Here is a 115,343-nt window from a genome sequence, read left to right as displayed (position 1 = left end):
CTACAATAATCAGTAATACAACAAGCCCTACGCCCGTTAAAATAAGTACAAAAAATTGCCATAACTTTGCGCCGGCCAAAAATAACAACCCCACAGTTGTTACAAACATAACCACCACGGTTCCTAAATCGGGTTGTAGTAAAATAAGTAAGGCATAGACCGCAAATACAGCGATAGGCTTAGCAAAGCCTTTAATATTTTCTTGTACTTCTTCGCGCTTTCTTACCAAGTAGCCTGCTATATAACTGAAAAAGTATAATTTAGCGGCCTCGGCTACCTGAAAACCAACAGGTCCAATGGGTATCCAACGCTTAGCGCCGTTGACTTCGCGGCCTATTATTAACACGGCAATAAGTAGCACCATACCAAGCAGCAACAAATACGGGTTTGAGCGTTTCCACCAATCCATAGGCACGCTGGCGGCAATCCAAAATAAAACAAATGCCATCGCTAAAAACATGCTGTGGCGAATGGTAATATGGTATGAGTTATCAAACAGCCTTTCGGCTGTGGGCATTGAGGCGCTGGTCACCATTATAAAACCCACCCCTATAAGCATTAACATGCAATAAAGCAGTGGCACATCGTAAAGCTGTGCTGAGGGTTTTGGGGTGAGTGTTTCTTTTAAATCGGCAAAGGCAATCATAATTGCCCTTCCATTACACATTGCACAAAGTCATCACCGCGTTGCATGTAGTTGTTATACATATCAATGCTGGCACAAGCAGGCGCAAGTAATACAATGTCACCGCGCTTGCTAAGTACTTTAGCGAGCGATACCGCCTCTTGCATTGTGTTTACTAAGTGCGATTTACTCGTTAAAGCAGCAAGCTCTGCTGCATCTTTACCAAAGCATACAAGCGCTTTTACATGACTTTTTATATATGGCTTTAACGCACTTAAATCAGCGCCTTTAGCATCACCACCGGCTATAACAATCAGGTTTTCGTGATCTGAGGCCAAACTATCTATTGCCGCTATAGTGGCGCCAACATTGGTGGCTTTAGAGTCGTTAAAGTATTGAACACCATGTTGCTCATCAACAAACTGGCAACGGTGCGCTAAACCATTGAATTGAGAAAGCGCCGCTGCGTACTGTTCTTTACTAATATCAAACGGGCTTAATAACGCCATAACCGCAAGTGTATTTAAATAATTGTGCTTACCAACGACCGCAAGCGTGCTAACAGGTAAGTACGCCTCGCCTTTTACTATAAAGTGCAGCTCATTATTGCGCTCAGCTAAGTGGTAATCACCGAGGTCGGTGCCAAAGCTCATTTGCGGCGCTAAAGCACGACTAATAGGCTTAGTTTGAATATCATCTGCGTTGGTTACTAAAAGCTCAGCATTGTTATAAATGCTTAATTTAGAGTCGATATAGGCTTGGTAGCTGTCGTAACGATCTAAATGATCTTCAGATATATTTAATACCGCTGCGCTTATTGGTTTTAAGCTTGAGCAAGTATCTAGCTGAAAACTCGAAAGCTCCAGCACATACACATCAAAATCATCGCTTAGTAAATCCAATACCGCAGTGCCAATATTGCCACCTAATGCCACCTTATAACCTGCTGCTTTTAATACCTCGTAGGCTAAGGTAACAACGGTTGATTTACCATTAGAACCAGTAACAGCAACAACCGGTTTTGTATTTATACGAGCAAACAGCTCTACATCACCAATTACTTCAATGCCTGACTCTATTGCTTGAGCAATTGCGGGAATTTTTAAGCTAAGCCCGGGGCTTATGATGATCATATCGGTTTTACAAAGCGCGGCGCTAGCTAAATCACCAAAATGCGTATTAAGCTCAGGAGCATGCTCGCTTAGCCAATCCATACCTGGTGGCGCAACACGGCTATCAACGACCTTTGGTGCAAAACCATGAGATAATAAAAAACGCACAATGCCCAGACCGGTTACACCGAGTCCGAGCACTGTTATATGTTTGTTTTTTATCTCGTTTAAATACTGCATTTATCGAATCTTTAATGTCGCAAGGCCAGCAAGTACTAGCACAATTGAAATTATCCAAAAGCGCACAATAACACGTGGCTCTGGCCAACCTTTTAGCTCGTAATGATGATGAATCGGCGCCATTCTAAAAATGCGCTGTCCGCGTAATTTGTATGAGCCCACTTGTAAAATTACCGATAAAGCTTCCATTACAAACACGCCACCCATAATAATAAGCAGTAGCTCTTGGCGTACTAAAATAGCAATAATGCCCAGCGCGCCGCCAAGTGCCAGCGACCCTACATCTCCCATAAACACCTGTGCTGGGTATGTGTTAAACCATAAAAAGCCTAAGCCAGCGCCAACAATAGCGGTACACACAACCACCAGCTCACTAGCAAGCGGTAAATGCGGGATATGTAAGTAAGCCGAAAAGTTAATATTACCGGTTAAATAAGCAATTATGGCAAGTGCAGCAGCCACTAAAATAGTCGGCACTATCGCCAGGCCATCTAAGCCATCAGTCAGATTTACCGCGTTTGAAGTGCCTACTAATGCAAAGTAAGTAATTACAATGTAAAACAAGCCTAGTTGTGGCAATACATCTTTAAAAAATGGCACAACAAGTGAGGTTTCTGACGCTTGTGTACTCGTTGCATACAGTGCAGTTGCCACCACTAGAGCAATAACCGATTGCCAAAAATACTTCCATTTAGCAATTAACCCTTTAGGGTCTTTACGTATTACTTTGCGGTAGTCATCTATAAAGCCCACTAAACCTAATGAGCCAATTACAAATAAGGTTGCCCATACGTATTTGTTTGATAAATCAGCCCATAATAAGGTGCTGGTAAATATGGCGCCTAAAATAAGTAAGCCTCCCATAGTAGGAGTGCCTTTTTTAGATAAGTGAGATTCTGGGCCATCATCTCGCACTACTTGGCCAATTTGCATTTTTTGTAACGAACGAATGAGCTTAGGGCCAAAATAAAGCGACATCATTAACGCTGTTAATATGCCTAAAATGGCACGTAGGGTTAAATACGAAAAAACATTAAAGCCACTGTAATATTGGGTTAAATACTCTGCCAGCCAAACTAACATTATGATACTCCATTGATGGCTTGTTGCTGGCCATTTACTAAATCGGTTACTAATAATTCCATGCGAGAACTGCGCGATCCTTTCACCACAAGCGTGGTTTTATTGTTTGTGTTATTAAGACTGGTTTGAATTTGCTTGAGCATCTCTTCGCGGTTAGAAAAATGACGGTTTGGCTTATCAAATACATCGCTTGCGTATTTACTTAACACACCCAGCGTATACAGCTCATCAATGCCTTGTTGTTTTGCGTACTCGCCTACTTCTTGATGATAAGTTCTGGCTTGCTCACCAAGCTCTCCCATATCGCCCAGTGCTAAAATACGGTGCCCTTGAATATCACTTAATAAATCAATGGCTGCTTTTACTGACTTAACATTTGCATTGTAGGTATCATCAATAACAGTCAGTGAATCAGTTACTTTTATTAAATTTACCCGCCCCTTCACATCGCCCATGGTGGCAAGTGCGGTGGCTATCTCTTCAAGTGATACATCAAACTCGCTGGTTAAAGCCGCGGCAATAAGCGCATTGCTCACGTTGTGCTTACCAGGAAGAGCAAGCGCTACTGGTACTTTTTGATCTTGTGTACACAATAAAAAGCTCGCGCGAGCGTTTTCATCTAGGCTGATATTTTCAGCCCAAATATCAAGTTTTTCAGTACTTGAAAAACACTTAACAGTGCGCCCTTTTAATTTATCAAGCCAGTATTGGCTAAATTCGCTATCGCAGTTAACAATGGCAACGCCATTGTCTTTTAGGCCATCAAAAATCTCACCTTTTGCCTTAGCAACCCCCATTAGGCTACCAAAGCCTTCTAAATGCGCAGCGGCCACATTGCACACCACAGCTACATCGGGTTTTGCCATGGCGGTAGTGTAAGCAATTTCGCCTAAATGATTAGCGCCAAGCTCTATAACAGCAAAACGGTGCTGCGGCTCTAAACGTAATAGCGTAAGCGGTACGCCAATATCGTTATTAAAATTACCTTTTGTAGCAAGCACATCTCCGTGCACCGATAAAATAGCGGCGCACATTTCTTTTACCGTTGTTTTACCCACGCTGCCCGTAATAGCAATGGTTTTAGGGTTAACCTGCGCCATAACTGCCGCACCTATATTGCCTAATGCAATACGGGTATCGCTAACAACAAACTGCACAATATCTACATCTACTTTATGCTGAACAATAACGCCAATAGCGCCTTTTTGTTTAGCGTCAGCAATAAATTTATGGCCATCAAAATTAGGCCCTTTTAAAGCTAAAAACACCTCACCATCGCAAATGCTGCGGGTATCGGTATTAATATTTACTACATTGAGATTATCACCTTGATAATCGGTTGCTAGCACATTTGCCAGCCAATCAAAGTCCATTGGGATCATTGAGTTATCCCTCTTACTGCTTTTTTTAGTTGTTCTTTTACATAACTGCGATCGCAAAAGTCGATACGTTGATCGCCAATAATTTGGTAATCCTCGTGGCCTTTGCCGGCAATTAAAATTACGTCATCCGTATTTGCATTTTCTATTGCATAGCGAATGGCTTTTGCTCTATCAGCCTCTAAATGGGCTTTTTCAGGCTGCGATAAACCCGCTGCCACATCTGCCAAAATAGCATCTGGGTTTTCTGAACGCGGATTGTCGCTGGTAACAATAACCTTATCTGCATTTTGCTCTGCCGCTTGCGCCATTAAGGCACGCTTACCTTTATCTCTGTCGCCGCCACAACCAAAAACACAACTAACCCCACCAGGCACATGCTTTTGCAATGCTTGTAAAGCCAGAGCAAGTGCATCAGGCGTATGGGCGTAATCAACAACGCACGTGGGTAAATTAACTTCGCTAAACGCTTGCATACGCCCAGCAACGGGGTGCAAATGCGCACATCCGGCGGCTAACTGCTCAAGCGGATAACCTAGCCCCAACAATGTTGCCAGTGCCGCAGTTAAATTATATAAGTTAAACTCACCAAATAGAGGCGATGTTACGCTAATATCACCCCAACTTGTGCTCAACTGCGCCGAAATACCATTTTTAGAATACTCAACATCAGAAAAATATACATACTGTGCATTTTTAGGCGCTAAATTTTTACGGCCATAACAAATGAGATTATTAAAACTGTATTTTTCAAGCCATTGCTCTGCTTGCCCATCGTCTTGATTTAGCACCACTAACTGTGGGTCAAAATCGCGAAACAGCATAAGCTTGGCGTCGCCATAACTTGCCATATCGCCATGGTAATCAAGGTGATCGCGCGATAAATTAGTAAATACCGCCGCTTTAAATTGGCATTGTGCCACACGCTGTTGCACTAACCCGTGCGATGAAACCTCCATCGCCACAAGCTTTTTATGCTGCTGTTTTAAGTCATGCAATATGTGCTGCAAGTCAACAGCCGAAGGCGTGGTATTAATAAGTGGCGTAAGTGTATCGGGGTGGCCATAACCTAATGTGCCTATAATGGCCGAAGGGGTACTACAAAACTGCGCTAAATGCGCCATCATAGCCGTTGTTGTAGATTTGCCATTAGTGCCCGTTACACCAATTAAATCGAGAGATTGGCTGGGGTTTTCATAAAATTGACTCGCCAGTTCTGGGAGTTTTTTATCAAGCTCGGTTACTAAATACAGTGGCTCAAAAGTAACATCAAATTCGCACAGTCTATCGGCAATAATGGCTGTAGCGCCGTTTTCAATTGCTTTGGCAATAAACTGTCCGCCATCAAGCGCATGGCCTTTTATAGCCACAAATACATCGCCTGGCGTTACATCCCGGCTATCAAGGCGTAAATCTTTAACTAGCTGCGAAGGTGCATCTATGTCGATGTATTTTAAAATAGCCTTTAAATCACGCATCGTTATCTTTACCTTTTACGTAAGCCACTTCTTCTTTATCAGGGGCTACGTTTAATATTCTTAATGCGTTAGAGACGATTTCTGCAAATGCAGGGCCTGCGGTGGCACCTCCATAGTACACATCGCCACCGGGCTCATTTATCATCACTACCACAGCCAAGCGTGGATTACTTGCCGGTGCTACACCTGCAAAATAACCTACGTATTCATCACCGTAACCACCAGCAACCGCCTTTTTAGAAGTACCGGTTTTGCCTGCCGCGCGGTAGCCATCTACTTTTATGTTTCGGGCTGTACCGTCTTTTTCAAACACGCTTTCCATCATGTGAACAACGGCTTCTACGTCTTTTTGTTTAAAAATACGCTCGCCTTCTGGCACACCGTCTTGCTTTAAAATCGTTAACGGACGATTAATCCCACCGGCGCCTAACATGGTGTAAAAACGGGCCATTTGCGCCGTACTTACCGAAATAGCATAACCAAACGATAACGTGGCAATTTCAAAGTCAGACCAGCGGCGGTTTGGATAAAATAAACCACTACTTTCGCCAACCATGCCTGTGCCGGTATCGCTACCAAAGCCCACTTTTTGATATAAGCCAACTAAGTAATCTTTAGGTACTTGCTGCGTTACCTTCGCCACGCCCATGTTTGATGAATACTTTAAAATTTCGCGAAGCGTCATTTCACCGTGGTTACGGGTATCTTTTACTAAACTGCCGCCTAAACGCATCCAACCTGGGTAGGTATCAATGGTGTCGTCGGCTTTAATTGCGCCGTAGTCTAGCCCAGCTAAAATGGCTAGTGGCTTAACGGTTGAGCCTGGTTCAAACAAATCGGTAATTGCGCGGTTACGGCGTTTATGTGGTTGTGCATCGTTCAAATTATTTGGATTAAATGATGGGCTATTTACCATGGCCAAAACTTCACCGGTTTTAACATCAACCACCATGGCCGACCCCGATGTCGCTTTATATGTGAGTACAGCAGATTTTACTGCTTTATAAGCAATTGCTTGGATACGTTGATCAATACTCAGCTGAATATTTTCAGGCTCTACACGCTCACGCTCATCTAATACTTCAACTTCGCGGCCTTGGGCATCTTTACGAATAGTGCGGCGGCCTTCTTCCCCTGTTAAGGCATTTTCGTAGAGTTTTTCAATGCCTTCTATGCCTTTTCCATCAATGTTTGTAAAACCAATAATGTGGGCCGTTACCTCTCCTGCAGGGTAATAACGTTTAGACTCATCTAACAAATGAATACCAGGTAAGCGTAATTGGCTAATGTAGTTGGCAACCGCCGGTGTAACTTGGCGCTTTAAATACACAAAACGACGGGTGGGATCATTTAATAAACGCGAATTTATTTTTTTAGGCTCGATACGTAATACATCTGCCAGCTCACGCCAACGCAGATCATTTTCATAATAAACAGAAGTACGCTTATCAAGCTCAGCGGCATTTTCTGCAAGCGTTTTATGATCTTCACCGTTTTTACGTGCTTGTTTTATAACTTTAGCAACAAGTGACTTATGCAATGCTTTAGGATCGGCATACACACTGACTACAGGCACACTTACAGCAAGCTCTTTGCCTTGACGATCGAAGATCATACCGCGTTGTACATGTAGTTTTTCTACACGAACGGTGCGTTTATCGCTTTCTGAACGGGCTTTATCTGGCTCAATAACTTGTAAATAGGCAGCACGCGACACCAGTGTTACAAACACTAAAAACACCACAGTGCACACCAACATAAAGCGCCATGTGATTAAGTTATTGACCTGTTTTTTGCCGCGATTTCTCATTGTATTATTATTACCTGTTCATCCTGACTGGTAGGGCGCTTCATTTGAAGCTGCGTGGTAGCAACTTCTTCAATGCGCGCATGCTGCGAATAAAACTCTTCTTCTACAAGTAAATAACGCCATTCAAGGTCGAGCTCATCTCGCTCTTGTAGCAGCGTATCTTGCTTAATTAGCTGCGCGCGAGCCGAGTGCGTAACCTGTACTACTGCAAAGCTTGAAGCGAATATCACAACCAACAAGGCCGAGGTTAGCTTGTTAGCTCCTAGGCCTTTTAATATTTCTAAAAATAAATTGGGTTGGCGATGATTCGCTTTAGTGTTCATCCAAGCCTCTGTGCAATCCTAAGTACTGAGCTGCGAGAGCGTGGATTACGCTCTATTTCTTCAGCACTTGGTTTAATAGCTTTACCCACTGCTTTTAACGTCAGGTTTTTATTTATTTGTGCATCGGTTAAAGGCAGACCTCTGGGTATCGCTTCTCCCTTACTCTGTTTTCTAATAAATTGCTTCACTATTCTGTCTTCAAGTGAATGAAACGAAATAACCACTAAACGCCCACCTGGCTTTAATACTTTTACAGCGGCTTGCAGTGCGGTTTGAATTTCTTCCAGTTCACTGTTTATGTAAATTCTGATTGCCTGAAATGTACGTGTGGCTGGGTGTTTAAATTTATCTTTAACAGGCACCGCTTCATCGACTAAATCGGCAAGTTGCTTGGTTGTGGTAATTGGCGTGTGCTCTCTTACCTCAAGTACTTTGTGGGCAATACGCTTACCAAATTTTTCTTCACCGTAGGTTTTAATTACATGGGTAATGTCTTCAAGCTCAGCTTCGGCAAGCCACTGCGCTGCACTGCGCCCACTTGTTGGGTCCATGCGCATATCAAGAGGGCCGTCTTTCATAAAGCTAAAGCCACGCTCTGCGTCATCAAGCTGGGGGGAGGACACGCCAATATCTAATAAAATGCCATCAACTTTACCTAACAGATCGTTTTGCTCTGCAACATCGTATAAGTTAGAAAAACGGGTGTGAGCTATAGCAAAGCGAGCGTCATCGGCAAATTTTTCAGCCGACTTTATTGCTTGTGGGTCTTGATCAATGGCCTGTAAACGCCCTTGCTCACCAAGTCGAGCAAGTATTTGACCTGAGTGTCCGCCACGTCCAAAAGTACCATCCATGTATATGCCGTCTGGCTTAATTGCAAGAGCATCGATGGTTTCGTCCATTAATACGGATACGTGTTCAAATTGCGCAGTCATTAGCTTGTGTTTGCCTTTTTTAGTGCCGTTAGAGTGTGAAATTATCTAAATCTTGGTTTGCTTCAAAATCGCCGAGCCTTTCCAGCTCAGTGTCTTGGCGCATTTGTTCGTGCCAACGCGCTTCATCCCAAATTTCAAATTTATTCATTAAACCAACTAGCATGATCTTTTTGCCAAGTTCTGCGTGGCTACGCAATGAAGGCGCCAGCAAAATTCGACCATTTTTATCAAGTTGATACTCTGTGGCATTACCTAACAACATACGTTGCATTCGGCGAGCGCGTGGATTCATATTAGAGATTTTAGATAAGCGGCTTTCTATTTCTTGCCACTGTGCAAGAGGATACAACCATAAACACGGCTCGTTTAGCGCAATGGTACATATTACCGTTCCTTGATCTTCAGACAGCAAAGCGTCTCGGTACTTAGTCGGTACCGCAAAACGTCCTTTATCATCCAAGCTCAGTGAACTAGCGCCACGAAACATAAAAAGCCTACTTTTAAATTGTGTAATCGAGTTTCGATTAATTTGATCCAGTTAGATCCACTAAAAACCACTTTTTACCACAGTGCTCCAGTTTAGGGCTTGACAAGCCTTTTTGTCAAGTAAGCTGACCAGCTTTAACGTCTCGCTAAGCTAGAAAAAATAAGGCTTTACGCAAAGCGATTGAATTACGTGGGAAAAAGTGGAGGTAGTAGATAAAATTTTTTTAAAGCGATGCTAATAACGTTTGGTTTACATAATTTGCTTACTGAATCATCAATGAATAATTACAAAAAAATGAATCTAGGGCCTGTTGACCTTTAAGGATTATAATTTGTTCAATTTAGGGGGTATTTAATCGCGGCGTGAGGTTTGTAACCTAGTGGGCTAAGTAAAAACCGAGTAACAAAGAGTAAATGCCCCCTAGGCAGAACCCTTCGGGCAGCGCCTGTTTGACATTTATACGTCGTTATCGCCTATTTATGGGGAATAACCACACTACATAGGCTCTACCTTGCCTAAATCCCAAACAGACTGCTGCAAATTAAATCTCGAAAGGTAAACAGGCCCTAGGTTTATAGCCATGTAAAATTTACTTAGCACAGCAGCAATACTTACTTCATGCTGCTTTTTATTTAATCTACCGCACCCTACCTTAAATATATAAAAACAATAAAATCAATTAGTTAAATTATTTTTAATGGTTGGTTTAATCGTTGCATCTGCTATAGCACCAGTTAAATTTTTTTATTTTATTTATTAAGGATTGATTATGGCTACTGCAACAAATACAAAACCGAATACTGAAACAAACATGAAACCTGATCTTAAACAAAAAGAGAGTGAGGCACCGTTGACTGAAAAAGCAACGTCTGTAGCACACGATGCAGTAGATGCACTTTCAAGCAAGGCATCAGTTGCTGAGTCAAGCGTACGTAAAGGCGCTTCAAGCTCTGCAGAAGCACTAAGCGAAAAACAACTTATTGCTCGTGAAAAACTATCTGAGTGCAGCGCAAAAACGCGTGCTTTTGCCTCAGAAAATCCGCTAGCAACAGCGGGGATTGCTTTTGCGGCGGGTATGCTTGTAACGTCACTATTTCGTCGTAAGTAATTAATAATGAGTAGCTCACAAACAACAGCAACCACGGACGGTAATGCTCAAAATCAAACAACAGATGACCCTAGCCAAAAGGATGATTGGCAGGATCATATAGCAAAGATCATTGAATACTCTGACCAGCTCAAGGAGGATTATAAAACGCAAGGAAAGCTTACCCACCAACTTGCAAAGGCTGAGTGGAAGCTGTCGTTACGATCAATGGCGTTGATCACTATATTTTTAGGATGTTTTGCCAGTGGTTTGATTTTGTTGTGGGCCGGCTTACTAGGTGCAATTGGCTACGGTGTATATGATTTATTTGGCTCGGTTTGGCTTAGCTTTGCTACTGCTACACTCGCGCAAATAATTTGTTTAATTTGGCTTTGGCGAAATACCGTATACCTAAGCAATAAAATTGGCTTTAGTAAAACGATTAAAAGTTTAAAGCAACTTTTAAATCTATAAGGAAATAACCATGCTCGTTAATTTTCTAATTAAAGAACCCAATGAGAACGTTGACACGTTAAATAAGCAAATGGATTTACAGCATGCATTAAAACGCCAGCACCATGCAGCAATAAAGTATCGCTTTAAGCGCTTTGCAGCCACCAAGGTAGGATTGGCATCAGCCTTTTTAGCCGGAGCAACAGTTCAAGCTGGCAAAAGCGAAACCAGCTTTGTGCGAAAATACGGCTGGCTGGTAAAGTTATTTGCATAGCAGCAATTGCATTTATAAAAGCTTTTTTAAAAGTGCAATTGCCGCTTATTATAATGCCTTCTAATACCTCTTAGCCCAACTCGTCTCTATTATGATTTTGGCTAAAGTTTAACGCCGGCCCTTTTGGAATAATTTGCGTTGGGTTGATCATCGTGTGGCTAAAATAGTAATGTCGCTTAATATGCTCAAGGTTAACCGTACTGGCTACTCCCTCTATTTGGTATAACTCACGTACATAGTTACTCAGCGCTGGGTAGCTTTCAATGGTGCGTAAATTACACTTAAAATGCCCTACATACACGCTATCGAACCGAATGAGTGTGGTAAATAAACGCCAATCCGCTTCAGTTAATGTGCTCCCCATCAGGTAACGATTTTTACTTAGTATGCCCTCTACTTTATCAAGTGCTTTAAATAACGCAGTAAATGCATCTTCGTATGCTGTTTGTGTGGTTGCAAAACCCGCTTTATATACCCCGTTATTGATATTGGTATAAACAAGGTCGTTAATTTCGTCAATATCAGCCTGTAGTGTTTTTGGGTAATAGTCATCCATATTATTCGTAATTTCATTAAATGCGGTATTAAACATACGAATAATATCTGCAGATTCATTGCTAACAATTTTATTTTGATGCTTATCCCAAAGCACAGGCACAGTTACTCGCCCACTGTAATTTTTATCGTGCTTGGTATAAATTTGATGTAAGTATTCACTATTAAATAAATCATCGCCGCTACTGAGGTTATCTTTATCAAAGCTCCACCCCTTATCTAACATATCTGGACTGACTACCGATACGCTAATAATATCACTTAGGCCTTTTAGCTGTCTGAATATAAGTGTGCGGTGCGCCCACGGGCACGCTAAGGCAACATATAAGTGGTAGCGATTTGCTTGCGCCTTAAACCCACCACTTCCTGTAGGACCAGGGCTGCCATCTTTTGTGATCCAATTACGAAGCTGCGCTGCTTCGCGTTTAAATTTACCATTATTCGAGTCGGTGTCGTACCATTTGTCTTGCCATTGGCCATCAACTAATAAACCCATAATAACCTCCTCATTTAACTATTAAATGTTGCCAAATTCACCGTTTTGATAATCACGCACCGCTTGTTTAATTTCCTCTTGCGTGGTCATTACAAATGGGCCCATATGTGCAATAGGTTGCTCAAGTGGGTCACCCGCTAAAATAAGTATCCCCGCCCCCTTTTGTGAAGATATATCAATGTCACTGTTTTCACTTAATATAAGCAACTTGCCAGCATTAAATGTTTGCTCGTCACCTGTAATAAGCTCACCTGTATGAACATAGATCATCACTTTACGTTGTTTAAGCCCTGCTAACTGCATGCGTGTATTAACGGGGAGAGTAACATTGGCCAGTGCAGCATTGGCCGCTAAGCTTTGCAAACTCGACGTTAACGTACAATCTTCAAACTGCCAATTACCCGCAAGAGCTTTAAAGCTCACGCCATGCTTGTTAGTGACTTCAGGCGCTGGATTTTGTGTAGTATCTTGATAACGTGGCGCACGCATTTTTTCGCCACTGGGCATATTGATCCAAATTTGAAAGCCATGCAGCCCCTCTTTTGCATCTGTTAGTGGCATTTCACTGTGCATTACGCCTCTACCTGTACTCATCCATTGTACATCACCAGATCGGATCGCTTTTTTGTTACCCATTTGATCTTGGTGTTCAAAGCCACCTTTAATAATGTACGTAAAGGTTTCAATGCCGCGATGAGGGTGCGGTGGAAAGCCACCAATATAGTCACTTTCATTGTTAGACTTTAGCTCATCAATCATTAAAAAAGGGTCGAGATATTTGCCATCAAAACCAGGTATTCGACTTATGTTTACACCATCACCATCTTGGGTGGCGTAAGCAGTTAACACTTTTGCTATGTTCATATTTAAAATACTGTAGTAGATTAATTAATGAGCTTATTAAAGCATTCATAAAACAATACGACTATGTCTTTAAATCGAGCAAAACATTCTATTTTTTAGAAAGTTGAGTGCTTATTTTGATAATTCGTTTATTTGGCATAATAAGCTTCATGATTAAAAACACAGACTTAAGCTGATTTCTAATAACTTTTTAGTGCAACCCTATATTTTGTATGGTTATTTTTGGCTTTTATGTCTACAATCACTTTTTAGGGACGCAGAGCTTAAGGAAAACTTATTTTTACTTCATCGCTTAAAAGTCAGCTGTATAGGCTACTCATCCTACTTAGCATTCCCGGCGCCGCTGTGACGGTATTTACGCTATGGTATGAGCGTGATGCTGCCATAGAAAAAAGTGAAGAAAGAATAGTAAACATCGCTAAGCACTTGACACAACATCAAAAAACAATGGTTGATGATGTTAAACGTATTACTATTTATTTAGCCGATAAAACTGCAAAAAATGAAACACTCCCCACAACTTGCCCTAACTATTTTTATGAAATAAAAGCCCTTTATAAGAATATTGCAAATATAGGTATTGTTGATAAAAACGGCGACCTACAATGCGTGACAAATGGTCGTAGTAAAAATATTAATATTAGCGATCGTACTTATTTTCAAAATGCCATTAGTAATAAAAGTTTTTCGGTGGGGTATTTTCAATACGACCGAAGTATTCAAGCGCAAAGTGTCAATTTTGCCTACCCAATTATAGATAGTAATAACCAATTAAAAGGCACACTAGTTACCGTTATTGCATTGAATTGGTGGAATATCGCCTTAAGCGAAGCAAAATTACCTAACAATGCCAAGGCCGTTATTGCCGACTCTAACGGCTTAATACTGGCCAACTACCCTAATCAACCACGTAATTTAGGCCAAAAAATTACCGACATAGATTTACTTCACGATAAAAGCTCGTTAACCGTGTTTAAAAATGCAGAAGGCGAAAACCAGGTTTTTCATCGCTCAGTTATATACAAAGACGGCCATGATAATAATTTAGATATTTATATAGCCGTTTCGGTTGAAGACTTTATTAATACAGTTAATAAAAACTTTGCTAAAACCATTTTTGCGTTTTTATCGGCTATTGCCCTGTTGGTGTTGCTAGCTAGGCGCTTAATTAAACAAAGTATATTTAAGCCTATCGCTAATTTAACCAAAGCCACAGATGAACTGGCAAATGGCACTATGCCCAAACATATTAAAAAGCCCAACAGCCCAGAGCTGCGCGCGCTTTATGACCGTTTTGCTGTTATGGCACAAACCCGGCTATCTGCAGAGGCTAAATTAAAAAATAAGCACAACGAGTTAATGAGCTTATTAAATGCTTTACCCGATACCTACATACGTATAAATGCCCAAGGAAAAATCCTTTATATTGGCGGCTATATTAGCCCTGTGCTAAATGTTGAGACAGGCAAAGCTTTAAAATTAGTTGATGTACTCTCTGAGGCCAACGCAGAGTTACTGCTTTCTCATTTAGGTACTTTAGAGGGTTCACAAACCATTGAGTTTACATTGTTTAAAAAATCTAAAGAGCACTTTTTTGAGGCAAGAATCAATGCACTCACTAATAATGAATACATTATTGTTCTTAGAGATATAAGCCAGAAAAAGGTCAACGAAAAAGCTCTTCATTTAGCGTCGCTTGTTTACAGTAATAGTAGTGAAGGGATGATGATTACAGACCCCGACGGCATTATTTATGACGTAAACCCTGCGTTTTGCGAAACAACCCAATACAGCAAAGAAGAAGCGATAGGTAAAACCAGTCGGATTTTAGCATCTGGCAAACACTCAAAAGCTTTTTATGAAAAAATGTGGGCAGAGCTCAGAGAAACTGGCCGTTGGCAGGGTGAGATAATTAATCGTAAAAAAAATGGCGACACCTATACCGAGTTTCTGATCATAGATACCGTTTACGATGATAAAAACATGCCTACTCGCCGGGTGGCCATTTTTACCGACCTAACAGAAAAAAAACAAGCCGATGAAACCATATGGCGAAAAACTCACTTCGACCACTTAACTGATTTGCCAAATAGGCTTGAGCTTAAAGAGCGTTTAAATAAGCGTTTTGAAGAAGTAACAGGCGACAAATGCGAACTTGTTGTGATGCTGCTCGATATTGATCACTTTAAAGATATTAATGACACGTTAGGCCATCATTATGGCGATAATCTACTTAAGTTAGTTTCTCAACGGATAATTCAAGCTGCAATAAACGCCAGTTTTGTCGCGCGTATTGGCGGTGATGAGTTTGTGATTGTATACGACCATGTTAAAAGCAGTCGCCACATAAACCAAATTGCCAGCAATATATTGCAAAGCCTTTCATCAAGTATACAGCTTGAAGACGAGGAGCTATTTATTAGCGCTAGTATGGGCATTGCATGCGCACCTAGCGATGGCCAAAGTACAGAGCTGCTATTAAAAGCTGCCGACCAAGCCATGTATAAAGCTAAAAATAACGGCCGTAATGGGTTTGAGTTTTTTTCAAAAGATATGCGTATTCATGCGCAAGCGCGTATGCAGCTATTAAAAGATTTACGCTCCGCCATAGAGCTTGAACAATTTGAGCTATTTTATCAGCCTATTGTGGCATTAAACGATTTGCACATTCACAAAGCCGAAGGGCTTATTCGCTGGCACCACCCTAAAAAGGGGTTAGTCTCGCCGGCGACGTTTATACCGCTTGCTGAGGAAACTAGGCAAATAAATGCGCTGGGCCAATTTGTATTTACACAAGCAATACACACCCTAAAAGAAATAAACACCACCATGGGGGAGCAATTTCAAATTAGTATAAATGTCTCTCCTGTGCAGTTATCAACAATCGATAGCGGAATTGACGATTGGTGTGAGATTTTAAAAGCAGCCAAGCTACCTGCCTCCTCTATTGTGGCCGAGATCACAGAAGGCCTTATGGTTAACCCAGAGCCACTAACTCAAAGTCGCTTAAAAACATTAGTCCAGTCAGGTGTGCAATTAGCGCTAGATGACTTTGGCACCGGCTATTCTTCGCTCGCGTACCTGCAAGAAATGGATACCGATTACCTAAAAATAGATAAACGCTTTATTGATAATATTAAGGCAGGGAGCCAAGAGCTTGCTTTATGTGAAGCCATTATTGTGATGGCCCACCAGCTTGGCCTAAAAGTTATTGCCGAAGGAATTGAAACGCAGCAACAAATGCAGCTACTACTAAAAGCAGGATGCGACTACGGGCAAGGTTATTTGTTTTCAAGGCCAGTGCCTAAAAAAGAGTTTATGACGCTGCTGAGCAGCAAAAAAATGGTAATTGCCAATAATAAATAAGTTGTTACGCAATAAATAGAGTGCCTACACGGTCAGGTAGTTTAATCAATAGTAAGTAGTAACAAGGTTTAAAATGGCAAAGGCAACACTCGAGCAATGGAGAATGTTTAAAGCTGTTGTAGAGCATGGTGGATTTGCCGGTGCTAGCAGCGCGGTATTTAAAAGCCAATCAACCGTGCACCATGCAGTGCAAAAGTTAGAGTCGGCACTGCAAGTAAAATTGCTTGAAGTAAAAGGCCGTAAAGCGTATTTAACCGAAAACGGTAAGCTTATATTGCGCCGCGCCGAATTTTTAATAGATGAAGCCAGCAAAATAGAATCGGTTGCTAATACGTTAAGCGAAGGTATTGAAAGCACATTAAAAATAGCAGTAGATGAAGTGTTTCCGCAGCATTTATTGTACCAAGCGCTAAGCCATATTAATGAGCAATACCCGCTGGTAAAAATAGAACTGATAGAAAGCGTACTTAATGGCGCAAACGAATTACTTACCAATGCAGTGGTCGACTTAGCAATTACCTCTATTGCGCTTTATGGCATTAATTGCCATAGCTTGTGCGATATAGAATTTATTGCCGTTGCGCACCCTGATCACCCCTTACACCAGCGCACTGAACCACTGACCTACAGAGAGCTTAAATTACACAGGCAAATAGTTGTTCGCGATTCGGCCACCCACACCAGCCACGACGACGGCTGGCTTGGGGCTGATATGCGCTGGACAGTAAGTCACTTACGTAACTCTATTGATATGGTTAGCCAAAACTTTGGTTATGCATGGCTGCCTAGTGCACAAATTAAACCTTATCTTAAAAACAACACACTTAAGCCCCTTAATTTAGAGCAAGGTACAACCCGCTCCTTAAAGCTTTATTTAATGTGCACCGACAATGACCGTTTAGGCCCCGTTGGCCAAGCATTTACTCAGCATCTCATAAGCTTGTGCAATAACGAGCCGGGCTAAGAGTTTGTCGGCTCATCTACATCAAGGTGATCAGCAACATAGGCTCCGCGTTTACCGCGTTCTTTGGCGGGGCCTTTGGTACTATCTTTCGCTGTTTGTTGTTCGGTTGCCGCATTTATTACCGCCCCAAGCGTAATAATATAGGCACTTATATAGAGCCACATTAGCATAATCACTACCCCGCCTAACGAACCATACGTTTCGTTGTAGCTTGCAAAGTGAGAGACATAAAACGAAAAACCAATTGAGGCTAAAATCCATAATACAGTCGCAATACAAGAACCAAGTGTGATCCAACGCCATTTAGCGGGTTTTCTGTGTGGTGCATAGCGATACAAAAGCACCAATGCAAAATTAAACATAAAGGCGAGTAATGGCCACGATATTAACTTTATTAGTAAGTCTATACTTTCTTTTAAGCCTACTAAATTAAGTACTATGGGTAAAATACCTATAATTAGCAAAGCAAAAATAGTCACTAAAATAGCCCCTACCGAAAATAAAAAACGTACTAACTGAGCATGAAAAAAAGAGCGTTTTTCGTATTCATGATAACTAATATTACAGGCAGTAATAAGCGCTTGGCTGCCTTTAGAGCTACTCCAAATAGTAAGAATAAGTGTACCAATTGCACTTAAGCTTAAACTGGCGTTAGAGGTTTGAGCCAAGCTCGAGACCTGAGATAAAATTAAATCGCTCGTGCTTTGCGGTAATAAGGTAACTATTTTACTTAAGTGTTCACTAATATCGGTGGGCGATGAAAAGTACGCATACACAGAAACCATTGCAGCAATAGCAGGAAAAATAGCAAGTAAGGCATAAAACGCAACGCCCGCTGCAACCAGCGATAAGTTATCTTGGCTCATTTGCTTAAAAATACGTTTGGCTATGTCCCACCAACCAATAACCGGAATGTGCACTGGCTGCTCGGCATGTTGTCCCCGTTTAGGTTTGCTCATTGTTTGCTCCTTTTTAGCCTATTATCGAGCAAAAAGTTTGCCAAGCTGTGCTTTTGGCATTGGTATTAAACTTGCTGCTTGCTAGATTATTTAAAATACCAAGGTAATACGCCATGAACAGCCTTATAACTATGCTAATTGCAGTGAACACCACGGCTGTGAATGCCTTAAACACCCCAGAAAGCGTGCTTAGTTGGCAGTATTTATACGCCCAAAGTTTGCAATTACTTCACGCAACAGCGCAAATATTACCCACTCTTTTATTAGGTTTTATACTTTTAACTATTAGCTACTTTGTCGCCAGTCCTTTGTCTAAGCTGTTAGTAAAACCGCTCATTTATATGACCGACAGTAAACTTGTGCACTTAGTGGCCAAACGCGGGATTAGCATTTTAATTTTATTGCTGGGCGTGTATTTATTTTTACGTTTAGCAGGACTTACCGAATTTGCTATTGCTATTATGAGCGGAACCGGATTAATAGGCTTAATATTGGGCTTTGCCTTTAGAGACATAGCAGAGAACTTTATTGCTAGCTTACTGTTGAGCGTTCAACGGCCATTTAAAATAGACGATGTAATAGAAGTAGATGGCCGCTTAGGTGTGGTTAAAAAGGTCACCGCTCGCGCAACCACCTTAGTTGATTACGATGGCAACCATATACAAATACCTAACGCCACGGTTTATAAAAATACCATTAAAAACCTAACTGCAAATCCAAAAATGCGTGCCAAGGTGGTGATTGGCATAGGTTACGATAACGATATTCGTTACTGCCAAACACTCGCCCTTGAAATTGCAAACAAGCAAACGGGTGTTATTACTGAGCCACCAGCACAAGTGCTGATCAATAATTTAGGCAGCTCAACAATTAACTTTAATCTGTTTTTTTGGGTTAACAGCGAGCAACATAGTCCGTTAAAAGTGGCCTCGCAGTTAATGCGTGAGCTAGTAACCGAATTTACAGCGCAAAACATCAGTATGCCAGATGATGCCCGCGAGCGTATTTTACTCAGTGCACCTGATGAGAGTGATACACAAAAGCCCACCAACAAAGCTGAGCAACCTTTAACTGCTCAGCAAAGCTTTAAGCAGCTGCAGCAGCAAAATGAAACGGTTGATGATGTAAGTAGTGATACCGACGAAATTCGTGATCAAGCCGAAAAATCACGGGATCCTGAACAGGGTAAAAATATTATCTAAGTTAAACGTATAAGAAAAAATAAAACCACATACAGCCAATTTACAACTTAATAATGTTTTAAACCATAAAAAATCAAAAAATATGATTAATTAATGCATAAAATATAACTTTTGTTATATCAATAATAAAAGTTATACGCCAATCAACCCATTGATTTTAAATGATTTATTTATAAACCATCATTTAAGCCGCCTTTAACCCGCCTTTCATTATTAATAATTATTCAAAAAGTTATATTAACAAACCGCCAACCAAAAACAATAAAGTCAATAACATTCAATACGTTATTAACAAAACCGTGCTTGGCATTATTAATGCAATAACAATAATCTAACAACTTTAGAGCTTAATTATGCACGTGTACAAACAACCCCTATCTAAAAAGGCTAACGAAAGCTTGTCCATAAAATTGCAAGCCCCTTGTGTGGCCTGTGCACGTGCCGGTGCAATATGCGCGTTAACGCCCTAAGCAAAAGTTAAATAGCTCCCACTAAATATTATAAATAATTGGAATAACACTATGACCAGTACAACAAGTATTAATAACAACGAGCCTAAAAAAATGGCGCTCTGGCTAAAAATACTCATAGGTATGATAGCGGGTATTATTGCCGGCATGCTGTTAGGCAATAATGCTGAATATATAAAACCAATTGGCCAGCTATTTATTAGCGCCATAAAAATGTTAATTGTACCGCTTATATTTTGCTCATTAATTGTTGGTGTTACCTCAATGAAAGACACCACTAAAATGGGTCGTATTGGTGTTAAGTCAATCGTATTTTATTTAGCCACCACCGCAGTAGCTATTTCGATTGGTTTGGGTCTTGGGCTGTTGTTTGAACCTGGCGCAGGCTTAAATATGGTTGCAACCACAGTGGCTGATGCTAAACCAAGCCCTACCTTAGTAGACACCATTGTAGGTTTAGTACCAAAAAACCCAGTGGGCTCATTAGCCTCAGGTAATATTTTACAAATTATTGTGTTTGCGTTGAGCTTAGGCATTGCTTTAAACCTAATTGGTGAAAAAGGCGAACCCGCTAGCAAAATGTTTGAAAGCCTAGCCGATGCAATGTACAAATTAACTGAGCTTGTAATGAAGCTAGCACCATACGGTGTATTTGCATTAATGGCTTGGGTATCTGGCAAGTACGGACTGGATGTTTTACTGCCACTTATAAAAGTAATTGGCTTAGTGTACCTAGGCTGCATTATTCACGTTTTAGTGTTGGGTGGCGGCTTTGTAGGCCTACTAGGCAAGCTTAATCCACAACGTTTTTATAAAGGTATTATTGAAGCGCAAATTATTGCTTTTACCACCACAAGTAGCTCAGGTACTTTACCTGCCAGCATTAAATGCGCCACCCAAAACTTAGGTGTATCGCGTACTGTATCAAGCTTTGTACTGCCAGTAGGCGCCACTATTAACATGGATGGCACCGCTTTATACCAAGGCGTATTAGCACTGTTTATTGCCCAAGCCTTTGGTATTGACCTCACCACAACAGATTACTTAACCATTATAGCTACAGCTACTTTAGCCTCTGTAGGCACCGCTGGTGTACCCGGTGCAGGCCTTATTATGCTTTCGCTAGTACTGACCACCGTTGGCCTACCACTTGAAGGCATTGCAATAGTTGCCGGTATTGACCGAATTTTAGATATGGCGCGCACCACTATAAATGTAACTGGCGATTTAATGGTTACTTTATTAATTGGCAAAAGCGAAGGCGAGCTTGACGAAACCCTTTACAACCAAGACAACACAGCGGCTCAACCCGCTAAGCAATAACCCTCGATTTAGTAATTTTATAGAGTACAAACCATGACTAGTAAACTTATCTATTTACCCGTTGCATTAGGTGTTATTGCCTTAGCTAAGCCAGCCCACGCAGATATTACAATTGAAGGTTTAAATGGCCTTGAAGCCGTTAAGCTATTTGGCGATATGCGTATGCGCTTTGAGCGCACCGAAGGCGATACAATTGACTCAACAAGCCGCGCCCGCTTGCGTGCCCGATTTGGTATTAAATACGCAGCTACCGAGAACTGGTCTGCGCAAATGCGCTTTAGAACAACCTCAAGCCAACACGATTCAACTCATCAAACCTTTGGTATCACCGATACCAGCGATAACGATGACTTTGGTTTAGACCGCGCCTTTATGAAGTACACAGGGCTTAGTAACACCCAAGTATATATTGGTAAAGCGGCACCCGTTTATATGCATTCATCAGAGCTGCTTTTTCGTGACGATATAGCGCTAGAAGGTGTACAAGCTAACTGGAGTAACAATACGTTTAGCGTTAATGCGGGGCATATTATTCTTGAAGAAAACGTCGATAATGGCGAAGGCAAGCGCGATGCCAGCTGGCAACAGCTACAAGGTGTATATGCTACAAGTTTTAATAACATTAACGTTAAAGCCGGTATTGGTGGAATTTTTGTTAGCGCCTCAGATACGGCCTATGCCAGTGCTGAGTCGGGCCTTGATGCTGACCAAGCAGGCAACGTAATGACCTATAACCTTGATGTACGTTATGGCGCAGTGCGCTTTGCAGCCGATTACTACACAAGTGAAGCCGACAGCGAAAATACAGCGTTTACTGTACATGCTCGCTATCAAATTAATAAACAGTTTGGCCTGCGTTTTTACGTGCTACGTACCGAAGCCTATGCATTGCCTATGAACGGCGCGTTTACGCAAACTAATACTCCGGGTTCTTATACCAATATTAAAGGCACACGCGTACAGCTAGATTACAAAATTGCAGAGAATCTTAATGCCGATTTAAGATGGTTTAGCGTGGATAATATTAATAACGATATACCCACTAACAACAATGGCCGCGATCGCATTCAAGTAAACCTAAACATGAAGTTTTAGTACTAAGGCATGTTGACCAATCGTGATTAAAATTACAGTAGTGAGTTTAGTATTTAGCAAGAGCGATTATTAAGCCTACTTGCTTAAAAGCCAGCGCCTTGCTTAAACTGCCCTAGCTTGAAAAACGTTAATCTACACAGGTCAACATCCTCTAAATAGGCCCAACCAATAAAAGCGATTTAATAGCCGATATTAAATCGCTTTTATTTTATTAAACAGCCTTAAAAAGACATAACTGCCTTACAAAAAACCTTAATTAACAATTAATTTATTCTTATTTAGTTTAAAGTATAAATAGATAAGACTTAAAACCATGATAAATTCGTTAGTACCTAATTTATATAAAATTAAAATACAGATTATAGTCCCCTGCTGCCAACTAAAAACAACCTTTTTGCGGCTGTAAAAGGAACATAAACGCCATTTTATTTGTACTGTTTAGACAATTTACTAACGCACTACCACAACTAAAAAATGCAGAGGTTTACTCACTTGTTTATTAAACAAAACGCTTGGTTTTATGTATTAAAAATAGCGCTACTAAGCCTACTGGGTTTCAATAGCCTAAACTGCATTGCACAAGCTAATTTATCGCAGCCAAAACAAATTATAGTGGGCGGAGATTTTAACTACCCCCCTTATGAGTTTATTAACGAAGATGGCGAACTTACAGGTTACAACGTAGAACTTAGTCAAGAAATAGCCGCTGTAATGGGGCTTAATATAAAAATAAAGCTAATGCCCTGGGCCGAAATAAGAGCCGAGTTTGACCGTGGAAATGTGGATATTTTACAAGGCATGGCCGCCACACCCGAGCGCACCGATCTGTATAACTTTAGCCCGCACACGTTTGTTAACCACTCTATATTTGCGCGCGACAATAGTCCTAAAATAACGCACTACAGCGAGCTTGAAAACTACCGCGTTATTGTACAAAGCAATGGCTCGGCATTTGATATGCTTAACCACTCAGGCTTAAACATTACCCTTATACCGGTTGAAACCCATGCCGATGCCCTGCGTTTGCTTGCCTCTGGCCGCTATGACTTTGCAGTGGTTTCAAACTTACCCGGCTTATATTTAAGTAAAAAATTGGGGCTATCAAACATCACTGCTATTTCTAGCCTAGAAAGAAACCGGCTTTATGGCTATGCCACTAAAACCGCAGATGAAGCGCTGTTATCGCAATTTACTCAAGGCCTAGCTATTTTAAAAAACACCGGCCGCCAGCAAGAAATTTACGACAAATGGTTTGGCCCGTTAAACGTATCACCTTGGTCAAAGGCTGGCGTAATAGCGGGTATATGTGTAGTGGTGCTGCTACTAATTAGTACCGTGGTGATAATTTGGAACAAAGCCCTGCGCAAAAAAGTAGAAAGCCGCACCAAAGAGCTACAAGCCCAGCAGTTGCAGCTACTTCATGCAGATAAAATGGCCTCACTGGGGGTGTTGGTTTCGGGAGTAGCTCACGAAATTAATAACCCATGTAGTATTTTAACGTTAAATTTTCCGTTTATAAAAGAAGCCTTTGAAGATGCAACAGACATACTTGATGAGCATCAAGCACGCCAAGGCGACTTTCTTGTTGCCGGTGTAAGCTATCAGCGCTTTAAACATATGCTGCCAGAAATTTTAGACGATATGCACATTGCCAGTAACAAGGTAAAGGGCATAGTAGAGGATTTAAAAAGCTTTGCCGTAAAAGGTGAAGCATCGCATGAGAAAACTGAGCAGCTAGATTTAAACCTACTAACAAACCGCTCTATTCGCTTAGTCACAAATCAAATTAAAAACTCTACAAACCACTTAGAGGTTAACTTAGCCAACTCACTGCCTGCGTTTAAAGGCAGCGGCAGCCGCATCGAGCAAGTAATCGTTAATTTAATTTTAAATGCCTGCCAAGCGCTTGAAGACAAATCGCAAAAAATTATTATCACCAGCTATTTCCATACTAAACACAATCAGGTTGTGCTGAGCATTGAAGATCAAGGCGTAGGCATTGATCAACAGCACTTAATTAAGCTCACCGACCCGTTTTATACCACCAAACGACAATCTGGCGGCACCGGCTTAGGGCTTTCTGTATCAGCGGGGATCGTGGCAGATCACCAAGGCCAACTCACCTTTAAATCAACCCTCGGTAAAGGCACAAAAGTAAAGCTATCACTACCCTTATTACAACACGAGAGTGAACTATGAATACTAATTTATATCCTAGTTTTGAGGTCCTCATTTGTGATGACGACAACAGCTTTTTACGAAGCATATCGTTTGCAATAGAGCGCTACTGCGGCATTAACAACATTGTACAATGTAATGATAGCCGCGATGTAATTGCCAAACTAAACCAAGGGAATGTTCGCGTTGTATTGCTTGATTTAAACATGCCACATATCAGTGGCGATGAGCTTATAGCGCAAATTACAGAGCTTTTTCCGCATATTTCGGTGGTGATCATCAGCGGCATTAACCAAGTAGAAGCCGCTGTAAAATGTATAAAATTAGGTGCTTATGGTTATCATGTAAAAACAGAAGATCCCGAACGCCTAAGTAATAGCATAATGCAGGTGGTGCGTTTTCAAGAGCTAAACTTAGAAAACCAAGCCATGCGCGGCTACCTACTAGAAAACCAAACAAGCCTACACCCTGCGTTTTCTAAAATTATTAGTGTAGATCACCAAATGCATTCTGTGTTTAATTACATTGAGTCTATATCAAATAGCCAACAACCTATTCTTATTACCGGAGAAAGCGGCGTAGGAAAGGAGCTTATAGCCAGAGCCATTCACGAAACCAGTAGCTGCAGTGGCGAGCTTGTGTGTGTAAACGTAGCCGGCCTTGACGATAACTTATTTTCGGATACCTTATTTGGCCATAAAAAAGGCGCTTTTACAGGTGCTGAGCAAGCCCGCAAAGGCATGATAGAACGCGCATCAGGCGGGATACTATTTCTTGATGAAATTGGCGATTTAAACCTGGCCTCGCAAGTAAAGTTATTAAGGCTTTTGCAAGAAGGCGAATATTACCCAGTAGGCAGCGATACCCCAAAGCGCATCAACGCGCGCATTATTGCAGCCACCCACCAAAATTTACTCACTAAAAAAGAAAATGGCGAATTTAGAAACGACTTATACTATCGTTTAAAAATTCATCATGTAAATATTCCGCCGCTTAGGGAGCGCAAGCAAGATATAGCCTTATTACTAGAGCACTTTTTAACGCTTGCCGCACAAGAATTTAATAAACCGGTGGCAAGTATTCCAAAAGAATTATTAATTTTACTCGAAAACTACGCTTTCCCGGGCAATATAAGAGAGCTGCGCGCCATGGCCTTTGATGCAATGAGCACCCACCAAAGCGGCGCACTGTCTATGAAAGCGTTTGAAAGTGTACGCAGCGCCGTGCCTAAATTAGATATGCAAGCCCAGCTTGCCAAGCCGTTATTTGAGTCAACATCAACGCTACCCACTTTAAAACAAGCCGCAGAATTACTGGTAGCAGAAGCTATGAAACGTAGCAACTCAAATCAATCAATGGCAGCGCAACTACTCGGTATATCGCAGCCAGCACTCAGTAAGCGACTTAAAAAAGGACAGCCTGAGCCTTAAAAAACAACAAAGTACTTCATCAAATTTTAGGCACAAAAAAGCCCGCAGCGTTAACTGCGGGCTTTTTTGTTGAATGAGTGAGTTAGCCATATAAGCCGGGTTCTGTCCTTTCCGAAGAAAGTGATAATCATTCGTCTAGGCCATAAATCGCTCTATGGCTCAAGCAACCTACCCGGTTCCAACGTGGGCCACGCCATAAGGAACCCTATTTGGTCTTGCTCCGAGTGGAGTTTACCTTGCAACCAACTGTTACCAGTGGCCCGGTGCGCTCTTACCGCACCCTTTCACCCTTACCAACCCGAGGGTTGGCGGTCTCCTCTCTGCTGCACTTGTCGTGGGCTCACGCCCCCCAGCCGTTAGCTGGCACTCTGCCCTGTGGAGCCCGGACTTTCCTCCCCCTGATCATTTTCGTCACAGGCAGCGATTATCTTGGCTAACTCGGCGCGCAGTATACATGAGCTGTGCCTTGTACGCAGTAAAGATTTACTCTTTTTCGTCAATAATTGTTTTATACAGGGCGTTTTTCTTCATTCCAAAGTATTCAGCAACAATACCACAGGCTTTTTTCATCGGCATTTCGCTTTCAAGTAGCGCCAGCATTTTACGCGCCTCTGGCGGTATATCATCTACTTGCTTGGGTTTACCTGGCAACATGAGCACTATTTCGCCGCGTTGCTTGGTTGGGTCATCAGTTAAAAACTGCTTTAACTCACTTACGCTACCATTAAAAAAGGTTTCAAAGGTTTTGGTAAGCTCTTTTGCAAATACCACTTGTTGCTCACTACCTAAGGCCGCTTCTAAATCATCTAGGCTTGCCATAATACGGTGGGTGCTTTCGTACATTATGCTGGTAATGCTTGAGTTTACAGCTTCTATGAAAAAATCTTGGCGGGCTTTACTTTTAGCCGGTGTAAAGCCAATAAACTGAAAGCGATCTGTTGGCAGGCCTGAGCAACACACTGCAGTAATAGCAGCACACGCACCGGGCACGGGTGTTACATGCGCGCCTTGCTCGCGGCACAGGTTTACCACGGCATAACCTGGGTCGCTTATCAGCGGCGTGCCGGCATCTGAAACTAGCGCGATATTTTTGCCTTCGTTTAGCCAATCAATAATCTGCTGCGCTTTTTGTTTTTCGTTATGGTCATGTAATGCAAAGGTTTTAGCCTTTATACCAAAGTGGCTTAGTAGCTTACCGGTGTGGCGCGTGTCTTCAGCAGCGATTAAGTCAACTTGCGATAATGTCGCGATGGCACGCTGGCTTAAGTCGTCAAAATTGCCAATTGGGGTGGCAACAATGTAAAGAGTGCCAATTTTCTGTGAATTCTCCTCATTTAACATTGAGGTCTCCTGCGTCAGTCAGTAATATAAGCAAATCGCGTTAACGTATTGGGAAATCATTGTGCGACTTAAACTTGTTAGTCTATTAATTATATTGTCAGGGTTATCGGCCTGTAGCACAACCGAAAAACCAACTAAAAATAGCGATAGCATTAACACCAGTGCGAATGCGCTGCAAAATCAAGCAACCAGTGCCGATGCTATTTATAAATTAGCGCTTAATCGTACCGGTGCCGACAAAATTCAATTGCTTTATAGTGCGCGTGATGCGGCTATTTCGGAGCAAAGCTGGCCGTTACTTGAAAACATTTGTAATGAGCTTGAGCAAACCCCAAGTGTAGATAAAATACAAAACCGCTTATACATTGCTTATGCACAAAAGCAGCAAAATAAAAACGACCAAGCGCTCGTTATTTTGCAATCGCTCGATGGCCAGCTTAAACAGCCTGAACACTTTGCTTGGCATCAATATTTAACTGCTAGCATATATGCATCGCAAAACTTTCCTAAGCGCGCCGCACCTTATTTTTTTAGAGCCTCAGAAACTGCGAATAAAAACAATATTGAGATCCCTGCTCTGCAAAGTGCGCTTTGGGATAACTTAACAAAGCTGTCTTCTTATGCGCTGGAGCGCTTTAATCGTGGCTCTGTTATTCAACAAGGTTGGACTAACTTAGCTTTGTACCACCAGGTATATGCAAATAGCGGTGTAGAGCTTGACCAAGCCATTAATAATTGGCGCCGTCGCTACCCTGGCCACCCTGCCGTAGCTATTTTACCCGAGCAAGATGAAGCCCTAGCCGACCTAGCACCAGTTAATATAGAGCGTTTAGCTGTACTTTTACCGCAATCAGGCGCAAATGAGCGTTTAGGTGACGCCCTAAAAGCCGGCATTTTGGCAGGGCTTGATAAGCAAAGTATTAGCGACACTGTTTTTATAGATGAGAACCTTGCAACCCAAGTGCTAAGCGAGCAGCTGAGTAAATTTAATCCAGACTTTGTGATTGGGCCATTATTAAAAGCGAATATAGATAAACTTGCGCAAGCTAAAACACTTATTGATACCCCAACATTACACTTAAATACATTTGATGGTGAGCGACTCTCGCTGCAACATTACTTTTTTGCTTTAAACCCTGAGCATGAAGTGCAGCAAGCGCTGGAGCACTTTTTAGCTAAAGGTTATCAAAAGCCTATGTTATTAGCGCCTAATAATGCCAATGGTCAGCGTTTGGTTGATTACTTTAATATTCAGTGGCAGCGCTATAGCGAAACAAAACCGCAAATTGGGTTTTATAACGATAACAAAGACATGCCAAATACAATTACAAGCTTGTTAGAGGTTGATAAATCTAAGCAGCGTATTAAAACGGTTAAGTCTTTATTTAAACAAGAAGTAGAAAGTGAAACCCGCTCTCGTAGCGATATTGATGCGATTTACATTTTAGGCGACGCCATAGAAACACGCCTGATAAAACCTTATTTAGATGTAAATGTAAGTACTTTTGCACAGCGAATCCCGCTTTATGCCAGCTCTAAAAGCCATAGTAAACAAATAGATCGCACCGATAAAGGCGATTTAGAAGGGCTTTACTTTACAGAGCTTCCGTGGATGCTTAATGCGACAGTTAAACAACATAACTTACGCAACCAATACAACACGCTGTGGCCTGAAAATGCCGATATAAGCCAACGCCTATTTGCAATGGCTTACGATGCCGTGTCGGTGCTAAGCGACATTAGGCAACTGAGTGTAATGCCCGGTAATAAGTTTACAGGTTTAAGTGGAAAGCTTTCGGTCAATACAAGCGGACACATAGAGCGTACGCTTGATTGGGCACAATACACAAATAGACGCATAAAAGCCGTACAGCTAGAAACAAAGCAGCCCGTGCCTTTATTTATGCAATCAGCCAACGAAAGTACTACGCTTACGTTTGATTAATCTGGAGCGGCTATGTCGTGGTTTAAAGAGCTGTGGCAAAATAGCCGAGAAAAAGGCCAGTACTATGAACGCCAAGCAGAAAAATACTTAATCCGTGAAGGGCTTACGCCTATTGAGCGTAATTATTATTGCCCCTTTGGTGAGCTTGATGTGATTATGAAACACGGCGATACGCTTGTATTTGTGGAAGTTAAGTTTCGTAAAAACAATGCGAGAGGCGGTGCAAATTATGCCCTTGGCGCACAAAAACAAGCACGATTAAAACGCACTATTTATCACTACTTGGCAGCAAAAAACTTAACTAATCAGCCTATAAGAGTCGACTATGTTGCCATTACAGGTGAAGGCTCTGGCAATATAAATTGGATCAAAAGCGTACTTTAACACCACGCAAACAGATTAGTAAAACGCCCAGCAACAAACAAAAATGACGAATAAATTATTGGTAGTCTATGCAAGATACAATTAAAGAAATTTTTACAGAAAGCATTCAAGTACAAATAGCAGCAGGCGAAGTACTGCCAAGCGCACTAGAGTCTGCGGCATTTACCATTGCACAAAGTTTAATTAATGGTAACAAACTCCTTTGCTGTGGCACGGCAAACTGCCATATGCTAGCGCAGCACATGGCCGGCGTATTAGTTAATCACTACGAAACAGAGCGCCCCTGTTTACCTGCTATTGCGCTATCTCAAGAAAACATCAATTTAGGGCAAAGTAGCCAAGTAGATGAGCATGATACCTTTGCTCGCCAAGTACGTGCCTTTGCACAGCAAGGCGATTTACTGCTTGCGTTAGCAATTAATGGCAACGAAAAACATATTATTTCTGCTGTAGAAGCGGCACTTACTAAAGATATGAAGGTCATAGTGATGGTAGGTGACGATGGTGGAGAACTCGTTGGCTTATTAGGCCCTAATGATGTAGAAATTCGTACGCCTTCTAAGCGCCCTAGCCGCATTATTGAATCTCACTTAGTTAACTTACATTGCTTAAGTGAACTGGTTGATTTAACTCTTTTCCCGCAGGATGAAAATTATGTTTAAACGCTCTCTTATTGTTTTAGGTACTGTTGTTTTACTGCAAGGCTGTGCAGCCGCAGTGGTTGCAGGAACAGCTGGTGCAGTAACAGCAGCAAATGATCGCCGCACCATTGGCTCGCAAATAGACGACAATAATATAGAAATTAAAGCCAGTATTGCGCTTAGTGAAGTTGAACGACTAGAAAAGTTCGCCAATGTAGATGCTATAAGCGTTAATGGCATTGTTTTACTAGTAGGTCAAGTTGCCAATCAAGAAATGAAAAACCAAGCTCAGCAGAGCATTGAGGGGCTCTCAGGTATACGTAAAATACATAACCAAATTAGAATTGGCTCAAATATTGGTATTACCACACAAACGCACGACTCGTGGCTAACCTCTAAAGTAAAAGCGCAGCTTTTAACAGCTAAAGATATACCGAGTAATAATATTAAAGTAGTGACCGAAAACGCTGAAGTATTTTTGATGGGATTAGTATCTGAATCTGAGTCTAACCAAGCGGTTAACATTGCACGCAATGTATCGGGTGTAGAGCGTGTTATTAAAGTGTTTGAATATTTATAAAATACATAAAAAGCCGTTTATGGGCACATAAAAAAACCGCTTAATTAGCGGTTTTTTTGTATTTAAGCGTTACTTGATAACGCGTAAATGTGAGCCTTTTTTCTTTTCTGGCTTTTCTGGCGGGGTCTCATCAATAATTTCATCTGATGTTTCCACACTTTCAAGGTCAGGTGCAAAATCGTCTTCGTCCTCTAAAAACTCATCTGCAGTAAAGACTGTTCCTTCGCCATTTTCACGCGCGTAAATAGCAAGCACCGCACCTAAAGGCACATATACTTGCATTGGCTGTCCGCCAAAGCGCGCATTAAAGCTTAGTTGTTCCATATCTAACGAAAACCCAGTAACGGCAGAAGGGCTAATATTAAGCACTATTTGGCCATCTTGTACAAACTGCGTAGGCACTTGTACTGCTGGGTACTGCGCATCAACCACTAAATGTGGTGTGCAGTCGTTATCTACGATCCAATCAAAAAAAGCACGTAGTAAATAAGGACGATTAGGCGTCATTATAAACGGATCTCACGCTCTGCTTCAGTTAAAGAAGCTTGGAATGACTCACGCTCAAATAAGCGGATCATGTACTCTTTTAGCTCTTTAGCGCCAGAGCCATTAAGCTCAATACCAAACTCTGGTAAACGCCATAATAGTGGTGCTAAATAACAATCTACTAAGCTAAACTCTTCACTCATAAAGTATGGAGCTTCGTTAAAGATTGGTGCAATTGCAAGTAACGCTTCAGTTAACTCTTTACGAGCTTGTGCAGCATCTGCTGTATTGTTAATGATTTTTTCAGCAAGGCTGTACCAATCAGTATCAATACGGTGCATCATTAAACGGCTACGACCACGCATTACCGGATACACAGGCATTAGTGGAGGATGAGGGAAACGTTCATCAAGGTATTCCATGATGATGTTTGCCTGATATAAGCCAAGCTCACGGTCAATCAGTGTGGGTACTGTACCGTAAGGGTTAATTTCGTGAAGTGCCTCTGGCAAGTTATCCTTTTCAGCCAAATGAATATCTACACTTACACCTTTTTCTGCAAGTACAATACGTACTTGGTGGCTATACATACAGTTAGCACCAGAAAAAAGGGTCATTACAGGGCGCTTATTGGCAGCTACGGCCATGCCTATACCTCCATTAAATAACTAAAACAGCAATAGGGGCTTAAGCCCCTATTGCAAAATTACCTTGTAAAATGCTCAAATTAATGAACATCTCTCCAGTATTCTTTCTTAAGCATAAATGCCAAGATAAACAGGATAACTAAAAATCCAATTACCTTAATACCTAACGCTTCTGACTCAAGGCGTGTAGGTTCACCTACATACTCTAAGAAATTCGTTAAATCACGAACCGCTTGATCGTATTCATCAACGCTTAATTCGCCCTTACCATCTGTTTCAGTACCAACAACTTTAGTCACTGTTTGACCATGTTGTTCAACTTCTTCAATGATAGGTGTTGGTAAACCTTGTAGTTCTTGAAGAACATGTGGCATACCCACCGATGGGAATAACGTATTATTTACGCCAAACGGACGAGATTCATCTTTATAAAACGATTTTAAGTAAGTGTAAATCCAATCACTGCCACGCACACGCGCCACATTGGTTAGATCCGGCGGAGCCGCACCAAACCATTTAGCAGCATCTTCTTTTGCGATAGCGTTAAGAATATGGCCACCTACTTTTGAACCATCAAAAATCAATTGCTCTTTGCCAAGCTCGGTTGGAATACCAATATCACGGAAAGTACGTTCATAACGTTGATACTGCATTTGGTGACAACCAAGACAGTAGTTCATGAACAACTTTGCGCCGCGCTGCAAAGAAGGCTGATCAGATATATCGTTACCCGCTTCCATAAGAGGAACCGAAGGACCCGCAGCCATAACCATGTTTGGCAGCAAGTTTACTGATAAAGCAAATACACCAATAAGTAGCTTTTTCATCATTTCGTTAACCTCTCAGGCAATGGCTTAGTTTTTTCATTCTTACTGTATATAAATAACAGTACGAAGAACATAAAGTAAGTCACAGTACAGATTTGAGAAATTATCGTTTTCATATCAGTTTGTGGAGTTGCACCCACCCAACCTAAAAGAACGAAAGTTACAACGAAACCTGCAATGTTCCATTTGTGGAAACCACAACGGTAACGAACCGATTTAACACGACCACGGTCAATCCACGGTAACAATGCGAGTACCACAATTGACGCACCCATTGCCGCAACACCGATAAGCTTATCAGGGATTGCACGTAAGATTGCATAGAATGGCGTAAAGTACCAAACTGGGAAAATGTGCTCTGGTGTTTTAAGTGGGTTTGCTGCTTCAAAGTTTGGCGCTTCTAGGAAGAAACCATTCATCGCAGGCATAAAGAATACAACCCAACAGAACAAGATTAAGAAACCAACCACGCCCACAATATCTTTTACTGTGTAGTACGGGTGGAACGGTATCGCATCAACAATGTCTTTTTTGTCAGTGTAATACTCGTGGAATTTAAATTTAGACTTATCTTCTTCAGCCACAGTGCCTTTTTTGCGTTTTATTTCAACACCGTCAGGGTTGTTAGAGCCCACTTCGTGTAGCGCAACAATGTGTAAGAACACTAAAATTACAATAACCAATGGTAGTGCAATAACGTGTAATGCAAAGAAGCGGTTAAGCGTTGCACCCGATATTACGTAGTCACCACGGATCCAAAGTGTTAAGTCATCACCAATTACCGGAATAGCCCCGAATAACGAAATGATTACCTGCGCACCCCAGAACGACATTTGACCCCATGGTAGTAAGTAACCCATGAAGGCTTCAGCCATTAATGCTAAGAAAATAAACATACCGAACAACCACAGTAATTCACGTGGTTTTTGGTAAGAGCCGTAGATCATGCCACGGAACATATGCATATAAACAACGATGAAAAACGCAGATGCACCCGTTGAGTGTAAATAACGTAATAACCAACCGTATTCAACATCACGCATGATGTACTCTACTGATGCGAAAGCGCCTTCAGAAGAGGGAACAAAGTTCATCGTTAACCAAATACCTGTAAGTATTTGGTTTACTAGTACTAACATGGCTAGTGAGCCAAAAAAGTACCAGAAGTTAAAGTTTTTAGGTGCTGGATACTGTGCAATGTGCATGTTCCAAACACGTGTCATTGGGATACGGTCGTCAATCCAACTAACAATTTTACCAAACATTAGGCTACCCCTTTTTCTTCGCCCACTAAAATAGTGGTTTCATCAAGAAAAGTATAAGGTGGTACTTCTAAGTTCAATGGTGCAGGAACTGATTGAAATACTCGCCCAGCCATATCAAATTTAGAACCGTGACATGGACAGTAAAAACCATCATCTGTCCCTTCAACTTTTTCACTAAAGTTACCTTGGAAAAAGCCTGGAGAACACCCTAAATGCGTACAAATACCAACAGCGACAAAAATCTCTGGGCGTAATGAACGGTAATCATTTGTTGATGATTCTAGTTGTTGTGGCTCTTGCGATTGCGGATCACGAAGTTGACCTTCATGTTCTTTCATCTGCTCAAGCATTTTAGGGGTACGTGATACAACCCATACAGGTTTACCACGCCACTCGACACGTATTAATTGTCCTGGCTCAAGTTTGCTGATATCTACTTCTACAGGCGCACCCGCAGATTTAGCTCGCTCACTTGGATTCCAAGACGCAATAAAAGGAACAGCAGCCCCAGCCGCACCAACACCACCTACAACAGAGGTAGCTATGGTTAAAAAGCGACGTCGGCCATTGTCTACAGGCGCATTGCTCATCCACTTATCTCCACTATGATTCTCAACACTTGCTATATTGAGAACATCAGTTACAGCAGGTTAATTTTTCGAAATTTTTAAAATAGAAGCGATCATAATTAAAACCCTTGATTAAAACAAGGTTATTCACAGCCTCACGCTCGAATAACCCGACTTGATCAATAGTTTGATAAAGTAAGCTCGAGAATAAAGCCGAATGACTATAATAGCGCTTCTGTAAAAACAATATACTGACCAAGATCAACCCCACTACGAGGAAACAGATAAACTGTACATGGTGATGTTGAACTTGCTCATACTACTTGCCAGCCAATTGTAGCAAAAAATTCCACCAATTAACTGATGGATTTACACTAATTGCGATAATTATTTAACTTTTTTGCAGCGAAATGGGTATTTTAAAGCTTTCGTACATTAAATACGCAGTATTTATAAAATATGATCAGCGCCTAGCCTTAAAAAAGCGGGCTTGAGGTAGGTAAGTACTTAAATTTTAATGCCAAAAACAAAAAACCCAGCATAAGCTGGGTTTTTGAATTCTTGATAACGTAAAAATTAACGTTTTGAGAACTGTGGACGCTTACGCGCTTTCTTAAGACCCACTTTCTTACGTTCAACTTTACGTGCATCACGTGTAACAAAACCTGCTTTACGAAGTTGTGGACGTAATGACTCGTCAAACTCCATAAGTGCACGAGTGATACCGTGACGGATAGCACCAGCTTGACCAGTTGTACCACCACCGGCAACGGTGATGTGAAGGTCAAATTTTTCAGTCATGTCAACAAGCTCAAGAGCTTGACGAACAACCATGCGTGCTGTTTCGCGACCAAAGTACTCTTCTAAAGAGCGCTTGTTGATTACGATGTTACCAGTGCCTGGGCGTAAGAATACGCGAGCACTTGAACTTTTACGACGACCTGTACCGTAGTATTGATTTGCCATGATAGTGCTCCTTAAATGTCTAGAACCTGAGGCTGTTGTGCAGCATGGTTGTGCTCAGTACCTGCGTAAACTTTAAGTTTACGGTACATAGCGCGGCCTAAAGGACCACGTGGCAACATGCCTTTAACAGCTTTTTCGATGATCATTTCAGGCTTTGCAGCTTGAAGTTTATCAAAAGTAGTAGACTTAAGACCACCTGGGAAACCAGTATGAGCGTAGTACACTTTATCTTTGAATTTGTTACCAGTTACAGTAACTTTCTCAGCGTTGATAACGATGATGTAATCACCAGTATCTACGTGTGGAGTGTATTCAGCTTTGTGCTTACCGCGTAGGCGATGAGCGATTTCAGTAGCGATGCGACCTAAAGTTTTACCTTCAGCGTCAACTACGTACCAGTCACGTTTTACTGTTTCTGGTTTAGCAACAAACGTTTTCATTTATAAAAATCCAATGTTTTTCAATTAAAACCACAGGCAGTTATTATTAACTACCGCTCTAAGTATGCTATAACCCCTTCGAGTTTTAGACTTTAGCGCCGCTCACAAGTGGCTAAACTATATGAGGACATAGAACGCAACGTGGCAGACGCGGGAGTATACCAGCACTTAAAACACATTGCTACCGAGCGGTTGTTTTTTCCACAAGAAAATTACAAAAACTTATGCATTTATATAAAAACAACAATAAGGCCACTTTAAAGAGTCGATACAGTCGTATTAGCGCTATGCTAAATGCTCTTTTGCTAAATACTCTAAAGACTGCATTTCTTGCAGGCGGCTAATGCAGCGCTTAAATTCAAAGTGAAGATTGCCTTGGGTATAAAGCTGCGTGATCGGTTTTTCAGCCGAAATAATTAATGTTACATGGCGTTCGTAAAACTCATCCACTAAAGCGATAAAGCGCCTAGCTGCATCATCATTATTTTGTCCAAGCTGTTTAACATTAGAAATAATAACAGTGTTATATAAGCGGCTAATTTCCATGTAGTCGACTTGGCTACGTGCGGTTTCGCACAATTCGCTAAATTCAAACATCACTACACACTTAGCCACTTTGCGTGTGTTGATTAAGCGTCCCTCTATTTCTATGGGTTGCTCAAGCTCCCCCGCCTCTGGCGAGAGCTTATCAAAATATTCAAATAAGTTTTTATCGGCTTGCTCATCTAATGGGCTGTGAAATATTTCGGCTTGCTCAAGTGTACGCAAGCGATAATCAATACCAGAGTCTACATTTACTATTTCTGTGTTCGCTTTTACCAGTTCAATGGCCGGAACAAAACGCGCACGCTGTAAGCCGTTTTTATATAAATCATCAGGTACTATATTAGAGGTAGCGACTAATACTATATTGCGTGCAAATAATGCCTGCATTAAGCCGCCGAGTAACATGGCATCTGTAATATCTTGAACAAAGAATTCATCAAAGCAGATGATATCGGTTTCGGCTTTAAATATGTCGGCAACAATTTCCAGTGGATTGCTTTTATTATTTAGCTTTTTTAGTTCATCGTGAACTCGGTGCATAAAGCGATGAAAATGCACGCGCATTTTACGCTCACCTGGCAGCGCTTCGTAAAAGGTATCTACTAAATAGGTTTTACCACGCCCTACACCACCCCAAAAATAAAGCCCTTTGATAGGCTCTGGTTCGCTTTTATTAAACAACTTTGCAAAAAAGCCTTGTTGCTGTGGTTTTTTACTTGTGAGGTCATCGTATAAACGTTGTAAATGGCGCACTGCATTTTCTTGTGCTTGGTCATGTACAAAGTCATCGCGCTTAAGATCTTGCTGGTAAGTTTGCCAAGGAGTCATATCTAATTACATTTTAAACACAGTTTAATTTGCACAACATATTAACACGCATCTTAACTCGGGGTATATTACCCACAGGATGATTTATATTTGAATCAGGCATTATTAGATATTTTTTCCCAAAGGGGTAAAGTTATGGGCACAGTTACGTGGGTAGGTTTAATTATTATTACTGCTGTAGTGGCATTTTTTGTTGGTGCATTCGTTACTAAAAAGCAATTTAAGCAAGATGAATTAAAAGAACAAGCCGAGCAAGCACAAAACGCGCTTGAGCAGTATCGCCAAGATGTGGCCGATCATTTAGCAAGCACAGGTAAGCTTGTGAATAAAATGAAAGAAAACTACGACCAACTACTCAGCCATGTTGAAGAAACCAATCAACTCTTACTTGATGATAAAAACAAAGCACCTAGCGAGCCGTTTTTCTCTAAAGAAACAACAGAGCAATTACAAGCGTCTTTAAAAGAGCGCGAGGTTGACCGTTCATCTGCACAAGCACAACCTGCCGATTACGTCTCGGGTGAGTCTGGTTTATTTGCAGGGCAAAATGGCGATACAAAACCTGCAAAAGCCTCTTAACATACTGAGCACGCTAAAATGTTAGTACTATCTTGAGGAACTTTTTTTTGACCCCATAGTCTTTAAATGTAACAGCTTTATATTTAAATTCGAAAAGGCTGCTTATGCAGCCTTTTTGCTTTTCCTGTGATGTGGAGTACACCCTGACTATGAAAATGAAATTATCACTTATTAGTGCTGCAATCTTATCTACAAGCTTATTACTAAGCCCAATGGCCTCTTATGCAAAACTGCCTATTGCAGTTAACGGCCAACAATTACCCACACTTGCGCCTATGCTTGAGCAAATTACCCCTGGCGTTGTGAGCATTCAGGTTTCTGGCTCAAAAGAAGTGCGCCGCCGTGCAGACCCGCTTGAATACTTTTTTGGTAACCCTCAACCTCGTAGTCAAAAGCGCCAATTTAGCGGTTTAGGCTCAGGGGTTATTATTGATGCCGACGAAGGCTATGTAGTAACAAATAACCACGTAATTCAAGATGCCGAAAAAATGGTGGTAACGCTAGAAGACGGCCGTGAATTTGAAGCCACCAAAATTGGTACCGATAAAGAGTCTGATATTGCGCTATTACAAATAGATGCAGATGACTTAACCGAAGTTAAACTGGCAAATTCAGATAAATTGCGTGTCGGCGACTTTGCAGTAGCAATTGGTAATCCATTTGGTTTAAGCCATACAGTAACCTCGGGCATTGTAAGTGCATTAGGGCGTAGTGGTTTAAATATTGAAGGCTATGAAGACTTTATTCAAACCGATGCAGCTATTAACCAAGGTAACTCAGGAGGCGCTTTAGTTAACCTAAATGGTGAACTCATTGGTATTAATACTGCTATTTTAGGTGCCTCGGGTGGAAATGTTGGTATTGGCTTTGCCATTCCATCAAATATGATGAAAAACTTAGTTGACCAAATTATCGAACATGGCGAAGTTCGCCGTGGCTCACTGGGTATTTCTGGCCGCCCACTTGATGCAGGCCTTGCAAAAGCACAGCAACTTGACGTTAAACAAGGTGCTTACGTTATGCAAGTAATGGATGATACCGCAGCAAGCAAAGCAGGTATTAAAGCTGGCGATGTTATTATTAGTATTAATGGCAGCGATATTAGTGGCTTCCACGAGCTGCGCAGTAAAATAGCAACGTTAGGTGAAGGACGCGAAGTTAAATTAGGTATTTACCGCGATGGCAAAGTAAAAACCATTAAAGTAACGCTTGATGGTGCATCGGGTGTAACCGCCGCAGGCGATGAACTGCATCCTGCATTCCAAGGTGCGACGCTTGAAAACGTGCAAAAAAATGGCACTAAAGGTATTGAAGTCGCCACAGTAGATCCGCGTTCTCCTTCTGCACGTGTTGGCCTTGAAGAAGGTGATGTGATTGTACAAGTTAACCGCCAACGCGTAGAAAACATTCGTCAAATGAACAAAATTATCGAAGATACCCAAGGTAATATTGTACTTGGCGTTAAACGTGGCAGAGAGTCTATCTTTGTACTTATCCAATAAGTAACACGTTATAAATAAGCAATAAAAATAACAGCAGCACTTGCCGCTGTTATTTTTTTTGTGCCATCATAAAGAATTGCTCACTAACAATAAGAATCTCGTGCTGAAATTACTAAAATTTGTACTTCCCCCTTTGTTTGTCGGTTTAGGTATCGCTTTTTTAGTGGTTTTTTTCAGCCCTAATATGCGCGCCTCTTTACTACCTAATGTTCCCTTGCCCAGTGCTATGAGCTCGAATCACCTTAGTTTTGCTGACGCTGTTAAGCGTGCTGCACCGTCGGTAGTGACTATTTTTTCAGAAAGCATTTCTAAAGAGCCTCGCTATAAGCAACAAAACACCGTTCAAGAGCTTGGCTCTGGCGTAATTATGGCGCAAGATGGCTACATATTAACTAACTACCACGTTATAAATAATGCAGATCAAATCTTGGTTATATTAACCGATGGCCGACGCTTTTTTGATGTGCAGTTAATTGGCTTTGACACCATTACCGATTTAGCCTTATTAAAAATTAACGCCGACCACCTGCCAGTGATCCCCGTAAACGATAATTACACCACCAGTGTAGGTGATGTAGTGCTGGCCATTGGTAACCCACTCAATTTAGGGCAAACCATCACCCAAGGTATAATTAGTGCCACCGGTAAACAAAAAATTACCGATAGCCCGTATAACAACTTACTGCAAATGGATGCTGCTATAAATGTAGGTAACTCTGGCGGTGCTTTGGTTAATTCAAATGGTGATTTAGTGGGGATCACGTCTGCGCAGTTTAAAACTCGTGAAAATCTTAATATCCAAGGAATATTTTTTGCTGTTCCCTATTCGCTCGCTAAAGAAGTAATGGCAAAGCTAATACGCCATGGCCGTGTAGTACGTGGCTATTTAGGCTTTGAAGGCACCGCTGTAGATAGCACGGGCAAAGAGGTAAACGACAGCCTTACTGAGGTTGCTGGTATGCGCATCACCAATTTAGACCCATTAGGCCCTGCATGGCAAGCTGGCATTGAAGAGCAAGACATCGTTATTAAAATTGCAGGGTTAAGTGTGGCCAACCCGCAAAAAGTACTCGAAAAAATAGGCAATACACAGCCCGGTAAAGAAATAGAATTTGAGCTGTACCGAAACGGTAAAGTAGAAAAAATAATGGTTAGAGTTGCAGAGCTCGAAACTAAACTCTAACCAAAATGGCAATAAAAAGGTCGGATAGCAATACGCGTATCCGACCTTTTTTTATGTCTAAAGTAAACTGTGTTTAACTCAGCGCGCTTAATTTAGGAGCAAGTGTGCTCTCACCTCAAAGCGAATAAATATTATTGCGAATGGGTATTAGCTACTTCTGCGCTTAATATTGGCACCTAAGCCACTGAGTTTATCTTCAATGCGTTGATAGCCTCGGTCTACGTGGTAAATACGATCGACTACCGTTTCACCTTGCGCCACAATACCGGTTAAAATTAAGCTTGCAGAGGCGCGTAAATCGGTTGCCATTACTTGTGCGCCACTTAAACTTTGCGTTTCACCACAAATAGCGGTGTGCCCTTCTAAACGAATATTAGCGCCCATGCGTTGTAACTCTGGTACGTGCATAAAGCGGTTTTCAAAAATGGTTTCGGTAATTGTTGCACTACCATTAGCCACTACATTTAACGCGGTGAACTGCGCTTGCATGTCGGTTGGAAAACCAGGGTGTGGCATGGTTTTAATATTAACGGCTTTGAGCTCACGATTACGCATATCTAAATAAATGCTGTCATCGTTTACTTCAACTAATGCATTTGCGGCACGTAATTTTTCAATAACAGGCTCAAGTGAATGAAAATCTGTTTTTTTACAAAGTACTTCACCTGCAGCCATCGCTGCTGCAACTAAAAAAGTGCCCGTTTCAATGCGATCAGGTAAAATGCTGTGCTCACAGCCGCCTAAACGCTCTACGCCGTCAATTTCTATACGGCTTGTACCTGCACCAGTAATTTTTGCACCCATAGCAATTAGGCAATTGGCAAGGTCAATAATTTCGGGCTCGCGTGCTGCGTTTTCAAGCACCGTTTTACCATCGGCAAGTGCTGCGGCCATTAGTAAGTTTTCGGTTGCGCCAACACTGACCATTTCCATGAAAATTTCAGCGCCTTTAAGGCGGCCTTCTACCTTTGCATTGATATAACCGTTTTCAACGTTTATTTGTGCGCCCATGCGCTCTAAACCTTGAATATGTATATCAACCGGACGTGCACCTATAGCACAGCCACCAGGTAGCGATACCTGCGCCTCACCAAAACGCGCTACTAAAGGCCCTAGAGCCAAAACAGAGGCACGCATTTGCTTAACTAAATCATAAGGAGCAAGCGTTTTATTAACGGTCGCGCCATCAATATACAGTGTATCGCCTTGCCAATTTACAGTTGCGCCTAAGGTGCTTAAAAGCGCCTCAGTGGTCACAATATCGCGAAGGCGAGGAACATTCGTAAATGTACTTTTACCATCGGCAAGCAGTGCGGCAAACAAAATTGGTAATGCGGCATTTTTAGCGCCAGAAATAGTTACTTCACCCGCAAGTGAAGTGCCACCTTGAATTACAAACTGATCCATTAAGAGGCCTTAACTATTGAGGTAAAATAAATTTTTGTTCACGCTTCCACTCAGTTGGCGTAAATGCACGAATTGATACAGCGTGAATTGTACCGTCTGAAATAGTATTCATTAATGGGCCATAAACTAGCTGTTGCTTTTTAACGCGGCTTAAACCGTCAAAGCACTCACCTACTGCAATTACTTCATAATGGCTACCATTGGCTTTTACTTTTACTTCAGATAATTGAAGTTCGTCGCGTAATAATGTTTCGACTTGGCTAGTTTCCATAACTCTCACTCAAATAAAGTTGTTACCTGACCCAACTGCATTAAATTTTGCAATTGCTCAGGTGGATTTTGCAATTCAAGGCGTGTGCCCTGTTGCTTAAATTCAGCAAAAGAGTGAATTAACCAAGCTAAGCCCGCTGTGTCAACCCTCATTACCTCACAAAGGTCAAAATAGATGGTTTTATGCTTACTTAATGACTTGGCGTTCAGAAGCTGTTCATTGCCAATTGAGCTGCGGGTAAGTTCACCACTTACCCTATAGTGCTGCTCATCTACTTGGCTAATTGCCAATTTAGTCATTGCTGTTGTTGCCTCTAAATTGCACAGGTAACTGGCTCTTTTGCTCTAGTAATTTGCTTACGTGTGCAATACCTTGCTGGCGTAAAATACCTTGTAGCTCACTTTGTTTTGCATCGAGTAAGCTAATTCCTTCTGCAATCATATCGTATGCGCGCCACTCGCCGCTGCGATCTTCACGTACTTTAAAATCAATTTTTATGTCAGGTTTGCCATCTTCTGTAATTTTAGTTTTTACTACAACTACATCTTTGCCTTTAAATGGCTGCTCTGCGCCAAATTCTACATGTTGGTCAGTGTATTGAGTAAATACCCCCGCGTAAGTAGCAACTAAATAGCTTCTAAACGCGCCAATAAATTCTTGGATATCTTTAATTGCTTTGGCTTTTTCGGCTTCATCGGTAATTGCACGCACTTTAGACACTTCACTACCCAACACACGAAGTGCTGCATATTTGTAGTCTATGTAAGGCATCAGCTCTTCTTCTACAATAACACGAAGGTGCTCTTTATCTTTAGTGATAAGCGGTTGATCTTTTTTAATGCGCTCAAATGTATGCTCTGCTACCTGACGCACCATCTTGTTAGGATCTGTCAGTTTAACTTCGGCTGCGCTAACACTTTGCACAGCTAGGGTTGCACTAAGTGCAATAACGGCTAAAAACTGTTTCAACATAATAATTACTCACTACCTTGGTTGAATAAAAACTGCCCAATTAACTCTTCTAAAACAAGTGCAGACTTAGTATCTGTGATTGAATCACCATCACCTAACGCTTTGCTCTCTACGCCAAATAACTCATCGATTGCTTGATCTTGTGCGTTTTCGGTCACTGTCTCACCTAAACAGCGCTGCTCTGCTGCATTAGGAGAAATAACAGGGTGAATACCTAAGTACTGCTCCCCTAAAATACCCGATGTTAAAATTGAGATTGAGCTAGTATCTGAAAAACGACATAAATACTGTGCATCTATCGTCATATTTACCACAGGCAAAAACTCCTGTGGGTGTACATAAATAGATTCAACACGGCCAATCACTACACCGCCAACTTTTACCGGTGCACGCGCTTTAAGTGAGCCGATATTTTCAAACTTTGCATTTAGCGTGTAGGTTTCGCCCGACCCGCTAATACCCGAATTAGCCACTTTAAGTGCTAACATTGCAAACGCTAAAATGCCTAATGCGACAAAAAAGCCAACTAAAATCTCTAATTTCCGTGAATTCATTATCTATACCCTATTAGCTGGTAAACATTACCGCTGTCAAAATAAAGTCAAACCCTAATACTGCCAGTGATGAGTGAACGACTGTTTCTGTTGTTGCTTTACTGATCCCTTCTGAGGTTGGGATACAGTCGTAGCCCTTATAAAGCGCAATCCAGGTCACTACCATGGCAAATACAAAACTTTTTATCATGCCGTTTAATACATCTTCTTGAAACGATACTTGCGATTGCATTATCGACCAAAAGCTGCCGGTATCTACGCCTAACCAATCAACCCCAACTAAATGAGCACCGATAATAGCAACCGCAGAAAAAATAAGTGCAAGCAATGGCATACTAATAAAACCTGCCCAAAAACGCGGTGCAATAATGCGCTTGAGAGGATCAATGGCCATCATTTCTAGTGAAGAGAGTTGCTCGGTGGCTTTCATTAAGCCTATTTCTGCCGTTAGCGCACTTCCAGCGCGCCCAGCAAATAATAGCGCTGTAACCACAGGGCCTAGTTCGCGTAATAAACTAAGTGCAACTAATGGGCCTAGGCTGTCTTCGGCGCCATAGCCAACCAGTACAGTGTAACCTTGCAGCGCAAGCACCATACCAATAAACAAACCCGACACCATAATAATTAATAATGATTGCGAACCAACCATATAAAGTTGGCGCACTAACAGCGGTGTGCCTTTTTTAAAGTTAGGTACATTCCACAATGCATTAAAAAGCATGTTGGCAGAGCGCCCTAATGCAGCAAAACGCCCCAGCGTTTTATGACCTAACTTTTGAAATAAATCCAACATTAAGCGTTTTCTCCTAACAGCTCATCAGCATACGTTTGTGCAGGGTAATGAAATGGCACAGGCCCATCCGATAACCCTTTTAAAAACTGCTGTACTAATGGAGATTCATGATTACGCATTTCATCCGGTGTCCCTGCCCCTATTACGCCTTGATCGGCAATAATAATAACGTGATCGGCAATACTCATTACCTCCGTCACATCGTGGGTTACAATAAGGGATGATAAACCTAGCACTTCATTTAACGACTTAATAAGCTTTACCAATACGCCCATAGATATTGGGTCTTGGCCGGCAAAAGGCTCATCATACATAATAAGTTCTGGATCCAGTGCAATAGCACGTGCAAGTGCTGCTCGTCTGGCCATACCGCCAGAAAGCTCAGAAGGCATTAAATCTTTTGCACCGCGTAAACCCACCGCTTGCAGTTTCATTAATACGACTAGTTTAATTAACGCTTCACTTAACTTGGTGTGCTCTCGCAGAGGAAATGCAATGTTGTCAAATACCGACATATCAGTAAATAACGCACCGCTTTGAAACAGCATGCTCATTTTGGTTCGTGCCGCATATAACTCTTTGCGCGACATACTAGGAATACTGCCACCTTCGAATAAAATATCGCCGGCGTCAGGCTTAAGCTGCCCACCAATTAAGCGTAGCATTGTGGTTTTGCCAATTCCGCTTGGCCCCATAATCGCTGTTATCTTACCTTTAGGAACACTAAAACTCATATTTTTATATATGGTTCTATCGCCTCGCGAAAAGCTAACATCCTTGACTTCTACTATTGATTGCGACAAGTCGCTCTCCGTAACAATGTTCACTCGTGCTCCTATTTTAAGGGTTTTTTAGCCAAGATGGAAAAAACAATTCGTAAGATTTTGTAATACGCCTACAAAAAGCGCTCTAAGGCTGAAGTAAATTGCCTTAACCTTTGCTTAAGCGCATAAAATTCACGCACTGCAATAGTAGACCCTGCTCTTTTGCTTATACTTTCATGTTGGCTTTTGTTACTATTCGCGCCATCTGTATTTTGAACATCTGGCTTAACATAATGGTTACCTCGTTTGTTATTTTAATTCTTGGTTTTGCTGCACTTGTGTGGAGCGCCGACCGATTTGTATACGGTGCGGCAGCGCTTGCTAAAAACTTTGGAGTCCCTACTTTAATTGTTGGCTTAACGGTTGTTGCTATGGGTTCTTCGGCCCCTGAAATGATGGTATCGGCCTCGGCTGCTTTGGCAAATAAAACCGACACAGCGGTCGGTAACGCGGTAGGTTCAAATATAACAAACATCTTACTTGTGTTAGGTATTACTGCGCTGCTACGCCCTTTGAGTGTGTCATCAAGCACTTTAAAACGCGAAATGCCGCTTGTTATGCTGGTATCCTTGGCTACGTGGTATGTATTTTCAGACAACTACTTCTCGCTCACCGAAGGGGTGGCGTTGCTAGTTGCATTTGCTGTATTTATTGGCGGTTTGATTGTGGTTTCTTTGCGCGCAAAAAATCAAGATGACCCTTTTGTTTCAGAAGCCTGCGATGAGGTTCCTAACGATGTACCAACTAAAAAAGCCGTTTTATGGCTAATTGTCGGCATGGTTTTATTGCCTGTTAGCTCACACTTTTTAGTTGGTTCAGCAGTCGATATTGCTAAATACTTTGGTTTAAGCGACTTAGTAATTGGCTTAACCATTATCGCTATCGGCACAAGCTTGCCTGAACTTGCAGCTTCTGTAGCGGGTGTACTTAAAAACGAAGATGATTTAGCCCTAGGTAATATTGTGGGCTCAAATATATTTAATATTTTAGCGGTATTACCGCTTGCAGGTATTATTAACCCATCAGTGGTTGACCCGTCACTTGCAAACCGCGACATACTTATTATGTTAGGTGCTACGCTTGCGCTTATTATTATGTCATTGAACTTTAGAGGTTCTCAGCGTATCAATAGAGTAGAAGGTGGCCTATTACTCATCGCATTTTTGGCGTACCAAGGTTATATTTTTAGTCAAGTAGGGTAACAATGGCACAACTAAATTTTATAGAGCAAGGTTTACGCGTATTAAACATTGAACGCCAAGCGCTTGCTGATATTACACAATACGTTGACGAAAACTTTCATAGTGCGTGTCAGCTCATGTTTGATTGCCAAGGCCGCATTATTGTTATTGGCATGGGTAAATCAGGCCATATTGGTAATAAAATTGCTGCTACCCTTGCAAGTACAGGCAGCCCTGCTTTTTTTGTTCACCCAGGCGAAGCAAGCCATGGTGATTTAGGCATGATAACCAAAAATGACGTGGTTATGCTTATATCAAACTCGGGCGAAACCAGCGAAGTACTTAATATTATTCCGGTGCTTAAACGCCTTGGCGCAAAAATAATATCGATGACGGGTAACCCGCTCTCTACTATGGCAAAACTTGCCGATGTGCACGTATGTATAAAAGTAGAACAAGAAGCCTGTTTATTAGGTTTAGCGCCTACAGCAAGTACCACTGCTACTTTAGCGATGGGTGATGCAATGGCGGTTGCGCTTTTAGAAGCACGCGGCTTTACCGCCGATGACTTTGCACTCTCTCACCCTGGCGGCAGTTTAGGTAAGCGATTGTTGCTCACTTTAAAAGATGTAATGCACAGCGGCACAAACACCCCTATTATAGGTGTAACGCAAACAATTAAAGACGCGTTAATAGAAATGTCAGCCAAAGGCCTGGGCATGACCGCTATTGTAGATAACAATCAACAGCTTGCAGGCCTTTTTACCGACGGTGACTTACGCCGTATTTTAGAGCAAAGAGTTGATATACATAGCACCGCTATTAGCCAGGTTATGACTAAGTCATGCACAACCGCCACGGCCGATATACTTGCAGCTGAAGCCCTAAACATAATGGAAAACAAACGTATTAATGGTTTAATTGTGGTCAATGATAAAAACCAGCCAATAGGCGCCTTAAATATGCAAGACCTCTTAAAAGCAGGAGTATTATAAATGCAATTTGAAGATCTCTATCAACCGCTAAGCGATGATGCCAAAGCACGCGCCAAAAAAGTAAAACTACTCATATGCGATATTGATGGTGTATTTTCTGATGGCCGAATTTACCTCGGTAACCAAGGCGAAGAATTAAAAGCATTTAATACAAAAGATGGTTTTGGCATTAAAGCGCTGATCAATAGCGGTTTTGAAGTTGCGGTTATTACGGGGCGTCACTCAGAAATAGTGCAAACTCGCATGAGCAGCTTAACCGTGCAGCACATTTATCAAGGCCAAGAAGACAAACTTATTGCTTATCAAGAACTCAAAAACACTTTAAAGTTAACTGATGAACAAATAGCCTATATTGGCGACGATGGCCCTGACATGCCAGTAATGGAGCGCGTTGGCTTTGCCGTTGCAGTTAACGATGCGCACCCGCTAATTAAGCGCTTATCGCATTACACTACGCAAATGCCTGGCGGCTTTGGCGCCGTTAGAGAGCTCACAGACTTACTTATGCTAGAGAATGGCATAGCGCTTACAACACAAGGCACCAGTTCATGAATGCAGCACGCGTTATACTCAGTGCGTTATTCATCGGCTGTATGGTTTGGCTTTGGTACCCTTATTTTACCCAAACCAATGTAGCGCCAGAGCAAGAACCTGAAGTAATTGCAAAGCCCGATTACACCGCTATAGAGCTTAAGCAAACAGCCTATGACGAGCAAGGCAAAATAAGCCATAAAGTCACAGCGGCTAAAATGGAGCTGTACCAACAGCTTGGTTTTACGTTTTTTGAAAAACCTATTTTCACCTTGTATAACGAAAAGCAAACATGGCGAATAAATGCAGACGAAGCAACGCTTTACGAAGATAAACAACTTATTTTAGAAGGCAATGTGGTTGCTAAAAATTTAGTTGATAACGCCATGATAGATAACATCGATGCCGATAACATCGAAGTCGACATTAAAGCGCTAACAATGCGCTCTGAGCAGCCAGTGGTTGTCACTGGGCCTAATTTAAAAATTGTCGGTAAAGGCCTTGAAGCCGATTTAAAAACCGAAGTAATAAAACTAATTAACCATACGCGAACAATATATTATGACCAATAAACTCACTAAAATACTTATTATCCCATCGCTAATGCTTGCATTTAGCGCCTCTGCTGCTGAGCCTGCTGCTCAACCGCCAGCAAATCAAATTTCTATTAGTGCAGACCGTCAAGAAGGCCAACTTAAAGAAAACGTAGGTATTTTTGAAAAGAACGTCGAAATTGTGCATGGCAATCGCAAAATTACAGCCGACCGACTCGAAGTACATAAACGTGAAGACTTAGGGGATAACAAACAACTCCTTATTGCCACTGGCAGCCCAGCCTACTTCGAAGAAAAACAAGACGATGGTACCGTAATGAGCGCCAGTGCAAACGAAGTACGTTACGACGTAGCAAAGCGCTTTTTAACGCTTGTTGGCGATGCTGAAGTCGCACAAGCCGGTCAAAAAATTAATGCTAAAAGTATTACCTACGATATGCAGCAGCAGCTTATTAGCGCAGAAAAAGACGAAAACTCTACGGATCGTGTCCACACAATTTTAGTGCCTGTTGAAGCAAAAATTAAAGAAAAAACAGGTAACGAAGGTCAACCATGAGCACCTTAAAAGCAGAACTATTAGCAAAAAGCTATAAAGGCCGCCAAGTTGTAAAAAATGTAGGCCTTGAAGTAGAAGCCGGCAGCATTGTTGGCTTATTGGGCCCTAATGGCGCAGGTAAAACCACCACCTTTTACATGATTGTAGGGTTAGTACCTAGCGACAAAGGTAAAATTTCTATTGATGATAACGACATTACGTTATTACCTATGCACAGCCGCGCCCGCTTAGGCATTGGCTATTTGCCGCAAGAGTCATCAATATTTAGAAAGCTGACAGTTTATCAAAACCTAATGGCGATTTTAGAAACGCGTAAAGAGCTCAATAAAGCCGCGCGAGAAGAAACGCTTAACAACTTACTTGATGAATTTAGTATTCAGCATATTCGCGATAGCCAAGGTATGGCGCTTTCTGGTGGTGAACGCCGCCGTGTAGAAATTGCCAGAGCACTGGCAGCAAACCCTAAATTTATTTTATTGGATGAGCCTTTTGCTGGTGTTGATCCGATTTCAGTGTTAGATATAAAGAAAATAATAGAACATCTTAAAAACCGTGGCATTGGCGTATTAATTACCGATCACAATGTAAGAGAAACCCTTGATGTTTGTGAAAAAGCCTACATTGTTTCTCATGGGGAGCTAATTGCATCTGGCACCCCAGAACACGTATTAAATGACAAAACTGTACGCGATGTTTATTTAGGCGAGCAATTTAGGCTGTAACATTTAAGCCACACCTACAAGCATCTGCTAATATTAATTATAACAACATAAAAGGATTGTTAGAGATACATGAGGCAATCATTACAGCTGCGCATGGGCCAGCAACTTACAATGACTCCACAATTGCAACAAGCGATTCGCTTGCTGCAGCTCAGTACATTGGATCTCCAGCAAGAAATACAAGAAGCACTTGATAGCAACCCGCTATTAGAAGTAGAAGAGCAAGATTACACGGAAGAGTCGGCTGGAAAAAATGAACAAAAAGCAGATACGGATGATGTAACCGTAAGCGCATCGGCTGACGATACAACTAGCGAGTACGAGCAAGACAGTGGCGAAGCTTTAAATAAAGACACCGTTAGCGATGATATGGCAATGGATGTAACCTGGGATGAGTACATGAGCGCAGCCCCTGCGGCATCCTCAGGCCCAATGCCGGAAGATGAGTCTATTTATCAAGGTGCCTCTACTGAAACGCTACATGAGTATTTAATGTGGCAGCTTCAGCTTACTCCTTTTAGCCCAACTGACGAAGCCATTGCTATTGCCATTGTAGAAGCTGTAGATGACTCGGGTATTTTAACGCTAAGTTGCGAAGAAATTTTAGAGAGCTTTAACCAAGAAAACGATGACGAAGTTGAAGTTGAACTTGATGAAATAGAAGCCGTTTTAAAGCGTATTCAGTTATTTGACCCTGTAGGTATAGCCGCGCGCAGTTTACAAGAGTGCTTGTGTATTCAGCTAAACCAGTTTGATAAAGACACCCCTTTTATAGAACAAACTAAAATGATCTTAACCGATCACATTGATCTATTAGCGGCACGCGACTATCGTACATTAATGAAAAAGACTAAGCTTAAAGAAGACGAGCTTAAAGAGGTCATGACCCTAATACATACCCTCAACCCAAAACCTGCAGATACAATAGTAAGGGAAGAGTCGGAGTATGTAATACCAGATGTATCGGTTAAAAAAATAAAAGGCCGCTGGGTGGTAGAGCTAAACCCAGATAGCATGCCAAAAATACGCGTAAATAGTCAGTACGCGGCTATGTCACGTACCGTAAAATCAAGTGGTGATAGCCAGTTTATTCGCTCTCACTTACAAGAAGCTAAATGGTTTATAAAAAGCCTTGAAAGCAGAAACGACACGCTGCTTAAGGTAACAAACTGTATTGTAAAACAGCAACAGGCATTTTTTGAACATGGCCCAGAAGCCATGAAGCCAATGGTTTTAAACGATGTTGCTGAAATGGTAGAAATGCATGAATCGACAATTTCGCGTGTTACTACGCAAAAATATATGCATACGCCACGTGGTATTTTTGAGCTTAAGTATTTTTTCTCAAGCCACGTAAGCACTGAAAACGGCGGCGAGTGTTCATCAACCGCAATACGTGCCCTAATTAAAAAGCTAATTGCCGCGGAAAACTCAGCTAAACCATTGAGTGATAGTAAAATTGCGGATATATTGGCAGAGCAAGGAATTAAAGTAGCTAGACGCACAATAGCAAAATACCGTGAATCGCTAGCTATTCCACCGTCAAATCAGAGAAAGAGTTTGATATAAGACGTAAAAAACAAAGAGGAAATGCTTATGCAACTAAACCTAACTGGTCGTCACGTAGAAGTAACTGATTCACTTAGAGACTATGTAAATAATAAATTTGCAAAGCTAGAAAGGCACTCAGATCATATTAGCAATGTGCATGTCATTCTCGATGTAGAAAAACTCAACCAAAAAGCAGAAGCGACTATTCATGTAAGTGGCGCAGATTTATTTGCCTCAACAGAGCACCAAGATATGTATGCCGCTATAGACTCGTTGATTGACAAGCTCGATCGTCAAGTCATAAAACATAAAGAGAAGCTTGCTAGACACTAATATTATGAAATTAAGTACATTAGTATGCCAGGACTGCAGCAAAGCTGCGGTCCTTTTTAGTAGTAAAAAAAGAATTTTAGAGTTTATCAGTGAGCTTGCTCATGAAAAGCTCCCCTACTTACCACAACAAGATATTCTTAATGCGCTGGCAAGCAGAGAAAAGCTAGGCAGTACTGGTATTGGCCGGGGGATCGCCATTCCTCATGGCAGAATGGGTGGCGTAGAAGAGCCGCTGGCTTTAGTACTTGTTAGCGACACACCTGTTAACTTTGATGCTATTGATAACTGCCCTGTTGATATTTTTGTTGCACTCATCGTACCAGATGGCGATAACCAACAGCACCTAAAGACTCTGGCAACCATAGCTGATAAACTGAGCAACAAAGAATTTTGTAAACAGCTGCGTAGTGCTAAAACCGATGCAGAGCTGTATCAAGTAATTGTTGATCAATCGTAGTAAATACTAAGGGCTATAAATGGAGTTAATTATCATAAGCGGCCGTTCTGGTTCAGGTAAGTCGGTTGCTTTACGCGTGGTTGAAGATTTAGGCTATTATTGCGTAGATAATATTCCGGTCAACTTACTGCCCTCTTTAGTGCGAAGTGTTTCAGATAACTATGACAAAATAGCCGTTAGTATAGATGTTCGTAATATCCCCAAAGAACAAGACGAATTTAACGATATTCTCGAGTACCTTCCTGACTTTGCTAAACCCACACTGTTTTATTTAGATAGTGATGATCAAACACTGATCAAACGTTTTTCAGAAACACGCAGATTACACCCTTTATCCATCGATTCGCTGCCGCTTGATTTAGCAATAAAAAAAGAAAAAGAGCTGCTTGATGTACTCGTAACGCGCGCTGACTTTATGCTTGATACTACCGATTTAAGTGTGCACCAATTAGCAGAGTCAATTCGCGAAAAAATACTGGGTAAAAAAGATAAGCAACTTATTGTAACGTTTGAATCGTTTGGCTTTAAACACGGCATACCTAAAGAAGCTGATTATGTTTTTGATGCTCGCTTTTTGCCAAACCCCCACTGGGAGCCTGAACTTAAACCGCTTACGGGCCTTGATCAACCAGTAAAAGATTTTTTGGCAAATCACAGCATAGTGCAAAAATTCACTTGGCAAATTCAAACCTTTGTACAAACTTGGTTGCCACACTTAGAGCGTAATAACCGTAGTTACCTCACTATTGCAATAGGCTGCACTGGTGGTCAACACCGCTCGGTTTATTTAGCGCAAGCCATTGGTGAGAGCTTTGCTATGACGCATCCGAATGTCAAAATTCGTCATCGTGAGCAAGAAAAGTAACCTTAAAATAATAACCTGTTCAGTTTAGGTATAGTAATTTATGCGCTGTGAAGACACATTTTTAATAAAAAATAAATTAGGCTTACACGCCAGAGCGGCAACGGTCCTTGCGCAATTAGCTGTGCAGTTTGATGCTAAAATCACCTTACACCAAGATGATAAAGAAGCCGCAGGCGACAGCGTATTAGCTTTAATGCTACTTGAAAGCAGTAAAGGTAAAGAAGTTAAAGTAGTCTGTGAAGGCCCTGATTCAGAGCAAGCTTTGCATGCGGTTGGGCAATTAATTGCACAACGATTTAACGAGCAAGAATAATTTAAAGCACCATAGCCTTATAAGTTAAAGTCTTATCAGGCTGAACTATAAAGATTTAGTAAGTTAGGGTATTCCGACTCGCCTAATTTAGTGCTTTAATTTAAGGTAATAAAGCCATGCCCCTGCTAAATTTGGTTACTTAATTTTAAACACTAATTTAGCCCCAGCATTGGGTTTAACACAAAAAATAAAGAAAATAACAGTGGGCAACACCACTTACTAAACACCTTTCCATTACACAAAAATATTTAGGATGCCAATGCCAGAAGCGTTTGAACAAGACTATCCACTACAGCAACTAAAACAAGTGACTAAATCACTTAATAGTGGGCAATTTGTTCAAGTAAGACGCATGCTAGCAAAAACAGCACCTTGTGATACAGCACTGCTGCTTGAATCCTCTCCGCATAAAATTAGACGCATGCTTTGGCAACTGGTTGACCCAGATGTGCAAGGGGATGTGCTAGAAGAGCTCTCTGAAGATGTACGTTTAGGTATCATTGCACAAATGGAACCTGAGCATATTGCCGCGGCCACTGAGGATATGGGCCACGATGATTTAGGTGAAGTCCTACGTAGCCTACCTGATACCGTGTACAAAGATGTGGTTAGCGCTATGGATACGCAAGACCGCGAACGCGCTACACAGGCCCTATCTTACCAAGAGCGCTCTGCAGGCGCGCTAATGAACACCGATACGGTGACCATTCGCCCAGACGTTACACTTGATGTTGTGCTGCGTTATATTAGGCTACGCGGTGAGCTGCCAGAGGGCACCGATGATTTATACGTTGTTGATAAACATAACTGTTTTTTAGGTGCATTATCACTTAGTACACTGTTAACTAATCCGCCTGAAAAAATTGTTCAAGATTTAATGGATGAAGACTGTGAGTCTATCCCTATTTCGATGGATGAAAGTGAAGTTGCTCAGTTGTTTGAGCGCCATAACTGGATATCGGCCCCTGTAGTCGATGATAACGCCCACTTGCTTGGGCGTGTCACTATTGATGATATTGTTGATGTTATTCGTGAAGATGCGGAGCACAGCTTATTAAGCCTTGCTGGTCTTGATGATGAAGAAGACACCTTTGCACCTGTTTTAAAAAGCTCAAAAAAACGCTCAGTATGGCTTGGCGTTAACTTACTCACAGCCTTAGCTGCCGCCTTCGTGGCCAGCTTTTTTGAAAGCACCTTAGATATATTACCTATTTTAGCTGTACTCAATGGCATTGTGCCCTCAATGGGTGGTGTAGCAGGTAGCCAATCTTTAACTCTGGTTATTCGCGGTATTGCCGTGGGCCATATTAACCAAACGAACCAACGATTTTTAATGGCTAAAGAGCTGGCGATAGGCGCATTAAACGGGGTTATTTGGTCAATACTTATAGCCAGTGTAATTGCGCTTTGGCAATGGGATTTTATGCTTGGCGGCGTGCTCGCATTTGCAATGTTTATGAACCTTGTAGTGGCCGGTGTTGCTGGCGCATGTATTCCTATTTTATTGAAAAAAATGAATATAGACCCTGCACTTGCCGGTAGTGTTGTACTTACAACAGTAACTGATATTGTCGGTATTTTTGCCTTTTTAGGCACCGCAACGTGGCTACTTATTTAGCAACCTGAACTCAGGTTAAGTAGCCACTACACACTAAAACATATAATTAAATTGGTGAGCCCGGTGGCATTGGTAAACCACTGAAGTTTTCAGGCCACTTACCTACTTTTAAAAACTGTTTTATTTGCTCTGCTAAATACTGTTTAAATGCGCTTTCTCCTACACTGGTATTACTTAACATTGAGTTTTGATTGTACTCTTTACTTAGTTTTACCAAGTAGTAACGTAACTGCGCCTGCACCTCTGGGCTTACCTTGTCACTAGTGACTAAATCCGCCATATTTTTTGCAGTTAAAAACTGCACCCGCTGGGTGATTTTGCCTTTCATTGTATTAGGTGATGACACATTAAACACCTGGCTATAAAGCTGCTCTAGCAACTCATCTAAGCTGTAAAAATTATAATTACGAACTTGTTGTTGAGCTAAACGATTCAAACGTTGTGGGTTTAATAATAACGATAAACTATGCTGCGCAGCTACTTCTGGCAAGGCCATCGCATCAAGTGTTATACCCGTACGCCCTGTTATGCTTTCACGCGATTTAGACTCGCCATACGCTTTTGGCGGAATAAGCGCTAACACCGACTCAGGCAAAATTAAATTAGCCGGTTTTAATGTTGTTAAAATAGCACTAAGCGCCGCTTGCTGCTGCGCTTTTGCAACCACTTGTGCGCCCTTAGCAGGTGAGTCGTTACGTGTTTCGTATTTGTAGTTAACCCCCGCAATTAGCTTAACTGCAGCCTCTACTTGATAGCGATGAAATAAATAAAGCGGCACGAGTTTTTCTTCTAACTGCGAGAGTGCATCGCCCGTTTTAATGTTGTTAATACCAAATTGCGAAAGCGCTTTTTTACGTACATCAAGCACTCTAAGTAACTCTTGCGCTGGGTTAGTACCGTTATCCCATAAGTGCGCTGTAGGGTGTGCCCCGCCCTTTGCGCGTGCGTCGCTATCAGATATAAACTCAAGGCCCTTCGTTTTGTTCTCTTTTAATATTGCTGCAAGCTCAGCACTTTCATCTTGATTAGTAAAGTCGCTGTAACCATATTTAATAACTTGGGTATCCCATACGCCCATACCGCTTGCATAGCCGCGGGTTACATCAAGCTCGCCTTGCTCGTTAAAGCTAAGTAATGGGTGCGGGTAATCCATAACCGACGCTCTATCCCCCACCGAGGCTGCAAAGTTATGTGCAATGCCCAGCGTATGGCCAATTTCGTGTGCACTTAACTGGCGAATCCTATCAAGTGCCATTGCCTGTAAGTTTTTAGCCGGCTCGTTACCTTTTAAATAAGGCGCACCGAGGGCTTCTGCAATTAAAATATCTTGGCGTACACGCAATGAGCCTAGTGTTACATGCCCTTTGAGTATTTCGCCGGTACGAGGGTCTATAACAGAGCTTCCGTAAGACCATCCACGTGTAGCACGGTGTACCCACTGAATAACGTTATAGCGAATATCCATAGGATCAGCATTGCTTGGCAATACTTTGACTATAAATGCGTTTTTATAGCCTGCTGCGCTAAAGGCATCATTCCACCACTTACCGCCTTCAAGTAACGCGCTTTTAACCGGCTCAGGCACGCCAGGATCTAGGTAGTAAGTAATGGGCTCAACGGGTTCACTAATCGGTAAACTTGGATCTTTTTTAGCTAAGCGATGACGCGGTATATAGCGCACAAACATAGATTCACCAAGGGGGGCTGCATAGTCTTTGTGCTCAATGCTCCAATACCCTGATTGCGGGTCAAATTTACGTGGCGTGTATTTATCATCAGGTAATTTAATAAGTGAGTGGTGCATATGTACAGTAAGTGCGTATGCATCGGCGCTTACTTGGCGCACAAATTTACCTGGTTTAGTGCCCTTAAACGTTAATACTGCTTCAAGCTCGGTATTTTTTACAAATGCTTTTGAGCGATTCATATACACAGCGCTGCGTGATTCATCAAGGCTAAAACTGCCTTGCTTGCGCGCTGCAAGCGTACGGCTTACCCCGTGCACATCGCTTAATAAATAAGGTGTGTAATCAATCAGGAGCGTTTTTTCGCTTTGCGCTACCACTTTAAAGCCCGCTAAAATACTGGATGCAAAGGCCTCTTTAATACTTTGCTGCTCAGCTTTGTTAGTGGTATTAGCGCGATAATATGTATTTAGCGCGCGCAACATTACTTTATCGCCAAAACGCTCAAACTGAACTAAATGCGTGTTACCAAGTTGGCCTCTATCTAAGCCTATATCGTTAGAGCCAACACCATAGGGTAAGCTTTGCTGAAGCAAAAATTGCTGCTCTAATTTATCTACTTTTAAAAATACTTTGCCGTTTTGAGTATCGTAATAAAACGAAAAGTACCCAGGAAAGTGATTCATTTGCGCAGTAAATTCATCTATAGGCTTAATTGCTGCGTGCGCTTGGGTTATCATAGAGCACAGCACAGTAAAGAATATGTAACTTATTAGTGGTATTTTTTTCATAATCTTATCTTTGTTATTGGCGTTTTAAGTACGATTAGGTGGCACCATTATTACAGTGCTATTTAAACAATACAGGTATTTAAGACGAAATTCAGCGCACTAAGTTAATCTCTCTCACATTTAGATTAGCTAGTACACGTTATCAGGAAAATAGAATGCGTAGACTCCCACCAATATTACTAGAAGACGGTTGTCCTAGAGAACTTTTATCGTTAATTAGAACCATTTTAGCAGCATGTAAAGAAATTTCGTTTCGTGTTGGCCAAGGTGCGCTTTCTGGCGTATTAGGCTCAACGCTTGATGAAAACATTCAAGGTGAAACCCAAAAAAAGCTCGATGTATTATCTAATCAGCTTTTAAAAGATATTTTACTGGAGTCTGGGTCAGTTAAAGCCATCGCCTCAGAAGAGGAAGACTACACAGTAGCTGGCAACCAAGACGCTAAATACATTGTGGCGTTTGACCCGCTTGATGGCTCATCAAATACCGATATTAACTCGCTAGTGGGTACTATATTTTCAATTATGGAAGCCCCAGAAGGCTCAGATGCCGCCGATCAAAGTATTTTTATGCAGCCAGGCCACAAACAAGTTGCTGCAGGTTACGTGCTTTACGGCCCATCAACTATGCTTGCACTTACTACAGGTAAAGGCACGCGCATGTTTACGCTAGATAAAACCCAAGGTAGCTTTTTACTAACACAAGACTTTGCCACTATCCCTGCTGATACAAACGAATTTGCCATTAATGCGTCAAACCAGCGTCATTGGCAGCCAGCAATGCAAAACTATATTAATGACTTACTCGCTGGCGATACCGGCCCACGTGCTAAAAACTTTAACATGCGCTGGATTGCCGCTATGGTTGGCGATGTGCACCGTGTACTTAGCCGTGGTGGTTTATTTACCTACCCAACCGACACCAAAGATGCAAATAAACCTAATAAGCTACGTTTACTGTACGAAGCCAACCCCATGGCTATGCTAGTTGAGCAAGCAGGTGGCATCGCATCTACGGGTACGGAGCGTATTATGGATATTCAACCCGATGCAATCCACCAACGTGTGGCGGTAATATTAGGCTCTAAAAACGAAGTAGAAACGTGCTTGGGATACCATAAGTAAATAAGTTGTCTGTTGTAAAAAATACTAAGCCGCATTTAATTTAAATACGGCTTTTTTATTTATTCGTTACATATAACCGCAGTAAGTTGGCATCTAAAATAAGAGTCAGCCTAAATATCTAGTCCTTCAATAATGCCAGTAATTGTTCAAGCTTTTGGCTATCAAGCTCTCCCATTTGCTCACTATTACTGAGCGCAAAAATAACCCCTTCGTGTTCGGCGCAATTTATATCATCTCGCGATTCAACCACATTTGCCCATAACTCTAAATCATCTATCTCTATTTCGTGGTTTACACAACGTGTTAGCACGTCAATCAATACCGGCTTTGTGAGTGTATAACCGGGAGCACTTTCCTCTGCTGGGGTAGAAATAATAACGCTAATAGCATCATCTCTTTGCTCACCAAAGGTAATAAATTCGGCCAATGCTTTTTGTATATTCATAATATTTGTTATTCTTGCTGTTCTACTGCTGATAAGACTTAAAATGACGAGATTAAACTGCTCACAATGCCACACTGCGCTTAGTTGTAATGTAAACGATATAAATGCATGCTGGTGTAACCAATTACCTGCTATTTTACCGCTTGAAGAGTCAGCAACAAGCTGTTTATGCCCGCAATGTACGCTTAATAAAATAAACGCTTATTTAGCGCATATTTATACTCAGCCAATCAAAGCACAAATTGAGTTTGCTAAAAAATTTAGAGGTAATGACAATTTAATTGAAGGGCTAGACTACACCATGCAAAATGGCTACATGGTGTTTAGTAAATGGTTTTTTTTAAAGCGAGGTACATGCTGTAAAAATGGCTGTAAAAATTGTCCTTACAGCTAAATCACAACATGTTGATATACAATACGCGGTTAAATAAGTTCGTTGGGCACATTGTTGCTGTATTGTGCAAATTTATCCGCCCCTTTAAAACGTAACTCAATTGCTTTGATATGCTCTTCTTCGGCGTGTTTCCAAACGCCCGGCACACTATACACATGCTTTAAATAGCAAAAAAATTTATCGCGTAGTTGCGGATTAAACTGCCACCCTTGAGCTACATCTGCTACTTGGGCAGCTAAGCCCTCACGAGTATCAGCATGCTTAACTAAGCCTTCTATATTGTAACAAGCCTGCCCTACAGTAATTACGCGCTTATTTAGTAACAGTGCTTCTAAACCGACCGTAGAGTTGATAGTGATCACCGCTTCTGCGCATTCAATAAGTTCACAGGTTTTATTGCCGTTTGCAAATAGTGCAATTGGGTCTTTATCGTATAAATGGGTGTAATGCTTGTGCCACGACGGGTGTTCTTTAAAAACGATCTTTAAACTAGGGTCGTTCAATGCTTTCACTGCGCTTACAACTTCATCGTATAGCATTTCCATTGAGTCAATCCATGGCGAAAAGCTCGCTAATTGCGTATCGTGAGGCACTTGAAAAGGCACAAATATGTAGCGTTCAGGTATATTTTCAGCTGCAAAATCACAGCGTTTTTTATGGTTTTCTCGTGGGACAAGCGCCGGTGCATCAAAGTTTAAGGCATTATTAGCATTAAAATTTAAATAAAAATCAGGATCTCGACTTAGCGACGCATTAAAGTTAATCCCTTGAGGGTCTAAACTGGTGGTACCCGGAAGCAAACCATTTTCATAATAAAATTGCTTAATACCCAGTGCCTTGGCAGCCATAGCAACGGTAGTATTAGGCAGTTTATTACCATTCCATATCACCATTACATCAGGGTTAACTTCCGTTAATAAAGCTAAATATTTTGCGTAACGCAAACGCTCAAAAAAGCGCAGCCCCACTTTGTAAACCGCCGATACTAAAGCATTGTTCCAAAGGTTATTACGGGCACGCTTACGTTTTAGTTGTGCATTAATAACATCGTTAAAATCAACTTTAAACGCTTTACTTAAATAGTGTATTGCTGAAAGCTTTGGCGCCCCCATAACATACAGTTGGCAATCCATACTCAGCTTTTTGATTATTTTTTTATAGTACTTTGCGTGTACATTTTTGCGGGATATAAATAGGTAAGACATACAAGCTGTGCGCGCCAATTATTGTTTATAGGAAATAATACTAAGTGGACACTATTACAAAAGTAAGGTTCACTGCTACGAGTAAATAATTTACAGATGTTACCTAAATTCTTATTATTTTACTACGCAGCGGTGCCATCCTAGATAGAATCTCATTTTGTATGCTATGGCTAATATTTTGCTCTTCCATCGCATTTACAAGTAAGTCCACCACATGGTTAAAATCTTTCTCAGTTATGTGCATCCCAGTATGAATATCTACCATAGAGTCACCTTTGTACTTGCATGGGCCATCAACTAGCATACACATATGCATAATAAAGCCTTCTCTAAAGTGGCTTATGTCGCTGTGTTCAAAATAATGCAGTACTTGTTCATCATTACCTATTTGGTAAATAAAACTGTCTACAATACGCGTAAGCCCCGCTCGGCCATCAAGCTGTTGATAAAGCGATAAATTTGTTGAGCTTGCGCACCCTGCCAGGGCACTTAAACACAACCATAAAATGACAACGTTTTTCATTACCAATACCCTGTTACCGATAAGTACCACCCTGTTTGATCGCTCGCACCTGCAATGCTACCTAAATCTAAGTATGCAGCGGTGACACTCACGTGTTTATTTGGCATCCAAGCAACAAATAAATCTTTCCAGTCTTGTTCACCCAAATTAAGGTTATTAGACTTTTGCCTATACTCTATACCTACGGCAACACTTCGGCTCAAAAACACAGCCGTGCTGCCTTCAAATAAAATTTTTGCATCATCATTTGCCCCACCATAACCAAGCAAACCGAGTTGATTAGCCTCACTGTAGCGAGTTGTGACGTTCCAAAACCAGTTAAGCCCCCCTACAGCGCCTAAGTGGAGTTTACTAGCTGCTAGGTAGTAATCAGTGCCACTAGTATCTTGTGCACCTACGAGGGTCGCAACAGCGCCATCATCAAGGGATTTATGCTGTATACCCACACTCAATTGCGGCCAGTCACTGTAAACTATGTCGCCGTATAAACGAATTTTAGCGCCCGTGATAGATTGCTCTATTTCGGTATCAAGTGCAGGCACGTCAAAACGTTGTTGAGCGTAGCTAAGTTCTACACGATTAAATAGGTTAACTTGTACTCCACATACATCTAAAGTGTAGTCTGTTACATCTGCACGGCTACAAAAGCCATTCACAGAGAACTCGTCTTCGCTGGCGTAACCTGCAAGCTGTGCCCAAGGCACAATACCGCCGCCCCCGCCGCCTTCTATTTGCGAAACCCCGGGGGTCGCTAATAATTTACCATCGCTTGCTAAACCAGAAAAGCTCGAGCTAAGTAATAACCCAAGTAATAAACACTTAACTTTTTTCATAATATTCCTTTAGCCACTGTTCTAATAATTCTGCTTTTAAAGGCCTACTTAGATAATAACCCTGAGCATGGTCACAATGCATAAGTTTAAGTAAGTCTAACGAATCTCTGTTTTCAACGCCCTCTGCAACAACGCTAAAGCCTAGTTGATGCCCTAAGGTAATAGACGACTGCACTATGTGTTGATCCTTGCGCGACTCATCTAACTTTAAAATAAAGCACTTATCTAACTTTAGCTCATCAATAGGCAGCATTTTTAATCTCCCCAGTGATGTTTGCCCTACGCCATAATCATCCAATGAAATTTTTACACCGATGGCTTTTAAGTTTTGTAATGCTTTTATGCCTTTTTCTTCATTTTCAATCATGTCGCGCTCAGTTAATTCAACAGTAATGAGGGTTGGATCAACATTGTATTTTTTTAGAGTACGCACTAACGCTGAATGAAAGCTCGGTGAGGCAATATCTTGTGCTGATACATTAATTGCTGCCTGCATTTCAATCCCTTTAGCCTGCCAATCAGCCACCTGAGAAACCACAGTGTTAACAACCCATGATGTAAGCTCAACAATAAGCCCCGATTGCTCGGCTAAATCAATAAACAGTTCTGGGTTTACCCAGCTGCCATCTTTACGTTGCCAGCGGATCAGTGATTCGACTTTATTTATTTTTTGTGTGTGTAAATGCAGTTTAGGCTGATAGGTCATAAATAATTGCCCATCATCATCGCTAATGGCTTGTTTAAGCTCATCTAACATTTTAAGACGATCTAAATGCGCTTCGTCTTCACCATTTTGGTAATAATGAATACTGTCTTGGCTATCTGTTGCATTGTCTACGGCAATAAGTACGCGTCGCATTAAATCATCGCTGGCAAGGCCTTGCATAGGATACTCGACAACCCCAGCGCTAAAGCGTAAGTTAATTTTTAACGTCTTAATGGTATAACACGCTAATAGCTGTGCCATTAAACCAACTATACCGCTTTTTTTCTCTCTGGCAGCGGCACTTGGAAACACAGTTAAAAACTCATCGCCACCAATACGCGCATGAAAGCCGCCAAGTTCGTCCGAAAAGCCACTAATTCGATTGGCAACCGCTTTTAAACATTCATCGCCGACGCGTGGACCAAGCTTATCGTTTATATGTCGTAAACCTTTTATATCAATAGCAACCAGGGTGTATTGTGTAGAGGGAGTCAGCTCATCATCGAGCACTTCAAGCATAGCCGAGCGGTTATAAAAGCCTGTAAGCGAATCATGGCGTGCCTGAAAACTAATTTTTTGTTCACGCTCGTTAATATCGTTACCCATGTTATCAAAGGCGTTAGCAAGGGTTGTTATTTCGGTACTTTGTTTAGATGCATTAAATTCAAATGCGTAATTACCTTGTGCAAATTGCCTGGCAATAACTGCAAGCTGTGAGAGTGGGGTTGTTAAGTTATTTGCCAGTAAACTACTGGTAATAACCCCCACCAGCATCGTTAAAATGGCCATAATAATTAGCGTAAACAATAAGTTTTCAAAATCGTTATAGCTTTGCGTTAAATCAGCACTGAGCAAAATTGTTACCGCATCCCCTTGTAGGGAGGGCAACATAATATCTTGGTTTTTATATACAGGATAATCACCAAACAAACGCGTTGTTGTGGTGGTGTTAAAGTAGTTTTTAGGTGAAAAAAACTCTGGGCGATTAAGCAACGAGCTTCTTACGAGGTTGTCCTGCTCAGCAATAAAGCTGACATCCATTCCTGTTAGGTTTTTAAGTTCTAGGGCGACTTCGTCATCAATTTTAAAACCCACTAAGCTGTATGCAACGGTTCTAGGCGCCCTTACAGGTAGTAAAATAACTTGATATAACTGATTATTAAGAACAACAAAGCTCGATTGCTCTGGCGAAGTTAATAACTCATCCAGTAACGGCTTTAAATTTTGAGGGTACAAATCTGCATTAGTATTGGCTGAAATTAATTTACCTGATAAATCAATCAGTAGCATAAGCTCTGCATCAATACGCTGGCTGTGATTAAACAACACACTACTTATGGTGCCTGCATCGCGAGTGGCAACCGCTTGCTTAAAGCCAAAGTCGGCAGTGAGTACTTTAGCAGCAGTAAGCAGTAGGCTTTCTTTTGCGCTCAGATATTGCTTATATACATTTTGCGCTACGCTAATATCTTGATTTACTTTTTCTTCTTGAAATTTACTTGTAGACCACCAAAAGCTAACAATGCTCACCATAGTGGTCAGTAACACTAAGCCTACACATAAAACAATAATGCGGTTTTTTAAACTGTTAGTCATTACCGCCCTTAAACTTACTACCAAAAGTATTTCGCGGTGCTGGGGTGGAGGTATTAACCTTAATTAGTAACTCATTGTTATTGTTTATTGTTATCATTTTTTTATTTTCCAACGGTGCAGTTTGTAGCGCATGCCACACACTCAGCGTAGTCGGTAACGGCGTTATGTCTAAGGATAACTTACCCGTATTATTCGTTTTATAAACGTGTTCACTATTGGCTACATAAATATAGCCAACCATAGAGTCATGAATATTACAGCCTAGTACAACAACACCTTGTTGATCAAAAATTACAGGCTCTTTAGGTTGGCCTGAATAGAGTTTTAGCTGAAAGGGCTTAGCCTGAGAAAAAGAGTAAACATGATGGCGAATATTATCGCTGTTAGGAAAGTTAACCTGCTGGCCTTTTTGCACCACCAGTAAATCAGGTAAAAACGCTTTATGTACTTGGTCCATTACCGCAACGGGTAACGTAGTGCGCTCTGACTTTGTCGCCTTATAAAGCTCAACGATTGCGTCTTTTAGTGGCTGACCATGCTGGTCTTGAATTACTAAATCAATATTTTCACCCAGTACGCCTTGGCTAAAAAATAAAGTAGCGGCGAGTAAATAACCTCTTTTATTAAAAACTTGCTGCACTTGCCTAAACATATCAATACCTAAAAGTTAATCTTAGGTTAAGTTAATTAGAGACCAGCACTAATTGCAAGGAATATAGCCCAGTAACTAAAAATAAAGACTGGGCTTTGTTTATTTTAATACTTTAGTTGTACTATTTTACAATAAGGTCGTAATCAGTATCTAAAATATTAATTACTTCTTGGCGAGGATCTTCTGGAATTACAATCTCTTTACCAATGATTTTACTGGCAATGCCTACATAAGTGTTAGACACCTCAAGCATGACCGATTCTGGTAAAATAAAGTCTTTAGCAAGCTGCTCTCGCTCATCCATGCGGTCTTTATTTAACAGCACGTCACTTTCTGGCACAGTAGAAATTAATAACTGGCGGAACCCTTCTTTAGAGTTTTCGATTATTTTACCATCTCGGTAAGCCGCGCCATCCCATATGCGCGAAGAGTCTGGGGTGCCTACTTCATCAATATAAATAAGCTGTTGGTTACCGTCTAAATCCTCTACATAACCAAACTCAAATTTTGTATCTACAAATATTTGATCAAGCTTTGCCAGCTCTTCACTAATTAGCTTAAAGCCCTCAACCAATAGCTTTTCGTATTTAGTCACATCCTCTGCCGATTTAAAATTAAATACGTCTAAATTATCAGTGATATTAGCGCGCGTAATATTCACATCATCAACAGGTGGAATATCAGCCACGCCTTCGATAATACCTTTTGTAGAAGGGGTTATTAGTACGTTTTCAAGCTTTTGGTTTGCTCTTAAGCCCTCAGGTAAATCTATGCCACAAAAGTTGCGAACCCCTTTACTGTAATCACGCCACATGCTGCCGGTTATATATTGGCGCGCAATCGCTTCTACTTTTACGGTACTTGCTTTGCGTACAATCCATACATAAGGATGTGGAATATCAACAATGTGGTTACCCGCAAGGCCAGCTTTATCAAATAACTTAAACCAATGAGATGCAACAGAGTTAAGCGCAATACCTTTTCCCGGCACGCCGTTTAAGCCATTTTCGCCTTGCCAAATACAATCAAAAGCAGAAATACGGTCTGAAATAACCATAATTGCCAGCTCAGTTCCTTGCGGAACTTTATAGTTTTTTTCTTTAATGAGGCGTGCGCTGTCTTCATCTGTTAGCCAATAAACCGAACGAACTTTACCGCTATGTACGCCACCTTTAGTGCGAATGGGTAAGTCATCGTTTACGTCTAAAACTTTATAGCTAGTCATGCTATCTCCGGGGTTAGGGATGCTCATAGAGCAAAGTATGGTATGGGGTTATAAGCGCTATATAATAAATCAGCCTACCCTAAAGCTCAATCAGCACTGAAAACTAAATAACCTGAATCTGGTTAAGTGACTTACTAGGGCGTGTTGTAATATGCTGATATTTAAATTTATTTTCTCTAGCCAAAGATTTTCAATGAAAGCAAGGCGAATTTACGCGTCAATAGCTGGCCTATTGCAAGTAAACTCAACGCAGTTAGCGCTGAAAATAGCTGCTAGAAATAGGTTTATCACCCAGAGCTCAGGTTAAATAGCCACGCAATATTTATATGGCTGTAATAATGCGGTAAACTTGACGTGCTAACTAGAGGAGTAACGCTTGGACTACCTAACTGCGACCGCAAATAAAAAATACCTAATGTATATTTCGCAAAATTATTCATACGCTATTTTAAGGCCGCTTCAGGCGCAAATTTTAGCCCATGGTGGAGAAGTTCGGTGGTTTTTAGCGGGTAATGAAGTAAACCCCGACTTTTTAGATGATGATGAGCAGCAACTTCACTCTATAAAAGATGTACATACTTGGAAACCCGACGCAACTTTCGCCCCAGCTAACCTAATACCTACATTCATCCCTGGGATAAAAGTAGCTGTATTTCATGGTTTTGATGCTCATAAAAGAGATACAAATGGTGAAAAAGGGCATTTTGCAATCAGAGGATGCTTTGACCTGTATTGTACGCAAGGTCCAAATACCACCAGGCGGTTTGCAAAATCAGCCATAAAGCATGGTCACTTCAAAGTAGCTGAAACTGGCTGGCCAACTCTAGATCCCTTATTTACAGCACAAGCTGACAACCCATATGCAAGCAATGATGCACGCCCGACATTACTTATTTGTTCCACCTTTTCACACAGGCTCACACTTGCACCTAGGCTTTATGAGCAAATTAAGCACTTTAGTAAGCAAGGGAAATGGCGAATATTGGTGCAATTTCATCCTAAAATGCCACAGGAGTGGGTAGATAAATACAAAGCCTTAAGTAATGAAAACTTAACTTTTGTAGAAACCGACAATGTACTGCCTTTACTTAAAGCTGCAGATGTTATGCTGTGCGACACCTCTTCTGTCTTGCAAATGTTCTTATTACAAAATAAACCGGTAGTAACGTATAGAACGAGGCAGCCTTTCCCGCATTTATTAGATGTTACGCAAGCTTCAGAAGTAGAAAAAAATATTGATTACGCCCTTACATACCCACAGGAGCTAATGGCAGCAATTAGCAACTACTCTAAAGAGCTTCATCCTTATACCGATGGGCAATCTAGCCTGCGTGTACTTAATGCGACAAATGAATTTTTGCATAGCGATAATAATTTGAAACCTAAACCTCTAAACCTTATTAGGCAATTTAAAATGAGAAAAATGTTAAATTATTGGGGTTGGTAACACCACACTGTATGATTGAGCTTGATAATGTAACCTTTAAATGGCATAAAAATGATGCCAAGCCTACGCTAAATATCCCAACCCTTAGGATTGATAAAGGCGAGCATATTTTTTTACATGGTCCCAGCGGCGTCGGTAAATCAACCCTGCTTGCGCTATTGGCAGGTATAAACACACCAAGTAGTGGCAACATACGTATTTTAAATCGCGATTTAAATACACTTAGCAATACGCAAAGAGACGTATTTAGAGCGGAGAATATTGGCTATATTTTTCAAAACTTTAATTTATTACCGTATTTAACACCCATTGAGAATGTCACGCTTGGCTGTGAATTTTCAAAAAGCAGAAAACAAAAAGCCTTACAGCAAACAACAGAGCCCAAGCCAAGCTTACAAAAAGAAGCGATACGCTTATTAACAGCATTAGGCTTAAGTGAGTCTTATCATAGTAAAGATGTTGCCTCGCTCAGCATTGGTCAGCAACAGCGGGTTGCCGCCGCTCGCGCATTTATTGGCAGCCCAGAGCTTATAATTGCTGATGAGCCTACCTCGGCACTCGATACCGCAAATAGAGAAAGCTTTATAAAGCTGTTATTCGAACAGGCTAAGCGCGCCAACAGTACGTTAGTTTTTGTAAGCCATGACGAAACATTAAAACCGCTATTTAATCGTGCAATTAGCCTAGTTAGCTTACAGGAGCCGTTATGATCCTGACTAAGTTAGCTTATAAAAGTTTGCTAAATCGCCGAGCAAGTGTACTGCTCACATTGTTTACCATTGCCATTAGCGTAATGCTTTTACTAAGTATTGAGCGAATTCGCGTGGATGCAAAAACCAGTTTTAGTAATACCATCTCTGGGACAGATCTAATTGTAGGCGCCCGCACTGGCGATATTCAATTACTGCTTTCCTCTGTATTTAGAATAGGTTATGCAAATAATGGGGTGAGCTGGCAAAGTTATCAGTACATCGCAGCTCAACGTGGTGTTAAATGGAGTATTCCTATTAGTTTAGGCGACAGCCACAAAGGCCAAGCTGTACTAGGTACAAGCCGTGATTACTTTACCCACTATCGCTTTGGTAAAAAGCAAACGTTAAGTTTTCAACAAGGCCACGCGTTTGAGCATTTAAACCAGGTGGTACTTGGCAGCGATGTAGCGAGCCGTTTAGGGTATAAACTAGGTGATAACATAGTGATCTCACACGGCATGGGTAATACGAGCTTTCATCATCATAAAGACAACCCATTCATTATCGTCGGTATTTTAAACGCCACTGGCACGCCAGTAGATAAAACCTTACACATACCTCTAGCAGCTATTGATTTAATACATGGTGGTTCACACTCTGCGAATGATGAGCACGATGAGCACGATGAGCACGATGAGCACGATGAGCACGATGAGCACGATGAGCACGATGAGCACGATGAGCACGATGAGCACGATGAGCACGATGAGCATAACAACCTAATCGGTGAGCCAAGTCAAATTACTGCGTTTTTAATGGGATTCGACTCGCCTTTATACACATTGCAAATTAGGCGTAATATCAACCAATACAAAAAAGAGCCACTTCTGGCCATTATGCCCACAGTTACTCTAAAAGAGCTGTGGCAAATGCTCGCCATTGTCGAAAAAGTACTCTTACTGTTTTCAGGCGTTGTTATATTAGTCAGTTTATTGGGCATGTTGACCACACTACTGGCCAATTTAAATCAACGCCGAAGAGAACTTGCTATATTGCGCTCAGTCGGCGCGCGGCCATGGCAGCTATTTACACTAATAAGCATGGAGTCGTTATTTACAACGTTATTAGGTTGCCTAGTTGGCTGTGGTTTGTATTATGGCGTTATGCTTATCAGTAGCAGCTATTTGCAAAGCCATGCAGGCATAAGCGTTAATATTGCCATGCTCTCTTACTATGAACTCACTTTAATAGGCGTTATTATGGCCGCTGGGTTTATAATTGGCTTAATACCAGCTACCCGCGCTTACTTTTATTCGCTTAGCGATGGTATGAGTATAAAAACTTAACTTTAGGAATTTCATGATACTTTTTAAATCCGCGCTTTATTACTGCACGCTAGTAAGCTGCCTACTTATTAGCTTTGTCAGTAGTGCAAACCCGCCGAAAGAAATTTTTTGGGAAGATTTAATCCCACAAGGGCATGTACAAATAGATACCCAAGCACAGGCTAACCACGAAGGCAGTGAACAAAACTGGGTGCAACCAGAGCTAGATGCTCCTGTGGTTGAAGCATTAAATGGCCAATCAGTGAGCTTACCGGGGTTTGTTGTCCCACTTGAGGGCGACAGTGAAGTCATTACTGAGTTTTTGCTTGTGCCATACTTTGGCGCGTGTATTCACGTACCGCCCCCGCCGCCAAATCAAATCGTTCATGTAACAGTAAAAGGCGGCGTACCCATAGAGAGCCTGTATGATGCGATTGTTGTTACCGGCGTTATCAGTACCGAAACCTGGTCTGGTGAAATAGCCCAAGTGGGCTATAAAATGAAAGCCGTCGGTGTGGCACCGTTTGAGCTATAACACGGCTATTTTTGGCAGTGCTTACAAAACACCGTACTGCGCTGCCCTAGCCTAATTTCTTCAAGTGGCGTTTTACACGTTACGCACGGCTCTCCTTTTCGCCCGTACACTAACAACTGCTGTGCAAAATAACCTGGTTTGCCATCACTTTGGGCAAAGTCTTTAAGGGTTGTACCGCCTTGTGTTATTGCCGCTGCTAGAGTGTCTTTAATAATAGGGATCAGGGTTTGATATCGCTTTAACGATACTTTGCCTGCTTCGCGTTTTGGGTGTATCCCCGCCTTAAATAACGACTCATTGGCATAAATATTACCTACGCCCACCACCACCGCGTTATCCATAATAAATTGCTTCACGGGGACTTTTTTATTTCGCGATTGCTCGTATACACGCTTTGCAAAAAAATCATCCGTAAGCGGCTCAGGGCCAAGTTTTGAGAGTAACTTATGAACATCCCCCGGTGCTTGCCATAAACAGCAACCAAACCGGCGTGGGTCGTTTAATCGCAATGCCTTGTCATTACTAAGAACAAACTCAACATGATCATGCTTTTTAAGCGGCTCGCGTTTATCCACAACGCGCAAATTACCCGACATTCCCAAATGTAAAATAGCACTCCCTAAGTCACAGTGCAGCAATAAATACTTTGCACGGCGCTCAATTCGCTCTACCTTCAACCCTTCTAACTGATAAACATCATCGGGCACAGGCCATCGCATGCTGGCATTATAAATATTTACCTTCGTCACCACCTGGTTTTCTACATGCGGGGTGATCCCCAGTCTACTTACTTCTACCTCTGGTAATTCAGGCATTAATGCAACTCACTTTTTGAAAAATCAACACTTGGAAATAACTGCTTTGCAGTCGCTAAATCAAGCCCCATCACGCGCTGGCTATTTTTTTCCAACAAATAATACTTACCGTTACCTTTGTACAGTAAATAAACCCAAGGTAAGCGCTCGCCAGCCAACTCAAAGGTGGCCACGTACAATGGTGAGTTTGGATTAAATACAACAGACTCATTTACCTGCATCAACGCAGCCGTTTGCCAATGGTTAATTAGCTCAGCTAATTGCTGCTGTGATGCATCCCACCTCACGGGCGTATTTTCTTTTAATGCGGTTGTACGCCAACTTGTACCAATACGTTCAATTTTCTGATCAACAAAGCTCAGTGTTAACACAAAACTTTGTAATGGCAGTACCGGTTGTAATGTAGGCTCGTCTTCGCCCCCTAAAAACTGCTTATGCCAGCCATTTAAAAAGAAGATCATAATCAACATCGAAAAAATAATAACGTTGTTCCAACCTTTGCGGCCCAGTCGCATATTTATACACCCAGTAAATTCAAGATTTTAAAGTGTAACTAAAACTTAATTGCACTGTCTATATGTTAAAGGCCACAGACTTTGGTAGAATATCGGCAAATTTAAAGGAGTTCCGTCAATGTCTATGTATGTAGTGGGCCATAAAATCCCAGATTCAGATTCAATTTGTGGTGCAATTGCACTTGCTTATTTAAAAAACCAAATCGATGAGCCAGCAATTCCAACACGCCTTGGTGAAGTGTCACCAGAAACTCAATTTATCCTAGATAAATTTGGCTTCGAAGCACCTGAGCTTAAATTAAGCTACGCTGGCGAAGATGTATATATTGTTGACCACACAGAAAAAACACAAGCACCAGATGATATCGACCAAGCACGTGTTGTTGGCGTAGTCGATCACCATAAACTAGGCGATTTAACGTCATCTACACCGCTTGAGTGTTGGATCCGTCCGGTAGGCTGTTCAAACACCATTATTAAAATGATGTATGACTTCTACAACGTAGAAATCCCTAAAGATATTGCTGGCATCATGCTATGTGCAATTTTAAGCGATACCGTTATTTTTAAATCGCCAACCTGTACAACGGCTGATATTAAATGTGTAGAAGCACTAGCAGAAATTGCCGGCATTGAAGACTTTAAAGAACTAGGCATGGACATGTTCCGTGTTAAGTCAGCTGTTGAAGACACCCCTGTGCGTGACTTAGTAATGCGTGACTTTAAAGACTTCAACATGAACGGTCACCTAGTGGGCATTGGCCAGCTAGAGGTTATTGACCTTGCAGTGTTTGACGAAATTAAAGCAGACTTAGAGGCCGATATTGCTAAGCTAAAAATTGAAGGCAACCGCCACTCAGTATTTTTACTGCTTACCGACATCATGAAAGAAGGCTCACAAATGCTGATCGCTTCAGATGATGCAAACCTTGTAGAGCAAGCTTACGGTGAAAAGCCGAGCGAAGATAAAGTATGGCTAGACGGTGTATTAAGCCGTAAAAAGCAAGTAGTGCCACCACTACAAGACGTGTTTGCCAAGCTGTAAGCTGTAAGCTGTAAGCTGTAAGCTGTAAGCTGTAAGCTGTAAGCTGTAAAAATAATGACCTTGTGGGTTTTACCTGCAAGGTTTTTTTATGCCTAAATTATATCTGTTGATTTAATAAAATATTTTAGGGGCTGTTTAATATTGATAAGTGCTAAAAACAAAAAACCCAGCATAAGCTGGGTTTTTACAATTCTGAAAGAAAACTAAATTACTTGATTTTAGCTTCTTTGAAAATCACATGTTTACGAGCCTTAGGATCGAACTTTTTGATTTCCATCTTTTCAGGCATATTACGCTTGTTTTTGTCGGTAGTGTAGAAAAAACCAGTACCAGCAGTTGAAACTAAACGGATTTTATCGCGCATGATTCAGTTCCTTAAACTTTTTCGCCGCGAGCACGGATATCTGTAAGTACCGCGTCGATGCCTTTTTTATCGATAATACGCATACCTTTAGTAGTAGTGCGTAGTGTTACAAAACGTTTTTCACTTTCAACCCAAAAACGGTGTGTTTGTAGGTTAGGTAGGAAACGACGTCTAGTCGCGTTTCTCGCGTGTGAACGGTGATTACCAACCGTTGGACGCTTACCTGTAACTTGACATACTTTAGACATGTCTATATATCTCCAATAACTTCGCTCGAGCTTAATTTAACCTAAGGCCATGTATTTGTGCCCTAGATAAATCGAAGGGCGCTCTTTATACAGCTTTTACAGGCAAAGATCAAATACTGATCTATCCAACCAGCTCATATGTAAATTTGATAGCGGCTAATTATAAAGATCGAATGCCCTTAGGGAAAGTAAAAACTGCATTTAAATTAAACTAATTTGCTAAAACCGTCCAAACCGCTCATTTTTAACACACTTATTCATCAAGCAACCTTAAATCAAGCCTCGCTGTGCAAAAGAAACACACGTTTCTCCTCCCACAATGATGTGATCAAGCACATTTATGTCTACTAATTGCAGTGCTTGTTGTAATTTATTAGTGATAAGTTTATCTGCTTGGCTTGGTTCGGCAATCCCGCTTGGGTGATTGTGTGCCAAAATAATGGCCGCAGCATTATTTTTTAAGGCCGCTTTTAGAACTTCTCTGGGGTAAACGCTGGCTGAGTTTATCGTGCCATAAAACAAAATTTCGTCTTTTACTAAACGGTTTTGGCTATCGAGATAAAGCACCATAAACACTTCTTGCTGTAGCCCGCGCATTTGCAGCGTTAAATATTCATACACCGCATTTGGCGAATTAAACACCGCATCGCGCTGGCAACGCTCCTGCATGTAACGCTGACTCAGCTCGAGCACCGCTTGCAATTGCACATATTTTGCCATCCCTAACCCTTTTTGTGCGCAAAACTCATCTTGGCTGGCGTTAAATAAATTATGCAATGTTTTGTTTTCGTTAAGCAGGTGCTGTGCAAGCTCAATCACATTCATACCGGGTAAGCCCGTACGCAAAAATATCGCTAATAACTCAGCATCGGTCAATGCTTTAGGGCCTTTTTCAATGAGTTTTTCGCGTGGGCGAAGTGAGTTAGGTAACGATGTTAATTGCATTATTCATCCTTGATGATTAAAAAACAGTCTTATAACTGTAATGCAATTTTTAAAATTAGCCTGATTATTTAATCCTAAAAACTTAGCTCAAAGCACAAAGATTTGTTATTTTAGCCTGCATATACACTCAAGCAAAAAACACTCATGACTAACTTAACAAACAAAAAAATCGTACTTGGTATCACCGGCGGCATCGCAGCCTATAAATGTGCCGAGCTCGTTAGGCGCTTAAAAGAGGCTGGTTGCGAAGTAAAAGTAGTTATGAGCGAGTCAGCTAAGCATTTTATAACCCCATTAACTATGCAAGCGGTGAGTGGTGAAATGGTGTCTGATTCATTACTTGACCCCTCAGCAGAGGCCGCTATGGGCCACATAGAATTTGCCAAATGGGCTGATTTAATTTTAGTCGCGCCTGCAACGAGTAATACCATTGCCAAAATGGCCGCAGGCATAGCCGATGATTTACTTACCACACTATTACTGGCTACCCCTGCTAAAGTGGCAATAGCCCCAGCAATGAACCAGCAAATGTATGCACACCCTGCAACACAAGCAAATTTAGCCACTTTAAAAGCACGTGACGTACTTATTTGGGGCCCAGGCAAAGGTGAGCAAGCCTGTGGCGATGTAGGTGCTGGGCGCATGCTAGAGCCGCATGAGCTTGTGGCTTTGTGCACTGCTTCAGAGCAGCCGCAATTATTAGCAGGTAAAACCATTACAATTACGGCAGGGCCAACCCGCGAGCCGCTTGACCCTGTGCGTTTTATCTCTAATCACAGCTCAGGAAAAATGGGCTTTGCCCTGGCCGAGGCCGCTTTAAAGCTTGGTGCTCATGTCAATTTAATTTCAGGGCCTGTCACTATCAAAGCCCCTGTTGGCGTTAATTTAATAAACATTGAAAGCGCTGAGCAGCTATTAAATGAGTCATTAACCTATGCCCCACTCTCTGATGCTTTTATTGGCTGTGCAGCCGTAGCCGATTATAGAGCGGCTAATGTAGCAACTCAAAAAATGAAAAAACAAGGCGATGAGCTTACCCTCACCCTTGTTAAAAACCCCGATGTAATAGCCGCCGTGGCAAACTTAGCGCAAAACCGCCCTTACACTGTGGGTTTTGCTGCTGAAACGCAAAATGTGGAGAGCTATGCAAAGGGTAAACTTAAAAATAAAAATCTCGATATGATCTGCGCTAACGATGTATCGCAAAGTGGTTTAGGGTTTAATTCCGATCACAATGCTTTAACACTTTACTGGCAAAATGAGCAGTTAGCACTTGCGGTAAATAGTAAAACACGCATTGCTCTTGAGGTAATTAAACAACTTGCCAAGCAACTATAAAGTGCTGGAAACAAACTGAATAAAACATTAACATAAGCCACTCATTTGAACAAAAAATGATTAGCAGCTAAAAATAACAAATAAAAAAGGAAGGTTCATGCCTGCGACAAAAAGAAGTAATCGCAAAGAGCAAATACTACAAGCCCTCGCGCAAATGTTAGAAACCAGCCCAGGACAACGGATTACAACTGCAAAGCTTGCTGCTGAAGTGGGCGTGTCTGAAGCTGCGCTTTACCGTCACTTTCCAAGTAAAGCACGCATGTTTGAAGGCCTAATAGAGTTTATCGAAGACACGCTTTTATCGCGCATTAACCTTATTTTAGAAAACGAAAAAGAAAGCCAAACACGCGTTTATAATATTTTGTTGTTGCTACTAACGTTTGCAGAAAAAAACCCAGGTATTACACGCATACTTACCGGCGACGCCCTGCAAGGCGAGCAAGAGCGTTTAAGAGAACGTGTACAAGGGCTATTCGAAAAGCTAGAAACGCAATTTAAACAAGTACTGCGCGAGCGCAAACTTCGTGAAGGTAAAACCTTTCAAAGTGACGAACTAACCCTTGCTAACTTTTTACTTGCCTATGTTGAAGGTAAAATGAACCAGTTTGTGCGCAGCGACTTTAAAGTAAAGCCAAGTTCGCAATTTGAAAAACAATGGCCTGAACTACAAAAAATTTGGTTATAACCTTACTTTATTATTTTACCGTTAGCGCTAGTTAATCGCGCTAACGTTTACCCTTTCGTCCCTTTTCTTATACCGCTTATCTGATCCGCTCGAAATATAAACCAAACTCGCTACAATACTTATTACATTAAAAGTACTGTGAAAAACGAGAATCAATAATGAAAACAACGCTCACCTTTTTAAGCTCTGCACTGCTTGCAAGCTTAGCGAGCCCGGCTGCTTGGGCTCAAAAGCCGTTAGAATTTAAAGACGTATTCGATTTTAAGTACGCAAAAAACACCCAACTTTCAGATGATGGTAAAATCCTCAGCTTTAGCGCTAAACCCTACCGTGGCAATGCAAATGGGCAGGTTTATGACTTAACAACAAATACCCTTATTAGCACCGTGGAGCGCGGCACCAAGCCCGTTATTAACAAAGCGGCTAATTGGGTGGCATTTACACAAGTACCCACCCTGCTTGAGCAAGAGACCAGCGAGAAAAAGTCATCACTTAAAAATAACCTCATTTTAGTCAATACCCAAACCGGCGAGAAACAGCAATTTGCCGACGTAAAAGACTATGTTTTAGGTAACAATGGCCAGTGGCTTGCTTATCGAGTTGATAAAAAAGCAGAAAAAGACACACCTGCTGAAGATAACAGCGAAGAAAAAAGCGCTATCACACCAGATAAAAAAGATAAAAGCTTTGAGCTAGTAATAATAAACTTAAAAAACAGCACCACCCACAGCTTAAATAATGTATTTAGTTATGCGCTAAACCCAAGTGGCGCACAGCTACTTGCCAACCAAAGCTTTAGTGATGGCAACAACAATCAGCTTGTACTGCTTGAACTTAATAATAACTTTGCGCAAAGCGTATTAATTGATGAGCCAGGCGTGGTTGCACAATCAATTAGTTGGCACCCTGATAAAGAAATAGCCGCATTTAACCTCGGTAACTACGTAAACGATGATGAGCGTCGCAGACAATACTCTCTAAAGCTTTGGCAAAATAACACCCTTAGCACTATTGACTCCCCTAATAAAGAGTGGGTAATAGGTAAAACAGCATCGATTAGCTGGTCTGAAAATGGCGAGCGCTTATATTTTGAAAACCACCCAAAGCTGGCCGCTAAAATAAAAGCAAAAGAGTACACCGACGAAGCATCACTGTATGACTTTGACACGATTCGTGAACATAAAGCGCTAAACGTGTGGCACAACAACGATGCCCAAATAAAACCACGAGAAGAACAACAGTGGAACAAGGTTAATAAAAACCGCCATTACAGCGCTGTTTTTCATTTAAAAAGCCAAAAAGCAGTACAACTAAGCAATGAAAAAGTCAGAGATTTAGCGCTTAACACTAATCGTAGCCAAAGTGTATTAGGCTATTCTAACCAAGCCCACCTAGAAAAAATTATGTACGGTGGCTTTTTTGCCGACTACTACAGCATAAACATTATTACCGGTGAGCAAACTCCCATTATTAAAAATTCACCGTTTACACCAAGCCTTGCACCTAATGGGCGCTACGCAGCCTACTTTGCACAAAGCCAAGTACAACTTAAAGATTTAAAAACCAACAAAGTTACCGCCCTTAGCAAAGCTATTAATGCCACGTTTGCCGATGACAAACACGACTATCCATCACCGCAACCTGGCTATGGATTTGCAGGTTGGTTAAATAACAGCAGCCAAGTATTGGTTTATAGCAAATACGATATTTGGGCGTTTGATGTCAACACTCAACGCGCTGAGCGTTTAACTAATGGTAAACCAAGCAATACGCAATATCGCGTTATTAAGCTTGATAAAAACCAAGTAGGCTTTGCCCAAAACGATACATTACTTGTATCAGCCGTTAACTTACAATCAAAGCAACGTGAAGTAGTCAAGCTTGATTTAGCCTCACAGACGGTTACTAACGTATTGAGTGGCAAAAAACGTATTGATGTAGTTAAAAAAGCAAAACATGCCGATAAATACCTATTTACCGAGCAAACCTATCATCAGTTTCCTGATTACTACCAAAGCGACTTTAACTTTACAGCACCTAAAAAAGTTACCAACTTAAACCCACAAATGGCAGATTTTGCCTGGGGCGAAAAGCCAGAGCTAATTAGCTACAAGGGCTTTGATGGCGAAGACCTACAAGGGGTATTAATTAAACCTGCAGGTTACAAAAAAGGCGATAAAGTACCCGTTGTTGTGTATTTTTACCGCTATATGAGCCAGCGCATGTATGATTTTCCTAAAATGGAGCTAAATCATCGTCCTAACTTCCCTATGTTTACCTCAAATGGCTACGCCATCTTTTTACCTGATATTCGCTTTGAAATAGGCCACCCAGGTAAATCGTCAACGCAAACCATGATCAACGCCACGCAAAAGCTTATAGACCTAGGCATAGCCGACCCAGATAAAATAGGCCTACAAGGGCATTCATGGGCAGGTTATCAAAGTGCGTTTATGATCACTCAAACAGATATGTTTAAAGCGGTTGTATCGGGCGCGCCGGTATCAAACATGACCAGCGCATACAGCGGCATACGTTTAAAGTCGGGCCTTGCGCGTCAATTTCAGTACGAAACAGGGCAAAGCCGCATAGGTAAAAATTTATTTGAAGCACCCGAGCTATACATCGAAAACTCACCAGTGTTTTTTGCCGATAAAGTAAATACCCCTATTTTAATTATGTTTGGAGACAAAGACGACGCAGTACCTTGGCACGAAGGCGTGCAATATTACTTAGCCCTGCGCCGTGCGGGTAAAGACGCCACCTTTTTACAATACGAAGGTGAACCACATCATTTGAAAAAGTTTCCTAATCAGGTCGATTTTTCAGTGCGTATGATGCAGTACTTTGACCATTACTTAAAAGGCAAGCCAGCCGCTAAGTGGATGACAGAAGGTGAACCGTTCGTTGAAGAGTAAAACCCATTCGTAATAACACTTAGTTAAGAATTTGGTTTAAATACTAAAAAAGCCGATATTGTATAAATCAATATCGGCTTTTTGTTTTAACGTTTCTATTATTAAGCTACAAACACAGCTCTCTAAATGGCAAAGTGGCTGCACCAATCGAGACCGGAAAGTTATTAATGTTTGAGACCACCAGCTTAGGCATTGGGCGTTTAGCACCGCGTCTAAATTGTGCGTAAACCTCAGTACGCGCTATTACTTTTTCGGCCAGCTCTTTAGGTATATGGCCGCCAATAATAATGGCTTCTGCATCTAATAGCGCCGAGCAACAAGTTGCTACTAAATCAAACGAGTCTTGAACTTTAAATAGCCACTCTTCAACGCCTGGCCATTCTGGGTCAAAGTTATCGTGCAAGTCGTAAATTGAATCAACCGCTACACCATTTTTTTTCAAAATGCGCTTTAGTAACTCTAAATTGGGATGAGCGTATAACTTTGGCGGTAACATATCGCCAAGCTCGCCAGCATTACCGTAAGTACCACGCAATACATCGCCGTTATTTACGATTCCGCCTCCAAATGCCGCCGAGACAAACATATACACAAAGTTTTTATACTCGCGGCCTATACCTGCAACCCCTTCGCCAGCGGCGGCGCCTGTAGCGTCATTCACCACCCACGTAGGGAGTTGAAAATGCTTAGAGACAATATCGATAATATCAACCTGCGACCACTCCTCTAGCATATGGTGGGTATTCATTTTCCCGTCCATAGAACTAAAAAAGCCCGATATACCCACGCCCATACCCAGCACTTTTTCGCTTGCAATGTTATGCTCTGCGCTTATATCGTCCACCAGCTTTTGCGCACTTTTAAGTACGTTATTAATACTCATGTCTGACATAAGCTGCATATGGGTGTAAATAACTTTGCCGGTAAAATCCATGACCGCTACAGAAATAGCATCAAGCAAAATAGCTAAGCCAAAGGTAAAGCCGTATTCGGGGTTAAGCGCAATACCAAACCCAGGCTTACCCTTTTTATTAGGGATAAGCGTATCGGTTTGCATTATTACGCCATGCTGAGTTAACGATTTAAGTAAACGCGAGACAGTTTGCTGCGGAATTCGGGTGGCGCTCACAATATGGCTTTGTGTTACGCATTGCTCCCAAAACACCACCTTAATAATATCACGTTCAATGTCTTGAAAAAGTTTGTCGCCTTTTCCAAGCTCAAATCCTGAGCGTAATAAGTTACTGTTATTTAGCGAAAACATAGCTATTAACCCTAATAAAATTGGAGCACAAGGTTACGTTAAACCACTTTAAAGAACAAGTAGGCGAGCGCGCCTACTCAATCACTATCACTCTAAAATCGTTAACGTTAGTATTGGTTGGCCCTGTAATAATTAAATCATCAATGGCTTTAAAAAACTGATGGCTATTATGGCCTTCTAACTGAGCGTGTAAGTTTTCGCCAGCATCAAGTGCGCGCGCAATCGTGCTGCTATTTATATACGCACCGGCAACATCTTTACTGCCATCTACACCATCGGTATCACAGGCTATGGCATAAATGCCCGCCTCGGCGTTAAGTGCCTCTGCCAATGCCATTAAGTATTCTTGATTAGGGCCGCCATCACCATAAACATCGGCTACCGTTACTGTAAGCTCACCGCCAGAGAACAACATAACGCGCTTACCTTGCGCTTTTTGCTCAAGGGCAATTTTAGCATGTGTGCGGGCAACCTCTTTTGCCTCACCTTGAATGTCGTACCCAAGTACTTGCGTATCCCAGCCTTGGTGCTGCGCTACATCAATAGCACTGTCAATCGCGTGCTGGGCATTAGCCACAATAAAGTGTTTGCCTTGAGTATCAGCCGCACGTGGCTGCTCAGGCTTTAATAAATACGCTTCAATTTCGTTAATAACCGGCCAGTTGTACTTTTGTAAAATAGCCAGCGCATCGGCTTTAGTGCTGTTATCACTAATTGTGGGGCCTGATGCAATGTCACTTGGCTTATCCCCTACTACATCCGAAATAATCAGCGTGACATAATCCGACTTAGCCGCTTGTGCTAACTTACCGCCTTTAACAAGCGAGAGCTGTTTGCGCACAATGTTAATTTCATCAACGCTTGCACCACTTTTAAGTAAAAACTGATTAAGCGCCTGCTTTTGCTCAAACGGTACATCATCTACCGGCAAACACATAAGCGACGAGCCGCCACCCGATATAATAAACAAAATGGGAATATCGGCCGGATTATTTTTTACAAGCGCCAATAACTCTTTACTTGCTGCTAAGCTGTTATCATCTGGCGTTGGGTGATTAGCACTAAGCACTTTAATGCGCCCAGTATCGCCGGCACTTTCGTAACCATAACGTGTCACTACCGCACCAAAGCATTTATCACCATAAAAACGGTTAACCTCTGCGGCCATTTCGGCGGCGGCCTTACCGGCGCCCACCACACATAAACCATTACTGGCATCTATATTTTCCAAGTACTTACTCATACACGCACTGGGTTTACAGGCATTTACCGCCGTGGTAAATAAATCGATTAAAAATGACTTTTTAGAATCCATGGGTTAACGCTCACGAAAAAATTGATGGAATAGCTAGGCAAATTAATACCATCACAACAAACATGCTAAGCAGCATAACGATATCTTTACCGGTTAAAATTGAGTTTGAGATAGTCTCAGCGTTTTGCGCTTTAGCAACCTCGTTTACTTCGCGTGGAATCGCAATGCTTGTCGTAAGGGTAATCACCGCAGTGGCCACAAAGCCAATAAAGTTCCACCAAAACCAAAATACGTCTGGCGCAAATACTGACACCAACAAGTTAATTAACACACCACTAATTAAGCCTATGTTTGCATGCATCGCAGCACTGCGCTTACTAACTACGGCAATTAAAAATACCGCCAGTATTGGGCCATAAAATAACGAGCCTACTTTGTTAATGGCTTCAATAATAGTAGGTGCTATATCACCGGCATAGAGCGATAAAATTAACGTAATTGCACCCCAAATAAGCCCTAAGTATTTAGCCAGTTTTAAGTAGGTTGGTTGGTCTAGCTCTTTATTTGAAATACGGCTGTAGTCTTCAATACTTACCGCCGAAAGCGAGTTAATAGCAGAGCTAAGTGATGACATAGCCGCAGATAAAATAGCCACCACTAATAAACCAATTAAGCCATGTGGTAAGTAATCTAAAATAAAGATTGGCATCATCCAATCTGGGTTATCGGCTGGAATTTTGGCTAAAAACTCAGGATTGCTCATAGCCAGTGTGCCTACAATTAAGCCCGACACACAATATAAAATAGTAATAGGAAAACGTACTACGCCGTTGGCTAAAATCATGTAGCGTAAGTTTTTAGGATCTTTTGCACTAAGTGCACGTTGCGCTTGTGTTTGGTCACACCCATAGTAAGAGGCGTAAAGCACCACACCACCAAAAATCATAGGTAAAAAACCAAAGCCATCACCACTAAATCCAAACGAATCAAATTTTATGGCTTCTAATCGGCTCGAATCAACATTAGCAATAAAGGTATCAACCCCACCTAAGTGATAAAGTCCAAAGCCAATACAAGCAATAGTACCCAGTACAATGATGATCATTTGAATTGCATCACCATACACCACGGCTTTCATACCGCCTTGCAGTGAATATAACACCGTGATCACGCCGGTAAGCACAATGGCTTGCCATGCTTCTATGCCCATGGTGCCTTGGAGAATAAGCGATACCGCATAAATCATAATGCCGGTGGCAAATGCGCGGCTAAACTGAAACACCACACTAATAAGCACACGGGTAGAACGACCAAAACGCATTTCTAAGTAATCATAAATACTTACAATGCCGCTTTTATAAAGCTTAGGTAAAATAGTCGCTAAAATTAAAATCATCGCCAGCGGCACACCTAACTCATACGAGAGCCATTGCATACCACCGCCTTCACGCAAACCAACAAATGCAGGAGCCGAAATAAAGCTAATAGCCGAAAGCTGAGTGGCCATTACCGACAAAGCTAAAGGTTTCCACCCTAAGCTTTTGCCTCCTAAAAAGTAATCACTTTTATTGGTTTGTTCGCGTAGCATAAACCCCATTACCAATAAGGCACCAAGGTAAAGAGCAACTATTGAAAAATCTAATATATTCATAATTATTTCGCGTATTCACATTAAGAAAACACAGCGCCTTCTCAAAAATAAAAAACTAAATAGCTATATGCTTACTTCTAAAACAGTCCCTAAAAACAAGCCTATCGCTAACTTAGCTGAAAAATGCATCACAATGCAAAAAGCCTATTAACCCCAAAACAGGTTAATAGGCGTAAAGCATTTATTTAAAAGTCGTATTTGACTCTAAATGTAACGCGTCGTGGGAGAATTGGACGGCCTACAAAGTAAGGATTGTCTGACGTTTGGCTGTTGCCTAAACGCGGCGAGCCTTCGGTAACACCATCAGAGTCAAACAAATTAAATACCCCTACGCTTAAACGTACGGTTTGCTCTGGGGCGATTTGCCAGTTATAACCCGCATCAAATCTAAACAAGTGGAATGAATCAAGCTCTACAGAGTTTGCATCGTTAGCAAAGTTTTTACCTGTAAAGTTATGATACAAAGCAGCATCCCAATTATCTGCGGTGTAGCTTATAGAAGAGTTAAATAATACTTTTGGTTTACGACGTAACTCGTTACCAATAATAGAAGGGTCTGAGTCAAACTCAGTAAATTCGTGGTCAGTGTAAGTCATGTTGGCATCAACCGCCCACTCGTCGGTAATATCGTAGCGACCAGTAAGCTCCACACCCGTTGCTTTGGTTGATTGCATAACAGGCAGCTCTAATACGCCACCGTTGCCATCGTTAACAAAGTCTACGCTGCGTCTGTCTTTTAAGTCGGTTCTAAATAACGCAATGCTACCGCTAAAGTCGTTATCAAAAAACTTAATACCAAGCTCGCCTTGTTCAACAATTTCGGCTTCGTAGCTGGCAGGCTCACCTAAATCATTAAACTGAATCCCTCTAATTTCTGGGAAGAAAAACCCGCGAGATGCATTCGCATATACGTTTAAGTTATCGGTTAAGCGATATAACGCTGCACCCGATACCGCAAATTCAGAGGTGTCTACTTCGCCGTAGGTCATTACACCACTGCCTGTGGTGTTTACCTGTAAATTAGGCGCAAGTGATGGATCATCAGAAATTTGTACAACTTGGCTGCCTTCACGGCTAATTTTGCCGTCAATTTCTTCATAACGAACACCAAAGTCGATAATCCAATCATCGCTTTCCATTTGGTCCGCTACATAAAGCGCACGGCGGGTAGCGCTAATTGTTTGGTTGGTGTAAGAAATACCTGGGCCACTAATACCATTTTGTGTGTACTGAACAACATCACCATCGGCATTGGTGTACGTTAAATCAACCAGTTCTGGGTTATTGTTAAATTCCCCCAAGTAGGTCGTAATAACGTTATCGTCATCGGCTTCACTGTGAGAGAAAAACGTACCTACGGTAATATCGTGGCTAAAATCGCCAACAAAAATACTTTTAACAATATTAAATTCGGCAGAGAAATCCTCTGCTGGGCGGTCTCTATCTAAAATACGGTTAGCAAATAATAAGTCATCGCTTGCCAGTGCCTGCCCCGATGCAGTGTAAGTAAACGCTGCATCGCTTACATCACCTAAGCCACGGTTAGCTAAAAACTCTTCTTGGCTCTCAGGTACATTAATAATACCGTCGCCATCTAAAAATAGATTAAATTCGTGTTGGTACTTTGCGTATTTACTGCGCATGTTAATAGCAAAATCGTTAGCGAGCTCTTTTTCAAACACCACTGAAATAGAGCCACCTTTAGTTACCACACCATCACTAATTGGCGATTCATAACGACCATTGGCAGTATCGTAGGACAGGTTAGACACATTAGCAGTTTGTAATGACTCCACTTCGCGTCCATCGTTACCAGTTAAGCGTTCGCGGCTGTCGCCATCAAGCGGAATAGGCAGGTAAAACTGTGCTTGGTCATCAATGTATTGGCCATACACAGTAAATGAGCCAGAGCCGTCATCAAATTCTTTACGAATATTACCGCGCAGCTGAGTGCCTTTAGTCTCAAGCCCTGTATCTAACGGGCCTTCATCGTAACGGTAAAAGCCTGACAGCGCATAATAAAGGCCATCTTCGTTTAGCGGCCCGCTTGTAGCAAAATCTAAACGGGTACGGCCCTGATCAGAAAGCTCCATTTGCGCAGTACTTTGCGGATCATCGCTGCCCGTTTTAGAAATATAGTTAATAATACCCGCTACAGAACCTTGACCAAATAAGTTAGACACACCGCCACGCACAAACTCTACACGCTCAATACCTAAGTCGTTTCGGTAGTACACATCAAACGCCGATGAGTTTAAGCCAAAAACACTCAAACTAGGTGAACCGTCGTACGACAGTGGCGTAAACTGAAACTGACCCGATGAAGGTAAGCCTCTTACTTGTAGGTTTGTTCCAACCTCACCACCGCCCCCTTCTACTTTAATACCAGGGATATAACGTAATACATCTGCTTGGCTACTTGATGAAAGCTTTATTAACTCATCTTCGCTAATAGAGGTTACTGACTGTGGGGTATCTGAAATAACGCGTCCTTTGCTGGTACCAGAGACGATAATACGTTCAACGTTATTTTCTTTTTTTGCTGTATCTGGCGCAGTCTCTTCTGCGGCAAACGCGCCTTGTGTGAGGCATAAAGATACAATAGAGGCGATCGTAGTTTTATTCACGGGTATTCTCCAATTGTGCTAGTTGTCTGTGTAATTACTCAGAGTGTGGCTAAGTAAGTGCGAAATAATCAAGTATACATGTTAGTTTTTTGTTACTTCGAACAGGATTTAAGCACAGAAAAAAAACATTTACAACCCATAATGAGTGCTTTAATATTATCCAAATCGAAAATAATACACAAAGAGCACCCAATATGACTACTACAATCAACGGTAAACTTGATGCAGCCACAGCGGCATCGCTTACAGAACTTGCTACTAAAACACTTATAGCAAACGATTTAGGTGGCTATACCGTCCCTACGCATGGCCTTTACCCGTTTCAGTGGAACTGGGATTCAGCGATTACAGCCCTAGGGTGGATGAAGTCTGACGAGAGCCGTGCGTGGCAAGAAATTGATGTGTTATTTTCAGGCCAGTGGGATGATGGCATGGTGCCACATATCTTATTTCATAAGGATTCAACTACCTACTTCCCTGGTCCAGATGTGTGGGGCTCTGATAAAAAAATTAAAAGTACGTCTATTTCGCAGCCACCCGTTGTGGCAACAGTAATGAAAGAAATGCTTGCCAGCGCACAAGATAAAGCCCTTGCAAAGCAAAAAGTTAAAGCATTATTTTCTCAAGTTGTTGATTACCATTTATGGTGGTACAACGACCGCGATCCTGAAAACACAGGCTTAGTGGTCACTTATCACCCGTGGGAATCGGGTATGGATAACAGCCCATCGTGGGATGATGCCCTTGAAGCTGTACCTGGTGTTGATTGGGAATACACCCGCCGCGACACCAGCCATGTTGATTCGTCGCAGCGCCCGCATAAAAGCGAGTACGACCGTTTCTTATACCTAGTAGACTTTTTTAAACGTAACAATTTTGATAGCAAAGTAATTTACGAAACCTGCCCGTACAAAATGAACGATCTAGGTATTATTGCTATTTTGCACCGTGCGACAAAAGATTTACTCAAAATGGGTGAACAGCTCGGTTTAAACGATGCTCGTACCGATTATTTAGCACAGCGTCTAGAACTAACTCAAGCAGCAATTAACACGTTATGGTGTGAGCAAAGCGAATACTTTTACTGTAAAAACGTGTTAACCAACAGCCTAGCTAAAGTTAAGACATCAGCAGCACTACTAACCGTTTATGCTGGTTTAACAACTGACGAGCAAACGCGTATTATTAATACCGCGACAGAAGATTTTATTGAGTCGAGTCAATTTAGTGTGGCATCTACCCACCCTAAAGAAGAAAAATACGAGCCACAGCGTTACTGGCGCGGCCCTATTTGGTTACACATTAACTGGATGATAGCCATCGGCCTTAAAGAAGCAGGGTTTGTAACCACGGCAGATAAAATTCAGGACGACACGCGCGATTTAGTGCTTAAATCGGGTTACTACGAATATTTTAACCCAGAAACAGGCGCTGGCTGTGGTGGTAAAGATTTCTCATGGACAGCCGCTATTGCGCTGCATTGGCTACTTGATTAATAACTAAGGCAGCATTATGAAACACACAATATGTTTTGGTGAAGTATTGGTTGATTTACTCTCTGATAAATTAAGCCAAAACAACAGCGAGCACGAAGCGTTTACTAAGTTTGCAGGCGGTGCGCCTGCAAACGTAAGCGTAGCTATTGCAAAGCTAGGTGGTAACGCCTACTTTGCTGGCATGCTAAGCACCGACAGCTTTGGTGATTTTTTACATAACGCCTTAAAAGAGCAAGGCGTAAAAACCGACTTTATGCGCTTTACCGACCAAGCAAAAACCGCCCTTGCGTTTGTATCACTTGATAAGGACGGCGACCGTACGTTTGAGTTTTACCGTGATAACACCGCCGATCTGCACTTTACTAATAGTGACTTTAGCAGTGAATGGTTTGAGCAATGCGATATCTTTCATATTTGCTCAAATACCTTAACCGACGAGCGCATACGTAAAACCACCGCGTATGGGGTTGAATTTGCCAAGCAAAATAACTCAATTGTCAGTTTTGATATTAACTTACGCCTCAACTTATGGCCTAGTAATGCTAACCCGCGTGAACACATTTTACCCCTGTTAAAACACTGCTCTATTATTAAAGCCTCTAAAGAAGAGCTTGAATACTTAGCGGGTGAGCAAACGGGTGAAGAATTTATAGCCGACACTCTCAATAATGGCTGTGAGTTATTTGTGGTTACCGATGCAGGCAACCCGATGCATTGGTATACCAAAAATGCCAAGCAAACGCTTCACCCTAAAAAGGTTACTATGGTTGATGCTACCGCCGCAGGAGATGCGTTTGTAGGTGGATTGTTGTATCAACTAGGCTTACAAAACCTGACACCTAGCTCTTTTAGTAAGCTTTGCGACAACCCCGAAACACTAACAACTATTTTTGAATTTGCTTCGTTATGTGGTGCTCATGCAGCATCTTACAAAGGGGCATTTACGTCTCTTCCTAACGAAAAATCGCTTAACGATTTTAGGAGCGCACTATGAGCCACACACCTGATAACTTTAAAAGCCGCGAATTTTTAACAGAACATATTGCCGATACGCTGGCGTTTTACGAGCCAAACATAGACGACGAACACGGCGGTTTTTACCAAAACTTTTCGGATAATGGTGAGGTATTTGATAAGCAAACTCGCCACTTAGTAAGCTCTACTCGGTTTGTATTTAACTATGCACGTGCGTATCAAACCTTTAATGACGAAAAGTACCTGAACCGTGTTAAATCGGGTATTGAGTTTATTCGTAAGCACCATTTTGTTGAGCAAACAGGCGGTTACAATTGGTTATTGAGTGTTGAGCATGGTAACGCCACTGTACTTGATGATACCAACCACTGCTATGGCTTTGCGTTCGTGATTTTAGCCTACAGTTGGGCATACCGCGTAGGTGTTACAGAGGCACGCGAATACCTAAACGATACATTTCAAACAATGGAAACACATTTTTGGGATGCAAAAGCGGGTTTATATAAAGATCAGCACAACAGTGACTTTACTAAGTGCGATCCGTATCGCGGGCAAAACGCCAATATGCATACCTGTGAAGCTCTTATTGCCGCTTATGAAGCAACTCAAGATGAGCTATTTTTAAATCGCGCGCTCACACTGGCTGATAACATGGTTAATCGCCAAGCTAATTTAATGGGTGGGCTTATTTGGGAGCACTACGATATAAATTGGCAGGTTGATTTAGAGTACAACAAAGACGACCCTAAAAATTTGTTTCGCCCGTGGGGTTTTCAGCCAGGTCACCAAACTGAGTGGTCAAAGCTACTAATGTTTTTAAATAAGCATAAGCCACAAACTTGGCTTGTAGAGCGCGCTCAAGCGTTATTTGATAATTCAATAGACGTTGCGTGGGATAAACAACACGGCGGTATTTGTTACGGATTTGCGCCAGATAAAAGCATATGTGATGACGACAAGTACTTTTGGGTGCAAGCCGAAACACTGTGCTGTGCAGCCTACCTTTATGAAACCACAGGGGATGAAAAATACCAGCAGTGGTATGACAAAATTTGGCAGTACTCGTGGCAGCACTTAGTTGATCATCAATACGGTGCGTGGTTTAGAATTTTAACCGTAGATAACAAAAAAATAGATACCATGAAAAGCCCAATTGGTAAAACGGATTACCATACTATGGGTGCCTGCTTTGATGTGTTGGCGTTATTAAAATAACCCAATAAGGTAAAACATTTAATTGTGTTGTGTAGACCTTTAAACCGCCTTTTTGGCGGTTTTTTTTGCCTAAATGATTACGCCTTTAATACCCTAAAAATAATCACCACAAAATATAATTTTGTGCGCGCCCTACTTTTTAAACCTCATATTTTGAATAAACACCTAATAATAAAAAATTTTGCACGCCAGCGGCGTATAGTAATATAAAAGATAATAAAAAAGAGAAACAGGCAATGCCAAACGGGAACGACCCCCACACTATTAATAGCAACGAACTTGTTGCCTGGCCGCGCATTGCAGCCATAGCCGCTATGCTCAGCTTTTCGCTGCCCACTTTTATCACCGGCCTAGAAATACATCAAAGTTCAAGTGTGAGTAATACACTGTGGGCGTTAGTTATTGGCTCACTTATATTAACCCTTATTGGTGGGGCTATGGGCACCATAGGTGTAAAAAGCCGCTTAAGCTCTTATTTATTGGTAAAAATAGCGTTTGGTAATGCTGGCGCGGGCATTGTTAATATTGCCTTTGCTTTATCATTAATTGGCTGGTTTGGCGTAAATATTGATTTGTTTTCTAATGCCGTGGTGCGCTTACTCAGTGCAGAATTTAATATTATTATGCCCGAATGGCCCATCGATATAGTCGCAGGTTGCGCCATGCTCATAACCACACTGTATGGGTTTAAAGCCATTAATGTGCTGGCCTCTATCATGATCCCTATTTTGGCTGCGGTCACCGCTATGATGCTTTTTGGCGCGCTCGATAGTATGCCACTGGTTGATTTTATTAATTTAGAAAAATCAGCAGTGCTTTCTCTTGAAGATGGTGTAGCTGCCATTGTTGGCGGCGTTATTATTGGCGCAATAATATTGCCCGACATAACCCGTTTTTCTAAGCAAAAACGTGGCGGCGTGTACACCTCATTTATTGCGTATATGGTTATTGAGCTTTTGGTTATTTTTGTGGCTGTATTTGCCGCAGCCGCCATGCAAGAAACCGAAATATTAAGCTTAATGCTTGCGCTTAATTTAGGGTTTTCAGCGTTTTTTATTGTGATAGCAGGCAGCTGGATTTTAAATTCGTTAAACCTTTACAGTACCGCACTTAGCGTGGAGGCTACCTTCCCGCATTGGCATAAAAAGTGGGTTATTGTGTTATTAGGTTTGGTGGGAATTGGCGCAGCCTTTATAAATATTTTAGATATGTTTATAAGCTTTTTAGCGTTTTTGTCTGATATTTTTGTACCGGTAGCGGGCGTAATTATTGTTGATGCACTGTTTATTAAACCCCATGCTTATAACGCAGCGGCTTTGGCAAATAACGCTAACTTTTCACTTCCCGCATTTAGCGCATGGTTTGTAGGCGCGGCATATGCGGTGTGTAATGGCGCTTTATTTAACGTATCAATGAGTGGTATTACCGTGATTGACGCCATTATATTAACGGCCGTTATTTATACCCTGTTTGCAAAAGCCATTGCGCCCAAACCGGTTGTTCAGCAATAACTTTAAACAATAAAAAGGCGCATAAAGCGCCTTTTTATTACTCTAAATTAGGGGGCTACTCTTCATCGTCTACTTTCATTTCGTCTCGCCATTTAAGTTTTTCCAGCGGGTAGCCTAAAAAGAACTTAGCGCGCTCAAGCACTATGCGTGTAGTCAGCTTTTTTATTGCATACTGTGAGCTGCCGGTTAGCCTGTCGCACATTGCATTAAGCGCTTGAATATCGGCAAAGCAACAAAAAGAAATATAATCAATATCGCCACTTAGTTGCATGCAATCCATTATTTCGGGGATGTTGTGTATGTCAGCTAAAAACTTACGCCGTGCTGCTAGGTTATTGTCCTCTAGGGTAAATTCCATATAGGCAAACACGTGCTCACAAATTTGCTCTAAATTTATATCAGCATGAAAGGTTCTAAAATATCCCGCCTCTTTTAATGCTTTTACTCGCTGAAAACAGGCACTGGGCGACAAGTTAACTTGCTCGGCCAATTCAACGTTTGTTAAATCGGCAGTTAGGTGCAGAATTGCCAGTATTTTTTGATTATACCTGTCTATTTTTATCGTTTTTTTCATAACCGGTTTCACATTTAATAATAATTAATTTTGTAAATTTAAGGTCAACAAATACATAAAATTACGCGCTTAAGCGTTATTTTCAGCAATTTGTGTGTGCTGTATTAAGGGTTTACAAAATATTATTTTGTCTGAAAAAGCGACAATGTTTATCACTAAGTAACATCACCATGATAGTCACATTAGGACATAGAACATGAGCAGATACAACAAAATACGCTTTCGTAAAACACTATTAGCATCGGCAGTTACCCTGTCGTGCATAAACTATGTGCATGCGCAAGAACAACAACAAACAGTAACTGACACTATAGAAAAAATTTCGGTGATGTCGCGCGGGCGTGTTGAGTCGATACAAAACGTGCCCGACTCTGTTACCGCATTTAGCGCCGAGACAATCGAAAAATCACGTATTACTAACTTTCGTGATGTTGCTAATTTAACTCCCAACTTATCGCAGCTCGATAATTTTAGGCCCGGCCTTGCCCGTATTACTATTCGTGGCTTAATTACACCGCAGGTGGGCGATCCGCCATTAGCGTTTGTAGTTGATGGTGTTACCGCCCCCGATTTAGAGTTTATAAACCAAGACCTAGTTGATATTGAACGTATTGAAGTTATGCGTGGTGCTCAAGGCGCACTGTATGGCCGCGGCGCCATTGGTGGTGCGGTTATTGTGACAACTAAAAAACCTATTGAAGACTTTGAAGGTAAAATTAAAGGCTCTGTAGGTAATGGCAACACGTATAATTTGAATGCGGTTGTATCGGGTTCGCTTAACGATGAAAACACCGCTTATTTTAGAGCCGGTGGTTACATTAAAGATACCGACGGGCTGATTAAAAATACCTACACAGGCGATTACGCCGACCCGTTAAAAGAGCAATCGGTTTTTTCACAGTTAGAGTTTGAGCTAAGCGAAAACACCTCAATAAATCTTAAAGGTAAATACACCTCAAGCGAAGCTGGGTTTGCTTACTACCAAGGGGTGAGCGATGACACCATTGAAGACTTTTCAATTAATACCTCACAAAATATTATTAACCAAGATGAGCGTGATGTGTATGAGCTAAGCGCCAAGCTAACCCAACATTACGATTTAGGTAAATTTGAGTTTGTAACTGCGTACAGCAATTCAGAAAACGAGCACTTTTACGATGGCGACTACTCTGCCGATGCCACTTTTATTGACGAAGATGGCTTTTTTAGAGCCCCATTTGGTACTGAAGGATTATACGATATTGAATCGTTAACGCTAGAGTCGCGGTTTATATCCCAGTCGGATCAGACTTTTAGATGGTCAGTGTCGGCGTTTTATCAACAGCGCGACCGCGATACTGCGGTATTATTTTACGATGATTTTACCGATGCCGAAATTTTAACGCGTGCAGATTTTGCCAGCGACGAGCCCTACCTTTCAATTATCGACAACAACAGCAGCGATGCATGGGCACTTGCTGGGCAGTTTAACTACGATATAAACGAGCAGTTAGAGCTCACCGGTGCGATGCGTTACGATCACGATACTCGCGAGTCGTTCGACCCAACCAATAAAGACGCCACTTACGCTAAAAAATCGTTTAGCCAATTACAGCCTAAAGTTACCTTAGCGTACCAAATGAATGACGACCTACTGCTTTACACCGGCTACTCGCGTGGTTTTAGAAGTGGGGGCTTTAACGAGCCAGCCGACGGTATTAGCCGCACCTTTGATAAAGAAATTTCTGACAGCTACGAAATAGGCTTTAAAACTGCTTTGTTTAATAACAAAGTTACCCTTAATGGCGCCGCGTTTATTATTGAGCAAGACGATGCGCAATTTACCCAATTTAATATAGATACCTTCACTCTTGAAAACCTCTCTATTGACGAAGTACAAACCAAAGGTTTAGAGCTAGAAGCAGCCTTTGCTGCCACCAGCAATTTAAGTATTAACCTCAGTGCAGGTATTGTTGATTCAGAAATTAAACGCTTTGCACTGCGCCCCGAACTGGCTGGCAGGCCACAGTTTTGGGTGCCTGAGTATAACTACGGGCTGTCGGCAAATCATAACTTAGCACTCAACGGAGAATGGTCACTGTTCTCGCGCGCTGAGCTATTAATTGAAGGCCCTAAAACATTTAGTATTGATATTCCTGATGTTGAGTCGTCGCGTTATACCTACCTAAATGCCGGTGTAGGGCTCAAATCAGAGCAGTGGAGCGTTCAAGTTTACGTAGACAACCTTACGGATGAGCGCGCTATTGAAGATATTTTTCTACTGGCCGATGGGGTTACAGACCTAGTGCGCCAACCTAATAAGCCTCGTAGTTACGGTATAGAGCTCAGTTACCAATTTTAATTTTTTCACCTTCACAGCAGGTATTTTTTTAATACCTGCTGTTTTTATACCAATCCGCTTAATTAAGTGATCTGTTTTGGGGATGGGTATGAGTTAACCAATAGCGATACACACATGCAAATTCTTAATCGTGACCAACTTATTGATATTTTATACGGCTGCGCCATTTTAGGCACTGGCGGCGGCGGTGAGTTAAGTGAAGGCATTGCCTATATTGACGAAGCACTCGCACAGGGTAAAACCTTTAAACTAATTAGTGCCGATGAAGTCCCCGCGGGTGAGCTTGTTTGTACGCCTTACATGTTAGGCGCTATTTCTGCTTTAAGTGAACAAGAAGAACGCGCGTATGCAAACCTGCCCCGTAGCACTAAGCACGCTATTTTAGCTGCTTACCAGCGCACCCTTGAATACACAGGTAACGATGCTATTTATGGCACTATTTGTTGTGAGCTTGGCGGCTCAAACACCGCAGTATCGTTTTACTTAGCTGCAATGTTTGACGGCTATATTATTGATGCCGACCCCGCTGGGCGCGCAGTACCGGAGATCACCCATTCAACCTATTATTTAAATAACTTACCCGCAGCGCCCATTATTACCGCGAATGAATTTGGTGAGTGCTTTATTTGCGAAAATGTAATGGACGACTTACGCGCCGAAACAGTCGTGCGAGCACTAGCTAAAATTAGCCGTAACGACATTGCAGCCATTGATCATATTTTACCTATTGAACAAATGAAAAACGCGGTTATTCATGGCACCATTAGTAAAGCCCTTAAACTTGGTAAAGCAATGCGTGAAGCCAACGAGCAGCACGCTAACACCGCACACATAATTGCCAAGCACGGCGGCGGCTTTGTTGCCTTTGAAGGTGAGGTAAGCACATTTGAATTTAACACCGTAGAGGGTTTTACGTTAGGCGAAGTAACACTTAAAGGGCTTGGCGAGTTTGTAAATAACAACTACAAAATAACGGTTAAAAACGAAAACATGGCCGCGTTTTTAAATGACGAAGTACACGTAACCATTCCTGATTTAATATGCTGTATTAACAGCCAAACAGGCACGCCAATTACTAATCCTAATTACGAGGTAGGCATGAAAGTAGCCGTTGTAATTTTACCAGCGCCAAAGGAATTTACAGGCCCTAAAGGTTTAGAAATATTTGGCCCGCGTTACGCAGGCGTTAACACCCCATATAAAGCAGCGATTGCAAATTAATTATTGCTAAGGGCGTGCTGCAGCTTGCTATACAATGCAGCATGGCCTTTACCAAACTCGGTGGCGTTTCTATCAATGCAACTAAGCCATTCTTTCGCTTGTACCTTTTTACCTATTTGTAAATATACCTGCGCTAAACGTAAGCTATAAATAGCATGGTAAATGCTTGAGGGCTCAGTAAATTTGAATGCGGTTTTATAATAATTTATAGCTTCTAAATGCTCTTTATTTTGCTGATAACTGTACGCTAAGTTACCGCTAGCAAGCACTATTTTAGCAGCGTGGTTGGTGTTTTTTATGGCGTTATAGGCCATTAAATTACTTTTTACTGCGTGCTCGTATTGCTGCCACTTTAAGTAAATATGCGCTTTGTTAATGTGCAGCTCTAAATGAAAAATAGGATCGTTATTTTTTGCAAAGCGCTGCTCGGCATCTCTTAGTAATCGCATCGCTGCTTTTTTACTACCAAACACATAGTGTAGGTTAGCCAACTCCACTAATCTTAAAGGGTCACCAAAAGCATTATATATCCCGTCTAACTGGGTAAACGCTTTAGCGGCATACGTTTTAGCTTCAGCTTTTTTGCCAATATAGTTAAGTGCTTTCGCGTAATAAAAATACATTTGTAGCTTAAATACATCGGGCAGCTTATCTTGCTCTAAAAAAGGAGTAATAGCGTTGAGTAAGTTTTCGAACTGTTGGTAGTCGTAGTAGTAATCAAATTGGTAGGTTTTTATTTTGTACCACTGTGCAGGGTTATCTTTGACTTCATTAAGGCGCGTTTCAATATAAGTTAAACAGTGCGTTTTGGGCTGTTGCAAGCAAAACGCTTCATGATCGCTGTAGTTTTCTGATGCTAATGCATTAAAACTTGTAGCGACAATACTTAACAGCAAAAATATACGCACCAATATTACACTCTTTAAAATCACCTTAATTAAGAGTGTAATATTTTTATCTCATCTATCACAATACGCTGAAATACTTATGCATATTGCCCACATGCAAACCCACAACTCCACGCATACTGGAAGTTGTAGCCCCCAAGCCAGCCTGTTACATCGGTTACTTCGCCTATAAAATATAAGCCTTTGGCTTTTTTAGCTTCAAAAGTTTTAGAGCTCAGCTCATCAGTATCAACGCCGCCCAAAGTTACCTCGGCGGTACGATAGCCCTCTGTGCCATTAGGTTTTATTTGCCATGCGTGAATATAGCTTGCTAACTCATCTATTTGAGCATGGGTAAGCTGATTAATATTACAATCTGGAATCGCTTTGCTGTCGTGCAGTATGTCTATAAAGCGTTTGGGTAAAATAGTCGCAAGGCTATTTTTTAATGATTTTTGGGCTTGTGTTTCTCGCCAATCAGCCAGTTGCTGTTTTAAATCGAGATCAGGGAGCAAGTTTATGCTTACTGCCTGCCCCGCTCGCCAAAATGAGCTTATTTGCAATATGGCAGGCCCCGATAAACCTCGGTGAGTAAACAAAATATTCTCTTTAAATACAGTGCCGTCTTCGCTAGACACTTCGCACGGTATACTAATTCCTGAAAGCCCTTCAAAGCGCTCTTTATCGTGTTGATGCAAAGTAAATGGCACAAGCGCCGCCATGGTAGGTAGTACGTTTAAGCCAAACTGCTCTGCAATTTTATAGCCTATAGGAGTGGCGCCAAGCTTGGGCATTGTTAAACCGCCCGATGCGATAACTAGCGATTCACAAGTCAGTGTTTCTTGCTCAGTGGAAACACGGTAGCCAATGTCGGTTTTAGCCACATTTAACACTTCGCTGCGCAATTTAATATTAACACCAGCCCACTCGCATTCGGTAAGTAGTATATCGACTATATCCTGCGCGCTGTTATCGCAAAACAGCTGGCCTAAGGTTTTATGATGGTATGCCAAGCCGTGGCGGTCCACCAGCTCAATAAAATCGTGTTGTGTATAGCGGCTTAAGCACGACTTAACAAAGTGAGGGTTACTGCATAAGTAGTTTTCTGGACTGGCATTTTCATTGGTAAAATTACAACGCCCACCACCACTTATTAAAATTTTTCGACCAGGCTTTTTGCCCATATCAAGCACTGTAACGCTACGCCCGCGATAACCTGCTTGTGCTGCACTCATTAATCCGGCTGCACCTGCGCCAATCACAATTACATCTACTTGATTCATTACTTCGCCCTACTCAAAAATTTGCCCGATTATAGCAAAGTTTGTTTAAACACTCTGAATAGAATTTATTATTAAATTTATAGCAACAAATGTAACCAAGGCTAGTTATGGGCTTTTCTAAACAGTGTAAAAATAACAATCCTTTATACTTATTTTTGTTTTATATGATAAATACTAAACAACGACAAAGGCACCGTACACCTAGGTTATAACTAAAAGAAATAGGTACATAAGCAATTATTATTTTAAAGAAATTAACAGATCATTTACCTTTGTTTCTGTTTCGTAATTTAATATTACGAACTAACTAATAACAACTAGGGATAATTATGACAACAAGTAAATCATTTAAGCGTTGCGCTATCGCGCTCACTATTAGTACGGTATTTGCAGCATCTGCAAGTGTTGCCCAAGATGTGTCTACCTCTATGGCAGAAACCACAGCCAAACTACAAAGCCAATCGGGTTTTGAAACTCAGTTTATTATTAAGTACAAAAATAGCGCGAACGATATGCTAAGCACCTCGTCTGCTGACGCAAGCCCTGCAAATATGAAAAAGCGTGCTCAACGCTTTGTAAAAAATTTCGCTTCTAAAAAAGGTAAAGTAAAAGCGAAGTACATCCGTGCTATGGCGCTTAATAACCACCACGTTATGCGCGCAGATAAAAAACTAAGCGCTGCAGAAGCACAAGAATTTATGCAAGAAATGGTTGATTCTGGCAATGTTGAATACATTGAAGTGGATCAAATGTTAAAACCATTTGCAACGCCTAACGACCCTCGTTACGGCGACCAATGGCACTACTATGAGCAAGCGGGCGGCCTAAACTTACCAACCGCATGGGATACTGCAACGGGCAGTGGCGTAGTGGTTGCGGTACTTGATACTGGCTACCGTCCTCATGTTGATTTAAATGCTAACATTTTACCGGGTTACGATATGATCTCTAACCTATCGGTAGCAAATGATGGCGGCGGTCGCGACAGTGACGCACGCGATCCGGGCGATGCTGTAGCTGCTGGCGAATGTGGAAATAACGGCGCACAAGGCTCAAGCTGGCACGGTACGCACGTAGCAGGTACGGTTGCGGCTGTTACTAATAACGGTGAAGGTGTTGCCGGTGTGGCTTATGGCGCTAAAGTTGTGCCTGTACGTGTTCTTGGTAAGTGTGGTGGTTTAACGTCAGACATTGCTGATGGCATTATTTGGGCATCTGGCGGAAGTGTATCGGGCATTCCTGCCAACTCAAACCCTGCTGATGTAATTAACATGAGCTTAGGTGGCAGCGGCTCGTGTAGCTCTACCACACAAAACGCAATTAACACGGCACGCAGCAACGGTGCAGTCGTGGTTATTGCTGCCGGTAATGATAACGATAACTCAGCAAACTATAACCCAGGTAACTGTAGTGGCGTTGTTAATGTTGCCTCTGTTGGACGTAACGGCGGACGAGCATATTATTCAAACTATGGTAGCAATATTGATGTTGCAGCGCCGGGCGGCGCACAAAGCTTTGCAAACGACTCTGAAGGCGTTTTATCAACCTATAATTCAGGCTCGTCTACACCTTCAAGCGATAACTATGCGTTCTCTCAAGGTACATCAATGGCGGCGCCTCATGTTGCCGGTGTTGCAGCCCTGATAAAGCAAGCTAAACCAAATGCTACCCCAGATGAAATAGAAAGCATTTTAAAATCGACCACCCGCTCATTCCCAGCAACGTGTACAAGTTGTGGTACAGGTATTGTTGATGCAGCAGCCGCTGTAGCCGCAGCAAGTGGCGGTACAACACCTCCTACCGGTGGCGATAGCGAACTGACAGATGGCGAAGCTAAAACAGGCTTAAGCGGCGCTGCAAGTTCACAAGCGTATTACACGATGACTGTGCCAAGTGGTGCAACGAATGTTACATTCACAATGAGTGGCGGTAGCGGCGATGCAGATTTATACGTACGCGCAGGCAGCCAACCAACTACCTCAAGCTACGATTGTCGTCCGTACAAAGGCGGTAATAGCGAGGAGTGTTCTATTGATAACCCAACAGCTGGTACATATCATGTAATGCTTCGTGGCTACTCGGCTTATTCTGGCGTTAGTTTAGTGGGTAATATTACAGGTGGTTCTACAGGTGGCGGTTCAACTACACCAGAAGCCGGTGGCGGCACGGTGAGCGATGTAACGGCTACAACAGGTAACTGGAAGCACTATACCTTAGATGTGCCAGCAGGAATGAGTACATTTACAGTCACCACCTCAGGTGGTACAGGTGATGCTGACTTATTTGTTAAGTTTGGCAGCCAACCTACCGCATCTAGCTACGATTGTCGTCCTTATAAAAACGGCAACGCAGAAACATGTACGTTTAGCAATCCGCAAGCGGGTACGTGGCATTTAAGCGTTAACGCTTACAGAACCTTTTCGGGTTTAACATTAAGTGGCCAATACCAGCCATAATTAAAAGGCCCTAAGTGCATGCACTTAGGGCTTTAATAATGCGATTATAGTTTTTCTAACACAGACTCAGCACGACTTACTGAAAACTCTTTGTCTTTTTCAACAAACAGTCCTGTTACTACATTATCGTCGACTATCATTGCATAGCGCTTAGAGCGTGTTCCACCGAAACTCCCGGTGTCTTTATCAAGCCCTAACGCTTTAGTAAAACTGCCATCGCCATCTGCTAACATGTCGATTTGTTGGGCATTTTGAGATTCTCCCCACGCTTTCATTACAAAAGCATCGTTAACTGATACACAGTAAATTGCCGCAATAACTTTTGCTTTAATTTTATCACTAAGGGTTATAAATTCAGGTAAATGCGCATTTGAACAGGTAGGCGTAAATGCACCCGGTACAGCAAAAAGCACAACCTTTTTACCATTAAAAAGCTCAGCGTTAGTGTGAGTTTGCATGCCTTCGTCTGTTAGCTGCGTTAATGTAACTGCGGGTAACGTTTGACCTTGTTCAATCATGATAAATCCTTAAAGCATTTGATTAATGAGCCTACAGTATAACGCTAATTACCTTTGTGTTAGCAGGTATTTACAAGCCAAGGTTTACTTTTATGGTTTGCATTTGCTGTTGTAACTGGCTATGAATATCGTCAACAAGTAAGCTTGATTCGCTTACTTGGCCTTTCATACTTTGCATTGACTGGCTAAAGTTATCTAGCAAATTACTTTGCTGTTTAGCCAGCTCCATGGCCTCAAAGGCCACTTTGTTGGCTTGCTGAGCGTTATCGGCCACGCCCTCTGAGTTTACTTTTAGCTCTTGCGCGTTTTGTGTTTGCGACTGCGCGCCATCCGCTAAGGCCGCAATTTGTGTAGATACTGTGCCCGACTTTTCGCTCAGTAGTGTGAGCTGCTCATTAATATCGCTTAATGAGCCTTGAGTTTGGCGGGCAAGCTGGCGTACTTCATCAGCTACAACAGCAAAGCCTCGGCCATGCTCGCCAGCACGTGCTGACTCAATTGCTGCATTTAACGCTAGTAGGTTTGTTTGATCGGCAATATTGCGGATCACTTCAATAATTTGCCCAACGCCTTCAACCCCCGCGAGCAGCTCTTGTAGGTTTTGCATACTTTGCTCAACCCGTGTTTGCGTATCTGAACTGGCACTTAGCATGCTTTGTGCAAAGCCTAAACTTTGCTCCATTGCACTAAAAGTGTGTTGGGCGTTATCAGCCACTTGGGCATTAATATTATTTACCTGCTCGCCAATTTGTTGAATATCAGCAAGCAAATGTTGGTTTTGCTCCACTTGCCCATGACTTGTAGACGCTTTTTGACTAATAGTTTGCAAATGATCACTCATTTGCTGCATAAAATCATTTACCACTTTTAGCATTTGGGCACGCTCTTGTGCCTCTTTGCGCTGTCGCTCAATTAATAAATTAAAGTAACTGGCTATTTCGCCAACCTCTGTTTTTGGGTTCTTACTTTCAATATTTTTAAGCTCGTTACTTTCAATTAAAAAGGCAAACCCGTCTCTGAGTTGCCTTAATGGGTTGAGCACTTGGTTACGCTGCACAATATAAACCCCTGCGGCTAGCATCACCAAAGCGCCAATAGCAAAGCAAAATACCCAAAATACGTTTTCTTTAAGCGCCCCTTGTGCGTGTTTTAGTTGCTGCTCTGCATTAATAACGGTTTTAGAGAGCAAGCTAATTTGCTCACGCAATTCATTGGTGCCGGCTTCACGTTGCTGGGCTTGCGCTAATGTACTGGTTAAATCGCGAGGGTAGCGGTTAGGCCAGCTGGTAATTTCAGATTTTATTTCATCGGCCAAATCTTCAGCTTCTTCGTCAAAAAATAGAGCATCTTCGTCAACCTCGCTCATAACACCTAAATTAGGGAGTTGATCTATTTTGCCTGCTAACGCATTTAAATTAGCAATACTTTGCTGCAAACTTTGTTCAGTATTGCTGTCGTAACTTACGATTAGTTGATAAGTAAATAAGGCGAGGTTGATCACCTCATTATAGTAATCAGCGCCAAGTGTGTAATAAGCTTGCGCATCGCTATTTTGATTAGGGGATTTTTTTGCATAACCAATCAGTGACGAGGCTGAGCCGGCCATTTGGCGAATTGCATTATCAAGTAACGCCGTTTCGTTGCCCGACAATTTACCCAGCGCTCTGTACTTACCTTTAATATCGGTATCTAACGTGCTGAGCTGCTCATTTAATTGCTCGGCAAGTACCGAGGGGAGTACTGTGAGTTGCTGTGTTTTTACTTGTTCAATTAGGGCTGATGATTGATTTAAGTATTGGCTATCACCTTGTTCTAGATAACTGCCTAAGTCACCGGCTAAATCCACTAAAATCGTGTTTTTTAATTTACTGTATGCGCTGTCTTGTTGCTCAAGCTTAAGTAAAGTTTGGCTTGCCCAAAATAGTGTGATGGCTAATAAAATACTTGCCAATGTTAACAGTATGGCTAACAGCCGAGTAAAAGATGATACGCGCATAAATAACAACCCCTATTGTTTAAGCGCGTAGACTATTAACTATTTATGACAATTTTATGTAACTCAGGGAAAACACGTATATTTGCGGCAAATATACGAGTAAAGGCTTAGCGAATACAGCGCCTTTATTAAACCAACCGACTTAATTTATATGCTATTAAAGATAAGAAACGCAGGTTAATTACAAGGTGAGAGTTTCATCACTTGGGTGGGTAAATTAAAATAGGCTTAATACAGCTATCACCATTACTAAAGCGCTGCGTATTAGCTAACGCCAGGCACAAAAAAACCGCGACCCGCGCGGTTTTTATTTTATTGTGTTAATTAAAGGCCAGCACGGTCTTTAATTACAGCAATTAACGGTGAGCCACCGTGGCCATTGCCTTCGGCCCATGCTATATCAGCGCCATCAGACAGTGCGCTTTTTGATAAGTTTTTAACTATGTACTCGCCCGAGTCAACAGCGTTACTAACTACAGCATGGCGAAGTAAATTATTACCATTACATTGAATAGCATCGTAAATATTGCGAATTTTTACACGTGAGCTTTTTAGTTTACTACGTAAACGGTTTTTATCATCAGCTGCGATATATTCACAAATAGATACTGCTAATTGATCATTGGCTTTAGCAGGCACGGTATACATTAACGAACCAGCAGCAACGGCTGTAATAACAATTAGCTTTGACAATTTAAACATGAAACACCCTTTATGGTACTTTTTACCTATGTTGATTGTCTAATATTGTACCAACCTGCTGTAAGTTTCGCAATAATGTTAATCTTTTTTATATAAAGTTACGAATTTATAACTATATTGATTCTTTTCGTCGGGTTTATTTGCCTGTTCGTCGACGTTTTCCCACGTTGCTACCGCTTGGTAATTTGGAAACTGCGTATCCCCTTCAACCTCTAAATCTATAAAGGTTAAATATAAACGATCGGCACTTGGTAAAAACTGCTGATAAATATTACCACCGCCAATTATCATCACCTCTTCTTCGGCTTTAACCAGCTCTAGCGCAGCCTCTGGGGTGCTGACCGTCTCAATACCTTGAGCGCTATACTGGCTATTACGGGTAATAATTATGTTGCGACGCCCAGGTAAAGGACGACCTATCGATTCAAATGTTTTACGCCCCATAACGACAGGTTTGCCTGTTGTTACCTTTTTAAAATGCTGTAGATCGGCGGGTAAATGCCACGGCATTTTATTATCAAGACCAATTACACGGTTGTTTGCCATTGCGGCGATCATTGAAATTATCACATCAAATACCTAGTACTTTATTCTTAAAAAATAAAAAAGGAGCTTATGCTCCTTTTTAAAATATGTTTTTTATTAACGCTCGTAGACGACTTCTACATCGTAGTCGTCTTCATCCCAGTCGTCCCAATCATCATCATCGCCTTTGGTTGCTTTTTGATGGTAGGTATCCCACTTGAACTCAACTTCTTCGTCTTCAATCTCAACGAACTTCTCTTTAGGCATGCTATCAAGTAATGCCATAATATCGTGAATTAATGGCTGAGTATTAAGCTTATTGACTGCTGAAATACGGTAAACGTTTTCTTCTTCACCTAGCTCTTGCGCAATTTGCTCACACAAAGCTTGCGCTTCATCTTCTGGTAATAGGTCTATTTTATTAAACACTAACCAGCGTGGCTTTTCAGCAAGCTTAGGGCTGTATTGGTGTAACTCGTTAATAATGGCAAACGCATTATCAACAGGGTTTGAACCATCAACAGGCATAACATCAATCACGTGTAACAATACACGACAACGCTCTAAATGCTTCAAAAAGCGAATACCTAGGCCTGCACCGTCTGAGGCACCTTCAATTAAACCCGGAATATCGGCTATTACAAACGATTTGTTAGCCTCTGGGCGTACAACCCCTAAATTAGGAATTAGCGTGGTAAACGGGTAATCAGCGACTTTTGGTTTTGCTGCCGATACACTGCGAATAAACGTTGATTTACCTGCATTTGGCAACCCTAATAGGCCTACATCGGCAAGTAGCATAAGCTCTAATTTAAGGTTACGAACTTCACCTGGTGTACCTAACGTTTTTTGACGTGGAGCACGGTTAGTACTTGATTTAAAACGTGCATTCCCCAAGCCATGGAAACCACCTTTTGCAACCACAATTTTTTGACCATGCTGCGTTAAATCGCCTAACGCCTCTTGAGTGTCAACGTCGGTAATACGTGTACCCACAGGTACTTTTACTACCAAGTCTTCGCCCTTTTTACCTGTACAGTTACGGCTTTGACCATTAGTACCACGCTCGGCACGGTGAAAACGCTCAAACTGGTAATCAATTAGGGTATTTAAGTTTTCATCAGCTTGTAGATAAACACTACCACCGTCTCCACCGTCACCGCCGTCCGGGCCACCGTCTGGTACATATTTTTCTCGACGGAAAGACACGACACCGCTGCCGCCGTCACCAGCTTCTGCGCGAATTTCTACTTCATCTACAAACTTCATGATTACTCACTTTAGGGATTGGCTTTAATTTAACTATTATATACCCAAGCCAACGTAAATGCAGGCTTGGGTATATATTTGACGTTTCTGAAAACAAAAAACCCCGCAAAGGCGGGGTTTTTTACTACCTTACTGATTACTCAGCTACGATAGTTACGTATTTACGGTTTAAAGGACCTTTTTGTTCAAATTGAACTTTACCATCTGCTTTTGCGAAGATAGTGTGGTCTTTACCGATACCTACGTTTGCGCCAGCGTGGAAACGAGTACCACGTTGACGAACAATGATGCTACCCGCTAGAACTGATTCGCCACCAAAACGCTTAACACCTAGGCGTTTGCTTTCTGAATCGCGACCGTTACGAGTACTACCAGCTGCTTTTTTATGTGCCATTTCTAAGTACCTCTAATTAAGCGCTAATGCCAGTGATTTTAACTTCAGTGAACCATTGACGATGGCCCATTTGCTTACGAGAATGCTTACGGCGTCTAAATTTAACAACCTTAATCTTCTCACCGCGACCATGTGAAACAACCTCAGCTGTTACTTTACCACCGTTTACGAACGGTACACCGATCTCGATTTTCTCACCATCAGCAACTAAAAGTACTGAATCAAATTCAACTGCTGCACCAGTTTCAACGTCTAATTTTTCAAGACGAATCGTTTGACCTTCAGTCACACGATGCTGTTTACCACCACTTTGGAAAACCGCGTACATAATTAACTCCGTCTGTGCGCCCTCAAATCGACGCAACTAAAATATTCTTCGATAGGGCGCGAAGTTTACGCTAATGCATAAAAACTAGCAAGCCTATTTTGTAATTAAAATGAATAAAAAGTAGCTGCATTGAGAGCAATTCAATATTTCCCCCATTTTATATTAAATTGCCCTGTTGCCAAGCGCTTTTTAGTGCAAAGACAAAATAAATTTACGTGTCGCTATGCCTACTCCAGAACCTATTGACTGCGCAATAAATAGTCGCCCTTTGAGTGTGAAATATACAATTAAATACCCTAATTAAGCGCTAATTAAGGTTTTTAACTCGGTTTTTTTAATGAATCGTCACAAAATATCGAGCTAGTGCTTTTTTTGTTGTACAATCGGCGCCGTTCACACATAAAAATTGGCTCGGAGATCAATGGATATAAAAGCTATCCAGGCGTTAATCGAAAGCGATATGAATGACGTCAATCAACTTATACACGCGCAAATGCGCTCAGATGTGGCGTTAGTCAATCAACTTGGTTTGTACATCGTTAACAGCGGCGGCAAACGCGTACGCCCGATGCTGGCAATATTGGCAGCAAGAGCTTTGGGTTACCAAGGTAAAGATCACATTACTTTGGCAACGATTGTTGAATTTATTCATACTGCAACACTATTACATGATGATGTTGTTGATGAATCTAACCTGCGCCGTGGTACACCGACTGCAAATGCCGAGTTTGGTAATGCTGCCAGCGTGCTGGTTGGGGATTTTATTTACACCCGCTCGTTTCAACTTATGGTGGGGCTTGGCAAAATGCAAATTATGCAAGTGCTTGCTGATGCCACCAACGTGATTGCTGAGGGTGAAGTATTGCAACTTATGAATTGCAACGACCCTAATACCACCGAAGCAAGTTACATGCAGGTTATTTACTCTAAAACGGCTAAATTATTTGAAGCCGCTACAGGGCTTGCAGCTATTATTACCGAGCAAGATAACAGTGTGTTAGATGCGCTTAATTTATATGGTATGCACTTAGGTACTGCTTTTCAGTTAGTTGATGACGTGCTTGATTACAACGCAGACGCTGAACAATTAGGTAAAAATATTGGTGATGATTTAGCAGAAGGTAAGCCAACCTTGCCGCTAATATATGCGATGAAGCACGGCAGTGATCAGCAAAGAGCCCTTATTCGTGATGCCATTGAGCATTGCAATGGTATGGATAACCTTGAGGCTATTTTAACGGCACTTAAACAAACCAACGCACTTGAATTTACAATGCAAAAGGCGCAGCAAGAAGCAGACAAGGCCATTGCCTGTTTAGACTTTTTAGCAGAGTCGCAGTACAAGCAAGCGTTAATCAGCTTAGCGCGTATAGCTGTAGAGCGAGATCACTAACTTTGCAGCCTCCCTTAATTAGTATTTAAGGGCCATAATTTTCGAGCAATAAAAAAGCCTGCATAAGCAGGCTTTTTTGTGCATAACTTGGCTATTACGCCATGAAATCAACACCTTCTTTGATGTCTTTTTTCAGCGTTTCAAGCATGTCGTTTTTAGCTTTTTCTTCAAATGCGCTTAGCTCGCCGTAAGAAAGGATTTCTTCTACGCCGTTTGTGCCTAAACGTACTGGGTGAGCAAAGTACTCTGCATCGCCATTTTCAACAGCAACGTATGCGTAATCTACTACGTCTTCACCTTGTAGGCCTTTAACTAAAGACATACAAAAACGTGCTGCAGCAGCACCCATAGATAATGTAGCTGAACCACCGCCCGCTTTAGCATTTACTACTTCAGTACCTGCATTTTGGATGCGTGGAGTAAGTGTAGCTACTTCTTCTTCAGTGAAGCTTACGCCTTCAACTTGAGAAAGTAGAGGAAGAATAGTTGTGCCAGAGTGGCCACCAATTACTGGTACTTTAACAGTTGCTACGTCTACGCCTTTAAGCTCAGCAACAAATGCTTCTGAACGAATTACGTCAAGCGTAGTGATACCGAATACGCGCTTAGCGTCGTAAGTACCTGCTTTTTTGAATACTTCAGCAACAATTGGCACAGTGCCGTTTACTGGGTTAGTGATAACACCCACTAACGCTTTAGGACAGCTAGCAACAATGCCTTCTGCTAATGTTTTGATGATACCTGCGTTTACGTTAAATAAATCCGCACGATCCATACCTGGTTTACGTGGCATACCCGCTGGGATAAGTACGATATCACACCCTTCAAGCGCTTTATTTAAATCGTCTGCGCCAAAACCTGCTACTTTAACATCTGTAGGGATGTGAGATAGGTCAACCGCAACACCTGGTACAACTGGTGCAACATCGTAAAGTGATAATTCAGAACCAGCTGGTAAGCCTGTTTTTAATAATAAAGACAACGCTTGACCGATACCGCCTGCAGCACCTAATACAGCAACTTTCATTGGAATTCTCCGTAATTTGAGGTAGGAAATATTTGTGGCTCTTAAGATAATGAAATTAGCGACTAAAAACAAATTTATCCTGCTTATTTCAGGTATATTTTCGACCATAGTTGTAAACTTTGTTGGTTTATCGCAGCAAACTGGCAAGTTAACTAAACAACTGCTGCATAATTATTCATTTTTGTGTAGAATTTGCATTATAAATAACAAAAATGAATAAAGACTATGCAACCACAAGACAAACAAGAAGCGCTGGTAAAAGCGTTTAAAGCACTTTTAAAAGAAGAGAACTTTGGCTCGCAAGGCGAAATAGTCGAAGCATTAAAAGAGCAAGGCTTTGACAATATAAGCCAAAGTAAGGTGTCGCGCATGCTTAGCAAGTTTGGCGCTGTGCGTACCCGTAATGCTAAACAAGAAATGGTTTATTGCCTACCCGCAGAAATGGGCGTACCGACTGCTAAAAGCCCACTACGTCAGCTTGTTATTGATATTATGCATAACGAAATGATGATTATTATAACCACCAGCCCAGGCGCTGCGCAGTTAATTGCCCGCTTATTAGACTCACTAGGCAAAGCGGATGGTGTATTGGGCACAATTGCCGGAGATGACACTATTTTTATTGCCCCAGCAAAAATATCTGAAATAGACATTACACTAGAGCGCGTACGCATTTTATTTGATACGGTTTAAAGCTGTTTTAAAAAACTAACTGACGGCGCAAAAAACGCTGAGCCCATATCGGCTTGAGTAAAATCAAGCCAGTGGTCGTAACACTCCCCTTTTCCTATGCGGCTGTTAAGTACCTTTTCAAACGCACTTCCCGATGCAGAGCATGTAATACTTAGCATGCCTTGCTCGTAAACATCGCCATACGGCATGCTTTGGTTAAGCAGTATTGCTTGGCCGCTTTCATCTTTTAGCTCACTTCTAGTCGCGTGGCTCGTATCTACCTTAGGCTCAATTAAGGTGTTATCTAAACGTGTACGCCCCATAATATGCTCTTGCTCGCTTAGTGATAAATGCTGCCATACGCTCAGGTCATGCTTATAACGCTGTACATGAATATAGCTGCCTTGGTGTTCAAAGCTGTCGGGGTTATTAACCAGTGCCGTGATTCGTTTTTGGCGTCCATGTGGGGTGTCGCCTGCATAAATAAAGCCGTTAAAGTCTCGCCCATCTAAAAACCTAAAATTGCGAATTTGTTCAACCAGCTCTACATCGGGCGAAAACAACTTTAATATTTGCAATGCAAAAAGGTGATTAACATCTTCTCGGTCTGAGCGAATTTGTATGAATAAATCACATGGCTGTACGCGCATAACAAAATCACTGTGATTTATATTAGGAAAGCTTTGCAGCTCGCTTGGGATATATTCAGGTAGTATATGCGGCCAATATTGCGCGCCTATAGCCACCATGCAAGAGAGCATGGCTTCGGAGAACTGATCACTAAACTCTTCTTCAATTGCGCTTACGCGCTTAAGCTTTGCGCGCAATGACTCGTCTTGACCATCAAATACATTAAAAAATAAATGCAAACCGTGTAAGTTTGCTTCAGCACAAATCCCAGATTGCGCTTGCGCCATTGTTATTCCTTAGCTTTATAAAACACAGCGAATAACACATTTGTTATGATTCGAAAAAATTCACCGTGTGAGGTTTTATTTTTATTATAACCTGCTCATTTATTTCAAATGACTGGCCATATTGTGCGGCAACTTCAATCTCTTGCTCTGCAATTACAACAGTGTAAACATAAGCCGAGCCTATAAACCGACGGCTTAAAATGCTCACACCTTGAGGGTTATCGGCCTGCGTATTTTGCGCAAGCTCAATATGGTGTGGACGAATATACACCACCCCTTTTATTGCACTGTGCGTATGCTCATGCTGCGATTGCACGACACCAAAAGGCGTTGTGTATTCAGTTGCCGTTAACACTTCTGCGCCTAAGTATATGCCCTGACCCAGAAACTCTGCAACCTCCTTTGTCTTTGGCACGGCAAAAAGCTGCTCTGGTGTACCTTGTTGGGCTATTTTTCCTTGGTGCATAATGGCTAGCGTGTCTGAAAACGCAAAGGCTTCTTCTTTTGAGTGGCTAACAAATACCGCTGAAACCTGCTGCGCTTTAATAATGCGCCTAATATCAGCAATTAACTCAAAACGTACTTGTGTATCTATGTTCGAAAAAGGCTCATCAAGAAGCAATAAACTAGGCTTATAAGCCAAAGCCCGCGCAATAGCCACGCGTTGCTGCTGGCCACCCGAGAGCTGATGAGGGTAGCGTTTTGCACACCCCGTTAAATGCACTAGCTCTAGCATTTCCTCTACCCGTTGCTGTTTTTGCGCTTTGCTTATTTTACCCAGCCCAAACGCAATATTATCGGCCACACTGAGGTGCGGAAACAGGGCATAATCTTGAAACATCATCCCTATATTACGATGCTCTGGTGATACAAATGTATGCTTGTCGCTTACACATTTGCCATCTATAAATACACTACCTTCATTTATTTCAATAAGGCCAGCAATTGCTTTTAAGGTGGTTGTTTTACCGCAGCCGCTGGCTCCGAGCAAACACACAATTTCGTCTTGACCCACCGTTAAATCTAAATTGTGTAGCACGTGCGTGCCACTGTAGTGATAATCCACACCTTGTAAATTTAAACGGCTCATTTAACTGCGTTGCTCCATAGAACGATTAATAAAATACAAAGGGATCAATCCAACCAAAACAATAAATAAAGCGGAAATAGAGGCAAGCTCAAGCTGCTCATCGCTCACATATTGAAATACATGTGTGGCTAAACTTTCAAAGTCAAAAGGCCTTAATAGTAATGCGGCAGGCAGCTCTTTCATACACTCAATAAATACAAGCAATGCAGCTGTTAAAAGACCTCGACGTAATAAAGGAAGGTGCACTAAGCGCAGTGTTTGCCCTTGGCTTTTACCCATAGATTGGCTAGCCATATCCAGTGATGGACTAATACGTACAAAGCTCGATTCTATAGCACCGTGCGCAATGGCATAAAAGCGCACTAAGTAAGCCACTATAATAGTGACAATGCTGCCGGTTAGTAATAAACCTATATCTAGGTTGTAGCTCTCAAGGGCTGTATTTATTGAGTTTTCTAATACGCTCAGCGGTAATAACACAGCAATAGCCAGTACCGTACCTGGCAGTGCATAGCCGGTGCTCGCTAAACGACCAGGTATTAAAGAATAGCCTTGCTTTGCCACTCGCTGATAAAAAACGATTAGTGTAGCGAGTATTATGCTGGCTACGCTTACAATAATAGCTACTTTTAAACTTTGCCACGCGTAACTAAAAAATGCCGTGTTCCACGCTTTATCAAAGTAAGTTATTGCATAATTTAGCAATACCAACATAGGTATAATAAAAGCAATGAGCAAAATAACACTGCAAAATGACGTAGCCAGCCATGCATGTTTACCTTTAAGTTTGTATAACGACTCGCTATTAACACCTGATTGACGCTCAAACACGGCTTGGTTACGCCGGCTAAAGCGCTCCGCCATTAAAGCTAAAAACAGCAGTAACAGCATAACGCCCGATATTTTCGCTGCAGCCGTGAGTGAGTAATAACCAAACCATGTATCGTACACTGCGGTGGTTAAAGTGCTCACTGCAAAGTAACTTACCGTTGCATAGTCGGCCATGGTTTCCATGCTTATGAGCGCAAGGGCTGCCACAATTGAGCCACGAGAAAGCACTATACTTACCTTAAAAAAGCTTTGCCAAGGCGATAAACCCATTAATTGACTAGCTTGCACGAGCTTAAATGACTGCTCTCGCAGTGCGGTTTTAAAAATTAAAAATAAATACGGATACAGCACAAGTGCGATCATCACCATAGCGCCGGGCAAAGTGCGAATATCAAAAAACCAATAATCCGTTGGCGAGTGCCAATCCAACCAGTCTCTTAGGGCTATTTGCACAGGGCCAGCGTAATCTAGCAAATCGGTATACACATAAGCTATTAAATAGGTAGGCATTGCAAGGGGCAGCATAAGCGCCCATTCAAATTGCTTTTTCCCGGGGAAGGAGCAATACGCACTGAGCCAGCCAAGCGGTAGCGCAATTGCACAGCTAAGCAGGCATACGCCAAAAATAAGCAGTACGGTGTTAGTAATATAATCCCACAGCACGGTATCCCACAGATGAGAAAATACCTCTGAGTCGCCTTGTAAAGATTCATAAATCAGAAAAAACAGCGGGGCCGACAATAAAAGCCCTGTCGACCAAGCAAAGAGCTGCCATTTAGACAGCTTAAATATAAAATTCATTAAAGGTCGAACTTCACCTCATCTATTAGCTTAAGGGCTAACGGACGATATTTACTGATCTCATCAAGTGCTAGGCCATCTTCTTCAAAGCTCCCCCAAGAGGCCACTAAACTTGATAGCTTAACGCCTTGCTTAACCGGGTACTCCATATTTACAGATGCATACATATTTTGTGCTTTGGTTTCGCTCATAAACTCAATAAGCTTAAGGGCATTATCAGGATTTTTTGCATATTTAGTAATGACAGCACCCGAAACATTTATGTGTGAACCGCGATTTTGCTGATTAGGAAAATTAATATAAACAGACTCAGCCCACGCTTTTTGCTCGTCGTCTTGAAGCATTTTGCCAAGGTAGTAGCTATTACCTAAAGCAAGATTACACAAACCTTCTTTTACCGCTTTTACTTGCGCGCGATCGTTACCTTGTGGCTTACGTGCTAAATTAGCTTTAACACCTTCTAACCATGTTTTAGTTTTTTCCTCGCCGTGATGAGCAATCATCGAAGCAACTAAGCCAAGGTTATAAGGATGCTTGCCAGAGCGTGTACAAATTTGTCCTTTATACTGTGGGTTAGCCAAATCTTCGTAGGTGAGTTCAGGTAATGCACCTAGGCGCTCTTTTGATGAATACACATTACGAACCCGCTTAGTTAATGCCACCCACTGCCCGTCGCTATCTCTATACGACGCAGGAATATTGCTTTTAATGCGATCACTTTTAATACTTTGCGTTAAATTGAGATCTTCTAGCTGAATAAGCGCACTAAAATTAGATGTTAATACTAAATCGGCTTTACTGTGTTTTCCTTCACGCTTAACACGCTCTATTAACCCTTTTTTTGCAAAAACCACATTCGTTTTAATGCCTGTTTGCTTAGTGAAGTCAGTTAAAATAGGTTGAATTAAAAACGGTTGACGAAAAGAGTAAATATTAACAACATCGCTCGCAAACGCAGGCGAAGCGCTAATAATACAAGTAAGTATAGCCAGTGCAGTTCTCATATCAATTTACCTAAATAGTAATTATTTACAGGGGATTTTATCGTGATAAGTGAAAATATACACTCTTTACATAAATGTAAATAAGTAATTAATGACCAAAAGGGAAATACCGCGTAAGACATCTCTTACAGAGCTGACAGCTAATGAGTAAAAAAACCTATAACAACCCAGAAAAACCAACATAAGCTGTTGTTTTTATTTTACTTGTTATAAACACTCATTTTTTATAAGTAAATCTATAGCCGTTTTAACCTATTTTAGTTGCACCAGCACGCTACAATTACTACATCAACCAAGCAGTGATGCTTATCGAGTAAAAGGAAATGGACTGCTTACTCGAACAACCAATGATTAGGTTACTACGGACAACACGGAAATTAGGACAGGCTCAGGATGAGTATCGCAATGGATTGTTGCACAAAGGAACGTATCAGGACGATACAGCAAGGATAACAACAGCGGATAGTTGTTTAACAGGATGTGATAGGAATTAAATGGACAGGCCCTTGAGGCAACACAATGGAATTGTAAATTAATGGACTGCACTAGGATGTGCCAAAAGGAATAGGTAATAGTTTTTACCACTACAGGATGTACAGGGATTTAAAGGAGATAGGCCCGGATAGCCTAAATTACATAGAACTAAAAAGTAATATCGTAATCACATGGATAAGTAAAAATTGGAGTTGATTAAGTTCAATTGCAGGATGCAAAATTAGAAGATTCCGCAAGCGCGCCTAGAGATAGAGCGCGCTTTTCTTTGCCTAAAATTAAGTTACTGTGGCCTGCCCTTATTTCGCTTACCAAGTAAGTACGCATCACGAAATTTTATAAAGTGCTGTTCAAGCTTTAAGGCGGCATCTTGCTCACCTGCGAGCGCTAACACCATAATGCCTACCTCAGCAGTGCCTAACTGGTATGCGTGAGGTGCAACGCGTAAACGGTAATCTGATAGTTTATCAGCGGTGATCGACAACACCGGTAAATTATCTAGATACGGGCTTTTGCGGATCATTTTTTTAGCTTCGCGCCAGGTGCCATCTAAAAATATAAATAATGGCTTTTTGCCAGGTTCAATGTTTACTTCGGTAGTTGCCCTGCCCGGCTCTACATCTTCAGCTGGAAATATCACCATAGGTTGATAATCAGCGTTGTTTAATAAAGCTAATAGCTCAGCGCTTGGCTCTGTTCTGTCCCATCTAAATGCATAGTTGTCAGGGACTATTTCAGCAATTAAACGCCCTGTGTTTGACGGTTTAAAGCTTTCATTATGATACATTAATAAACACACGCCAGCATCGCACTGCGCCTGTTCTACACCCTCACATATACAGTAATGCTTAGCAATTAAACACTGCTCACAGCGATCCATTTTGCCGCCACGGGCATTAAATTCGCGGCGCGATTCGCTGATTTGCTGAGCTCGCAAAACTAATACTGAGTTATGTTGGGGATTTTTCAAGGGGGCTATTACCTAAAATTTGTTCGGCGCGTATTGTAGCTAAAATAAAAGGGAATAGATATCAGCTATCAGCTATCAGCTATCAGCTATCAGCTATCAGCTATCAGCTATCAGCTATCAGCTATCAGCTATCAGCTATCAGCTATCAGCTATCAGCTATCAGCTATCAGCTATCAGCTATCAGCTATCAGCT

At 41.7% G+C, this 115,343-nt stretch carries 109 protein-coding genes, 1 other RNA gene and 1 pseudogene (1 of these 111 running past the window's edge); 48 read left to right on the top strand and 63 right to left on the bottom strand.

Annotated features, from left to right (window positions below):
- The 9 genes in view from ftsW to mraZ are tightly spaced (at most 28 nt apart) and all read right to left on the bottom strand, a layout consistent with a single transcriptional unit that may run on beyond the window.
- A protein-coding gene (ftsW, locus tag PSH54_RS09125; protein WP_004589415.1) for a cell division protein FtsW crosses the window boundary here: on the bottom strand, positions 1–646 show its 5' portion. 530 nt of this gene lie to the left of the window's left edge; only the first 646 of its 1,176 coding nucleotides appear in the window; it begins with the start codon at positions 644–646; its stop codon lies beyond the left edge, outside the window.
- Positions 643–1,977: a UDP-N-acetylmuramoyl-L-alanine--D-glutamate ligase gene (gene murD, locus PSH54_RS09120; RefSeq protein ID WP_273605983.1), complete on the bottom strand. Its 1,335-nt coding sequence runs from the start codon at positions 1,975–1,977 to the stop codon at positions 643–645. The genes ftsW and murD overlap by 4 nt, the downstream gene beginning before the upstream one ends.
- Complete coding sequence (gene mraY / locus PSH54_RS09115) at positions 1,978–3,060, bottom strand: phospho-N-acetylmuramoyl-pentapeptide-transferase (protein WP_004589413.1); 1,083 nt, start codon at positions 3,058–3,060, stop codon at positions 1,978–1,980.
- Positions 3,060–4,442 carry a UDP-N-acetylmuramoyl-tripeptide--D-alanyl-D-alanine ligase gene (locus tag PSH54_RS09110; RefSeq protein WP_273605982.1) on the bottom strand — a complete coding sequence of 461 codons (1,383 nt, stop codon included), beginning with the start codon at positions 4,440–4,442 and terminating at the stop codon, positions 3,060–3,062. Before PSH54_RS09110 ends, mraY begins: the two co-directional genes overlap by 1 nt.
- Positions 4,439–5,917: a UDP-N-acetylmuramoyl-L-alanyl-D-glutamate--2,6-diaminopimelate ligase gene (gene murE, locus PSH54_RS09105; protein ID WP_273605981.1), complete on the bottom strand. Its 1,479-nt coding sequence runs from the start codon at positions 5,915–5,917 to the stop codon at positions 4,439–4,441. The genes PSH54_RS09110 and murE overlap by 4 nt, the downstream gene beginning before the upstream one ends.
- Positions 5,910–7,727 carry a penicillin-binding transpeptidase domain-containing protein gene (locus PSH54_RS09100; protein WP_029774064.1) on the bottom strand — a complete coding sequence of 606 codons (1,818 nt, stop codon included), beginning with the start codon at positions 7,725–7,727 and terminating at the stop codon, positions 5,910–5,912. The genes murE and PSH54_RS09100 overlap by 8 nt, the downstream gene beginning before the upstream one ends.
- The gene (gene ftsL, locus PSH54_RS09095) at positions 7,724–8,050 is read right to left on the bottom strand and encodes a cell division protein FtsL (protein ID WP_024033306.1); all 327 of its coding nucleotides are present in this window, start codon (positions 8,048–8,050) and stop codon (positions 7,724–7,726) included. Before ftsL ends, PSH54_RS09100 begins: the two co-directional genes overlap by 4 nt.
- A complete protein-coding gene (gene rsmH / locus PSH54_RS09090) occupies positions 8,047–8,985 on the bottom strand; it encodes a 16S rRNA (cytosine(1402)-N(4))-methyltransferase RsmH (RefSeq protein WP_004589408.1) in 939 nt (312 codons plus the stop codon). Before rsmH ends, ftsL begins: the two co-directional genes overlap by 4 nt.
- Positions 8,986–9,013: 28 nt before the next feature.
- Complete coding sequence (mraZ, locus tag PSH54_RS09085; protein WP_004589407.1) at positions 9,014–9,472, bottom strand: division/cell wall cluster transcriptional repressor MraZ; 459 nt, start codon at positions 9,470–9,472, stop codon at positions 9,014–9,016.
- 769 nt (positions 9,473–10,241) lie between these two features.
- Between mraZ and PSH54_RS09080 the strand changes: the two genes are divergently transcribed.
- From PSH54_RS09080 to PSH54_RS09070, 3 genes are read left to right on the top strand one after another with little or no spacing between them, the layout of a single operon-like run.
- Positions 10,242–10,580 carry a DUF883 domain-containing protein gene (locus tag PSH54_RS09080; protein ID WP_096042303.1) on the top strand — a complete coding sequence of 113 codons (339 nt, stop codon included), beginning with the start codon at positions 10,242–10,244 and terminating at the stop codon, positions 10,578–10,580.
- Between the two features lie 6 nt (positions 10,581–10,586).
- Positions 10,587–11,033 carry a hypothetical protein gene (locus PSH54_RS09075; RefSeq protein ID WP_273605980.1) on the top strand — a complete coding sequence of 149 codons (447 nt, stop codon included), beginning with the start codon at positions 10,587–10,589 and terminating at the stop codon, positions 11,031–11,033.
- Between the two features lie 10 nt (positions 11,034–11,043).
- Positions 11,044–11,286, top strand: coding sequence for a hypothetical protein (locus PSH54_RS09070; protein ID WP_004589129.1), 243 nt, complete (start codon positions 11,044–11,046; stop codon positions 11,284–11,286).
- A 70-nt stretch (positions 11,287–11,356) separates the two neighbouring features.
- Here the strand turns inward: PSH54_RS09070 and PSH54_RS09065 are convergent, their stop codons facing one another.
- Positions 11,357–12,337 carry a glutathione S-transferase family protein gene (locus PSH54_RS09065; protein WP_273605979.1) on the bottom strand — a complete coding sequence of 327 codons (981 nt, stop codon included), beginning with the start codon at positions 12,335–12,337 and terminating at the stop codon, positions 11,357–11,359.
- A 21-nt stretch (positions 12,338–12,358) separates the two neighbouring features.
- On the bottom strand, positions 12,359–13,201 hold the full coding sequence (locus tag PSH54_RS09060) for a pirin family protein (RefSeq protein WP_096740169.1): 843 nt from the start codon (positions 13,199–13,201) through the stop codon (positions 12,359–12,361).
- A 345-nt stretch (positions 13,202–13,546) separates the two neighbouring features.
- On the opposite strand from PSH54_RS09060, the gene PSH54_RS09055 reads away from it, so the two are divergent.
- The gene (locus PSH54_RS09055) at positions 13,547–16,567 is read left to right on the top strand and encodes a bifunctional diguanylate cyclase/phosphodiesterase (protein ID WP_273587164.1); all 3,021 of its coding nucleotides are present in this window, start codon (positions 13,547–13,549) and stop codon (positions 16,565–16,567) included.
- Positions 16,568–16,640: 73 nt separating this feature from the next.
- A complete protein-coding gene (locus PSH54_RS09050; RefSeq protein ID WP_004589125.1) occupies positions 16,641–17,531 on the top strand; it encodes a LysR family transcriptional regulator in 891 nt (296 codons plus the stop codon).
- Here PSH54_RS09050 and PSH54_RS09045 read toward each other — a convergent pair.
- Entirely contained in the window at positions 17,528–18,490 is a 963-nt protein-coding gene (locus PSH54_RS09045; RefSeq protein ID WP_273605978.1) for a YihY/virulence factor BrkB family protein, read from the bottom strand. The genes PSH54_RS09050 and PSH54_RS09045 overlap by 4 nt on opposite strands.
- A gap of 131 nt (positions 18,491–18,621) precedes the next feature.
- On the opposite strand from PSH54_RS09045, the gene PSH54_RS09040 reads away from it, so the two are divergent.
- The 5 genes from PSH54_RS09040 (at position 18,622) to PSH54_RS09020 (ending at position 26,188) form a co-directional block, all read left to right on the top strand.
- Positions 18,622–19,692 carry a mechanosensitive ion channel family protein gene (locus PSH54_RS09040; protein ID WP_248530655.1) on the top strand — a complete coding sequence of 357 codons (1,071 nt, stop codon included), beginning with the start codon at positions 18,622–18,624 and terminating at the stop codon, positions 19,690–19,692.
- A gap of 521 nt (positions 19,693–20,213) precedes the next feature.
- The gene (locus PSH54_RS09035) at positions 20,214–21,485 is read left to right on the top strand and encodes a dicarboxylate/amino acid:cation symporter (protein WP_004589122.1); all 1,272 of its coding nucleotides are present in this window, start codon (positions 20,214–20,216) and stop codon (positions 21,483–21,485) included.
- A gap of 33 nt (positions 21,486–21,518) precedes the next feature.
- A complete protein-coding gene (locus tag PSH54_RS09030; protein ID WP_273605977.1) occupies positions 21,519–22,580 on the top strand; it encodes a putative porin in 1,062 nt (353 codons plus the stop codon).
- Positions 22,581–23,072: 492 nt separating this feature from the next.
- Complete coding sequence (locus PSH54_RS09025) at positions 23,073–24,779, top strand: transporter substrate-binding domain-containing protein (protein ID WP_164521628.1); 1,707 nt, start codon at positions 23,073–23,075, stop codon at positions 24,777–24,779.
- Positions 24,776–26,188, top strand: coding sequence for a sigma-54-dependent transcriptional regulator (locus tag PSH54_RS09020; RefSeq protein WP_004589118.1), 1,413 nt, complete (start codon positions 24,776–24,778; stop codon positions 26,186–26,188). Before PSH54_RS09025 ends, PSH54_RS09020 begins: the two co-directional genes overlap by 4 nt.
- 75 nt (positions 26,189–26,263) lie before the next feature.
- On the opposite strand, the gene rnpB is transcribed toward PSH54_RS09020, so the two are convergent.
- Together rnpB and rsmI are read right to left on the bottom strand one after the other, a co-directional pair.
- Positions 26,264–26,628, bottom strand: an RNA gene (gene rnpB, locus PSH54_RS09015) — RNase P RNA component class A.
- A 43-nt stretch (positions 26,629–26,671) separates the two neighbouring features.
- On the bottom strand, positions 26,672–27,529 hold the full coding sequence (gene rsmI, locus PSH54_RS09010) for a 16S rRNA (cytidine(1402)-2'-O)-methyltransferase (protein ID WP_024033320.1): 858 nt from the start codon (positions 27,527–27,529) through the stop codon (positions 26,672–26,674).
- Positions 27,530–27,590: 61 nt separating this feature from the next.
- Between rsmI and PSH54_RS09005 the strand changes: the two genes are divergently transcribed.
- The 4 genes from PSH54_RS09005 to dolP all read left to right on the top strand — a co-directional run bounded on the left by PSH54_RS09005 (position 27,591) and on the right by dolP (position 31,079).
- Complete coding sequence (locus tag PSH54_RS09005) at positions 27,591–29,474, top strand: penicillin-binding protein activator (protein WP_273605976.1); 1,884 nt, start codon at positions 27,591–27,593, stop codon at positions 29,472–29,474.
- A 12-nt stretch (positions 29,475–29,486) separates the two neighbouring features.
- Entirely contained in the window at positions 29,487–29,858 is a 372-nt protein-coding gene (locus tag PSH54_RS09000; protein WP_273605975.1) for a YraN family protein, read from the top strand.
- 68 nt (positions 29,859–29,926) lie between these two features.
- On the top strand, positions 29,927–30,520 hold the full coding sequence (locus PSH54_RS08995) for an SIS domain-containing protein (protein WP_004589111.1): 594 nt from the start codon (positions 29,927–29,929) through the stop codon (positions 30,518–30,520).
- Positions 30,513–31,079 (top strand): division/outer membrane stress-associated lipid-binding lipoprotein, encoded by a 567-nt coding sequence (dolP, locus tag PSH54_RS08990; protein WP_004589110.1) that lies wholly within the window; start codon positions 30,513–30,515, stop codon positions 31,077–31,079. Before PSH54_RS08995 ends, dolP begins: the two co-directional genes overlap by 8 nt.
- Before the next feature lie 69 nt (positions 31,080–31,148).
- Here the strand turns inward: dolP and PSH54_RS08985 are convergent, their stop codons facing one another.
- The 9 genes and pseudogenes from PSH54_RS08985 to PSH54_RS20830 form a co-directional block, all read right to left on the bottom strand.
- Positions 31,149–31,586 carry a ClpXP protease specificity-enhancing factor gene (locus PSH54_RS08985; protein WP_004589109.1) on the bottom strand — a complete coding sequence of 146 codons (438 nt, stop codon included), beginning with the start codon at positions 31,584–31,586 and terminating at the stop codon, positions 31,149–31,151.
- A complete protein-coding gene (gene sspA, locus PSH54_RS08980) occupies positions 31,586–32,212 on the bottom strand; it encodes a stringent starvation protein SspA (protein ID WP_004589108.1) in 627 nt (208 codons plus the stop codon). The genes PSH54_RS08985 and sspA overlap by 1 nt, the downstream gene beginning before the upstream one ends.
- 80 nt (positions 32,213–32,292) lie before the next feature.
- Entirely contained in the window at positions 32,293–33,042 is a 750-nt protein-coding gene (locus PSH54_RS08975; protein ID WP_024033324.1) for a cytochrome c1, read from the bottom strand.
- Complete coding sequence (locus PSH54_RS08970) at positions 33,039–34,304, bottom strand: cytochrome b (protein ID WP_004589106.1); 1,266 nt, start codon at positions 34,302–34,304, stop codon at positions 33,039–33,041. Before PSH54_RS08970 ends, PSH54_RS08975 begins: the two co-directional genes overlap by 4 nt.
- Positions 34,304–34,894 carry a ubiquinol-cytochrome c reductase iron-sulfur subunit gene (gene petA / locus PSH54_RS08965; protein WP_004589105.1) on the bottom strand — a complete coding sequence of 197 codons (591 nt, stop codon included), beginning with the start codon at positions 34,892–34,894 and terminating at the stop codon, positions 34,304–34,306. Before petA ends, PSH54_RS08970 begins: the two co-directional genes overlap by 1 nt.
- A gap of 555 nt (positions 34,895–35,449) precedes the next feature.
- Positions 35,450–35,842 (bottom strand): 30S ribosomal protein S9, encoded by a 393-nt coding sequence (gene rpsI / locus PSH54_RS08960; RefSeq protein WP_024600778.1) that lies wholly within the window; start codon positions 35,840–35,842, stop codon positions 35,450–35,452.
- An 8-nt stretch (positions 35,843–35,850) separates the two neighbouring features.
- Positions 35,851–36,279 (bottom strand): 50S ribosomal protein L13, encoded by a 429-nt coding sequence (rplM, locus tag PSH54_RS08955; RefSeq protein ID WP_004589103.1) that lies wholly within the window; start codon positions 36,277–36,279, stop codon positions 35,851–35,853.
- A gap of 285 nt (positions 36,280–36,564) precedes the next feature.
- Positions 36,565–37,653, bottom strand: a complete 1,089-nt coding sequence (zapE, locus tag PSH54_RS08950) for a cell division protein ZapE (protein WP_273605974.1) — start codon at positions 37,651–37,653, stop codon at positions 36,565–36,567.
- A gap of 95 nt (positions 37,654–37,748) precedes the next feature.
- Positions 37,749–37,877 (bottom strand): annotated as a pseudogene (locus PSH54_RS20830) (hypothetical protein); the annotation flags it as partial.
- Here PSH54_RS20830 and PSH54_RS08945 point away from each other — a divergent pair.
- The 3 genes from PSH54_RS08945 to PSH54_RS08935 all read left to right on the top strand — a co-directional run bounded on the left by PSH54_RS08945 (position 37,816) and on the right by PSH54_RS08935 (position 40,917).
- Positions 37,816–38,232 carry a YhcB family protein gene (locus tag PSH54_RS08945; protein ID WP_353683220.1) on the top strand — a complete coding sequence of 139 codons (417 nt, stop codon included), beginning with the start codon at positions 37,816–37,818 and terminating at the stop codon, positions 38,230–38,232. The pseudogene PSH54_RS20830 and the gene PSH54_RS08945 sit on opposite strands and share 62 nt — an antisense overlap.
- A 149-nt stretch (positions 38,233–38,381) precedes the next feature.
- Positions 38,382–39,734 carry a Do family serine endopeptidase gene (locus PSH54_RS08940; protein WP_004589100.1) on the top strand — a complete coding sequence of 451 codons (1,353 nt, stop codon included), beginning with the start codon at positions 38,382–38,384 and terminating at the stop codon, positions 39,732–39,734.
- Between the two features lie 100 nt (positions 39,735–39,834).
- Positions 39,835–40,917 (top strand): trypsin-like peptidase domain-containing protein, encoded by a 1,083-nt coding sequence (locus PSH54_RS08935; protein WP_024033328.1) that lies wholly within the window; start codon positions 39,835–39,837, stop codon positions 40,915–40,917.
- A gap of 147 nt (positions 40,918–41,064) precedes the next feature.
- On the opposite strand, the gene murA is transcribed toward PSH54_RS08935, so the two are convergent.
- Genes murA through PSH54_RS08900 form a run of 7 tightly spaced genes read right to left on the bottom strand, consistent with a single transcriptional unit; the run spans position 41,065 to position 45,717 of the window.
- A complete protein-coding gene (gene murA / locus PSH54_RS08930) occupies positions 41,065–42,324 on the bottom strand; it encodes a UDP-N-acetylglucosamine 1-carboxyvinyltransferase (protein ID WP_004589098.1) in 1,260 nt (419 codons plus the stop codon).
- A gap of 13 nt (positions 42,325–42,337) precedes the next feature.
- Positions 42,338–42,595, bottom strand: a complete 258-nt coding sequence (locus tag PSH54_RS08925; RefSeq protein WP_004589097.1) for a BolA family protein — start codon at positions 42,593–42,595, stop codon at positions 42,338–42,340.
- Between the two features lie 5 nt (positions 42,596–42,600).
- Entirely contained in the window at positions 42,601–42,894 is a 294-nt protein-coding gene (locus PSH54_RS08920) for an STAS domain-containing protein (RefSeq protein WP_024033329.1), read from the bottom strand.
- Positions 42,887–43,567, bottom strand: a complete 681-nt coding sequence (locus PSH54_RS08915) for an MlaC/ttg2D family ABC transporter substrate-binding protein (protein WP_121637967.1) — start codon at positions 43,565–43,567, stop codon at positions 42,887–42,889. Before PSH54_RS08915 ends, PSH54_RS08920 begins: the two co-directional genes overlap by 8 nt.
- 5 nt (positions 43,568–43,572) lie before the next feature.
- The gene (mlaD, locus tag PSH54_RS08910) at positions 43,573–44,121 is read right to left on the bottom strand and encodes an outer membrane lipid asymmetry maintenance protein MlaD (RefSeq protein ID WP_004589094.1); all 549 of its coding nucleotides are present in this window, start codon (positions 44,119–44,121) and stop codon (positions 43,573–43,575) included.
- A gap of 13 nt (positions 44,122–44,134) precedes the next feature.
- Positions 44,135–44,914, bottom strand: a complete 780-nt coding sequence (gene mlaE, locus PSH54_RS08905; protein WP_024033330.1) for a lipid asymmetry maintenance ABC transporter permease subunit MlaE — start codon at positions 44,912–44,914, stop codon at positions 44,135–44,137.
- Positions 44,914–45,717 carry an ATP-binding cassette domain-containing protein gene (locus PSH54_RS08900; protein WP_004589092.1) on the bottom strand — a complete coding sequence of 268 codons (804 nt, stop codon included), beginning with the start codon at positions 45,715–45,717 and terminating at the stop codon, positions 44,914–44,916. Before PSH54_RS08900 ends, mlaE begins: the two co-directional genes overlap by 1 nt.
- A gap of 254 nt (positions 45,718–45,971) precedes the next feature.
- Between PSH54_RS08900 and PSH54_RS08895 the strand changes: the two genes are divergently transcribed.
- The 12 genes from PSH54_RS08895 to mgtE all read left to right on the top strand — a co-directional run bounded on the left by PSH54_RS08895 (position 45,972) and on the right by mgtE (position 55,414).
- Positions 45,972–46,940 (top strand): calcium/sodium antiporter, encoded by a 969-nt coding sequence (locus PSH54_RS08895; protein ID WP_004589091.1) that lies wholly within the window; start codon positions 45,972–45,974, stop codon positions 46,938–46,940.
- Positions 46,941–46,942: 2 nt separating this feature from the next.
- Positions 46,943–47,914 (top strand): KpsF/GutQ family sugar-phosphate isomerase, encoded by a 972-nt coding sequence (locus PSH54_RS08890; protein ID WP_273605973.1) that lies wholly within the window; start codon positions 46,943–46,945, stop codon positions 47,912–47,914.
- Positions 47,915–48,466 carry a 3-deoxy-manno-octulosonate-8-phosphatase KdsC gene (gene kdsC, locus PSH54_RS08885; protein ID WP_004589089.1) on the top strand — a complete coding sequence of 184 codons (552 nt, stop codon included), beginning with the start codon at positions 47,915–47,917 and terminating at the stop codon, positions 48,464–48,466.
- Positions 48,463–49,017: an LPS export ABC transporter periplasmic protein LptC gene (gene lptC, locus PSH54_RS08880; protein WP_054982305.1), complete on the top strand. Its 555-nt coding sequence runs from the start codon at positions 48,463–48,465 to the stop codon at positions 49,015–49,017. The genes kdsC and lptC overlap by 4 nt, the downstream gene beginning before the upstream one ends.
- Positions 49,007–49,555: a lipopolysaccharide transport periplasmic protein LptA gene (gene lptA / locus PSH54_RS08875; protein ID WP_004589087.1), complete on the top strand. Its 549-nt coding sequence runs from the start codon at positions 49,007–49,009 to the stop codon at positions 49,553–49,555. Before lptC ends, lptA begins: the two co-directional genes overlap by 11 nt.
- The gene (lptB, locus tag PSH54_RS08870; RefSeq protein WP_004589086.1) at positions 49,552–50,277 is read left to right on the top strand and encodes an LPS export ABC transporter ATP-binding protein; all 726 of its coding nucleotides are present in this window, start codon (positions 49,552–49,554) and stop codon (positions 50,275–50,277) included. Before lptA ends, lptB begins: the two co-directional genes overlap by 4 nt.
- A 69-nt stretch (positions 50,278–50,346) precedes the next feature.
- Entirely contained in the window at positions 50,347–51,846 is a 1,500-nt protein-coding gene (locus PSH54_RS08865) for an RNA polymerase factor sigma-54 (protein ID WP_004589085.1), read from the top strand.
- A 27-nt stretch (positions 51,847–51,873) separates the two neighbouring features.
- Positions 51,874–52,161, top strand: coding sequence for a ribosome hibernation promoting factor (hpf, locus tag PSH54_RS08860; RefSeq protein ID WP_004589084.1), 288 nt, complete (start codon positions 51,874–51,876; stop codon positions 52,159–52,161).
- Positions 52,162–52,165: 4 nt separating this feature from the next.
- Complete coding sequence (locus tag PSH54_RS08855; RefSeq protein WP_004589083.1) at positions 52,166–52,618, top strand: PTS sugar transporter subunit IIA; 453 nt, start codon at positions 52,166–52,168, stop codon at positions 52,616–52,618.
- Between the two features lie 19 nt (positions 52,619–52,637).
- Complete coding sequence (rapZ, locus tag PSH54_RS08850) at positions 52,638–53,483, top strand: RNase adapter RapZ (protein WP_004589082.1); 846 nt, start codon at positions 52,638–52,640, stop codon at positions 53,481–53,483.
- Positions 53,484–53,523: 40 nt separating this feature from the next.
- On the top strand, positions 53,524–53,796 hold the full coding sequence (locus PSH54_RS08845; RefSeq protein WP_004589081.1) for an HPr family phosphocarrier protein: 273 nt from the start codon (positions 53,524–53,526) through the stop codon (positions 53,794–53,796).
- Positions 53,797–54,055: 259 nt separating this feature from the next.
- Positions 54,056–55,414 (top strand): magnesium transporter, encoded by a 1,359-nt coding sequence (mgtE, locus tag PSH54_RS08840; RefSeq protein WP_004589080.1) that lies wholly within the window; start codon positions 54,056–54,058, stop codon positions 55,412–55,414.
- Positions 55,415–55,460: 46 nt separating this feature from the next.
- Here the strand turns inward: mgtE and PSH54_RS08835 are convergent, their stop codons facing one another.
- Positions 55,461–57,890, bottom strand: coding sequence for a zinc-dependent metalloprotease (locus PSH54_RS08835; protein ID WP_273605972.1), 2,430 nt, complete (start codon positions 57,888–57,890; stop codon positions 55,461–55,463).
- Between the two features lie 155 nt (positions 57,891–58,045).
- On the opposite strand from PSH54_RS08835, the gene PSH54_RS08830 reads away from it, so the two are divergent.
- Positions 58,046–59,014 carry a class 1 fructose-bisphosphatase gene (locus PSH54_RS08830; RefSeq protein ID WP_273605971.1) on the top strand — a complete coding sequence of 323 codons (969 nt, stop codon included), beginning with the start codon at positions 58,046–58,048 and terminating at the stop codon, positions 59,012–59,014.
- A gap of 118 nt (positions 59,015–59,132) precedes the next feature.
- Here the strand turns inward: PSH54_RS08830 and PSH54_RS08825 are convergent, their stop codons facing one another.
- Positions 59,133–59,459, bottom strand: coding sequence for a hypothetical protein (locus PSH54_RS08825; RefSeq protein ID WP_004589077.1), 327 nt, complete (start codon positions 59,457–59,459; stop codon positions 59,133–59,135).
- 43 nt (positions 59,460–59,502) lie between these two features.
- Between PSH54_RS08825 and PSH54_RS08820 the strand changes: the two genes are divergently transcribed.
- Positions 59,503–59,853 carry a DUF5522 domain-containing protein gene (locus tag PSH54_RS08820; RefSeq protein WP_029773276.1) on the top strand — a complete coding sequence of 117 codons (351 nt, stop codon included), beginning with the start codon at positions 59,503–59,505 and terminating at the stop codon, positions 59,851–59,853.
- Positions 59,854–59,882: 29 nt separating this feature from the next.
- Here PSH54_RS08820 and PSH54_RS08815 read toward each other — a convergent pair whose 3' ends face one another.
- The 6 genes from PSH54_RS08815 to PSH54_RS08790 all read right to left on the bottom strand — a co-directional run bounded on the left by PSH54_RS08815 (position 59,883) and on the right by PSH54_RS08790 (position 66,593).
- Positions 59,883–60,986 (bottom strand): capsular polysaccharide export protein, LipB/KpsS family, encoded by a 1,104-nt coding sequence (locus tag PSH54_RS08815; protein ID WP_121637972.1) that lies wholly within the window; start codon positions 60,984–60,986, stop codon positions 59,883–59,885.
- A gap of 175 nt (positions 60,987–61,161) precedes the next feature.
- The gene (locus PSH54_RS08810) at positions 61,162–61,581 is read right to left on the bottom strand and encodes a group I truncated hemoglobin (protein WP_029773274.1); all 420 of its coding nucleotides are present in this window, start codon (positions 61,579–61,581) and stop codon (positions 61,162–61,164) included.
- On the bottom strand, positions 61,581–62,414 hold the full coding sequence (locus PSH54_RS08805; protein WP_273605970.1) for a DUF3034 family protein: 834 nt from the start codon (positions 62,412–62,414) through the stop codon (positions 61,581–61,583). Before PSH54_RS08805 ends, PSH54_RS08810 begins: the two co-directional genes overlap by 1 nt.
- Positions 62,401–64,716, bottom strand: coding sequence for a bifunctional diguanylate cyclase/phosphodiesterase (locus PSH54_RS08800; protein ID WP_273605969.1), 2,316 nt, complete (start codon positions 64,714–64,716; stop codon positions 62,401–62,403). Before PSH54_RS08800 ends, PSH54_RS08805 begins: the two co-directional genes overlap by 14 nt.
- Positions 64,709–65,368, bottom strand: coding sequence for a methylamine utilization protein (locus tag PSH54_RS08795; protein ID WP_248463282.1), 660 nt, complete (start codon positions 65,366–65,368; stop codon positions 64,709–64,711). The genes PSH54_RS08800 and PSH54_RS08795 overlap by 8 nt, the downstream gene beginning before the upstream one ends.
- Before the next feature lie 121 nt (positions 65,369–65,489).
- Entirely contained in the window at positions 65,490–66,593 is a 1,104-nt protein-coding gene (locus PSH54_RS08790; protein WP_024033340.1) for a phosphoribosylaminoimidazolesuccinocarboxamide synthase, read from the bottom strand.
- Between the two features lie 376 nt (positions 66,594–66,969).
- Between PSH54_RS08790 and PSH54_RS08785 the strand changes: the two genes are divergently transcribed.
- The 4 genes from PSH54_RS08785 to PSH54_RS08770 are packed head-to-tail and all read left to right on the top strand — an operon-like array spanning position 66,970 to position 70,592.
- Complete coding sequence (locus PSH54_RS08785) at positions 66,970–68,040, top strand: CDP-glycerol glycerophosphotransferase family protein (RefSeq protein WP_198401360.1); 1,071 nt, start codon at positions 66,970–66,972, stop codon at positions 68,038–68,040.
- 11 nt (positions 68,041–68,051) lie between these two features.
- Positions 68,052–68,750: an ABC transporter ATP-binding protein gene (locus tag PSH54_RS08780; RefSeq protein WP_248463285.1), complete on the top strand. Its 699-nt coding sequence runs from the start codon at positions 68,052–68,054 to the stop codon at positions 68,748–68,750.
- Positions 68,747–70,078 (top strand): ABC transporter permease, encoded by a 1,332-nt coding sequence (locus PSH54_RS08775; RefSeq protein ID WP_273605968.1) that lies wholly within the window; start codon positions 68,747–68,749, stop codon positions 70,076–70,078. Before PSH54_RS08780 ends, PSH54_RS08775 begins: the two co-directional genes overlap by 4 nt.
- A 13-nt stretch (positions 70,079–70,091) precedes the next feature.
- Complete coding sequence (locus tag PSH54_RS08770) at positions 70,092–70,592, top strand: DUF3299 domain-containing protein (RefSeq protein ID WP_004589066.1); 501 nt, start codon at positions 70,092–70,094, stop codon at positions 70,590–70,592.
- Between the two features lie 5 nt (positions 70,593–70,597).
- Here the strand turns inward: PSH54_RS08770 and mutM are convergent, their stop codons facing one another.
- The gene (gene mutM / locus PSH54_RS08765) at positions 70,598–71,407 is read right to left on the bottom strand and encodes a bifunctional DNA-formamidopyrimidine glycosylase/DNA-(apurinic or apyrimidinic site) lyase (RefSeq protein ID WP_273605967.1); all 810 of its coding nucleotides are present in this window, start codon (positions 71,405–71,407) and stop codon (positions 70,598–70,600) included.
- Positions 71,407–71,922 carry a hypothetical protein gene (locus tag PSH54_RS08760; protein ID WP_004589064.1) on the bottom strand — a complete coding sequence of 172 codons (516 nt, stop codon included), beginning with the start codon at positions 71,920–71,922 and terminating at the stop codon, positions 71,407–71,409. The genes mutM and PSH54_RS08760 overlap by 1 nt, the downstream gene beginning before the upstream one ends.
- 118 nt (positions 71,923–72,040) lie before the next feature.
- On the opposite strand from PSH54_RS08760, the gene PSH54_RS08755 reads away from it, so the two are divergent.
- Positions 72,041–72,967: a manganese-dependent inorganic pyrophosphatase gene (locus PSH54_RS08755; protein WP_004589063.1), complete on the top strand. Its 927-nt coding sequence runs from the start codon at positions 72,041–72,043 to the stop codon at positions 72,965–72,967.
- A 208-nt stretch (positions 72,968–73,175) separates the two neighbouring features.
- On the opposite strand, the gene rpmG is transcribed toward PSH54_RS08755, so the two are convergent.
- The 3 genes from rpmG to radC all read right to left on the bottom strand — a co-directional run bounded on the left by rpmG (position 73,176) and on the right by radC (position 74,524).
- The gene (gene rpmG, locus PSH54_RS08750; RefSeq protein WP_004587947.1) at positions 73,176–73,331 is read right to left on the bottom strand and encodes a 50S ribosomal protein L33; all 156 of its coding nucleotides are present in this window, start codon (positions 73,329–73,331) and stop codon (positions 73,176–73,178) included.
- Positions 73,332–73,342: 11 nt separating this feature from the next.
- Positions 73,343–73,579, bottom strand: a complete 237-nt coding sequence (rpmB, locus tag PSH54_RS08745) for a 50S ribosomal protein L28 (protein ID WP_004587946.1) — start codon at positions 73,577–73,579, stop codon at positions 73,343–73,345.
- Between the two features lie 270 nt (positions 73,580–73,849).
- A complete protein-coding gene (radC, locus tag PSH54_RS08740; protein ID WP_054982295.1) occupies positions 73,850–74,524 on the bottom strand; it encodes a RadC family protein in 675 nt (224 codons plus the stop codon).
- Positions 74,525–74,668: 144 nt separating this feature from the next.
- Here radC and coaBC point away from each other — a divergent pair, with 144 nt between their 5' ends.
- The 3 genes from coaBC to PSH54_RS08725 all read left to right on the top strand — a co-directional run bounded on the left by coaBC (position 74,669) and on the right by PSH54_RS08725 (position 79,465).
- The gene (gene coaBC / locus PSH54_RS08735) at positions 74,669–75,862 is read left to right on the top strand and encodes a bifunctional phosphopantothenoylcysteine decarboxylase/phosphopantothenate--cysteine ligase CoaBC (RefSeq protein ID WP_273605966.1); all 1,194 of its coding nucleotides are present in this window, start codon (positions 74,669–74,671) and stop codon (positions 75,860–75,862) included.
- A 97-nt stretch (positions 75,863–75,959) separates the two neighbouring features.
- A complete protein-coding gene (gene slmA / locus PSH54_RS08730) occupies positions 75,960–76,547 on the top strand; it encodes a nucleoid occlusion factor SlmA (RefSeq protein WP_004587943.1) in 588 nt (195 codons plus the stop codon).
- Between the two features lie 158 nt (positions 76,548–76,705).
- On the top strand, positions 76,706–79,465 hold the full coding sequence (locus PSH54_RS08725) for a S9 family peptidase (RefSeq protein WP_273605965.1): 2,760 nt from the start codon (positions 76,706–76,708) through the stop codon (positions 79,463–79,465).
- Positions 79,466–79,571: 106 nt separating this feature from the next.
- Here the strand turns inward: PSH54_RS08725 and PSH54_RS08720 are convergent, their stop codons facing one another.
- The 4 genes from PSH54_RS08720 to PSH54_RS08705 all read right to left on the bottom strand — a co-directional run bounded on the left by PSH54_RS08720 (position 79,572) and on the right by PSH54_RS08705 (position 86,262).
- Positions 79,572–80,729: an ROK family transcriptional regulator gene (locus PSH54_RS08720; RefSeq protein WP_024031368.1), complete on the bottom strand. Its 1,158-nt coding sequence runs from the start codon at positions 80,727–80,729 to the stop codon at positions 79,572–79,574.
- A 73-nt stretch (positions 80,730–80,802) separates the two neighbouring features.
- Positions 80,803–82,044 carry a glycerate kinase type-2 family protein gene (locus tag PSH54_RS08715; protein ID WP_273605964.1) on the bottom strand — a complete coding sequence of 414 codons (1,242 nt, stop codon included), beginning with the start codon at positions 82,042–82,044 and terminating at the stop codon, positions 80,803–80,805.
- Between the two features lie 10 nt (positions 82,045–82,054).
- Positions 82,055–83,635 (bottom strand): sodium:solute symporter, encoded by a 1,581-nt coding sequence (locus tag PSH54_RS08710; RefSeq protein WP_273605963.1) that lies wholly within the window; start codon positions 83,633–83,635, stop codon positions 82,055–82,057.
- 185 nt (positions 83,636–83,820) lie between these two features.
- Positions 83,821–86,262 carry a TonB-dependent receptor gene (locus PSH54_RS08705; RefSeq protein ID WP_273605962.1) on the bottom strand — a complete coding sequence of 814 codons (2,442 nt, stop codon included), beginning with the start codon at positions 86,260–86,262 and terminating at the stop codon, positions 83,821–83,823.
- A gap of 194 nt (positions 86,263–86,456) precedes the next feature.
- Here PSH54_RS08705 and PSH54_RS08700 point away from each other — a divergent pair, with 194 nt between their 5' ends.
- From PSH54_RS08700 to PSH54_RS08685, 4 genes are all read left to right on the top strand, one after another.
- Entirely contained in the window at positions 86,457–87,758 is a 1,302-nt protein-coding gene (locus tag PSH54_RS08700; protein WP_273605961.1) for an MGH1-like glycoside hydrolase domain-containing protein, read from the top strand.
- A 16-nt stretch (positions 87,759–87,774) separates the two neighbouring features.
- The gene (locus PSH54_RS08695) at positions 87,775–88,752 is read left to right on the top strand and encodes a carbohydrate kinase family protein (protein WP_256846124.1); all 978 of its coding nucleotides are present in this window, start codon (positions 87,775–87,777) and stop codon (positions 88,750–88,752) included.
- Positions 88,749–89,948: an AGE family epimerase/isomerase gene (locus tag PSH54_RS08690; RefSeq protein ID WP_273605960.1), complete on the top strand. Its 1,200-nt coding sequence runs from the start codon at positions 88,749–88,751 to the stop codon at positions 89,946–89,948. Before PSH54_RS08695 ends, PSH54_RS08690 begins: the two co-directional genes overlap by 4 nt.
- Before the next feature lie 236 nt (positions 89,949–90,184).
- Positions 90,185–91,459, top strand: a complete 1,275-nt coding sequence (locus tag PSH54_RS08685; protein ID WP_273603474.1) for a purine-cytosine permease family protein — start codon at positions 90,185–90,187, stop codon at positions 91,457–91,459.
- Between the two features lie 55 nt (positions 91,460–91,514).
- Here PSH54_RS08685 and PSH54_RS08680 read toward each other — a convergent pair whose 3' ends face one another.
- The gene (locus PSH54_RS08680; protein WP_024031376.1) at positions 91,515–92,033 is read right to left on the bottom strand and encodes an Lrp/AsnC family transcriptional regulator; all 519 of its coding nucleotides are present in this window, start codon (positions 92,031–92,033) and stop codon (positions 91,515–91,517) included.
- A 196-nt stretch (positions 92,034–92,229) separates the two neighbouring features.
- Here PSH54_RS08680 and PSH54_RS08675 point away from each other — a divergent pair, with 196 nt between their 5' ends.
- Together PSH54_RS08675 and PSH54_RS08670 are read left to right on the top strand one after the other, a co-directional pair.
- A complete protein-coding gene (locus PSH54_RS08675; protein WP_273605959.1) occupies positions 92,230–94,374 on the top strand; it encodes a TonB-dependent receptor in 2,145 nt (714 codons plus the stop codon).
- Between the two features lie 114 nt (positions 94,375–94,488).
- Complete coding sequence (locus PSH54_RS08670; protein ID WP_256851404.1) at positions 94,489–95,595, top strand: DUF917 domain-containing protein; 1,107 nt, start codon at positions 94,489–94,491, stop codon at positions 95,593–95,595.
- Here the strand turns inward: PSH54_RS08670 and PSH54_RS08665 are convergent.
- On the bottom strand, positions 95,592–96,503 hold the full coding sequence (locus PSH54_RS08665; RefSeq protein WP_273605958.1) for a tetratricopeptide repeat protein: 912 nt from the start codon (positions 96,501–96,503) through the stop codon (positions 95,592–95,594). The two genes, PSH54_RS08670 and PSH54_RS08665, sit on opposite strands and share 4 nt — an antisense overlap.
- Positions 96,504–96,580: 77 nt before the next feature.
- On the bottom strand, positions 96,581–97,765 hold the full coding sequence (locus PSH54_RS08660) for an NAD(P)/FAD-dependent oxidoreductase (RefSeq protein ID WP_273605957.1): 1,185 nt from the start codon (positions 97,763–97,765) through the stop codon (positions 96,581–96,583).
- A gap of 329 nt (positions 97,766–98,094) precedes the next feature.
- Between PSH54_RS08660 and PSH54_RS08655 the strand changes: the two genes are divergently transcribed.
- Positions 98,095–100,221 (top strand): S8 family peptidase, encoded by a 2,127-nt coding sequence (locus tag PSH54_RS08655; RefSeq protein WP_054982285.1) that lies wholly within the window; start codon positions 98,095–98,097, stop codon positions 100,219–100,221.
- 44 nt (positions 100,222–100,265) lie between these two features.
- Here the strand turns inward: PSH54_RS08655 and PSH54_RS08650 are convergent, their stop codons facing one another.
- From PSH54_RS08650 to rplU, 7 genes are all read right to left on the bottom strand, one after another.
- Positions 100,266–100,739, bottom strand: a complete 474-nt coding sequence (locus PSH54_RS08650) for a peroxiredoxin (RefSeq protein WP_273605956.1) — start codon at positions 100,737–100,739, stop codon at positions 100,266–100,268.
- A gap of 70 nt (positions 100,740–100,809) precedes the next feature.
- Positions 100,810–102,735, bottom strand: a complete 1,926-nt coding sequence (locus tag PSH54_RS08645; protein WP_273605955.1) for a methyl-accepting chemotaxis protein — start codon at positions 102,733–102,735, stop codon at positions 100,810–100,812.
- Between the two features lie 324 nt (positions 102,736–103,059).
- On the bottom strand, positions 103,060–103,437 hold the full coding sequence (locus PSH54_RS08640) for a DUF3718 domain-containing protein (protein WP_004587925.1): 378 nt from the start codon (positions 103,435–103,437) through the stop codon (positions 103,060–103,062).
- 78 nt (positions 103,438–103,515) lie between these two features.
- A complete protein-coding gene (gene folA / locus PSH54_RS08635) occupies positions 103,516–104,007 on the bottom strand; it encodes a type 3 dihydrofolate reductase (protein ID WP_273605954.1) in 492 nt (163 codons plus the stop codon).
- A 72-nt stretch (positions 104,008–104,079) separates the two neighbouring features.
- Complete coding sequence (gene cgtA, locus PSH54_RS08630) at positions 104,080–105,231, bottom strand: Obg family GTPase CgtA (protein ID WP_004587923.1); 1,152 nt, start codon at positions 105,229–105,231, stop codon at positions 104,080–104,082.
- Positions 105,232–105,367: 136 nt separating this feature from the next.
- Positions 105,368–105,625 (bottom strand): 50S ribosomal protein L27, encoded by a 258-nt coding sequence (gene rpmA, locus PSH54_RS08625; RefSeq protein ID WP_004587922.1) that lies wholly within the window; start codon positions 105,623–105,625, stop codon positions 105,368–105,370.
- 16 nt (positions 105,626–105,641) lie between these two features.
- Positions 105,642–105,953, bottom strand: coding sequence for a 50S ribosomal protein L21 (gene rplU, locus PSH54_RS08620; RefSeq protein ID WP_004587921.1), 312 nt, complete (start codon positions 105,951–105,953; stop codon positions 105,642–105,644).
- A 421-nt stretch (positions 105,954–106,374) separates the two neighbouring features.
- On the opposite strand from rplU, the gene ispB reads away from it, so the two are divergent.
- A complete protein-coding gene (gene ispB / locus PSH54_RS08615) occupies positions 106,375–107,346 on the top strand; it encodes an octaprenyl diphosphate synthase (RefSeq protein WP_273605953.1) in 972 nt (323 codons plus the stop codon).
- Positions 107,347–107,440: 94 nt separating this feature from the next.
- Here ispB and mdh read toward each other — a convergent pair whose 3' ends face one another.
- Complete coding sequence (gene mdh, locus PSH54_RS08610; RefSeq protein WP_004587919.1) at positions 107,441–108,373, bottom strand: malate dehydrogenase; 933 nt, start codon at positions 108,371–108,373, stop codon at positions 107,441–107,443.
- A 225-nt stretch (positions 108,374–108,598) separates the two neighbouring features.
- Between mdh and argR the strand changes: the two genes are divergently transcribed.
- The gene (argR, locus tag PSH54_RS08605; RefSeq protein WP_004587918.1) at positions 108,599–109,066 is read left to right on the top strand and encodes a transcriptional regulator ArgR; all 468 of its coding nucleotides are present in this window, start codon (positions 108,599–108,601) and stop codon (positions 109,064–109,066) included.
- Here argR and PSH54_RS08600 read toward each other — a convergent pair.
- The 5 genes from PSH54_RS08600 to PSH54_RS08580 all read right to left on the bottom strand — a co-directional run bounded on the left by PSH54_RS08600 (position 109,063) and on the right by PSH54_RS08580 (position 115,150).
- Entirely contained in the window at positions 109,063–109,962 is a 900-nt protein-coding gene (locus tag PSH54_RS08600; RefSeq protein ID WP_004587917.1) for a Dyp-type peroxidase, read from the bottom strand. The two genes, argR and PSH54_RS08600, sit on opposite strands and share 4 nt — an antisense overlap.
- 43 nt (positions 109,963–110,005) lie before the next feature.
- Positions 110,006–111,052: an ABC transporter ATP-binding protein gene (locus PSH54_RS08595; RefSeq protein ID WP_273605952.1), complete on the bottom strand. Its 1,047-nt coding sequence runs from the start codon at positions 111,050–111,052 to the stop codon at positions 110,006–110,008.
- Entirely contained in the window at positions 111,053–112,684 is a 1,632-nt protein-coding gene (locus tag PSH54_RS08590) for an ABC transporter permease (RefSeq protein WP_273605951.1), read from the bottom strand.
- On the bottom strand, positions 112,684–113,688 hold the full coding sequence (locus PSH54_RS08585; RefSeq protein WP_273605950.1) for an extracellular solute-binding protein: 1,005 nt from the start codon (positions 113,686–113,688) through the stop codon (positions 112,684–112,686). The genes PSH54_RS08590 and PSH54_RS08585 overlap by 1 nt, the downstream gene beginning before the upstream one ends.
- Before the next feature lie 775 nt (positions 113,689–114,463).
- On the bottom strand, positions 114,464–115,150 hold the full coding sequence (locus PSH54_RS08580; protein ID WP_029773351.1) for a tRNA-uridine aminocarboxypropyltransferase: 687 nt from the start codon (positions 115,148–115,150) through the stop codon (positions 114,464–114,466).
- Positions 115,151–115,343 lie beyond the last annotated feature (193 nt).

The sequence above is a fragment of the Pseudoalteromonas sp. Angola-30 genome (assembly GCF_028599215.1).
Taxonomy (GTDB): domain Bacteria; phylum Pseudomonadota; class Gammaproteobacteria; order Enterobacterales; family Alteromonadaceae; genus Pseudoalteromonas; species Pseudoalteromonas atlantica.
The sequence above is the reverse complement of the archived record's forward strand: the minus strand, read 5'-3'. Positions and strand labels throughout refer to the sequence as shown.

What these genes read in the sequence shown, in the direction of transcription:
- murD (WP_273605983.1), bottom strand. Translation starts at nt 1,977, where the DNA reads ATGCAGTATTTAAACGAGATAAAAAACAAACATATAACAGTGCTCGGA.
- mraY (WP_004589413.1), bottom strand. Translation starts at nt 3,060, where the DNA reads ATGTTAGTTTGGCTGGCAGAGTATTTAACCCAATATTACAGTGGCTTT.
- PSH54_RS09110 (WP_273605982.1), bottom strand. Translation starts at nt 4,442, where the DNA reads ATGATCCCAATGGACTTTGATTGGCTGGCAAATGTGCTAGCAACCGAT.
- murE (WP_273605981.1), bottom strand. Translation starts at nt 5,917, where the DNA reads ATGCGTGATTTAAAGGCTATTTTAAAATACATCGACATAGATGCACCT.
- PSH54_RS09100 (WP_029774064.1), bottom strand. Translation starts at nt 7,727, where the DNA reads ATGAGAAATCGCGGCAAAAAACAGGTCAATAACTTAATCACATGGCGC.
- ftsL (WP_024033306.1), bottom strand. Translation starts at nt 8,050, where the DNA reads ATGAACACTAAAGCGAATCATCGCCAACCCAATTTATTTTTAGAAATA.
- rsmH (WP_004589408.1), bottom strand. Translation starts at nt 8,985, where the DNA reads ATGACTGCGCAATTTGAACACGTATCCGTATTAATGGACGAAACCATC.
- mraZ (WP_004589407.1), bottom strand. Translation starts at nt 9,472, where the DNA reads ATGTTTCGTGGCGCTAGTTCACTGAGCTTGGATGATAAAGGACGTTTT.
- PSH54_RS09080 (WP_096042303.1), top strand. Translation starts at nt 10,242, where the DNA reads ATGGCTACTGCAACAAATACAAAACCGAATACTGAAACAAACATGAAA.
- PSH54_RS09075 (WP_273605980.1), top strand. Translation starts at nt 10,587, where the DNA reads ATGAGTAGCTCACAAACAACAGCAACCACGGACGGTAATGCTCAAAAT.
- PSH54_RS09070 (WP_004589129.1), top strand. Translation starts at nt 11,044, where the DNA reads ATGCTCGTTAATTTTCTAATTAAAGAACCCAATGAGAACGTTGACACG.
- PSH54_RS09065 (WP_273605979.1), bottom strand. Translation starts at nt 12,337, where the DNA reads ATGGGTTTATTAGTTGATGGCCAATGGCAAGACAAATGGTACGACACC.
- PSH54_RS09060 (WP_096740169.1), bottom strand. Translation starts at nt 13,201, where the DNA reads ATGAACATAGCAAAAGTGTTAACTGCTTACGCCACCCAAGATGGTGAT.
- PSH54_RS09050 (WP_004589125.1), top strand. Translation starts at nt 16,641, where the DNA reads ATGGCAAAGGCAACACTCGAGCAATGGAGAATGTTTAAAGCTGTTGTA.
- PSH54_RS09045 (WP_273605978.1), bottom strand. Translation starts at nt 18,490, where the DNA reads ATGAGCAAACCTAAACGGGGACAACATGCCGAGCAGCCAGTGCACATT.
- PSH54_RS09040 (WP_248530655.1), top strand. Translation starts at nt 18,622, where the DNA reads ATGCTAATTGCAGTGAACACCACGGCTGTGAATGCCTTAAACACCCCA.
- PSH54_RS09035 (WP_004589122.1), top strand. Translation starts at nt 20,214, where the DNA reads ATGACCAGTACAACAAGTATTAATAACAACGAGCCTAAAAAAATGGCG.
- PSH54_RS09030 (WP_273605977.1), top strand. Translation starts at nt 21,519, where the DNA reads ATGACTAGTAAACTTATCTATTTACCCGTTGCATTAGGTGTTATTGCC.
- PSH54_RS09020 (WP_004589118.1), top strand. Translation starts at nt 24,776, where the DNA reads ATGAATACTAATTTATATCCTAGTTTTGAGGTCCTCATTTGTGATGAC.
- rsmI (WP_024033320.1), bottom strand. Translation starts at nt 27,529, where the DNA reads ATGTTAAATGAGGAGAATTCACAGAAAATTGGCACTCTTTACATTGTT.
- PSH54_RS09000 (WP_273605975.1), top strand. Translation starts at nt 29,487, where the DNA reads ATGTCGTGGTTTAAAGAGCTGTGGCAAAATAGCCGAGAAAAAGGCCAG.
- PSH54_RS08995 (WP_004589111.1), top strand. Translation starts at nt 29,927, where the DNA reads ATGCAAGATACAATTAAAGAAATTTTTACAGAAAGCATTCAAGTACAA.
- dolP (WP_004589110.1), top strand. Translation starts at nt 30,513, where the DNA reads ATGTTTAAACGCTCTCTTATTGTTTTAGGTACTGTTGTTTTACTGCAA.
- PSH54_RS08985 (WP_004589109.1), bottom strand. Translation starts at nt 31,586, where the DNA reads ATGACGCCTAATCGTCCTTATTTACTACGTGCTTTTTTTGATTGGATC.
- sspA (WP_004589108.1), bottom strand. Translation starts at nt 32,212, where the DNA reads ATGGCCGTAGCTGCCAATAAGCGCCCTGTAATGACCCTTTTTTCTGGT.
- PSH54_RS08975 (WP_024033324.1), bottom strand. Translation starts at nt 33,042, where the DNA reads ATGATGAAAAAGCTACTTATTGGTGTATTTGCTTTATCAGTAAACTTG.
- PSH54_RS08970 (WP_004589106.1), bottom strand. Translation starts at nt 34,304, where the DNA reads ATGTTTGGTAAAATTGTTAGTTGGATTGACGACCGTATCCCAATGACA.
- petA (WP_004589105.1), bottom strand. Translation starts at nt 34,894, where the DNA reads ATGAGCAATGCGCCTGTAGACAATGGCCGACGTCGCTTTTTAACCATA.
- rplM (WP_004589103.1), bottom strand. Translation starts at nt 36,279, where the DNA reads ATGAAAACGTTTGTTGCTAAACCAGAAACAGTAAAACGTGACTGGTAC.
- zapE (WP_273605974.1), bottom strand. Translation starts at nt 37,653, where the DNA reads ATGACTCCTTGGCAAACTTACCAGCAAGATCTTAAGCGCGATGACTTT.
- PSH54_RS08940 (WP_004589100.1), top strand. Translation starts at nt 38,382, where the DNA reads ATGAAAATGAAATTATCACTTATTAGTGCTGCAATCTTATCTACAAGC.
- murA (WP_004589098.1), bottom strand. Translation starts at nt 42,324, where the DNA reads ATGGATCAGTTTGTAATTCAAGGTGGCACTTCACTTGCGGGTGAAGTA.
- PSH54_RS08925 (WP_004589097.1), bottom strand. Translation starts at nt 42,595, where the DNA reads ATGGAAACTAGCCAAGTCGAAACATTATTACGCGACGAACTTCAATTA.
- PSH54_RS08920 (WP_024033329.1), bottom strand. Translation starts at nt 42,894, where the DNA reads ATGACTAAATTGGCAATTAGCCAAGTAGATGAGCAGCACTATAGGGTA.
- PSH54_RS08915 (WP_121637967.1), bottom strand. Translation starts at nt 43,567, where the DNA reads ATGTTGAAACAGTTTTTAGCCGTTATTGCACTTAGTGCAACCCTAGCT.
- mlaD (WP_004589094.1), bottom strand. Translation starts at nt 44,121, where the DNA reads ATGAATTCACGGAAATTAGAGATTTTAGTTGGCTTTTTTGTCGCATTA.
- mlaE (WP_024033330.1), bottom strand. Translation starts at nt 44,914, where the DNA reads ATGTTGGATTTATTTCAAAAGTTAGGTCATAAAACGCTGGGGCGTTTT.
- PSH54_RS08895 (WP_004589091.1), top strand. Translation starts at nt 45,972, where the DNA reads ATGGTTACCTCGTTTGTTATTTTAATTCTTGGTTTTGCTGCACTTGTG.
- PSH54_RS08890 (WP_273605973.1), top strand. Translation starts at nt 46,943, where the DNA reads ATGGCACAACTAAATTTTATAGAGCAAGGTTTACGCGTATTAAACATT.
- kdsC (WP_004589089.1), top strand. Translation starts at nt 47,915, where the DNA reads ATGCAATTTGAAGATCTCTATCAACCGCTAAGCGATGATGCCAAAGCA.
- lptC (WP_054982305.1), top strand. Translation starts at nt 48,463, where the DNA reads ATGAATGCAGCACGCGTTATACTCAGTGCGTTATTCATCGGCTGTATG.
- lptA (WP_004589087.1), top strand. Translation starts at nt 49,007, where the DNA reads ATGACCAATAAACTCACTAAAATACTTATTATCCCATCGCTAATGCTT.
- lptB (WP_004589086.1), top strand. Translation starts at nt 49,552, where the DNA reads ATGAGCACCTTAAAAGCAGAACTATTAGCAAAAAGCTATAAAGGCCGC.
- PSH54_RS08865 (WP_004589085.1), top strand. Translation starts at nt 50,347, where the DNA reads ATGAGGCAATCATTACAGCTGCGCATGGGCCAGCAACTTACAATGACT.
- hpf (WP_004589084.1), top strand. Translation starts at nt 51,874, where the DNA reads ATGCAACTAAACCTAACTGGTCGTCACGTAGAAGTAACTGATTCACTT.
- PSH54_RS08855 (WP_004589083.1), top strand. Translation starts at nt 52,166, where the DNA reads ATGAAATTAAGTACATTAGTATGCCAGGACTGCAGCAAAGCTGCGGTC.
- rapZ (WP_004589082.1), top strand. Translation starts at nt 52,638, where the DNA reads ATGGAGTTAATTATCATAAGCGGCCGTTCTGGTTCAGGTAAGTCGGTT.
- PSH54_RS08845 (WP_004589081.1), top strand. Translation starts at nt 53,524, where the DNA reads ATGCGCTGTGAAGACACATTTTTAATAAAAAATAAATTAGGCTTACAC.
- mgtE (WP_004589080.1), top strand. Translation starts at nt 54,056, where the DNA reads ATGCCAGAAGCGTTTGAACAAGACTATCCACTACAGCAACTAAAACAA.
- PSH54_RS08835 (WP_273605972.1), bottom strand. Translation starts at nt 57,890, where the DNA reads ATGAAAAAAATACCACTAATAAGTTACATATTCTTTACTGTGCTGTGC.
- PSH54_RS08830 (WP_273605971.1), top strand. Translation starts at nt 58,046, where the DNA reads ATGCGTAGACTCCCACCAATATTACTAGAAGACGGTTGTCCTAGAGAA.
- PSH54_RS08825 (WP_004589077.1), bottom strand. Translation starts at nt 59,459, where the DNA reads ATGAATATACAAAAAGCATTGGCCGAATTTATTACCTTTGGTGAGCAA.
- PSH54_RS08820 (WP_029773276.1), top strand. Translation starts at nt 59,503, where the DNA reads ATGACGAGATTAAACTGCTCACAATGCCACACTGCGCTTAGTTGTAAT.
- PSH54_RS08815 (WP_121637972.1), bottom strand. Translation starts at nt 60,986, where the DNA reads ATGGATTGCCAACTGTATGTTATGGGGGCGCCAAAGCTTTCAGCAATA.
- PSH54_RS08810 (WP_029773274.1), bottom strand. Translation starts at nt 61,581, where the DNA reads ATGAAAAACGTTGTCATTTTATGGTTGTGTTTAAGTGCCCTGGCAGGG.
- PSH54_RS08805 (WP_273605970.1), bottom strand. Translation starts at nt 62,414, where the DNA reads ATGAAAAAAGTTAAGTGTTTATTACTTGGGTTATTACTTAGCTCGAGC.
- PSH54_RS08800 (WP_273605969.1), bottom strand. Translation starts at nt 64,716, where the DNA reads ATGACTAACAGTTTAAAAAACCGCATTATTGTTTTATGTGTAGGCTTA.
- PSH54_RS08795 (WP_248463282.1), bottom strand. Translation starts at nt 65,368, where the DNA reads ATGTTTAGGCAAGTGCAGCAAGTTTTTAATAAAAGAGGTTATTTACTC.
- PSH54_RS08790 (WP_024033340.1), bottom strand. Translation starts at nt 66,593, where the DNA reads ATGACTAGCTATAAAGTTTTAGACGTAAACGATGACTTACCCATTCGC.
- PSH54_RS08780 (WP_248463285.1), top strand. Translation starts at nt 68,052, where the DNA reads ATGATTGAGCTTGATAATGTAACCTTTAAATGGCATAAAAATGATGCC.
- PSH54_RS08775 (WP_273605968.1), top strand. Translation starts at nt 68,747, where the DNA reads ATGATCCTGACTAAGTTAGCTTATAAAAGTTTGCTAAATCGCCGAGCA.
- PSH54_RS08770 (WP_004589066.1), top strand. Translation starts at nt 70,092, where the DNA reads ATGATACTTTTTAAATCCGCGCTTTATTACTGCACGCTAGTAAGCTGC.
- mutM (WP_273605967.1), bottom strand. Translation starts at nt 71,407, where the DNA reads ATGCCTGAATTACCAGAGGTAGAAGTAAGTAGACTGGGGATCACCCCG.
- PSH54_RS08760 (WP_004589064.1), bottom strand. Translation starts at nt 71,922, where the DNA reads ATGCGACTGGGCCGCAAAGGTTGGAACAACGTTATTATTTTTTCGATG.
- PSH54_RS08755 (WP_004589063.1), top strand. Translation starts at nt 72,041, where the DNA reads ATGTCTATGTATGTAGTGGGCCATAAAATCCCAGATTCAGATTCAATT.
- rpmG (WP_004587947.1), bottom strand. Translation starts at nt 73,331, where the DNA reads ATGCGCGATAAAATCCGTTTAGTTTCAACTGCTGGTACTGGTTTTTTC.
- rpmB (WP_004587946.1), bottom strand. Translation starts at nt 73,579, where the DNA reads ATGTCTAAAGTATGTCAAGTTACAGGTAAGCGTCCAACGGTTGGTAAT.
- radC (WP_054982295.1), bottom strand. Translation starts at nt 74,524, where the DNA reads ATGCAATTAACATCGTTACCTAACTCACTTCGCCCACGCGAAAAACTC.
- coaBC (WP_273605966.1), top strand. Translation starts at nt 74,669, where the DNA reads ATGACTAACTTAACAAACAAAAAAATCGTACTTGGTATCACCGGCGGC.
- slmA (WP_004587943.1), top strand. Translation starts at nt 75,960, where the DNA reads ATGCCTGCGACAAAAAGAAGTAATCGCAAAGAGCAAATACTACAAGCC.
- PSH54_RS08725 (WP_273605965.1), top strand. Translation starts at nt 76,706, where the DNA reads ATGAAAACAACGCTCACCTTTTTAAGCTCTGCACTGCTTGCAAGCTTA.
- PSH54_RS08720 (WP_024031368.1), bottom strand. Translation starts at nt 80,729, where the DNA reads ATGTTTTCGCTAAATAACAGTAACTTATTACGCTCAGGATTTGAGCTT.
- PSH54_RS08715 (WP_273605964.1), bottom strand. Translation starts at nt 82,044, where the DNA reads ATGGATTCTAAAAAGTCATTTTTAATCGATTTATTTACCACGGCGGTA.
- PSH54_RS08710 (WP_273605963.1), bottom strand. Translation starts at nt 83,635, where the DNA reads ATGAATATATTAGATTTTTCAATAGTTGCTCTTTACCTTGGTGCCTTA.
- PSH54_RS08700 (WP_273605961.1), top strand. Translation starts at nt 86,457, where the DNA reads ATGACTACTACAATCAACGGTAAACTTGATGCAGCCACAGCGGCATCG.
- PSH54_RS08695 (WP_256846124.1), top strand. Translation starts at nt 87,775, where the DNA reads ATGAAACACACAATATGTTTTGGTGAAGTATTGGTTGATTTACTCTCT.
- PSH54_RS08690 (WP_273605960.1), top strand. Translation starts at nt 88,749, where the DNA reads ATGAGCCACACACCTGATAACTTTAAAAGCCGCGAATTTTTAACAGAA.
- PSH54_RS08685 (WP_273603474.1), top strand. Translation starts at nt 90,185, where the DNA reads ATGCCAAACGGGAACGACCCCCACACTATTAATAGCAACGAACTTGTT.
- PSH54_RS08680 (WP_024031376.1), bottom strand. Translation starts at nt 92,033, where the DNA reads ATGAAAAAAACGATAAAAATAGACAGGTATAATCAAAAAATACTGGCA.
- PSH54_RS08675 (WP_273605959.1), top strand. Translation starts at nt 92,230, where the DNA reads ATGAGCAGATACAACAAAATACGCTTTCGTAAAACACTATTAGCATCG.
- PSH54_RS08670 (WP_256851404.1), top strand. Translation starts at nt 94,489, where the DNA reads ATGCAAATTCTTAATCGTGACCAACTTATTGATATTTTATACGGCTGC.
- PSH54_RS08660 (WP_273605957.1), bottom strand. Translation starts at nt 97,765, where the DNA reads ATGAATCAAGTAGATGTAATTGTGATTGGCGCAGGTGCAGCCGGATTA.
- PSH54_RS08655 (WP_054982285.1), top strand. Translation starts at nt 98,095, where the DNA reads ATGACAACAAGTAAATCATTTAAGCGTTGCGCTATCGCGCTCACTATT.
- PSH54_RS08650 (WP_273605956.1), bottom strand. Translation starts at nt 100,739, where the DNA reads ATGATTGAACAAGGTCAAACGTTACCCGCAGTTACATTAACGCAGCTA.
- PSH54_RS08645 (WP_273605955.1), bottom strand. Translation starts at nt 102,735, where the DNA reads ATGCGCGTATCATCTTTTACTCGGCTGTTAGCCATACTGTTAACATTG.
- PSH54_RS08640 (WP_004587925.1), bottom strand. Translation starts at nt 103,437, where the DNA reads ATGTTTAAATTGTCAAAGCTAATTGTTATTACAGCCGTTGCTGCTGGT.
- cgtA (WP_004587923.1), bottom strand. Translation starts at nt 105,231, where the DNA reads ATGAAGTTTGTAGATGAAGTAGAAATTCGCGCAGAAGCTGGTGACGGC.
- rpmA (WP_004587922.1), bottom strand. Translation starts at nt 105,625, where the DNA reads ATGGCACATAAAAAAGCAGCTGGTAGTACTCGTAACGGTCGCGATTCA.
- rplU (WP_004587921.1), bottom strand. Translation starts at nt 105,953, where the DNA reads ATGTACGCGGTTTTCCAAAGTGGTGGTAAACAGCATCGTGTGACTGAA.
- ispB (WP_273605953.1), top strand. Translation starts at nt 106,375, where the DNA reads ATGGATATAAAAGCTATCCAGGCGTTAATCGAAAGCGATATGAATGAC.
- mdh (WP_004587919.1), bottom strand. Translation starts at nt 108,373, where the DNA reads ATGAAAGTTGCTGTATTAGGTGCTGCAGGCGGTATCGGTCAAGCGTTG.
- argR (WP_004587918.1), top strand. Translation starts at nt 108,599, where the DNA reads ATGCAACCACAAGACAAACAAGAAGCGCTGGTAAAAGCGTTTAAAGCA.
- PSH54_RS08600 (WP_004587917.1), bottom strand. Translation starts at nt 109,962, where the DNA reads ATGGCGCAAGCGCAATCTGGGATTTGTGCTGAAGCAAACTTACACGGT.
- PSH54_RS08595 (WP_273605952.1), bottom strand. Translation starts at nt 111,052, where the DNA reads ATGAGCCGTTTAAATTTACAAGGTGTGGATTATCACTACAGTGGCACG.
- PSH54_RS08590 (WP_273605951.1), bottom strand. Translation starts at nt 112,684, where the DNA reads ATGAATTTTATATTTAAGCTGTCTAAATGGCAGCTCTTTGCTTGGTCG.
- PSH54_RS08585 (WP_273605950.1), bottom strand. Translation starts at nt 113,688, where the DNA reads ATGAGAACTGCACTGGCTATACTTACTTGTATTATTAGCGCTTCGCCT.